We start from the raw sequence: 84,239 nt of genomic DNA on the forward strand, positions 1-84,239 counted from the left end.
GACTTTGGTATTCATTTAGCGTCTTGCGACGTTTAGAATCCATGTCACTTTGAGTGCCCACACAGATTGTCTGATAAATTGTTAAAGAGCAGTGCCGCTTCGTTTTTCTCAACGGCGCGGGGTGTGCATATTACGCTTTCCCGCTTCAGAGTCAAGCTTTATTTTCGCTTATCTCTGTTGGTGTTCATCTCTGAACCCCGCTAACCCGGCGGCGTGTATGCCGTTGTTCCGTGTCAGTGGAGGCGCATTATAGGGAGTTATTCTGGGGTGACAAGCATAAAATCGAAAAAAGTTATCGTTCGCTTATTTTTCAAACTCACCGTCGATTAAACCCGCGAATCGACCGTTAATTGTGCGATTTCCCGCGCAAAACTGGCCACCTGCGGCCAGTCCGTATAAACCACTTCTTTACGGGTATCCGTCTCCCCCCCGGTCATCTTCATAATGAGGCGGATCATAAAGCGGTCATACCAGCTATAGCGTGGATAACGCAGTGCGCCCGCAAACACAGCACAGCGTTCTGGCTGCCACGGCGAGTTCAATAAGAACTTACGCGTATAGCTGTTGGTCTGCGGCGTGCGTTTCTCCGCTTTACGTGCAACCAGGTTCACCGAATAGAACGCACCGGGCAGGCTGTTTAGTGTCGCCAGATGTTTTTTCACAAAGCGATCCAGCGCAGGATGGAAATGGCCATAACGAATAGAAGCGCCAATCACCACGCGATCGTAATCCTGCCAGTGAATATCTTCCGTCCGATTGAGATTCACCACATCAGCGTAAACGCCCTGCTCTTTCAATTCAGACGCCAGATAAAAGGCGATCTCACGCGTCTGACCATCACGTGTCGAAAATAAAATAAGTGTCTTCACCAGCTAGATCCTTACTCGCGCCAGAATGTTGGGGTGAACAGCACCAGCAATGTGAATACTTCAAGACGCCCGAACAGCATATTGGCAATCAGGATCCACTTCGCTACCGGATTCATGCTGGCAAAGTTATCCGCCACCACGCCAAGCCCCGGCCCAAGGTTATTGAGCGTTGCTACTACGGAAGCAAACGCCGAGAAATCATCAACGCCGGTGGCGATAATCGCCAGCATGCTGACGATAAAGACCAGCGCGTAGGCAGAAAAGAAGCCCCACACCGCTTCAAGAATACGTTCCGGCAGCGCGCGGTTGCCAAGCTTAATGCTATAAACCGCATTCGGGTGTACCAGACGTTTCAGTTCACGGTTACCCTGCTTGAACAGCAGCAGAATACGGATGACCTTAAGGCCCCCGCCCGTGGACCCCGCACAGCCGCCGATAAAAGCAGAGCACAGAAGTAGTACCGGCAGGAACAGCGGCCAGCGGGCAATGCTGTCCGTGGTAAAGCCCGCCGTCGTAGCCATCGACACCACCTGGAAGAAAGCCTGGTTAAGGGTCATCACGGCCGAGCTGTAAACATCGTGGAACCACAGCACCAGCGTACAAATGATAACCAGCGTCAGTTGCACGCCGATAAACATCCTGAACTCAGGATCGCGCCAGTACACCCTCAGGCTACGCCCACTCAATAAAGAGAAGTGCAGGCCGTAGTTACAGCCGGAGATCAGCAGGAAGATAGCAATAATAGTGTTGATAGTCGGGCTATCGAAATAGCCCACGCTGGCGTCGTGAGTCGAAAACCCGCCAATCGCAATCGTGGAGAAACTGTGGCCAATCGCATCGAAGGCAGGCATCCCGGCAAACCACAGGGCCAGCGCACACGCGACGGTCAGTAGCACGTAGATGAACCAGAGCGTTTTTGCCGTCTCGGCAATACGCGGACGCATCTTATTATCTTTCAGGGGGCCTGGCATTTCAGCACGATAGAGCTGCATCCCACCGACGCCCAGTATCGGGAGAATCGCCACGGCGAGGACGATGATCCCCATACCGCCAAACCATTGCAGCATCTGGCGATAAAAGAGAATGGCATGCGGTAGCGAGTCCAGCCCCACCAGCGTGGTCGCCCCCGTGGTCGTTAACCCGGAAAAGGATTCAAAAAACGCGTCGGTCACGGTTAGATTCGGCTGTTCCGCGAAGATAAACGGCAGCGCACCCACGCTCCCCAGCACGGTCCAGAACAGCACCACAATCAGAAAGCCCTCGCGGGACTTCAGCTCGCCCTTCTCGCGACGGTTAGGCCACCAGAGGATAGAGCCAATCACCAGCGCGGCGAAAAAGGTCTGCGTGAACGCACGCCCCGCGCCGTCCCGATAGATAAGCGCTACCAGCCCTGGGAGGATCATCGTCCCGGAAAAGAGTATGACCAGCAGTCCAACAATTCGGGTTATGGCACGAAAATGCATCTCTGCCGTTCCTTTGGTATTCAAAAAGTAAGGTGGGGATTATTCTTCAATCGGCAGTAATTGCAACGCACCACGACTAAAATCAGCCAGTTTTGCTGAAAAAGCCGCCAGTTCCGCCTGAGGAAGCGCCACGCGTAATTGTACCGTCGCCTGGTAATCACTCTGCACAATCACGCCGTTAACGTTTTTAAGCAGCGTTTCGATGCCAGATAACTGAGCGTAATCACACAACAAAGTATATTCGGTAAGTGGCGTTTTGCGGACCGTCTGCAGCAGATTAATCGCCTGCTGCACTCCTCCGCCGTAGGCTTTTACCAGCCCACCGGTTCCTAACAGGATGCCGCCGTAGTAGCGAACCACCACGGCGGTGATCTCCCCGACGCCGCTTCCCATCAACTGAGAGAGCATCGGTTTACCCGCTGTTCCTGCGGGCTCACCATCATCAGAAAAGCCAAGCTGTTGCGAATCATTGGGCGGACCGGCGACCCACGCCACGCAGTGGTGGCGGGCATCGGGATGGTCTGCGCGAACAGATTCAACAAAGGCTTTCGCCGCCTCCACGCCGTCCGTATGGGCCAGCAGCGTGATAAAGCGGCTCTTTTTGATCTCTTCGACGAAGGTGACCGGCTCAGCCGGTATCAGCCAGCTGTCCATCACGCCAGTTTCTGATCTCGCGTCATGTTCTCGATGCTGTTTTCGTGAATCACCACGTTATCTTCGATACGAATGCCACCGAACGGCTTCAGCGCCTCAATTTTCTGCCAGTTGAAGTGTTTGCTGAACGGGCCTTCACGCCACGGCTGCAGCAGAGAGTCGATGAAGTAAATGCCTGGCTCAATGGTCAGAACCATGCGCGGTTGCAGCACACGGGTGCAGCGCAGGTATGGATACTTCGACGGCGCAGCCAGATGGGTGCCGGTATCATCCTGCATAAAGCCAGCCACATCATGAACCTGCAGGCCCAGCGGATGACCAATCCCGTGCGGCATGAACGGCCCAGTGAGATCGTTTTCCACCATCGCCTCTTCGCTCATATCCGTCAGAATCTGATGTTTACGCAGCAGTTTGGCGATGCGCTGATGGAATTGAACGTGGTAATCGACGTAGCTGGTACCCGCTTTGAGGGTGCTGATAAGCGCCAGCTGTTCGTCATTGACATCTTTGATCAGCTGCGCGAAATCCGTATCGGCGTTCGCCGCCCAGGTACGGGTCAGATCGGCTGCATAACCGTTGTATTCAGCGCCCGCATCCAGCAGGAAACTGCGCATCTCGGCCGGCGCGCGGTGATCCAGTTTTGTATAGTGCAGCACGGAAGCATGCTCATTCAGCGCCACGATGTTGCTGTAAGGCACGTCCGTATCGCGATGGCCGGTCGCCGTCAGGTACGCCTGATTAATGTCGAACTCGCTCATCCCGGAAAGGAAGGCTTCCTGGGCCGCCTGATGACCGTTCACCGCCGTTTTCTGCGCTTCGCGCATGCAGGAGAGTTCATAGTCGGTCTTATACGAACGGTAATAGTGCAGATAATCAATCACGCCTTTCGGGTTGATGTTATCCGCAGAAATATCCAGACCCCGAGCACGTTCTGGCACCGGACCAATATACCCGATGTTGCCACGCGCAGCAGGCAGCTGACTGCCGATACCGTCGGCTTTTGGCAGGGCAATCACATCCACTTCTTCGGTCCAGAAGCTGGTCGGCAGCGGCTCCACGTTGTGCCAGTAATCGACCGGCAGATAGAACCACAGTTTCGGCTTGTTCACGCCATCCACCAACAGCCAGCAGTTGGGAACCTGCGTCACCGGTACCCAGGCTTTAAACTGCGGATTTACCTTGAAGGGATACGGATGGTCATCCAGGAAGACGTTGACCAGCTCACCAGAGTGAATAAGCAGCGCATCGAGCTTAAAGCGGGCCAGTACATCGCGGGTACGTTCCTGTAACGTAACAATATGATTTTTATAAAGTGAGGCCAGTGAGTCCATCATTCTTCCTTTCTTTATTGAGCTCAAGTCTTCGCATCTTAGCACACCTCGCTTTTACTGCGTGATTTCCACCGAGCGTGATCAATGCAGCATTTATTTAATGAGTGATTTGCATTTTATTAACATAAATTCCACACTCGACTTCATCTGGTATGACCAGATCCAATTGCTGGATTCAGGAGACTGACATGCTCTACAAAGGCGACACCCTGTACGTAGACTGGCTGGAAGATGGCATCGCCGAACTGGTGTTCGATGCCCCCGGCTCAGTCAACAAACTCGACACCGCGACGGTGGCCAGCCTCGGCCACGCGCTGGATGTCCTCGAAAAACAATCTGATTTGAAAGGGCTGCTGCTGCGTTCTGAGAAAGCCGCCTTTATTGTCGGTGCCGACATCACCGAGTTCCTCTCCCTGTTCCAGGTGCCGGAAGAACAGCTCAGCCAGTGGCTGCATTTTGCCAACAGCGTCTTTAACCGCCTGGAAGATCTTCCTGTTCCCACGATCTCTGCCGTCAACGGCTACGCGCTGGGCGGCGGCTGCGAATGCGTGCTGGCAACAGACTATCGTCTCGCCACGCCGGATCTGCGCATCGGCCTGCCGGAAACCAAGCTGGGCATCATGCCGGGCTTTGGCGGTTCCGTACGTATGCCACGTATGTTGGGCGCCGACAGCGCGCTGGAAATTATTGCTGCAGGTAAAGACGTAGGCGCAGATCAGGCGCTTAAAATTGGCCTGATTGACGGCATCGTGAAGCCGGAAAAACTGCGCGACGGTGCGATCAGCATTCTGCGTCAGGCGATCAATGGCGATCTCGACTGGAAAGCCAAACGCCAGCCGAAGCTTGAGCCGCTGAAACTCAGCAAAATTGAAGCCACCATGAGCTTTACCATTGCCAAAGGCATGGTGATGCAGACCGCCGGAAAACACTATCCGGCACCGATCACCGCCGTTAAAACCATTGAAGCCGCCGCACGCTTTGGCCGCGAAGACGCGCTTAAATTAGAAAACCAAAGCTTCGTGCCGCTGGCGCACACCAGCGAAGCACGCGCGCTGGTCGGCATTTTCCTCAACGATCAGTACGTGAAAGGGAAAGCCAAACAACTCACCAAAAACGTTGAAACGCCAAAACACGCGGCGGTACTCGGCGCAGGGATTATGGGCGGTGGGATTGCCTACCAGTCGGCCTGGAAAGGCGTGCCGGTAGTGATGAAAGATATCAACGAGAAATCCCTGACGCTGGGCATGAACGAAGCGGCCAAGCTGCTCAACAAACAGCTTGAGCGCGGCAAAATTGACGGTCTGAAGTTGTCGGGTGTGATCTCAACCATTCAGCCAACGCTGGAGTACACCGGTTTTGACCGCGTGGACATCGTCGTTGAAGCGGTCGTCGAAAACCCGAAAGTGAAAAAAGCGGTACTTGCAGAAACGGAAGAGAAAGTGCGCCCGGATACGGTTCTGGCGTCCAACACCTCGACCATTCCGATTGGCGAACTGGCGAGCGTCTTGAAGCGCCCGGAAAACTTCTGCGGCATGCACTTCTTTAACCCGGTCCATCGTATGCCACTGGTCGAAGTGATTCGCGGGGAAAAAACCTCCGACGAAACCATCGCCAAAGTGGTGGCGTGGGCCAGCAAAATGGGCAAAACCCCAATTGTGGTAAACGACTGCCCAGGCTTCTTCGTCAACCGCGTGCTCTTCCCGTACTTTGCCGGATTCAGCCAGCTGCTGCGCGACGGCGCGGATTTCCGCAAAGTCGACAAAGTGATGGAAAAAGTATTCGGCTGGCCAATGGGCCCGGCGTATCTGCTTGACGTGGTCGGCATTGATACGGCGCACCATGCGCAGGCTGTGATGGCCGCGGGTTTCCCACAGCGGATGCAGAAAGATTATCGCGACGCCATCGATGCGCTGTTCGACGCCAGTCGCTTTGGGCAGAAAAACGGTCTGGGTTTCTGGCGTTATAAAGAAGATAGCAAAGGCAAGCCGAAGAAAGAGGACGATGCTGCCGTTGAAGATCTGCTGGCTGGCGTCAGCCAGGCAAAACGTGATTTCAGCGACGAAGAGATTATCGCCCGCATGATGATCCCGATGGTCAACGAAGTGGTGCGTTGCCTGGAAGAAGGCATTATCGCAAGCCCGGCAGAAGCAGATATGGCGCTGGTCTACGGCCTCGGCTTCCCTCCGTTCCACGGCGGTGCGTTCCGCTGGCTGGATACGCTCGGCAGCGCGAAGTATCTCGACATGGCGCAGCACTATCAGCATCTCGGGGCGTTGTATGACGTGCCGGAAGGCCTGCGTAATAAAGCGCGTCATAACGAACCGTACTATCCCCCAGTTGCGCCTGCCCGTCCGGTTGGCGAGCTGAAAACGGCTTAAGGAGTCACAATGGAACAGGTTGTCATTGTCGATGCAATTCGCACCCCGATGGGCCGTTCGAAGGGCGGCGCATTCCGCAACGTGCGTGCGGAAGATCTCTCCGCGCACCTGATGCGTAGTCTGCTGGCGCGTAATCCTGCGCTGGAAGCGGCTGCGCTGGATGATATTTACTGGGGCTGCGTACAACAAACACTTGAGCAGGGTTTTAACATCGCCCGTAACGCTTCCCTGCTGGCCGAAATCCCGCATTCGGTTCCGGCGGTCACCGTCAACCGTCTGTGCGGTTCGTCAATGCAGGCGCTGCACGATGCGGCTCGCATGATCATGACCGGCGATGCGCAGGTCTGTATGGTCGGTGGCGTCGAGCACATGGGCCACGTGCCGATGAGCCACGGCGTCGATTTCCACCCAGGCATGAGCCGTAACGTGGCGAAAGCCGCAGGCATGATGGGGCTGACCGCCGAAATGCTCTCCCGCATGCACGGCATCAGCCGCGAAATGCAGGACGCCTTTGCTGCGCGCTCTCATGCCCGCGCCTGGGCCGCCACGCAGTCCGGCGCCTTTAAAAATGAGATCCTCCCGACCGGCGGCCACGACGCTGACGGTGTACTGAAACAGTTTTACTTCGACGAAGTGATCCGCCCGGAAACCACCGTCGAAGCGCTTTCCACGCTGCGTCCGGCGTTTGACCCGGTGACCGGCACGGTGACGGCAGGCTCATCCTCTGCCCTTTCCGACGGTGCAGCGGCGATGCTGGTGATGAGCGAAAGCCGCGCTCGCGAGTTAGGCCTGAAGCCGCGCGCTCGCGTCCGTTCCATGGCCGTAGTGGGCTGCGATCCCTCGATTATGGGTTACGGCCCGGTTCCGGCGTCAAAACTGGCGCTGAAAAAAGCCGGGCTGACGGCCAGCGATATCGACATGTTTGAGATGAATGAGGCGTTCGCCGCGCAGATCCTGCCGTGCATTAAAGATCTGGGGCTGATGGAGCAGATCGACGAGAAGATCAACCTCAACGGCGGCGCGATCGCGCTGGGTCATCCGCTGGGTTGTTCGGGCGCGCGTATCAGCACCACCCTTATCAACCTGATGGAACGCAAAGACGCTCAGTTTGGTCTGGCGACGATGTGTATCGGGTTGGGTCAGGGGATCGCGACGGTGTTTGAGCGGGTGTAATGAGAAGGCCGGGGGCGTTACGCTCCCCGGCCTGTAACAGAATAAATGATTTAGTTGCCGTTTTTCCCGCCTGTCAGGGGCGGGTTTTTTATTTAGATAAACGCAAACGCATCGCCGAACAGGCGATCTTCCCGCGCATCACGCTCATGGCAGAACAGGTCGCGAGCAATCTTCGCCATCTCAAAACGCCCGGCAATATAGATATCGTGTCCGGCCAGCGTCCCGTGATCCTGCAACACCGCTGTCAGCACCGTACCTGAGCGCCCGCGCCAGCCCTCTTCCGGCTGCTCAACTACAGGCTCAACGCGCAGATTCGGGTGCGTTACGCTCAGTGCTTCCAGCTCGGAAAGATCGTAGAGATGTTTCTCTTCGCGACCGCCCCAGTAAATGGTGATGTCGCGGTCCGGGTTTTGCGCCAGCGCAGTCAGCAGAATCGAACGCACATAGGAGAAGCCCGTTCCCCCGGCAATCAGAATCAGCGGACGATCTTCGTCTTCACGCAGCCAGGCTTCGCCGTGCGGGATATCGACATTGATTTCACGCTCTTTCAGAATACGGTCCATCACCGCCATGGCATACAAATTAAGCTCTGACGCACCAATATGCAGCTCAATAAATTCCTGCTCCGCTGGCGTAGACGCCATAGAGAAAGGGCGCTTATCACGTTCATCCATCACCACCATCAAATATTGGCCAGCGCGGAAAGAGAACGCCGCCTCCGGAACCAAACGGACGCGATATACGGTGTCGGTGATAGCATCTACCGAGGTCACTTTACAGCTTAAGGTTGTCATTCGCTCTCTCTGTCGGGAAGTCTATAGGGCTTAACGGTCAGACTCGGGCTTACCGTCATTCAATATGGCCAACTCGTCCCAAATCGCGTCAATTCGCGCGGTCACTTCAGGATCTTTTTTAATCGGGCGACCCCATTCACGCTCAGTTTCGCCGGGCCATTTATCGGTGGCATCCAGTCCCATTTTTGAACCAAGCCCAGAAACCGGCGAGGCAAAATCCAGATAATCAATCGGTGTATTTTCCACTAACACCGTGTCGCGCGCCGGGTCCATACGCGTGGTGATGGCCCAGATAACGTCATTCCAGTCGCGGGCATTGACGTCGTCATCACAGACAATAACAAATTTGGTATACATAAACTGGCGCAGGAATGACCACACGCCCATCATCACGCGCTTGGCGTGACCTGCGTACTGTTTCTTCATCGTCACCACAGCCAGGCGATAGGAACACCCTTCTGGCGGCAGATAGAAATCGACAATTTCCGGGAACTGCTTTTGCAGAATCGGTACGAACACTTCATTCAGTGCGACGCCTAATACAGCAGGCTCATCCGGCGGACGGCCGGTATAGGTCGAGTGATAAATCGCATCTTCACGCTGCGTAATATGCGTAACGGTAAACACCGGGAAGCTATCCACTTCATTGTAGTATCCCGTATGGTCACCATAAGGCCCTTCCGGTGCCAGCTCGCCCTGTTCGATATAGCCTTCAAGCACGATTTCCGCGCTGGCAGGCACTTCCAGGTCGTTAGAAATACACTTCACCACTTCGGTTTTGGTGCCACGCAGCAGGCCTGCGAAAGCGTATTCCGACAATGTATCAGGCACCGGCGTCACGGCGCCGAGAATGGTCGCCGGATCGGCACCGAGCGCCACTGAAACCGGGAAACGCTCGCCCGGATGTGCCGCACACCACTCCTGGAAATCAAGCGCACCGCCGCGATGCGACAGCCAGCGCATAATCAGTTTGTTTTTGCCAATCAGCTGCTGGCGATAAATACCGAGATTCTGACGCTCTTTATGCGGGCCACGGGTAACCGTCAAACCCCAGGTGATCAGCGGCGCGGCATCTTCAGGCCAGCACTGCATGATAGGGATTTTGGTCAGATCGACGGCATCGCCTTCGAGGATTTTCTGCTGGCACGGCGCACCGCGCAGGCGTTTGGTTGGCATATTCAACACCTGCTTAAACTGCGGCAGTTTGTCGAACAGATCGCGGAAGCCTTTCGGCGGCTCTGGCTCTTTCAGGAATGCCAGCAGTTTACCGACTTCACGCAGCGCACTGACATCTTCCTGGCCCATCCCCATCGCCACACGCTTAGGCGTGCCGAAGAGGTTGCAGAGCACCGGCATGGAATAACCTTTCGGATTTTCAAACAGCAACGCGGGGCCACCGGCACGCAGGGTGCGGTCAGCGATTTCTGTCATTTCCAGATAAGGATCAACAGGGAGCGTAATGCGTTTGAGTTCGCCCTGCTTTTCCAGCAGCGCCAGGAAGTCGCGTAGATCGTGGTATTTCATGCAGTTAGTCATGGCCTCTCTGTAAGCGCTTCATTATACGGCGTTCGTCATCATGACGCTGTAATTTTGTTAAATAAGCGTGAAGTTCTGCCTCAACTTCCGCTTTCGGCCATTATAATCACCTTAGCGATCCCTTCGGGGTTTTGATATGCTTGCGCCGCGAACAAAGGGAAAGAGTGATTATGCAAGCCTGGTATTTACTGTATTGCAAACGCGGGCAAATTCAGCGTGCGCAGGAACATCTTGAGCGTCAGGCAGTCAATTGTCTGATGCCTGTTATTACGCTCGAAAAAATGCTGCGCGGCAAGCGTACAACAGTCAGTGAGCCGCTGTTCCCTAACTACCTTTTCGTCGAATTCGACCCGGAAGTGATCCACACTACCACCATCAATGCCACGCGGGGTGTCAGCCACTTCGTGCGATTTGGCGCGCATCCGGCCACCGTGCCGTCGACGGTGATCCACCAGCTTTCGGTCTACAAACAGCCGGAAGATATTACCGACCCTGAAACGCCGTTCCCCGGCGATAGCGTTGTTATCACCGAAGGGGCATTCGAAGGGTTTGAGGCAATATTTGCCGAGCCAGACGGCGAAGCGCGCTCCATGCTGCTGCTGAACTTCCTTAATAAACAGGTACGTCAGAGCGTCAAGAATACCGAATTCCGCAAGGTTTAAAACGTCACGCCGAACAGGCGACGGACGTTTTCATCCGTCTGTGCGTCCAGCCACTGCAATTCTTCGCCCCGCCAGTGCGCGATCCGCTCAACGATATGGCCAAGATAAGCCGGTTCGTTGCGTCGTGATGCAGGTTTGGGCCGCATATCACGCGGCAGAAGGTACGGTGCATCCGTTTCGACTAACAGCCGATCGGCAGGAATAACCGGCAGCAGCTCGCGCAGCTCCAGTCCACGTCGTTCATCGCACACCCAGCCGGTAATGCCCAGGTACAGCCCGCGATCCAGACACTCGATAGCCTCCTGGCGGGAGCCGGTAAAACAGTGCAGCACCGCGCCAGGCAGCTTATCCAGCCAGGGTTCCAGCAGCGTCAGAAAACGTTCGTGGGCGTCGCGGCAATGCATAAACACCGGCATCCCGAGTTCTGCCGCCAGCGCCAGCTGCACAGTAAACGCCTTCTCCTGCTCGGCAGGGGTAGAAAAGTTGCGGTTAAAATCGAGACCACATTCACCAATCGCCACCACCTCTGCTGTTTTCGCCAGCGCATACAGCGTTCCGGCGCTTTCATTATTCCAGTGGCTACTGTCGTGAGGATGCACGCCTGCGGTTGACCAGCAGTGCTCAAAGCCTTGCGCCAGCTGCTGCGCATGTTCGCTTTCCTGAAGGTTGGTGCCCGTCAGCAACAGCCCGTTGACGCCCGCGGCAAAGGCACGCGCCACCACCTCATCACGATCTTTAGCAAACTGCGAACTGGTCAGATTTAAACCGATATCAAACATGCTCTCTCCCATATGACAACCGCCCTGTCGGGCGGCTGGTTTTACTCTTCTGTCGGATTCTCTGGCTCATCTTCTTCGTCATCCCGTGAGCGACGTTTGCCCACATAGAAGCGCGAGAAGAACACGCCAACCTCAAACAGGCAGTACATCGGTATCGCCAGCAGGGTTTGCGAGAAGACATCCGGCGGCGTCAGCAACATTCCGACCACGAACGCGCCCACCAGCATATACGGGCGTTTCTTACGCAGATCTTCCGGCGTGGTGACGCCCATCCAGCAGAGCAGGACGATCGCGACCGGCACCTCGAAGGCCACGCCGAACGCCATAAACAGCGCCATCACAAAGCTTAGGTAGCTGGCGATGTCCGTCGAGACCTGCACCCCTTCCGGCGCGGTGTGCGTCAGGAAGCCGAAGGCCAGCGGGAAGACGACGAAGTAGGCAAAGGCCATGCCGATATAAAACAGCAGCGAGCTGGAGACCAGAAGTGGGATCACCAGCTTACGTTCATGTTTGTAGAGCGCTGGCGCCACAAACGCCCACACCTGGTACAGAATCACCGGCGCAGACGCAATCAGCGAGACCCAGAAGGTCAGCTTGATTGGCGTGAAGAACGGCGACGCCACATCGGTGGCAATCATCGTTGCACCCAGCGGCATCTGCTTAATCAACGGCGCGGAGACAACCTGATAGATATCGTTAGCGAAATAGACCAGGCACAAGAAAATCAGGAAAACGGCAATAATGCAGTTTAACAGACGCTTACGCAGCTCAATGAGGTGCGTAATAAGTGGTTGAGTATCATCTACTGCCATGTTTACGCTTTATCACTCGACGAGGGGGCGGATTCGGAAACGGGCGCGGCGGCTTTTGCTTCTGCGGCTTTCGGTTTTACCTCAGGCTCTTGTGCAGGGACGGGCTCTTGCAGATCAGGGGCTTGCGATGGCGCACTGGCCTGATGCTCCGCTTCGGCAGGCGTAACGCCTTCGCGCTGAGCGTCGCTATCTTTTACCAGCGGATTACGAATAGTGTTCGCTTCATCGCTCGCTTTTTCAGGATCGTTGACGCTGTAAGAACGCTTCATGGACTCCGCAGCTTCACGCAATTCATCCATCGAGGCTTTCAGCTCAGGCGACAGATTATCCATGCTCGCCTTTTCAACCTTTTTCAGGCTGTCCTGAAACTCCTGGAGCTTGAGTTCCTGCGCCAGTTCATTTTGCACCGTCGTGGCCAGCGAGCGCAGCGCGCGTACCCAGCCTGCGACAGTTTTTACTGCCACCGGCAGACGTTGCGGGCCTAATACAATCAGGCCAATCACGAATACCAGCAGCAGTTCACCAAAACCAATATCGAACACGACTTACACCTGCTCTTTATCGTGGCGTTTAGCGTCTTCCTTTTTGGCTTCGTCCTGTTTGTCTGCGATGGTTTTAGCCGTGAAATCCGCGTCCTGGCTGGATTTTTCTTGCTTGTCTTCATCATCGCTGATGGCTTTCTTGAAGCCTTTGATGGACGCGCCAAGGTCGGAACCGATAGAACCGAGCTTTTTGGTGCCGAACAGCAGCACGACGATGACGGCAATGATTAACAATTGCCAGATACTGATACCACCCATACTACATCCTCGATAGATGATTAATTAATCAGGTTGCATTATACGTATGCAACCTGGCGATAGCGACGCAAATTCAGCGCGTTTTTCTCCAGCCGATCAGCCAGACCACAAGGCCTCCGGCCATCACCCAGGCGGGCATCATCTCCCAGTCCGGGCGGTTGATCAGCAACAGCGTGCCGCTGAGCAACAAGGTAGCGCCAATGCCAAAGAGGTAGCGAGACTGCCCCTGACGCACGCGATTGGACTGAAGCTCGCTGGCGATTTTATCCATGCTGTGCTGAAGGTTCTTGCTCTGACGCAAAGTGTCGTAAACCAGTTCAGGGATCTCTGGCATTTTTTCGATCCAGAACGGCGCTTTGTCTTTAAACGCACGCACCAGCGAAGGAAGGCCCACCTGATCCTTAATCCACGACTCAAGGAAAGGTTTCGCTGTTTTCCATAAGTCTAACTGAGGATAGAGCTGGCGGCCTACGCCCTCAACGTAAAGTAGTGTTTTCTGAAGTAAAACTAACTGCGGTTGCACTTCCATATTGAAGCGTCGCGCGGTGTTAAAGAGATTCAGCAGAACGTGGCCAAATGAGATTTCTGACAGCGGCTTCTCAAAAATCGGCTCGCAGACGGTGCGGATCGCAAACTCGAACTCTTCGACGTTGGTATCCGGCGGAACCCACCCCGAATCCACGTGCAGCTCGGCCACCTTACGGTAATCGCGATTAAAGAAGGCGATAAAGTTCTCTGCCAGATAGCGTTTATCTTCTTTGTTCAGCGAGCCGACAATACCGCAGTCGATGCCGATGTATTTCGGATCTTCCGGATGTTCGTAGCTGACAAAAATATTACCTGGGTGCATGTCGGCGTGGAAAAAGCTGTCGCGGAATACCTGAGTGAAGAAGACCTGCACGCCGCGCTCGGCCAGCAGTTTCATGTTGGTGCCCTGATTTTCCAGCGCCACCACATCCGAGACGGGAATGCCGTAGATGCGCTCCATCACCATCATGTTCTGACTGCAATAGTCCGAATAGACCTCAGGCACATACAGCATCGGGCTGTTTTCAAAGTTACGGCGCAGCTGAATGGCGTTGGCCGCTTCGCGCAGTAAATTCAGTTCATCGATCAGCGTTTTTTCGTACTCACGTACCACTTCGACTGGGCGCAGACGACGACCATCCGGCAACAGGCGCGGGACCCAGCGAGCCAGACGATAAATCAGCTTCATGTCTGCTTTAATGATTGGCAGGATATCCGGGCGAATCACCTTAATGACGATCTCTTTGCCGTTCTCTTTCAGGCGCGCAGTATGCACCTGCGCAATGGAGGCAGAGGCCAGCGGGGTGATCTCAAAATCATCGAACCAGGTTTCAACAGGAATGCCGCCCATCGCCTCTTCAATCTGCTGCTTGGCACGTGCACCGTCGAAGGGTGCAACGCGGTCCTGAAGCAACGCCAGCTGATCGGCAATTTGCGGTGGGAAGAGATCGCGGCGAGTAGAGAGCATCTGCCCAAATTTAATCCAAACCGGGCCGAGCTCCTGCAACGCCAGTCGCAACCGCTCGCCGAGCGGCTGATCTTTATGACGGTTTGGCATCCAGAACAACATGCGCCGCCCGAATCGCAGCGGCAGCGTAATACGCATTTTGGGGATAAGCTCGTCGAGCCCGTAACTCAAAAAGGTGCGGACGATAAAGTAGAGGCGCCGAATTTCACCAGGCGTCATTTGCCCTCCAGTTTTTCCAGCCGTTGGGTTAGCGCGTCAACCGCGCGTTCGACAGCGGCGGTTTCTTCTGCAAACCACGCCATCTCAAGCGGACCGGACGCCATTTGCCACTCTTCGGTCAGCACTTCAGCCACGTAGCGTTGCTGGCGCTGCGCTCCTTTACGTAAAAAGGACGACCCGCCGCGCAGAAACTTGCCGATGCCTTCAGCCACGATGTCACCGGTATAAGGTGCCAGCAGCTCCGCCGGGTCAAACTCAGCCAGATCGGCCAGTGCGACGAAGTTTTGCACCACCTGAATATCGCCTTCGACTTCCAGCTCACCGCTGCGGATTAGCGCCGTGAGTTGCTGACGGTCACGCAGTTTTGGCAGCACGCTCATGTGCGTAATGACAGAGCAATCGGCGTCGCCTTCCCACTCGCCCACGACATCCAGCTGACGTTCGCTGAACACCAGCACCAGCGGCGTCGAGAACTCTTTTAGCACCACGCGAAGTACCTTGCCGTTTAGCCGCTGGCGCGCCGTTTTCAACGCAGGCGAGCGATACAAAAAGGTATTCAGGACATTCTCGATGCCTGCGGTGACTAACGGTTTAAAAGGCATACGTTGCCTCCAGTCAGAACTTGTAGCCGCGATGCAGCGCAACAACACCCGCCGTCAGGTTGAAGTACTCAACGTTTTCAAACTCGGCATCCTGCATCATGGCTTTCAGGGTGTCCTGATCCGGGTGCATACGGATAGACTCCGCCAGATAGCGATAGCTTTCTGCGTCTTTTGCCACTAATTCGCCAATACGCGGCAAAATGTGGAACGAGTAGGCGTCGTACGCTTTGCTCAACGGCTCAATAATTGGTTTGGAGAACTCCAGCACCAGCAGACGTCCACCCGGCTTCAGCACGCGATACATGGAACGCAGCGCTTTTTCTTTTTCGGTAACGTTACGCAGACCGAAAGAGATGGTGATGCAGTCGAACGTATTATCGGGGAACGGCAGGGCTTCGGCGTTAGCCTGTACATATTCAACGTTACCGACCACGCCGATGTTGCGCAGTTTTTCGCGCCCCATTTTCAGCATGGAATCGTTGATATCAGCCAGTACAACGCGGCCCGTTTCACCGACCATGCGGGAGAATTTTGCGGTCAAATCACCGGTACCGCCGGCTAAATCCAGAACGGTTTGACCACGGCGAACACCGCTACAGTCGATAGTGAAACGCTTCCACAAGCGATGAATGCCGAATGACATCAGGTCATTCATGACATCGTACTTTGCCGCCACGGAATGGAATACGTGGGCCACCATGTCTGCTTTCTGCTCTTTGGCGACAGTCTGAAAGCCAAAGTGCGTTGTTTCTTGTGAATCTTCAACCATCTCAGTGCCTGCTAATCAGTCAAATGTGCATGAAGTGTAACAGATTGGGCGCGTTTGCCCTACGATTCAACCACCCTGAAAGAATCGTTCTGACTGCGTTTCAGGGGTGGTTTGTGCCGCTAACTCACTGTCATCACTGCTCATATTTCGTTCATTCACGCCTTCGCGCAGACGATACTCTTCATCCTGGGCCGTGGCCTGCTCCGCCAGTTCCGGATTAATCTCGCGCTTAACCTCTACGCCCAACGTGCGAAACGCTTCGGCTTGTGCCAGCAAGTTACCCCGCCCGGAGGAGAGTTTTTTCATCGCCTGTCGATAGTTATCCTGCGCGCGATCCAGGCTTTGCCCCACGGAGGACATATCGTCGACAAACAGGCGCATTTTGTCATACAGCTTGCTGGCGCGATCGGCAATCTGCTGCGCGTTACGGCTTTGATGTTCGTAGCGCCACAGGTTAGCAATGGTGCGCAGCGCTACCAGTAGCGTGGTCGGGCTGACCAGCATAATGTTGTTTTTCAGCGCTTCGGTGATCAGCTCCGGCTGTCTGTCGAGCGCCAGCAGAAACGCCGGTTCGACCGGGATAAACATCAGCACATAGTCCAGCGACCGCAGGCCAGGCAACTGCTGATAATCCTTACGGCCCAGCAGACGAATGTGATTGCGCACGGAGGCGATGTGTTCCTGCAGCGCGGATTCGCGGGTGAAATCGTCTTCCGCATTGAAGTAGCGCTCGTAGGCCACCAGCGTCATTTTGGCGTCAATCACCACGTCTTTTCCCTGCGGCAGACGCACGATCACATCAGGCTGCATCCGCGAGCGGGAATCGGTCTCAATACTGACCTGCGTTTCATATTCGTAGCCTTCGCGCAGCCCGGAGGCCTCCAGCACGCGGGTTAGCACCACTTCTCCCCAGTTGCCCTGGGTTTTGTTATCGCCTTTCAGGGCGCGCGTCAGGTTGACCGCCTCTTGCGCCATTTGCGCATTTAACTGCTGAAGATTACGGATCTCGTGCGCCAGCGTATGACGTTCACGGGCTTCCTGACCAAAGCTGTCCTGCACCTGGCGACGAAAACCGTCGAGCTGTTCGCGCAGCGGCGTCAGCAATCCATTCAGGCTCTGGCGGTTTTGTTCATCGACGCGGCGATTGCTCTGTTCAAAAATACGGTTGGCGAGGTTTTCAAACTGCTCGCTGAGGCGCTGTTCGCTGTTGATCATCTGGCGGATTTTATCTTCCGCATGCAGCTGGGTGGATTCGAGACGGGTGGTGACTTCGCGGAGATCCGCTTCCAGGGAGGTATTAATATCGCGCAGATTGCGCAGTTCGTTGTTGAGCAACTCGCACTCATCGCGCCAGTGGCTGCTCTGGGCCAGCTGCTGTCTGGCAGCGCTCAACTCAGCGACGATCTCTTCACGATCGAGCAGTTGTTCCGCTTTCTGCTGGGCATGTTGATAGCTCGAGATCAGCCAGCCAATGACCAGCCCCGCCAGCGCTATCGCCGCATAAACGATGATTGAGATATCCACAACGCCTCCTGCATCAAACCATTACCGCACAAAATAGAATTGTGCTGTATAAACGTCCAGTTTGAAAGGAATTTCCTGCGAGGCGTTACGCAAAAAAGAAAAGGCCGAACGCGTCGGCCTTGAACAGAATGTTGTGCGATTAGATCAGGCGGCGAGCCGCTTCGACCACAATTTTCACCGCGTGGCTTTCGGTTTGCTTCATGGTTTCTGCGTTCGGGATCTCTTGCTGAGTACGGTTAACGATTACGCCCGCCACCATACCCGCACGCAGACCCTGGCTTGCGCACATGGTCAGAAGCGTTGCCGATTCCATTTCGTAGTTCATGACGCCCATCGACTGCCACTCTTCCATAGAACCTTTAAAGCGGCTCACCACGCGACCGGAGAAGGTGTCGTAGCGCTCCTGGCCTGGGTAGAAGGTGTCAGAAGAAGCGGTCACGCCAATGTGCGTGGTTGCGCCGATAGATTTTGCCGCTTCAACCAGCGCTGTTGTGCATTCGAAGTCCGCGACAGCCGGGAATTCCATTGGTGCGAAGTGCAGACTTGCACCGTCCAGACGCACAGACGCGGTCGTCACCAGAACGTCACCGACGCTGATGTGCGGCTGAATCGCACCCGTGGTGCCGATACGCAGGAAGGTACGAATGCCCAGTTGCGCCAGCTCTTCCACAGCAATAGAGGTAGACGGGCCGCCGATACCGGTCGAGCACACAATCACCGCTTTGCCATCCAGCTCAGCACGCCAGGTGGTGAATTCACGATGCGCTGCCAGCTTAACCGGCTTATCCATCAGCGCGGCGATCTTTTCCACACGCTCAGGATCGCCAGGGACGATAGCCAGCGTAGCCCCTTGTAAATCGTTTTTAGTGAGGCCGAGATGAAAAACATCAGACTTAGACATAGGTGACTCCTCTGTGGGTCGGTGTGTCAGAAGAAGTAAAACGGTACTTTACAGAAGCACCAGGCTTAATTTCGTGACACACCTCACCATGAATGAAAATGGTTGCAGTTAATTTCCACAAAATAGTGATTTACATCACATTAACAAGTTATATCGTTCAGGGCTGCACAAAAGATAGCCCGTTTCGGGCACTGTGAGTTGTTAACTTGAGGTCTATATTTACTTTTGCGCTTACAGGTACGGAGAATACCATGACACAAAAGACCCATTTTGCACCTGCTGCTGCCCCTCTCGCCGCGACCATCGTCTCCACGTCAGAAGAAGCCATTACCGCAGGCGAAACCTCGATCCCCTCGCAGGGTGAAAACATGCCCGCTTATCACGCGCGCCCGAAAGAGGCCGACGGTCCGTTGCCGATCGTCATTGTGATACAGGAGATTTTTGGCGTTCACGAACATATTCGCGATATCTGCCGCCGTCTGGCGCTGGAAGGCTATCTGGCCGTTGCGCCGGAGCTTTATTTCCGCCAGGGCGATCCGAATGATTACAGCGATATCCCGACGCTTTTCAGCAATCTGGTCAGCAAAGTGCCGGATGCGCAGGTGCTTGCCGATCTGGACCACGTCGCCAGCTGGGCCGCGCGCAACGGCGGTGATCCGCACCGTCTGCTGGTCACCGGTTTTTGCTGGGGTGGGCGCATCAGCTGGCTGTATGCTGCGCACAATCCGCAGCTGAAAGCCGCCGTGGCGTGGTATGGCAAACTGGTCGGTGAGAAAACGCTGAATTCACCGAAACATCCGGTGGATATCGCGACCGATCTTAACGCGCCGGTTTTAGGGCTGTACGGCGGACAAGACACCGGGATTTCGCTTGAGAGTGTGGACACCATGCGTCAGGCGCTGCGTGCCGCCAATGCCAAAGCCGATATCGTGGTCTATCCCGACGCGGGACATGCCTTTAACGCCGACTATCGCCCGAGCTATCACGAAGAATCCGCCAAAGATGGCTGGCAACGTATGCTGGCCTGGTTCAGGCAGTATGGGGCGAAAAAGGGTTAAGTTGCTCACACATTGACGCAACAACCGCAGCCGTTGTTTGACTTTTAAACAGAATTTCGACGATATAAAAAGCACAGGCGTGTAACTACGATCCGTAGGCAAGACCTGAAGCCCATCTCTCTCTTTCGGGGGGAAATGGGCTTCAGGTCTTTTTTTTTGCTCTGGAGACAGGGGCCAGACATGAATCACTTGCAGACAGCACTGGATATCATCGCCCAGGTGGGCGGCGCTGAAAACATCGAACATCTCGAGCACTGCTCCACCCGCTTACGGCTGAGCCTTTACGATAACGGGAAAGTGAACGAGGGCGAACTGGCGAAAATTGATGGCGTGCTCGGCGTGCGCGTCAATGTGCAGTGCCAGGTCATTATCGGTCATGAGGTGGTGCAGGTTTACGAAGCGGCTCGCTCCCTCATCGGCACACCCCACGCAAATGCGTCAGCTCAGACGGTCAAACCGCATCGTGGCGCGCAAATCGTCGACTTTGTGATAAGCGTCTTTCAGCCGCTGGTCCCGGCCATTGCGGGCGGCGGCGTACTGAAATCGCTGCTGCTGTTGCTGGATGTACTTGGCTGGCTCAGCCGCGACAGTTCCACTTACAAAGTGCTGGATAACATCGGCTCGGCCCCGCTCTATTTCCTGCCGATACTGGTGGCGATAACCACTGCGACAAAGCTCAAAGTGAACGTGCTGGTTGCCGTCTCTGCCGTGGCGGTAATGGTGTTACCGGCAATGACGAAGCAACTGGCTGATGGCGCAGAGTTTATGTCGTTTGATCTGCGCAATGTCGCCTATGCCTCGCAGGTCTTCCCGGCCATCCTGTGCGTGCTGTTTTACGCTCAGACCGAGAAGCTGTTCAACCGTTACTCTCCCGGCGCACTGCGCATTTTTCTCTCGCCGATGCTCTCTCTGCTGGTCACGGTGCCAGTGACATTGCTGATCCTGGGACCATTGGGCTATGAGCTTGGCGCGGGCCTGGCCACGGTGATCTTATGGCTTTATGGCAAGCTGGGATTTGTGGCGACCGGGTTACTCGCGGCAGCCCTGCCGTTTATGGTCGCAGCCGGCATGCATAAGCCGATGCTGCCTTATGCCGTCGCCTCGATGAGCCAGTTCGGGCGCGAAATGCTCTATCTGCCTGCGTCGCTGGCACACAACATCGCTGAATCTGGCGCCTGTCTGGCCATTGCACTTCGGAGCAAAGATAAGGTACTGAAATCCACCGCCTTCTCGGCGGGAATTTCCGCACTGTTTGGTATTACCGAACCCGCTCTGTATGGCGTCACGCTTCTCAATAAAAAAGCACTGTATAGCGTGCTTGCGGGTAGCCTGGTTGGCGGCGCATTTATTGGCTGGATGGCCATCGAAGCCTTTGCGCTGGTAGGGCCAGGCCTTGCCAGCATCTCCATGTTCGTCTCACCCGATAACCCAATGAACATCGTCTGGGCCTTTGCGGGTGCCGGTTTATCTTTTGTCATCGCCTTTCTGAGTGCTCTACTGTTATGGCGCGATAAAGCCCCGGAACAGGCCGATGAACTGCATTTTATCCGTCCCGTAGAGGGGCAAATCATCCCTCTGGAAAAGGTTAACGACGACGTTTTTTCACGCAAAATTATGGGCGATGGCGTAGCCATTGTCCCTTCGCAGGGCGTCCTGCGTGCTCCCGCCGACGGCACGGTCGTTAATGTCTTTGAAAGCGGTCATGCCCTAAGCCTCTTAACGGATGCAGGGGTTGAGCTGATTTTCCATATCGGCATCGACACCATCAGGCTGCAGGGCGACGGATTCCTCCCGCTGGTGAAAGAAGGCCAGCATGTGAAAAGCGGCGACACACTGATTGAGTTTTCTCTCGACGCCATCACCGCCGCCGGGCTGGATCCGGTTGTGGTCATGATCGTCACGAATGGCGAACGATTCTCGCTGACACCAGGCAGTAACCACGACAAAGACACTCATCCTAATATCATCATGACGCTAAAGGAGTCCGTGTAATGGATAAATCCCTCCCGTTTCCGCAAGGTTTTTTATGGGGCGGCGCGATTGCCGCTAATCAGGCCGAAGGAGCATGGAACGTTGATGGCAAAGGGCCGTCCGTCGCTGACGCCATCACCTGGAAGCCAAACCTGTCGCTGAAGGATTATGACGGTCATATGGCGCTGACGGATGAAAATATCCGCGATGCGTTTGAAGGGCGCAACGACGCGCTTTATCCCAAGCGTCGCGGCATTGATTTTTATCACCGCTATAAAGACGATATCGCCCTGTTTGCCGAGATGGGCTTTAAGGTTCTGCGCGTGTCCATTGCCTGGTCGCGTATCTTCCCGACAGGCGAGGACGAATCCCCTAATGAAGCGGGCCTGCAGTTTTACGAGGAGATGTTCCGCGAGCTGCGCCGCCATAATATTGAACCGCTCGTCACGCTCTCACATTATGAAATGCCGCTGGCCCTGAGCGAGAAATACAACGGCTGGGTACATCGTAACGTGGTGGATGCTTTCGTGCGGTTCAGCAATGTCTGCTTTGATCGCTACAAAGATCTGGTGCGCTACTGGCTCACCTTTAACGAAATCGACAGCATTCATCGCCATCCGTTTACCACCGCCGGGATTCGCGAAGAGAAAAGCGCGCCAGGAAAAGCGCAGCAGGACATTTACCAGGGGCTGCACCACCAGTTTGTGGCCTCTGCGCTGGTGACCCGCGACTGCCACGCTAAAATTCCCGGCAGCCAGGTCGGGTGCATGCTGACGAAGCTCACCACCTATCCTCACAGCTGTCGCCCGCAGGACGTAGAGGCCACGCTGAAAAAAAATCTCGAAAACTACTTTTACGCCGATGTGCAGGTCTTTGGTGAATATCCGCCGCTGATCCTGCGCGATCTCGCCAGCCGTGATATTCAGATTGAGATGCAGGCAGACGATCATCGTATTTTGAAAGATCACACCGTCGATTTTGTCTCCTTCAGCTATTACATGTCCCTCACCGAATCGACGCAGGCTGATGTCGAGCGCACCGCGGGTAACACGATTCTGGGGGTAAAAAACCCGTACTTGCCTGCATCCGAGTGGGGCTGGCAGATTGATCCCGTCGGGTTGAAAATCTCCCTGCTCGAATTGTATGACCGTTACCAAAAGCCGCTGTTTATTGTCGAAAATGGCCTAGGGGCAAAAGATACCGTCGAGGAAGGGAAAATCCACGACAGCTATCGTATCGACTATTTTCGCGCCCACTTCGAACAAACATTGGCAGCTATCAACGAAGGGGTAGATGTGATGGGATTCACCACCTGGGGTTGTATCGACATTATCAGCGCGGGCACATCGCAGATGTCCAAACGCTACGGCTTTATTTATGTCGACCAGGATGACGAAGGTAACGGCACGCTGGAACGCCTGAAAAAAGAGTCGTTCTGGTGGTACCAGAGAGTGATTGCCAGCAATGGCGCTGACATGAGCTAAACGGCCAGGCCGCAGGAATAACCGTGATAACGATAAAAAAATCGCTCAATAACAGTATGCTGCTGGTCGATCACGACCAGCGGGAGATGATCCTGTTTGGTAAAGGGATTGGTTTCGGAGCCAAACCCGGTTCGCATATCGACCTGGCGCAGGTGGAGAAAGTCTTTCTGCCGCTTAGCGATCTGAAATCCCGCCATTTTTTATCCCTGACGGATACCATTCCTGCGGCGTACTTTGACGTCAGCCATGAGATTCTCACGCTCGCCCGCAGCCTGTGCGGCGAAAAGCTGAACTCCGTGCTGCTGTTTACGCTCGCCGAACATTTGCATTTTGCGGTGGAGCGTAGCCGTAACGGGCAGCTGATCCTGAATAAGCTGAGCTGGGAAGTGAAGCGCTATTACCCTCAAGAATACCGCGTCGGGATGCAGGCGCGTGACAACGTGAATGAACGCTTTGACGTAGAGCTACCGGAAGAAGAAGCGGTCAATATTGCGTTCCATCTGATTAACGCCAGCAGCCAGGATGACAACAGCTCCGCCCATCAGCAGGTCGAACTGGTGAATCGCATCGCCGAGATCGTGCGCTACAAGCTGAGCAAAGCGATCGATACGGAGTCGGTGAATTACCGGCGATTTATCACCCATCTGCGCTATTTCGCGGAACGCGTGTTAAGTGGAAGCGTGGTGGTCAGTGAGACCGAGGATTTTTATCAGGAGCTGATGCGCCATCGCCCGGACGCAATGACCGTCGCGTGGGTGATTCGCGATTACGTGCAGGAGAAGTATCAGCTAACGCTGCCGAAAGATGAGCTGACGTGGCTGAGCATTCACATCAGCCGGTTAATGGACGGTCATGCCTAGGCCGGGCAATCGCCCGGCCATATCGCATTACGCCTGACGCAGGTTCTGCGCGGCTTTCACCATGTTCGCCAGTGCCGCACGGGTTTCTGGCCAGCCGCGGGTTTTCAGGCCGCAGTCCGGGTTGACCCACAGGCGCTCAGCCGGAATACGCTGGGCGGCTTTCTGCAGCAGGGCTTCAATCCACTCCACGCTGGGTACGTTCGGGGAGTGAATGTCATACACGCCCGGTCCGATTTCGTTTGGGTAGTCGAACTCTTCGAATGACTCCAGCAACTCCATATCGGAACGCGACGTTTCGATGGTGATCACATCCGCATCCAGCGCGGCGATCGAGTCCATGATGTCGTTAAATTCGCAGTAACACATATGGGTGTGGATCTGCGTGTCGTCCTTTGCTACGGCGGCGTTGATGCGGAACGCTTCCACGCCCCACTCCAGATACGCCGCCCAGTCGCTGCGACGCAGCGGCAGACCTTCGCGCAGTGCCGGTTCGTCAATCTGGATGATGCCAATGCCTGCCGCTTCCAGATCCGCCACTTCATCACGCAACGCCAGCGCAATCTGTTTGGCGATGGTTTCGCGGGTCACGTCTTCGCGCGGGAAGGACCAGCACAGAATAGTCACCGGACCGGTCAGCATGCCTTTGACCGGTTTGTCGGTCAGAGACTGGGCGTACTTCGCCCATTCGACGGTAATCGCTTCCGGGCGGCTCACGTCGCCAATCACCACCGGGGGTTTTACGCAGCGTGAGCCGTAGCTCTGCACCCAGCCGTTCTGGGTAAAGACGAAACCGTCCAGATGCTCACCGAAATATTCCACCATGTCGTTACGCTCGGCTTCGCCGTGAACCAGCACGTCCAGACCCAGGCGTTCCTGCTCAATAATCGCCTGTTTGATGTGTTCGGCGATGCCTGTGCGGTAGTTGTTGGCGTCGAGATTGCCTTTTTTGAAGTCCAGACGTAGGCCGCGAATTTCAGTGGTCTGCGGGAATGAGCCAATAGTGGTGGTTGGCCAGGCCGGCAGATTAAAGCGCGCGCGCTGGGCTTCAGCACGAACTTCATAGGCATTTTCACGCTGGCTGTCTTTTGCGGTGATCGCCGCCAGACGTTTTTCCACCGCCGCATTGTGAACACGAGTCGAGTGGCGGCGCGCCTGAATCGGTGCGCTCCATTCGGTAATCGCAGCCGTGTCGCCGCTGTTCAGCGCATCGCGCAGCAGGGCCAGCTCTTCACATTTTTGCAGGGCGAAGGCAAACCAGCTTTTCACTTCCGCGTCCAGACGCGTTTCCACGCTCAAGTCGATCGGGCTGTGCAGCAGGGAGCAAGACGAAGCTACCCACAGATCACGTTGGCCGACAATGTCTTTGATCTGCGCGTATTTCTCGGTCAAATCGGCGCGCCAGACGTTACGTCCGTTGACCAGACCGGCAGAGAGCAGCCAGTCAGACGGCAGGCGTTTGTGCAGCTCAGCTACGTCATCGTTGCCGTGAACCAGGTCAACGTGCAGGCCCTGCACCGGCAGCGCGGTGATGGTGTCGAGGTTCGGCGTGACGCCTTCGAAATAGGTGGTCAGCAGCAGTTTAACCTGCCCGGTGAGGGCGTCGTAAGCCGGTTTGTACGCATCCAGCCATGCCTGCGGCAGCTCCAGCACCAGCGCCGGTTCGTCGATTTGTACCCACTCGATGCCGCGTTTTGCCAGCTCAGCCAGCACCTGCTGGTACACCGGCAGGATGTCTTTCAGTAAGCTCAGGCGGTCAAACTGCTCGCCTTTCACTTTGCCCAGCCACAGGTAGGTTACCGGGCCGAGCAGTACAGGTTTGATTTTGTGGCCCAGCGCCATCGCTTCGTCCACTTCATCCAGGATTTGCCTCCAGGTCAGTTTGAACTGCTGGCCTTTCACAAACTCCGGCACCATGTAGTGATAGTTGGTGTTAAACCATTTGGTCATTTCTGCGGCTGCCGCTGGCTCACCGGTCGGTGCGCGCCCACGACCCAGGCGGAACAGGGTGTCGATATCTACCGATCCATCGTTGTTCTGATGACGAGCCGGCACATTGCCGAGCAGCAGGCTGGTGGTCAGAACATGGTCGTACCAGGCAAAATCGCCCACCGGCAGCAGATCCACGCCTGCCTGTTTTTGCTGATCCCAGTGACGCGCACGCAGCTCGCGTCCAACCGCCAGCAGCTCTTCACGGGTGGCGTTGCCCGCCCAGTAACTCTCTTGTGCTTTTTTCAGCTCGCGGCGAAGGCCAACGCGAGGAAAACCGAGGGTGTGGTTAATAATTGTCATGTCGCTGCCTCTTATGAATTCGTTATTTAGCCATCCAGATGTTTACACATCCATAATGTGAATGTACTGTATGATCCACAAGCGCAAATTGTTCATGGCGAAGTGAAGGACTTTCATGATCGAGATAAAACACCTGAAAACGCTACAAGCGTTGCGGAACTGCGGTTCGCTCGCAGCGGCTGCGGCCACGCTGCATCAAACACAATCCGCCCTGTCCCACCAGTTCAGCGATCTGGAACAACGTCTTGGCTTTCGTCTGTTCGTGCGTAAGAGCCAGCCGCTGCGCTTTACGCCGCAGGGTGAGATTTTGCTGCAGCTGGCGAATCAGGTGCTGCCGCAAATCGCCAGCGCCCTGCAATCCTGCAATGAGCCGCAGCAGACACGGCTGCGCATCGCAATTGAATGTCATAGCTGTATTCAGTGGCTGACGCCCGCGCTTGAGAATTTCCGTCAGAACTGGCCGCAGGTAGAGATGGACTTTAAATCGGGCGTGACCTTTGACCCGCAGCCGTCTCTCCAGCAGGGCGAGCTGGATCTGGTGCTGACTTCCGATATTCTGCCGCGCAGCGGTCTGCACTATTCGCCGATGTTTGATTATGAAGTGCGCCTGGTGCTGGCACCTGACCATCCGCTGGCGGTGAAAACGCGCGTCACGCCGGAAGATCTGGCGACCGAAACGTTGATGATCTATCCGGTGCAGCGCAGTCGTCTGGATATCTGGCGCCATTTCCTGCAACCGGCAGGCATCAGCCCAAACCTGAAAAGTGTCGATAACACCCTGCTGCTGATTCAGATGGTGGCGGCTAAAATGGGGATCGCGGCGCTGCCGCACTGGGTGGTGGAGAGCTTTGAACGTCAGGGTCTGGTAGTAACCAAAACCCTGGGCGAGGGATTGTGGAGCCGACTGTACGCTGCCGTCCGCGATGGCGAGCAGCGTCAGCCGGTCACGGAGGCGTTTATTCGCTCAGCGCGGAATCACGCTTGCGACCATCTGCCGTTTGTTCGGAGCGCTGAGCGACCCAATGGCGATGTACCCACAGGGAAGCCAGAATCACCGTTCCCCCAATAATAAAGCTCGGCCAGTGGGGTTGTTCCTGCCAGATTGCCAGGTTCACCAGCAGCCCCGCAGGCACGTGAACGTTGTTCATGATGCCCAGCGTCCCGGCATCCACCTGCGTGGCTCCGTAGTTCCACATAAAGTACCCCAGCCCTGAAGCGACCACCCCAAGCCAGATCAGCACGCTCCATTGCAGTGTGGTGGTCGGCAATTTTTGCGGATTGCCCAGCATAAACCACGCCACCACCGCCACGATGAACGCCCCCATATAAAACCAGGCGAACGCGTTGTGCTGCGGCATCGGGTGGATCTCCATCAGGCGTTTGTAACCCACCATGCCGATCGCAAAGCTGATGTTCGCGAGCTGGACAAACATCAGCCCGGTCCAGAAGTGATCGCTCACTTTGTCGTAGCGAATAATCGCCGCACCGGCCACCGCCAGCAGCGCGCTCAGGACATAGCCCCAGCGCAGACGGCGTTTGCTCAGCAGGTCATAAATCAGCGTGATGTAGAGCGGCGTCAGCACCGTGAACAGCAGGAATTCCGATACCGACAGATAGACATAGGCGCGGAAACTGAACAGATACATGATGCCGAGCTGCATTGCGCCCACCAGCATGTACAGCAAAATGGTTTTGATCGTCTGTCCGCGCAGGCGCAGGAACGGCAGAAACACCAGCGCAGCCAGCCCAACGCGCATCAGCACAGAGAAGTAGCTGTCGACGTGTCCGGCAAGATATTCACCGATCAGGCTGAACGAGAAGGCCCACAGGATAGTGGTGATAATGAGTAGCGCCACAATGCATGTCTCTCAGAAAGAAGGACGAGCATTGTAGCGAACTCTTCAGTTGACAACTGAGCAATAAACAATCAAATGAAGATTATTCAAGGAACAGTTTGCGCAGGTAGTTCGGCACGGCGTTATCGGTGTTGGTGCCAATCACCTCCAGCTCCGGGTGCAGATCTTTCAGACGCTGGTGCGCGTTTTCCATAATGCAGCCTTTCCCGGCCATCGACAGCATTTCAGCGTCGTTCATGCCATCGCCAAAGGCGATGCAATCTTTCAGCTCGTAGCCCATGCGTTTTGCCACCGCTTCCAGCGCGTGACCTTTCGATACGCCGCCCGCCATCACTTCCAGACAGGTCAACGTTGAGAAGCTGACGTTCACCCGGTCGCCCCAGCGCGCGTTAATGGCCTGCTCCAGCGGCAGCAGCTCTTCGTGGCTTTCGCAGGTGAAGAACACTTTGCTGATCCCTTCTGGCTCCAGCAGACCCGGCTCGTACAGGGTGTAGTTAAAAACCGCTTCCTTGAAGAAACGCATTTCATCCGGACGATGACGGTTCATAAACCAGTCGTCGTTGCGGTAAACGTTGGTGACGATTGACGGGTTGCTATGCACCACGCCAAACAGGTCGGCGGCGATATCGCGATCGAGGTTATGGGTGAAGATCAGATTGCCGTCGGTGTCGTGTACGCGCGCACCGTTGGAGGTGATCATGTACGCTTTGATGTCCAGATTATCGCGGATCTGCCCCACGTCCACGTGGTGGCGGCCTGTTGCGAAGACGAAGTTCACGCCACGGGCTGTCAGGAGTTTTAAGGTTTCTTTCGCGTAAGGCGACAGGGTGTGGTCGGGAGAAAGCAGCGTGCCATCTAAATCAGATGCGACAACCTGGTACATAGGAAAATTTAACCTCAATAGGAAATCAGTTATGCCTGTCGAAAAACTCGACGATAGCGTTGAGCGCGACTGAGCGCATGGTGTCCTTTTCAAAAAGGATCTCATGGTACGCGCCCTTTATGACCAAGGGTTTCTCCCCTTCACAGGGGTGCCCGGCGGCGGCGCGCAATTCGCAAAAACGGTCGTGCATGCGGTTATCCACCACACGCTCTTCTTCCGCCTGAATCAGTAACGTTGGCGTGGCATCTTTACCCGCACCGGCCAGCGCAGACTCCCCCGCGCGGATACCTTCACGCACCCAGTGGTACGTTGGCCCACCGACGCGCAGGCGCGGCTCATCGGCGTAGAAACGCAGGTTACGCCGATACCGCTGGCGGCTATGCGTTAGCACGTTCACGGCAAAGGGCAGGGCGCGCCAGCGACCGGTGCCGATCGCGTAGCCTTCACGAATGCGCTGATGGCCCTCAGCCCAGTCGAGAATATGGCGCACCATCCAGTCCGGAAAGCGCATCACGATGCCAAACATCGGTGCAGTGAGCGCGATGGCATCGCACTGATGCGGATGACGTTGTAAAAACAGCGTCGCAATCGCCCCGCCCATGGAGTGTGCCAGGATATAGCGCTTGCGCCACGGCCCAGGCTGCACTTCCTGCTCCCAGAACGCGGCGAGATCGTCGACATAATCGCTGAAATTCACCACATGCCCGCGATGCGAGTCGGATAACAACCGACCGGAGCGCCCTTGCCCACGATGGTCGATAATCAGTACATCAAACCCAAGATGGAAAAGGTCGTAGGCCAGTTCAGCGTATTTAACGTAACTTTCGATACGACCGGGGCAAACCACGATCACGCGGTCGTTTTTGACATTCCGAAAACGAACAAAGCGCACCGGAACATTGTCCACGCCTGTGATTTCGGCTTCTTCGCGCTGACGCCAGAAATCGGTCAGCGGCCCCATGGAGAAAGCAGCAAATGCGTTCTCGCGTGTTTCCCAGTCCTTTTTCTGCTGAAACATCGGGTTTCCACCCCTGTAAGCCAAGGAATATCGTTTTTTCTGGTTGCGTCACACAATGACGCGACAATAGCGTATTGTGGCATAAAAATAGACGATTCGGGAGTTTCAAATGACCTTCGAGTGGTGGTTCGCTTACCTGCTGACATCCATCATCCTGAGCCTTTCCCCTGGCTCTGGCGCGATCAATACCATGACCACGTCCATTAACCACGGCTATCGCGGCGCGGTCGCGTCCATTGCCGGCCTGCAGACCGGGCTGGGTATTCATATCGTGCTGGTGGGGATTGGTCTTGGGACACTGTTCTCGCGTTCAGTGCTGGCGTTTGAAGTGCTCAAATGGGCGGGCGCGGCCTATCTGATCTGGCTGGGCATCCAACAATGGCGCGCAGCAGGCTCGATTGACCTGAATACCCTCGCCCATACCCAGACGCGCGGTCGCCTGTTTAAACGCGCGGTATTTGTGAACCTGACCAACCCGAAAAGCATCGTCTTTCTCGCCGCCCTTTTTCCGCAGTTTATCGTCCCGCATCAGCCACAGGTGATGCAGTACGTGGTGCTCGGCGCCACCACCATTATCGTCGATATCATTGTGATGATTGGTTACGCGACCCTGGCGCAACGAATTGCCGCGTGGATCAAAGGGCCGAAACAGATGAAGGCGCTGAACAAAGTGTTCGGGTCGTTGTTTATGTTGGTGGGTGCGTTGCTGGCGTCGGCGAGGCATGCGTAGCCGAGAAAAGCCGGATGGCGCTGCAAGCACCGCATCCGGCATTCAGGATATTAGCGGGAGATAATCAGGTGAATCCCAAACCCTGCGAAAAGCGCACCCGCAAAGCCGTCGATCCACTTCGCCAGGCGCTGATAGCCACGGCGCATGGACGGTAAAGCGAACAGGCTCGCTACCACGGTAAACCAGGCGAAGGTTTCGACGACGATCAGCAGGAAAATGCCCCAGCGCGCGCCCGCGCCGACGTCGTCACCGACGAACAGGGAAAACACCGAACCGAAGTAAATAATCGCTTTTGGGTTTGCAAGGTTGGTCAGTAAGCCGCGTACGAAACTGCGTCCACCGGTCGCCAGCTCAACGTTAGGTTCAGCGGCTACGCTCTCTTCTTTCTTCAGCGCACCGCGCAGCATCTGGTAGCCCATCCAGCACAGATACAAGCCACCGCCGACCATAATGATATTATGCAGCCAGGCCATTTTCGCGAGGATAAGGTTCAGGCCAAGCAGCGCAACGGCAGCCCAGACCATGACACCCATGGTAATACCGAGCACGCCCATCATCGCCTCTTTGCGGGAGCGGCTGACGGCAGTCTGCGAAACGAAGAAAAAGTCAGGGCCAGGGCTCATCAACGCAACGATGTGCACCAACGCCACAGTGAGGAATAGCATTAACATAATTAACTCGCGGGAAAATAATTCAGTGAGTCACCATCCTGGCACTTTTTAGCCGGACTGACTACTCCTCATCGTCACCATCAGCATGGGAACGAATGAGCGCCATAAATTCTTTGCCAAAGCGCTCGAGTTTGCGCGTACCAACGCCGTTGACGCTCAGCATTTCACCGGCGCTGAGCGGCATCTGCTCGGCCATTTCGATCAGCGTCGCATCGTTGAACACCACATACGGCGGGATGTTCTCTTCGTCGGCAATCGCTTTACGCAGCTTGCGCAGTTTGGCAAACAGCTTGCGGTCGTAGTTGCCGCCGTAGGATTTCTGCATCACGCGCGGTTTCAGGGCGACGACGCGTGGAACCGCAAGCTGCAGCGCTAACTCACCGCGCAGCACCGGACGCGCCGCTTCCGTGAGCTGAAGCGCGGAGTGCTGGGCGATATTTTGCGTGGCGAAACCGAGGTGAATCAGTTGGCGGATAATACTCACCCAGTGTTCGTGGCTCTGTTCGCGGCCAATGCCATAAACCGGCAGCTTATCGTGGCCCATCTCGCGGATACGCTGATTATTTGCACCGCGCAGCACTTCCACCACGTAACCCATACCAAAGCGCTGATTCACGCGGTAAATGGTTGAGAGCGCCTTACGCGCGTCCATCAGCCCATCGTACTGTTTTGGCGGGTCGAGACAGATATCGCAGTTACCGCACGGCTCCTGGCGCCCCTCACCAAAGTAGTTAAGCAGCACCAGACGACGGCAGGTTTGTGCTTCGGCAAACGCGCCCATCGCGTTGAGCTTATGACGCTCGATATCCAGCAGCTGCCCCTGCGGTTTTTCTTCCAGGCAGCGGCGCAGCCACGCCATATCCGCCGGATCGTAAAACAGCATCGCTTCGGCAGGCAGACCATCACGCCCGGCGCGGCCCGTCTCCTGATAGTAGGATTCGATATTGCGCGGGATGTCGAAATGCACCACAAAGCGCACGTTCGGTTTGTTGATCCCCATCCCGAAAGCCACGGTCGCGACCACGATTTGCAGGTCATCACGCTGGAACTTTTCCTGCACGTCGGCGCGGATGTGATTTTCTAAACCGGCGTGATAGGCCGCAGCGCTAAAGCCACGGTTTTGCAGACGCGCGGCAGTGTCTTCCACTTTCGCACGGCTGTTGCAGTAAATAATGCCGGATTTGCCGCGCTGCTCCTGCACGTAGCGCAGAAGCTGGTCCGTCGGCTTGAATTTTTCCATCAGCATGTAGCGGATGTTGGGGCGGTCGAAGCTGCTGACCTGAATAAAGGGATCGTTAAGCCCGAGCAGGCGCACGATGTCCAGACGCGTGGTGTCATCCGCCGTGGCGGTGAGCGCCATAAACGGCAGCGCCGGGAAACGCTGGCGGAGCTGGCCGAGCGCGGCGTATTCCGGGCGGAAATCGTGACCCCACTGGGAGATACAGTGCGCTTCGTCGACCGCCAGCAGCACCGGGTTCCAGTGCGCCAAATGTTCGAGGAAGTTGTCCAGCATCAGACGTTCCGGGGCGATGTACAGCAGGCGAATCTGCCCGGTACGGCATCCGGCCATCACTTCCTGCTGCTGTTCACGAGTCTGAGTGGAGTTGATACAGGCAGCGGCGACGCCGTTCGCCAGCAGCTGATCCACCTGGTCTTTCATCAGGGAAATGAGCGGTGAAACCACCACCGTAAGACCATCCAGCACCAGCGCGGGAACCTGATAGCACAGGGATTTGCCGCCGCCTGTCGGCATCACTACCAGACAGTCGCGGCCTTCCAGCACGGTTTCAATGATGGTTTCCTGGCCAGGGCGGAATTGCTGGTAGCCAAAGGTTTCATGCAAAACCTGTTTAGCCAGCGATTCCTGATTCATTACTTCCGCCTGCGCCACGTTAACCCCATTTGCCAGATACAAAACAGGCGCTATTTTCAGCGCCTGAGAGAGAAACTTCAACGTTTAACGCAAAAACATTCTAGCAGGCTAGAAAAGATCGTTAAGCATCACGCCCACGCCGACGCGGGTCTGATTGAAGTTGTAGTCGATCAGCGACTCGCCGTAACCGCTGTACACCTGAGTATAGATGCGTACATGTTTGGTCATCGGATAGCTCAGGCCCAGCTCTGCGCCGCCGTAGCCGGTGTTCCAGTTATACTGACCTTTGGCGCTCAGCACCGCGTCGCCCAGCTGATAGCCAATCTTCAGCTGATAGTAGCCCATGTATTTGGTGATATCCGGGTTGTCGTCCGTATCGCCAATCACATACCACGGCTTCACTTCTACCATCCAGTTGCCGTTTTCCGCCATCAGACGCGTATAGAGGCGGTTCCAGCTACGCGAGGTCGGATCGGATCGGCCGTTGGAGTCGTGGTTATAGCCAAACTCCACATCGCGCAGCGTCCAGCCGGCAAATTCGTCGTCGGTCGCAAAACCGAGGAACAGCTGCGGCTCATAGTTGGTTTCGCGGAACGGAGAAGATTCGCCGCTATTGGAGAGCTGCCACCAGGATTTCTGGGTATACGAGCCGCCCAGAACCGAGTTCGGCCCCAGAATGCCGCGCCAGAACGGGAAGGCCAGGCTGAGCTGGAACTTCACTTCGTCTTTACGCGCATTATCGGACCAGTTATAGGAGCTGATCGCTTCTCTGTTGAGATCGCTCGTCTGGGTGTAGATCACATAGTTTGTGTCGTACGGGTAGAGCGTGAACGGGTTATCGTGCTCCTGAAGCATGTTAGCAATAATGCTGCCGCGAACGGCGGGCTTATCGTGCACTTCCTTGAGCGTCGCTTCCTGCGCAAATGCTGTGAGCGGCAGCGTAACCGCCGCCAGTAACCAACCCAGATACGTCCGCATCGGTGGGGTTCTCCTGCAATATGAAATTATGTGAATAGTTATGTGGGCCACATTCTACCTATTTCTCAATTAACTTCCCCTCTTCGTTTCTGAAAGTGGAATTCCTTATCTCTGAAGCATAAAATCAACATTTTGTTAACAACGAAGGATGCGACTTTTCATGTCAGCCACGCTTACCGCTGAAGAAGCTCTGAAACTGGTGGGAGAGATTTTTGTCTATCACATGCCCTTTAACCGCGCGCTGGGGCTGGAACTGGAACGCTACGAGAAGGGATTCGCTCAGCTCAGCTTTAACAATCAGCCGATGATGGTGGGAAACTGGGCGCAAAGCATTTTGCACGGCGGAGTGATCGCTTCTGCGCTGGATGTTGCCGCCGGGCTGGTCTGCGTGGGCAGCACGCTGGCGCGCCATGACACCATCAACGAAGATGAACTGCGTCAGCGCTTATCCAGGATGGGCACCATTGATTTACGCGTGGATTATTTACGGCCAGGCCGCGGGAACCGTTTTACCGCCACCAGCAGTCTGCTGCGCGCAGGCAATAAGGTCGCCGTCGCTCGCGTCGAATTGCATAACGAAGAGCAGGTTTACATCGCCAGCGCAACCGCCACTTATATGGTGGGTTGAGAAGGTGTAATCGGGTAAAATGAATTTACTTTTTTGTAACGGATTATCCCGATGGATGCTAAACAGACGCGGCAGGGCGTTTTACTCGCTCTGGCCGCTTATTTTATATGGGGTATCGCGCCTGCGTACTTCAAGCTGATCTACTTTGTCCCGGCCGACGAAATCCTCACCCACCGTGTGATCTGGTCCTTTTTCTTTATGGTGGCGCTGATGAGCGTGAGCCGCCAGTGGTCGGGCGTGAAAACGCTGATGCAAACTCCGAAGAAGATTTTCCTGCTGGCGCTGTCTGCGGTGCTGATCGGCGGCAACTGGCTGCTGTTCATCTGGGCGGTGAACAACCACCATATGCTGGAAGCGAGCCTCGGCTATTTTATTAACCCGCTGGTGAATATCGTGCTGGGGATGCTGTTCCTCGGCGAGCGTTTCCGCCGAATGCAGTGGGTGGCGGTGCTCCTGGCGCTCTGCGGCGTACTGGTACAGCTGTGGACCTTCGGCTCGCTGCCGATCATCGCTCTGGGGCTGGCGTTTAGCTTTGCGTTTTACGGCCTGGTGCGTAAGAAAATCGCCGTGGAAGCGCAAACCGGGATGCTGTTTGAAACCCTGTGGCTGCTGCCGCTGGCCGCGATTTATCTGTTCGGCATCGCCGACAGCAGCACCAGCCATATGGCGAATAATCCGTGGTCGCTGAATCTGATGCTGATTGCCGCCGGTGTTGTCACCACCATCCCGCTGCTGTGCTTCACCGGTGCCGCCACACGATTACGCCTCTCCACGCTTGGCTTCTTCCAGTATATCGGCCCGACGCTGATGTTCCTGCTGGCGGTGGTGTTCTACGGCGAAGTACCGGGTGCGGATAAGATGGTGACGTTCGCGTTCATCTGGGTGGCGCTGGCGGTATTCGTCGCCGATGCGATTTATACCCAGCGTAGAGTGCGAAAAGGGGTGTGATTTTTTGCCGGTGGGCGCTTTGCCACTCTGGCCTACAGGTTACGTAGGCCGGAGAAAGCGCAGCTGCCGCCCGGCATCACGCTCAAAGCCAGTTACGACGTTTGAAATAGAGATACGGTGCCAGCCCGGCAAGGATCATAAAGATAATCGCGCCCGGGTAGCCGAAGCTCCAGCGCAGTTCCGGCATAAACTCAAAGTTCATCCCGTAGCTCGACGCCACCAGCGTTGGCGGCAGGAACACCACCGACACCACCGAGAAGATCTTGATGATGCGGTTCTGCTCGATATTGATAAAGCCCATCGCCGCCTGCATCAGGAAGTTAACTTTCTGGAACAGGGATTCGTTGTGCGGCAACAGGGATTCGATATCGCGCAGGATCTCACGCGCCTGCTCCAGCTGACCGCCCGGTAAACGCGCTTTGCGCACCAGGAAGTTCAGGGCGCGCTGGGTATCCATCAGACACAAACGCACTTTCCAGCCGATATCTTCCTGCTCCGCCAGCGTCGACAGTGCCTCATCATATTCATCGCCCTGATGGCCTTCCATGATCACGCGGCTCAGCTTTTCCAGATCGCTGTAGATGTTTTCGATTTCGTCCGCCAGCTGCTCGATTTTGGTTTCGAACAGGTCGAGCAGCAGCTCATAGGCATTGCCATCCACCATCGCCTGGCTGCGGGCGCGCATGCGGTAGAGACGAAACGCAGGCAGCTCGCGTTCGCGCAGGGTAAACAGGCGGCCATCACGAATGGTAAATGCGACGGTGGAGTTACCGGCGTGATCTTCCGCATCTTCATAGAAGAAGAAGGAGTGAATATGCAGGCCGTCTTCGTCTTCAAAGAAACGCGCGGAGGCCTCGATGTCTTCCAGTTCCGGGCGGGTCGCCAGGCTTTGTCCGAGCTCTGATTGTACGCGAAGGCGTTCATCGTCGTCCGGCTCGACCAGATCCACCCATACGGCATCAATGAGGGGCTGTGACTCTTCAGCTTCAAGCCGAATCAGTCGGTTTTTTTCCAGTTGAAATGCGCTCAACATGACCGGGACTCCCAATGCAAAAAATATCGGACAGTTCGGTGGGCACACAGAAACAATATGGGTTTCAGACCATTAAAAGCCTGACTCAGCGCGACGGGAATTAAGCAGGTCGCTGACAACCACTAAGGCCATCAGCAAGAGGAGATAGCCTTAGGAGTTGTTCCTGGATGACAGGGAATTGAGCCAGTATCTACTGGGTGTGTCCAAGGCGAATGTCCTCTTAGCGTAATCGTGCGCGCATGTTACGCCAGCAATAACTGTGGCGTCAACACGCAACGGAACGCTGAAGAGCAATAAATAGCCTTCAGCTTATAAGGCTAGCAGATTATTACAAAATAATGATATTTTTCTGAATGTTACACTGTTTCCAGCTTGGCGTAAGCCGCGACCAGCCATTTGATCCCCTGCCCCTGGAACGCCACCTGCAGGCGGCTGTGCTCGCCGCTGCCTTCCAGATTCACGATAGTGCCTTCGCCAAATTTGGAATGACGAACGCGCTGGCCCAGCTTGTAGCCCGTATCGTTTTCCGAAATCGGCGTGCCCATTCGCTGATGGTTGACCGGACGGCTGATACTGGCGCGCAAACGCACCTCTTCGACGCACTCTTCCGGCAGCTCGCCGATGAAGCGCGACGGGCGATGGTAGACCTCTTTGCCGTACAGACGGCGCGTTTCCGCATAGGTCAGGGTCAGCTTTTGCATCGCCCGGGTGACGCCCACATAGGCCAGCCGACGCTCCTCTTCCAGACGCCCGCCTTCATCGAGCGACATCTGGCTTGGGAACATCCCCTCTTCCATCCCGACGATAAACACCTGCGGGAACTCCAGCCCTTTCGCCGAGTGCAGCGTCATCAGTTGAACCGCATCCTGCCAGGTATCCGCCTGTCCTTCGCCCGCTTCCAGCGCCGCGTGGGAGAGGAATGCCTGCAGCGGCATCAGATCTTCGTCTTCTTCGTTGTAGCTGAACTGGCGCGTTGCCGTCACCAGTTCCTCTAAGTTCTCAATACGCGTCTGGCCTTTCTCGCCTTTTTCCTGCTCGTACATCGTGCGCAGACCGGAATCTTTCACCACCCGGTCCGTCTGCACGTGCAGCGGCATGTCGGCCGTTTCCTGTGCCAGGGCATCGATCAGTTCGATAAAGCGCTGAAGGGCGCTCGCGGCGCGTCCTGCCAGCGCTTTTTCCTGCAACAGCTCACGGCACGCCTGCCACAGGGTGAGCTGGCGGTCACGGGAGGCCTGGCGCACCACGTCGAGGGTGCGATCGCCGATGCCGCGCGTGGGTGTGTTCACCACGCGCTCAAAGGCCGCGTCGTCGTTGCGGTTGGCAATCAGGCGCAGATAGGAGAGCGCATCTTTGATTTCCTGACGTTCGAAGAAACGCATGCCGCCGTAAATGCGATACGGCATGCTGACCTGTAACAGCGCCTCTTCCAGCACGCGCGACTGGGCGTTGCTGCGATAGAGAATGGCGCACTGCTCAAGCGCTCCGCCGTTTTCCTGCCAGGTTTTAATGCGATTGACCACAAAGCGGGCTTCATCCAACTCGTTGAACGCGCAGTAAATTGAAATCGGCTCACCGTCGACGCCGTCGGTCCACAGCTTTTTGCCCAGACGCCCGTTGTTATTTTCAATCAGGGCGTTTGCGGCGCTCAGAATATTGCTGGTTGAACGGTAGTTCTGCTCCAGACGAATGGTTTCGGCGCCCGGGAAGTCGTTCAGGAAGCGCTGGATGTTTTCCACCTGCGCGCCGCGCCAGCCGTAAATCGACTGGTCATCATCGCCGACGATCATCACTTTGCCGGTGTCGCCCGCCAGCAGGCGGATCCACGCATATTGAATGTTGTTGGTATCCTGGAATTCGTCCACCAGGATGTTGGTGAAGCGCTCGCGGTAATGCTGAAGAATATGCGGTTTGTTGAGCCACAGCTCATGGGCGCGCAGCAGCAGCTCGGCGAAATCCACCAGCCCCGCGCGGTCGCAAGCTTCCTGATAGGCCTGATAGACCTTCTGCCAGGTTTGCTCCACCGGATTACCGAAGCTCTGGATATGGTGCGGGCGTAGCCCTTCGTCTTTCTGGCTGTTGATGTACCACATCGCCTGACGCGGCGGCCACTGCTTCTCGTCAAGATTCATCGCCTTAATCAGGCGTTTAAGCAGGCGCAGCTGGTCTTCACTGTCGAGGATCTGAAAATCCTGCGGCAGATTGGCATCCATATGGTGCGCGCGCAGCAGACGGTGCGCCAGCCCGTGGAACGTGCCTACCCACATGCCGCCCTGGCTGGTGCCCATCAGCTGTGCGATACGGTGGCGCATCTCTGCCGCCGCTTTGTTGGTAAAGGTCACCGCCATGATGGAGTACGGCGAGCAGTTCTCTACGCTCTGCAGCCATGCGATGCGATGCACCAGAACACGCGTCTTACCACTGCCCGCCCCTGCCAGCACCAGCATATTGGTCCGCGTCGCGGCAACCGCGTCGCGCTGTTTGTCATTAAGGCTGTCGAGAAGGTAAGAAACGTCCATTGGCACCGCCAGAAGTCATCTGCCCGACAGCGTTTTTTCTGCCGGGCATACTGTTGATTTATACAATACTGCTGGTGATTATATCAGCGTGGTGAGGGATGCCAACCGCGAAATTTCGATGTGTGGCAACAGGCGGCTGTCGGCGGTCTGCATCAGGTCGGCCCTTTCCGGTTTGATCCAGCAGGCTTGCATTCCGCAGCGGATCGCGCCCGCCACGTCGGTGGTCAGGTCATCGCCGACGTGCAGGATCTCGCCCAGCGGCAAATCAAGTTTTTCGGCAGCCAGATGATACATGTCGTTAAAAGGCTTCGAGCGCCCGTGCGGACCCGCGCGCAGGACGAACTGGAAATAATCGCCCAGGCCAAACAGTTCCGGCTGCGCGTTGCCGTTGGTGATCGCCACCAGCGGCCATTTTTTGCCGAGTGCCGTCAGGGTGTCGTGCGTTTCCTGCGGCACATCGATCCGGCTGCGCCATTTGGCAAAGTTTGCCATTGAGGCTTCTGCGCCCAGCGCCGCCTCTTGTGCGTTCAGCCCGGCATTCAGCATCGCCTGCTCTACCGCACGACGACGCCATTCGGTTACGTCGTGGTAAATGTCCGGTTCGGTTTCGCGCAACGCCTGGCGCAGGCGCTGAAAATCTTTGTTTTGCAGCGTTTTTAAAGCGGGATGGTAGTTTTGCACAAACGCCAGCGACTCCTGCTCGGTGCGCAGAATCACTTCGCGGTTATCGTAAAGGGTGTCATCAAGGTCAAACGTCAGGGCAGAGATCTGACCCAGTGGGCGGTAAAAACGCATTATTTCCCCCGTTTTGCGCGTGGATGCGCCGAGTCATACACCGAAGCAAGGTGTTGAAAATCAAGATGGGTATAGATTTGAGTGGTCGATAAATTGGCGTGACCTAACAGCTCCTGCACGCCGCGCAGGTCGCCGCTGGATTCCAGCATGTGGGTGGCAAAAGAGTGGCGCAGTTTGTGCGGGTGAACGTGGCTGTTCAGCCCCTGCTTAATGCCCCATTCAGCAAAACGCTTCTGCACATTACGCGCGGAGATCCGCTTGCCAAGCTTCGAGAGAAACAGCGCGTTCTCTTCGGCGCCAAACAGCCCGCGCAGATCGAGCCAGTGCTCAATCCATACCACTGCATTGCGGCCAATCGGTAAACGGCGCTCTTTGCTGCCTTTCCCCATCACCCACACTTCGCCGGTATCCAGATCGAGATGTTTAAGATCTAACCCGACCAGTTCCGAAAGACGTAAGCCCGCACCGTACATCACTTCCAGCATGGCGCGATCGCGTACCGCCAGCGGATCGTTAAGATCGATATCCAGCAGCCGATTCACGTCATCAACGTCGATATTTTTCGGCAGATGGCGCGGCGCTTTCGGGGTAGCGATGCCTTTCGCCGGATTGGCTTTTAGCTCGCTCTGGCTCACCAGCCAGTCGAAGAAACTGCGCAGGGCAGAGAGACGTAACGCGAGACTCGCGGGGCCTAAACCTTTGCGGCGACTGCGCACCACAAACCCGCGCACGGTCGCAGCGTCACATTGTTGCCAGCTTTTCAGGCCGGTTTCATCGGCGATCTGCATGATGGCATCAAGCTGACGCTGGTAGTTCAGCAGCGTGATCGGGCTAAGCTGACGTTCAACGCCCAGATAGCGCAGGAAACGCACCACCAGAGGCGCAAGCAGGGAATCCGTCATACGCGCTCAATCCAGCGCTCCAGCAGCTCAGGGAGCATCAGGGCGATTTCCTGCAGCAAATGCGTGGCTTGTCCCTGCTCATAATGATGCGCGTCGCGGCTGGTGAATAACATCACGCCCAAATCGCCTTCGCGCCCCATCAGGGACATGGCAACCGAGCCGATAGCCTTGGCTTCAGGAAGCACCACCAGCAGCTCAGGGCCGTTCAACGGGCCGAGATAGTGATGCTCATGACCAAGACGCTGAATGCGCAGCGGCTCAAACGCCTGACGGCTTAGCGCCAGATGCGTGAAACCGGAGGGTGCACCGATGCGCCAGCGGTCGGGAAACAGGCGAATAGTGGCGCCTGCCAGCCCAAGCTCACGCGCCCAGCGATGAAAGCGGCTGAGAAACTCGTCAAGGCTGTGCGCCGACGCGAGCCGCGCCTGCAAATGCAGCAGACGATAAAACAGGCTTTCGTTATTGCTGGCCTGTTCCATCAGCAGAGTCATGTTCTCTTCCAGCTGATCGATGTGCTTGCGCGAGCGCGCCATATGCCATTCGACCAGCGAGACGGTGTCGCGCACCGGATGTGGCACGCGCATCTGTTCGACCACGCGTGCATTGCGGATAAAAAACTCAGGATTGCGCAGCAGATAATCAACAACAGTCCGGTCGTCCAGCTCCGTTATTGCTTCCTGCAGTTCTTCCCCTGGTTGTTTCATAAATGGATAAACCCGTCGTATACATGTGCCGCCGGGCCAGTCATATACAGTGGATGACCCGGACCTTTCCAGGCGATATCAAGACGACCGCCCGGCAATTCCACGCGAACCTCTTCTGCCAGTAACCCTTGTGAGATACCCACAGCCACAGCCGCGCACGCGCCGCTGCCACAGGCCCGCGTTTCGCCCGCGCCGCGCTCATACACGCGCAGGCGGATATGTTCACGTTTCACCACCTGCATGAAACCGATATTGGCGCGCTCAGGGAAGCGCTCATGGCTTTCCATAATCGGGCCTAAGGTTTCAACGGCAGCGACATCAACATCATCAACCTGAATCACGCAATGGGGATTGCCCATCGAGACGACGCCGCACAATACTGTCTGCTCGGCCGCCCGCATAATATAGGTCTTTTCCGCTTTGATTGCCCGAAACGGGACCGCAGACGGCTCGAAGTTGGGCTCGCCCATGTTCACGCGCACCAGCTCGTCGTCGGTGACGCTGAGCACCATGCGGCCATTGGCCGTACTGACGCGGATATCGCGCTTGTTGGTCAGCCCTTTCAGACGCACAAAGCGCGCAAAGCAGCGCGCGCCGTTGCCGCATTGGGAAACTTCACTACCGTCAGCATTAAAGATTCGGTAGTGAAAATCGAGATCCGGATCGTAGGGTGGCTCAACGACCAGCAGCTGATCAAACCCCACGCCCAGATGCCTGTCCGCCAGGCGACGAATCAGCTCAGGGGAAAAAAAGACATTCTGCGTTACCGCGTCGACGACCATAAAATCGTTGCCAAGGCCATGCATTTTAGAGAACTGCATCATTTACTCCATTGCGCGGTTGAACAACTGATTGTCAGTAGTTGACCTGGCTTGGGCCACCGTTATCGCCGCGATCGTTGCTCACTGGCGTCGATGATTCAATCTGGGTTTGAACGGGTTTGGTTGGCGGCGGCGCTGTTTTATCGGCTGGCGGGAAGTAAAGCGGCCCTTTCAGACCACAGCCAGTCAGACTAAACAGTGTGATGAGAACGGCAAGCGTTCGAAAAACGTTTTTCATTATGGGTTGCCCGTAAGTTCATGCTTTCTGTTTCTATCATCGCAGGAGAAGACACAAAAGCAAGAGTTAGCCGCTTTCCTGCAACGGGAATTATTTAGCGTTATACTGCCGCCATCACGAAAAACAGGAACAAAACCATGAATGACAGTGAATTCCATCGCCTGGCCGATACCCTGTGGCAGACCATTGAAGAGCGCCTGGACGACTGGGATGGCGACAGCGATATCGATTGTGAAATCAACGGCGGCGTGCTGACGCTCAGCTTCGAAAACGGCAGTAAGATTATTATCAACCGCCAGGAGCCGCTGCACCAGGTGTGGCTGGCAACAAAACAGGGCGGCTACCATTTCGATCTGAAAGACGACCAGTGGGTGTGTGACCGTAGCGGCGAAACGTTCTGGGATCTGCTTGAGCAGGCTGCGACGCAGCAGGCGGGCGAGGACGTCAGCTTCCGTTAAGTTTGAAGCCCGGTAGCGCTACGCTTATCGGGCTTACAACGACTGAACCTTAGGCCGGATAAGCGAAGTGCATCCGGCATGGTGGCTCAGGAAAAATACTGCTGCAACAGGGGCTGATTCGCGTCCTGGTTGGCCGGCGGAGCGGGGATAACCTGGGTGCGGAACGGAATCACCTGCGCGCGGCCATCGACTTTCACAATCTGATAGAACTGCGGCAAGTTGAAGTTGATAAAGCTTGAGCCATAGGTGAAGCGGTCGTGTGAGGACGAATAGAAGCGGCTCACGTCGCGCACCAGCTCTTCTTTACTGCCCTCGCAGTGGTGATACACCTCGGCGCGGTTGGTCTCATCCAGAATATAAATGGTAAACCCGGACTCATCGGCCGCTTCTTCGAAGAAGAACTGGATAATCCCTTCGCTGGCAAACCCATCCACCACCTGCGGCAGTTTGACGTGGTTCGTTTCCACCTGCACAGAGAGGCCGTGCAGCTTGTTATGGGAAATCGCGCCGTAGAACTCAATCGCGTTTTCCAGCTTCTGCACAGAGACGTTGAGGCGTTCAAAGAACAGGCCCCAGGTCTGACCGGAAACACGCAGCGCTTTGAAGCGCCCGGTTTCCTGACGCGTACTGGACAGGCGCAGTTCGATACACTCTGACACCAGCTGCTGCACGCGGGTACGAATCAGGCCACGGAGATGCTGGCTGTAGCAGAACACTTCCACGCTATCAGGCGGCGCGGCGTCCTGGTGCATTTTGCCGAGAATGGTTTTCAGCGCTTCGATCATCGCCTGCTCGCCGTTGAAATGCAGGGTACGCACTTCGTTCCACGAGTTGCGATACAGCAGATCCACGCTGCCGACCAGGCAGTTTTGCTGCTCGCCAAAGCTAAAGACATCCAGCTTGCGGAAATCAAAATGGACCACCTGATTGCGGAAGGCCGCCGTCGGGTCGTATTCCAGGTTGACGATAATCGCCAGATGGCGAATCTCACACGGGCTGTAGAGCGCTTTTGGCGTCGGCGCAGGCAGACGCAGCGGGAAGTGGTGCGACACATCGGCAACCATTTCCTGCAATTTGGCGAGATCAACGACCTCATTGCCTTTAATAAACAGGCGCGTCCGCGATGTCAGCAGGCCGTTAAACCAGGCCCAGGCCACCAGCTTATTAAGATAGCGGTTATATTCCAGCGGCTGATGGCTGATGATCGAATCCATGCTTGGCGCACGGTTGTACAGATACCAGCCCGTGCGGTTGGCGCGGCCTGGCGGAACATAGATAAAGGTCAGATTAGGTTCTGACAGGTCCGGCGAAATCTGCGGGTTAACCAGCGTGACTTTCCCCGGCAGCGCTTCGAACGCAGCGTACAGTTTACGGGTTAAAACACCGATATCCTGCGGGCTGGCGGAAACGCTGAGGTTGTTACGGCGGGCGAAGCGAATCAGATTGCGGTAGCTCTGCATCATCGCATCGAGCAGTTCGTTGTGCGCTTCACGCACCTGATCGATTTTCCAGTTGGCGCGGTTATCGAGCATAGACAAACGTTCTTCGTCCCAGCCCCACTCTTTGACTAACTGACTGACCACTTCACGACGCCAGCCAACGCATGCGCGTTCGCGGCTGAGTTTTTCACAGACTTTGAGATAGAAACATCGACGCACCAGGTCGAGACGTGTGGTGTCATCAATGGCTTTCAGGTATTCGGTCACGCGTTCAAGCATCATGCAGTAGGCATCGAGGCCAAAGGAGACGATCTCTCCATCATGCAGACGTTGTTTGATATCTTTCGCCAGCAGTCGCGGCGTAGGGTATTCCCAGGAGTAGGCTTCCAGCAGCAGGGTTTTCAGCACCGCTTTATACGGGGAATCAATACTCTTATAGAGCTGCCACAGACTCGCGCCAAAATACTCTTCGGCGGACAGGGAGCTTAAACCGCCCAGATCCAGCCATTCGTTTGGCGTCAGGACACCCTGCGAGTAGAGCGACATGACGTAATCGTCGTAATGCTCTTCTTCTTCGCACGGCACCATATTCCACAGAATACGCTTCCCGGCGAGGCGCACGGCGCTACGGTAAAATTCGTCGAGCAGCAAAATATGCTGCGTGGAGCCACAGTCTTCACCACCGAGACTGCCACTTTCGTTATGGCGGAAACGGTTTTCATCAATCAGGAAGAAGCTCACTTCCACGCCGAGCGACGCCGCCCAGCTCTCCAGCAGGCTGCATTTACGCTGCAGCAACTGGCGCTCGTCATTATCGAGCCAGGACTGATGGCAGACCCAGATATCGAGGTCAGAAGAACAGCTTTGCCCTACGGATGAGGTACTCCCCATGGTGTAGACGCCGGTTATAGGCAGCTCACCTTTTGGAGACACCTGCGGCGGCATGCCACGGTAGAGTTCCAGCTCGGTCAGATAGTGCTGTTGAGTTTCATCAGGCGTGAAAAGGCAAATGCCCTGGGGAACGTTACCATCGAGGTAACCTGGCATCAGCGGGTGGTGATAGTGCAGTAATGTTGGCAGCAGACTGTAAACCTGTTGGAAAGCAGGTCCCATGGCAGCAAGCGCACGATCCACGCGCAATTGATTTATGGCATCCAGTCTCTGTTTCAGAGTCTCAATATAGAGGTACAAGACATATCGCCTGATGTTGCCGGACGTAGCAATCGTTCAAAAGAGCAATGATTACGAGCCCGCAGTATTTCAAAAAAGAACCGTTACCCTTTTTCGTCCTCACTCAATGGTGGTAGCGACGAAAAAATGGTCTAAAACGTGATCAATTTAACACCTTGCCGATTGACCGTAAAGAAAGATGCGCTACATACAAGTGTAGCACCGTTCTGTACGTGTAAATTCCTTAATACGGCAGCGGGTGTCCTGCGCACCGCCTTGTCCCTCACCCCTTCATCGACCGTAAAACTGACATCCCAGAGTCAACAATGTTAGGATGGTCTGTGGACGATAATGACGGTAACAAGCATGTTAGACAATGTTTTGAGAATTGCCACACGCCAAAGCCCCCTTGCGCTATGGCAGGCACAATATGTTAAGCAGCGCCTCGAAGCCTGCCATTCCGGGTTGCGTGTCGAACTGGTTCCTATGGTGACGCGCGGCGATGTGATCCTTGATACGCCGCTGGCGAAAGTGGGCGGAAAAGGCCTGTTCGTCAAAGAGCTGGAAGTTGCACTGCTTGAGAACCGCGCCGATATCGCCGTCCACTCCATGAAAGATGTCCCGGTCGAATTCCCCGAGGGATTGGGCCTGGTGACGATTTGCGAGCGCGAAGATCCGCGCGATGCGTTCGTCTCAAACCACTACGCTTCTCTGGACGATTTACCCGTCGGGAGCGTGGTTGGCACGTCAAGTCTACGCCGTCAGTGTCAGCTGGCTGAGCGCCGCCCGGACCTGGTGATTCGCTCCCTGCGCGGCAATGTCGGTACGCGTCTCGGCAAACTGGATAACGGCGATTACGATGCCATTATTCTGGCGGTTGCGGGCCTGAAACGTCTGGGGCTGGAGTCTCGCGTGCGCGTTGCCCTTGCGCCAGAGCTTTCACTTCCGGCCGTTGGCCAGGGCGCGGTGGGGATTGAGTGTCGTCTTGACGACGACCGCACCCGCGCCCTGCTGGCACCGCTGAATCACGACGAAACCGAGATTCGCGTCAAAGCCGAGCGCGCCATGAACACCCGCCTTGAAGGCGGCTGTCAGGTGCCGATTGGCAGCTATGCTGAATTCATTGACGGTGAACTGTGGCTGCGTGCGCTGGTTGGCGCACCGGACGGTTCACAGATGGTGCGTGGTGAACGCCGCGGACGGGCGCAAGACGCCGAAGCGCTCGGCATCTCGCTTGCCGAAGAATTGCTGAATAACGGCGCCCGCGAAATTCTGGCAGACGTCTACAACGGAGAGCCACCAGCATGAATATTCTCGTCACCCGCCCTTCTCCCGCAGGAGAGCAGTTAGTGAGCCGTCTGCGCGCACTGGGGCAGGTGGCATGGAGTTTTCCGCTGATTGAATTCTCTCCTGGCCGGCAGCTCTCTGCGCTCGCCGACCATCTGCACGCATTGAATGAAGGCGATTTGGTTTTCGCCTTATCACAACATGCCGTGGAATTTGCACACGCCCAACTGCAGCAAGAGAAACAGCACTGGCCGACTGCGCCGCGCTATTTCGCCATTGGACGCACCACCGCCCTGGCCCTGCATGCGGTCAGCGGAATTAACGTCCAATACCCGTTAGATCGGGAAATCAGCGAAATCTTGCTACAATTACCTGAATTACAAACTGTTGCGGGAAAGCGTGCGCTGATTTTGCGCGGAAACGGTGGCCGAGAACTGCTAGGCGAAACCTTAAGCGCCCGTGGAGCTGACGTCACGTTCTGCGAATGTTACCAGCGCTGTGCAAAATATTATGACGGCGCGCAGGAAGCGATGCGCTGGCACACGCGCGGCGTGGATACCATCGTCATCACCAGCGGCGAAATGCTACAGCAGCTCTGGTCGCTCATTCCGCAATGGTATCGTGAAAACTGGTTACTCCGCTGTCGGCTTCTGGTCGTCAGTGAGCGTCTGGCGAACCTCGCCCGGGAACTGGGCTGGCAAGATATTCGGATCGCTGATAACGCCGACAACGATGCGCTGCTGCGCGCATTACAATAACTCTCATAATGGGAAGCCATAATGACGGAACAAGAAAAATCCTCCGCCGTGGTTGAAGAGACCAGGGAGACTGTGGCCACCCCGCCGCAGCCAGAAAAGATTGAACACACTGTTGAGAAAAAAAACAGCAGCAATAAAACCAGCCTGGCGCTGAGCGCGATAGCTATCGCCATTGCCCTGGCGGCCGGTGTCGGTTTATACGGTCTGGTAAAAAAACAGGCCACTAACCAGACGGTCACCAGCGATGCGCTGGTGAACCAAATCACCGCCCTGCAAAAAGCGCAGGAGACACAGAAATCGGAGCTGGAAGGCGTCATTAAGCAGCAGTCTACGCAGCTTGCCGAAGCCAACTCTCGCCAGGAAGAGCTGACGAAACAGCTCGGCGAAGTGCAGCAAAAAGTGGCGACCATCTCCGGCACCGATGCCAAAACCTGGCTGCTCTCTCAGGCCGATTTCCTGGTCAAACTGGCCGGACGTAAGCTGTGGAGCGATCAGGATGTCACCACCGCCGCCGCGCTGCTGAAAAGCGCCGACGCCAGCCTGGCCGACATGAACGACCCGAGCCTGATCGCCGCGCGCCGCGCTATTACCGAAGATATCGCCAGCCTGGGTGCCGTTTCGCAGGTCGATTACGACGGCATCATTCTGAAGGTCAATCAGCTATCGAATTCGATTGATAACCTGCGTCTCGCGGATAACAACGACGACGACTCCCCGATGGATTCCGACGGCACGGAGCTGTCCAGCTCCCTGAGCGAGTGGCGTATCAATCTGCAAAAAAGCTGGCAGAACTTTATGGACAGTTTTATCACCGTCCGCCGCCGCGACGAAACCGCCGTTCCGCTGTTAGCGCCAAATCAGGACGTCTATCTGCGCGAGAACATCCGCTCCCGACTGCTGGTTGCGGCGCAGGCCGTCCCGCGTCATCAGGAAGAGACCTACAAGCAGGCGCTGGATAATGTTTCAACGTGGGTACGTGCTTACTACGATACCAGCGATGCCACGACGACCGCGTTCCTGGACGACGTTGATAAGCTCAGCCAGCAAAATATCACCATGAATGTCCCGGACAAACTGGAAAGCCAACCGATTCTGGAAAAACTGATGCAAACCCGCGTGCGCAACCTGCTGGCCCAGCCTGGCGTTGCAGCGCAGCCGGATGCAGCAGCCCCTGCGCCAGCCCCTGAAAGCGCACCTCAAGGAGAGTGATCATGTTAAAAGTCTTATTACTCTTCTTATTGTTGATCGCCGGGATCGTCCTCGGGCCGCTGATTGCTGGCCATCAGGGCTATGTGCTGATCCAGACCGATAACTACAACATTGAAACCAGCGTGACGGGTCTGGTGATCATCGCGATCCTCACCATGGTGGTGTTGTTTGCGATCGAATGGATCCTGCGCCGCATCTTCCGTACCGGTGCGCACACCCGTGGCTGGTTCGTTGGCCGCAAACGCCGCCGCGCGCGCAAACAGACTGAACAGGCTTTGCTTAAACTGGCCGAAGGCGATTATCAGCAGGTTGAAAAGCTGATGTCGAAAAACGCCGACCATGCCGAGCAGCCGGTGGTGAACTATCTGTTAGCCGCCGAAGCGGCTCAGCAGCGTGGGGATGAAGCGCGTGCGAATCAGCATCTGGAGCGCGCGTCGGAGCTGGCATCGAATGATCAGATCCCGGTAGAAATCACCCGCGTGCGCATCCAGCTGGCGCGCAATGAGAATCACGCCGCGCGTCATGGCGTTGACCGTCTGCTGGAGATCACCCCGCGCCATCCGGAAGTGCTGCGTCTTGCCGAGCAGGCTTATATCCGCACCGGCGCCTGGGGTTCACTGCTGGATATTATCCCGTCGATGGCGAAAGCTAACGTGGGCGATGATGAGCATCGTGATGAGCTGCAGCGCCAAGCGTGGATTGGTCTGATGGATCAGGCGCGAGCCGATCTGGGTAGCGATGGGCTGAAAACCTGGTGGAAAAATCAGAGCCGCAAAACGCGCCAGCAGGTTCCGCTGCAGGTGGCGATGGCCGAACATCTCATCGAATGTGACGATCATGACACAGCGCAGGAGATCATCCTTGATGGCCTGAAACGCCAGTATGATGACCGTCTGGTGATGGTGATCCCACGTCTTAAAACCAACAATCCTGAGCAGATGGAAAAGATGCTGCGCCAGCAGATCAAAACCGTGGGTGACCGCCCGCTGCTGTGGAGTACGCTGGGCCAGTCGCTGATGAAACACGGCGAATGGCAGGAGGCAAGTCTCGCTTTCCGCGCAGCGCTGAAACAGCGCCCGGATGCGTTTGACTACGCCTGGCTGGCCGATACGCTGGACAAACAGCACAAGCCGGAAGAAGCCGCTGCCATGCGTCGCGATGGCCTGCTGTTAACGTTGCAGAACAACGGTCAGTAAGCTTAAGCACTGCGAATCAGGAGGCCCATGGGCCTCCTTTTTTATTGCCGCAATCCTGAGGATCGCCCATAAAAAAACGCCTGCTATAAAAGCAGGCGTTAAACAGGTCTGTTTGACAACATATTTGGTGCTTCACTCAACGTTGTGTCCATGGTGTTTGATGAGGCCGAAGCGACATCTGTCTGTGGACGATAAGCACCTTAAATGGCTCTGCGTCATTCCTGAGTTTATGAGGCACTAAGGCGAACATAAGAGATGGAATGAGCATCTACGCGTATATTATTGCACGTTACGTGCCAGGGTTACAAAAAGAAGTTTTACATTTCGCAACATGATAAGAAGAAAGGAATTTTTATTTTGATGGGGTATTCAGAACAGCTGAAAAGGACCTAAATTTGACGCAAGTGTCTCCTGAGAACGACACAATTATCGCTAAAGAAGAATAGTCATATAAAACAGTTGATTAGCTGTCTCTGAATCGCGACAAATAGAATTAACGTTGTCGGGAAATGACAACAGAGGAATAAACGACAGAAAACAAAAAACCCCGCCGAAGCGGGGTTCAAAATTGGTCGGCGAGAGAGGATTCGAACCTCCGACCCACTGGTCCCAAACCAGTTGCGCTACCAAGCTGCGCTACTCGCCGATGTACTGCTTTTTTGAATTTTTAGTTCAATTCGTTAAGTCGTGGTGCGAGGGGGGGGACTTGAACCCCCACGTCCGTTAAGACACTAACACCTGAAGCTAGCGCGTCTACCAATTCCGCCACCGTCGCAATGTCACAACTTATCAAATAATGGGGTGGCTAATGGGATTCGAACCCACGACAACTGGAATCACAATCCAGGGCTCTACCAACTGAGCTATAGCCACCACTACTTATTCTTTCACGCGGTATGTACTACTACCACCGCAGCTCGAACGCCACACTACTTTATTGGCGCGCCCGACAGGATTCGAACCTGAGACCTCTGCCTCCGGAGGGCAGCGCTCTATCCAGCTGAGCTACGGGCGCTTAGCGCCGTTGCGGGGCTGGATATTACGGAGGTCTCGGTCTGCTGTCTAGTGCTTTTTTGAAAATAATGCGCGTTTGGTTACGCTTTGTGCATTTTGTCGCTTATTACTCCACTTTCTGGATTTCAGCGTGGCGGCTAAGACCAAAAAGCTTATAGCCAATCGACACGGCGGCCATAAAGATAATCCCGACAAACAGCGACATGCGGGTATCTTCATTAAAGTACATGCCGATTAAGACGCAAATCAGGAACGCCATCGTTAAATAGTTCGCCCACGGGAACATAATGGAGCGGAACGGGTGACTGGCGATCGCCTGCTTGTGCGCCTGACGGAAACGCAGCTGGCTAATCAGAATCACAAACCACGGCACCATGCCCGGCAGCACGCTGGCACTGTAGACATAGACGAACACGCGCTGCGGATTGGGGATGATGTAGTTCAGGCACGATCCAATCAGCAGAATGGCAATAGAGACCGTTACGCCCGCTACCGGCACGCCAGCGCGGGAGACTTTACCCATCGCCGCCGGAAGCTGACGGTTTTTCGCCAGTGCATAGAGCATACGTCCACAGCTGTACATGCCGCTGTTACAGCCTGAGAGCGCTGCCGTCAGCACCACGAAGTTGATAATACCTGCCGCCGCCGTGATACCAATTTTCGCGAAGGTCAGCACGAAGGGGCTGCCGGTGGTGCCAATCTGGTTCCAGGGGAAGATGGTGACGATAACGAAAATCGCGCCCACGTAGAAAATCAGGATACGCCAGAGCACTTTGCCGACCGCGCTACGCAGCGTGACCTGCGGGTTTTTCGCTTCCCCGGCGGTGATACCGATAAGCTCCACCCCCTGATAGGACGCAACCACGATACAGAGCGCCGTCAGGAAGCCCTTCCAGCCGCCCGCAAAGAAGCCGCCATGCTCGGTCAGATTGCCAAAGCCAATCGCCTGACCGCCGTTGCCGAAGCCAAAGAAGATCACGCCCAGCCCCACCACAATCATCACGATAATGGTGGTGACTTTAATCATCGCAAACCAGAATTCGATTTCGCCGTACAGACGCACAGCCGCAAGGTTCGCAAGCGCTACCAGCCCTACGGCGATCAGCGCGGGTATCCACTGTGCCATTTCCGGGAACCAGAACTGGACGTAGACACCTATCGCTGTGATCTCCGATATCCCCACCGCCATCCACATAAACCAGTAAGACCAGGCCGTGAGATAGCCGAAGAAGGGGCTCATGTACTTGTGCGCATAAACGGCGAATGAACCGGCAACCGGCTCAAGGAACAGCATTTCGCCCATCGAACGCATGATGAAGAAGACGAACAGTCCAGCGACGATATACGCCAGTAAGACCGACGGGCCTGCCCATTTAAGCGTGCTTGCGGAGCCCATAAACAGGCCGACACCGATAGTGCCGCCTAGCGCTATCAATTCAATGTGACGAGCTTCCAGCCCACGCTGAAGCTCAGGTTTTTTCTCTGCCATAAATCCTCGGTTGTGTTTGCTGTTGCCCGGCTTTTGCCGGTTATTATTTTTGGGTACTGAAATACGGGGAGGAATGGTTTCTTAAATCCTGCTAAATGGCAAACGATGCATTAAAAAAATGAACGTATTGCACAGAAACGCAGCAGTTTTGCAGGCGGGTTGCAGCGCGAATAGCACATCGCGCTACATTTTGATTACATTTTGCCGGTGTAATGCCAGGCCAGATAGCGAAGGAGTTTAATCTGTCGTTTGATCCGGCTCGGCTGGGACAAGAGGCGATATAACCACTCCAGTCCTAAGTTTTGCCACACTTTTGGCGCACGCTTCACATGGCCGGTAAAGACGTCGTAGGTGCCGCCAACGCCCATATACAGGGCATTCGGGTAAACCAGACGGCAGTCGCGCATCAGGATTTCCTGGCGCGGGGAGCCCATCGCCACGGTCACGATTTTCGCGCCGCTGTCGCGAATGCGTTCAAACAGCGCCTGACGATCCTCGGGTTTGAAGTAGCCATCCTGGCTGCCCACGATATTAACATTCCACTGCGCGCGGAGTTTCTGCTCCGTCTGCGCCAGCACATCGGGTTTACCGCCAATCAGGAATACTGGCGTTCCGTCCTGCCCTGCCCGCGCCATTAGCGCTTCCCAGAGATCGGCTCCGGCAACGCGAGAGACCTGCGCCTGCGGAAACTTTTTGCGAATCGAACGGACCACGCTGATGCCGTCGGCATATTTAAACTCGGCGGCTTCAATCAGGCTTTTCACTTCCGCTTTGTCTTCAATCGCCAGCATTTTTTCGGCATTGATGGCCACCAGGGTGCCAGATTTGATCTGCCCATCAGCGCAGAGATAATCCAGCGCATGCTGCATATCACGCCAGCCGATGAGCTGCAGGCCGCGCAGCGCATAGACCGGCGCAGAGGTATTGTCAGTCATTATTATCCTTACTCAGACTTGGGAAAGCGTGCTGGTTGCCCGCGTCAGTCGTCGGTGAATCAGGCCCGCGCTATCAAACAGCCAGTACAACAGTTTCGCCAGCAGCAGACAGAGACCGAAGACCACCATGAAAAACACCACGCGCGACACAAACGAATCCAGCCCTTCACGCGCCAGCACGATCATATTGAAAATGGCACCAAAACAGAAACTGTGCAAAATCGCCGCTTTATAACGGTTGGTCTCTTCGTTCCCGCGCATATAAAGCCAGTCGAACCATTTGATGATAAGCCCAACGGCCACGGCGCCCGGCAGGATAAACCACACACCGCCCATCACCACCAGCGAGCCAATCAGCGTCGGGGAGATCGCCAGGCCAGAGTGGTTGTTGAGCACTTCCCAGGTAAAGTAGTTCGCCGTATTCAGCACCACGCCAGGCCGGTCGGGCCACAGCCAGGTCGGGATAAAGACGTAGAAATCACGCGCGATGGGGGCCAGCCCCTGGAAGTCGATTTTGTCGTAGTTTTGCAGCAGTAGCGCCAGGTTTTCCCACGGCGAGAAGGTGTCTCGGGTAAGGTACAGGAAAGTGTAAAACGCTTCGTCACCACTTACGTCCATGCCGTAACGCTTGAGCGCCAGCCAGAACATGCCGACAATCCCAAACACCCCTGCCGCAACCAGCATCCAGAGCGAGATCCAGCCGCGAATGATGCCGATAAACAGGAAGATCGCGAAGGCAATGATGATATTCGCGCGCGTCCCGCCGACGATCATATAGGTCAGCAGACCGAAGGCCACCGTACTCACCAGGAAAAACAGCCAGGCTTTGCTGTCCTGACGCAGGAAGTAGATCACCAGCATCGCGGGGATGAAGAAATAGAAGAAACGCTTAAGTGCCACGCCGGACACTTCGGCGGAAAAAATCTGGCTGTAAGAGTGCAGTTTGAACAGCAAAAAGCCGTTATGCATGAAGAAAATACCGACACTCACCAGCGCGATAATCATCAGCATCACCCAGGTCAGGTGCGTTTCCACCCGATTCATGGTGAACAGTGGACGGCGCGGCGCGTGGTTCACCGGACGTAAACGGGTCTTATAGGTGACGTAGTACACCGCGTAAAAACAGGTGGCAGACAACAGGGCCTGCATCAGGATCTCTGGCGGGGCGACGGCCACGTCAAAGCGGAAGACCAGAATGCTGGTCAGCGGGAAGCCGAAGAAGAAGGTCAGCAAGAACAGCAGCGAGAAGAAGACGTTGAAGTTAAAGCGCACGCGGCGGAACTCAAACCAGGTGAGCGTGCCGATAAACAGCGAGGCCAGAAGCCAAATCACCAGTAAGCCGCTAAATTCCAACTGGCTCATGCTTTGTCTCCTGCAGCTATCCGCAGCGCCTGATGCCAGGGCGTGAGAAAATTCGGGCTGAAAAAGTCGATGGTATTTTTATCCACCAACGCCAGCTGACGCTGTGCTTCGCGCACCACGTCCTCATTCAGATCGTCCGTGGTAAACAGCACCGGAATGTGCTGCTCCGCCATATCCTGCCAGAAAGGATTTTCACGGTTAAGCACGCACGGAACGCCGGCCTGAATCAGGAGGCACAGCGTGCCAATCCCCTGCTGGCGCGCAAAGATGAAGTAGCCGAGATCGCATTTTCTGAGCAGGGCCAGGTAGTCGTCAAACTCGAGCTTTTCGCTGAGGATTTGCAGATTATCCGGGCTGAACAGCGCCAACCCGCTCTGACGGACCTCCGCAATATATGCGTCGTTATGAGCAGGATAGCCCATCGGCACAATCACGTTCACCGTGTCGCCAAACTGCTTATGCACGGCTTTCAGCGCTGCGATGTGTTCGTTACTGCGATCGCCCGAATTGCCCACCAGTATGGTCAGCTTGCCTTCGCGCTGCGTATCGTTCGCCATCGTGTTCAGCGCAGGGTCCATACGCGTGGGGAAATAGAGCAGTTCGCCGCGCACGCTTGGGTGCTGCTGCGCGAAATAGTTCAGGTCGCCGCGCGTCGCAAACACGCAGCCAACGCGCCCCTGAGCCATACGGCGCAGGGGATAGAACAGGCGGAATTTCCAGCCACGCGACACTTCATACAGATCCGCGCCCCAGATATGCCAGTTAAACTGCGCAGGCTTGATGCCGCCACTCAGCAACGCCAGCCACAGGCCGGTATTAAACTGACCGTGAAAGAAGAAACGCTGCTCGCGGTTGGCTTTGGCTTTAGCGATCACCGCGTTTGCCAGCGCGGATTTATCCGGCCAGAAGCTTAACGACAGCGCAGGAAAGGCGACGCTTAGCCCCTTATCCTGGCCCGCGACCATAAACTCGCGTGCGTCGGCGCTGCCGGCCGCCAGCGAGTCATTAAAAAACTGTAATACTGTGCGGTTGTGATGCGGGATATCCGAACCCAACACGTGAATCAGTGCAGTCATGCGCGTCTACGCCAAAGTAAAAATACGCCGCAACAGGCAGCAAAATAGACAATGTAAGTGGCCATATAGGCCTGAGCCGCCCCCAGCGCGCCATGCGTTGGGATCAGCCAGTGCGAGAAACCGGTCAGCAGCGTGAACTGGCTAATCTCTGCCAGGATATACAGCCGCAGAGAGGCTTTGGCAATCACCAGATAGCCGAAAACGTAAGCACCCACTTTCAGCACATCGCCCACCAGCTGCCAGGCGAACAGGTCGCGCATCGCGGTAAATTTCGCAGAGAACAGCAGCCAGATGGCGACGTCGCGCAGCAGCCAGACGGTTAAACTCGCGGCAGCCACCGCAGGAAGCACAAAACGCAGTGAGCGGCCAATTTCGCGGGTGATGTCTTGTCGGGAGGTCAACCGCGACAGAGTCGGCAGCAAATAGACACTGAACGAAGCGGTAATAAACTGGAGATAGGCGTCAGAAATACTGCTGACACCCTGCCAAATCCCGACCTCATCCCAGCTATAGTGCGCTGCCAGCAGGTTTCGCATCATCACATACGCCACGGGGAGCGTGACGGAAGTGATGAGCGCCATCAGGGTAAATTTCCCTAACTGCCCCGCCAGAATTTTGTCCCACTGCGGCTTGAGATAGCTCAGGGGAATAGTGCGCCTGCGCATCAGCATAAACGCGGCGGGAATGACCACCAGTGCCGGAACCAGCGCCAGGCCAAGCAGCGCGCCTTCATAGCCGCCAAGACGATAGCAGACGTAATAGGCAATGACGCCGATAAGACTACCCAGAATCAGCGCCAGCGCATTTCCGGCGGCGTCGCGGAAACCTTTCATTAAGGCTAACAGCAGGTTAGCCCAGGCGATCCCCATCTGCACCAGCGCTACCAGACGTACCAGCCCCTGGTAATGGGTATTGCCGAAGAGTGCCTGACTGACAGGCGCGGCCGCCAGTAAAAAGCCGATGGCCAGCAGCGTGGAGAACCCGAGCACCATCGCCGAGGACGTGCCGACCACCCGACGCAGCGCGGCCGCATCGTCTTGATGCTGCGCTACGTATTTGGTGACACCGTTGAAAATACCGGCCCCGGCAAGCACGCCGAGTACGGTGACGAGCTGACGGAAGTTACCGGCCTGCCCGACACCAGAAGGGCCAAACGACACCGCCAGCATTTTTACAACCAGCAGCCCTGCGCCAATCTTGACGAGTGTGGACGCGGCGGTCCACACCGATGCTTTCGCCAGTGACATATCAGCGGAAGTAGCTCAGAAGGGTATTAACCACCGTGCGCTGATTCACCGGCGCGAGGTTGTAGAACAGTGGCAGACGAAGCAAACGCTCACTTTCTTTCGTGGTGTAGCGATCGTCACCGACAAACTGGCCGAACGCTTCACCCGCCGGGCTGGAGTGCAGCGGAATATAATGGAACACCGCCATAATCTCAGCTTCTTTCAGGTAAGCGATCAGACTGCTGCGATCGTCGTTGTCGCGCAGTTTGATGTAAAACATATGTGCGTTGTGAACGCAGTCTGCGGGGATCGTCGGCAGCTCAATACGCCCTTTTTGCGCCAGCGGTGTGAGCGCATCGTAATAGGTCTGCCACAGGGTCAAACGCTGCTGGTTGATGCGCTCAGCCGCTTCAAGCTGCGCCCAGAGATAGGCGGCCTGCAGATCGGCCATCAGATAGCTGGAGCCGATATCGCGCCAGGTGTATTTGTCGACCTGTCCACGGAAGAACTGGCTGCGGTTGGTCCCTTTTTCGCGGATCACTTCTGCCCGCTCCACCAGCGCGCGATCGTTAATCAGCGTTGCGCCACCTTCACCGCCCGCCGTGTAGTTTTTGGTTTCATGGAAGCTAAAGCAGCCGATATGGCCAATAGTACCCAGCGCACGGCCCTTGTAGGTGGACATCACGCCTTGCGCGGCGTCTTCCACCACGAACAGGTTGTGTTTTTTGGCGATAGCCATGATGGTGTCCATCTCACAGGCCACACCCGCATAGTGTACCGGCACAATCGCCCGCGTTTTATCGGTGATCGCCGCTTCAATCAGGGTTTCATCGATGTTCATCGTATCCGGACGGACATCCACAAAGATAATTTTGGCACCACGCAGGACAAACGCATTCGCCGTCGAGACGAAGGTGTAGCTCGGCATGATGACTTCGTCGCCCGGCTTGATGTCCAGCAGCAGAGCAGCCATCTCCAGCGACGCCGTACAGGATGGCGTCAGCAGCACTTTCGCACTGTGAAAACGCTGCTCCATCCACTGCTGGCAGCGACGGGTGAAACCACCGTCTCCGCAAAGTTTGCCGCTGCCCATGGCAGACTGCATGTAATCAAGTTCGGTGCCCACAACGGGAGGCGCGTTAAATGGAATCATCTTGTCACCTGTATAACCAGTAAGCGGTCGCATCAATGTTGCCACCGCTGGCAATGTAACGTTTAAGCGCGGCGGTGTTGCCCAGTTGGGTCGCCACCCGCAAAGTTGATAACTGACGCTCCGCGGCCCAACTCAGGGCGGCCTGCATAAGTTTGTCGCCCATTCCGCGACCAGCGAGCAGGCCAATACGCGCTTCGCTATCGCTCAATTGGCGCAGCGAGACAAACGCCTGGATATCACCGTTGTTTTCGCGGAAAACCAGACATTCATGGTCAAACGTGCCTTTGACGGCGTTTTCAATCCACTGGGCGTAAAAACGACCGCTGGCGTCAGGCGCATACCACGGCGCGCGAAAACGGCTTTGCGCAAAAGCCTGCGCGGCCATCTGGCGCAGCGCGGGGATATCCTGTTCGGACGCCACTTCAGCGGCAGCCAGGCTGTGCTGGGTGACGGCAAGACTCAGATCGACTTCGCCTTCCACCAGTTGAAAACCCAGCGTTTGCAGAGCATCCAGCCAGTCGGCACGCCCCGCCGGAATTTTTGCCTGTACCCGCTCCCACGGCGAAAAATCTGCCGCCGTGAGTGCCGGAGCATCGTCGCGAAAGCGCACTACCGCAGAGGAGAGACCAAAAAATTCACTCTCCCAGGTTAGCGGTTCAAGTACGCCGGGCAACTCACTCAACGCCACACCCCTTTCGTATCAACAATATACTTCTGCTGCACCGCATCGCTGCTGATGGCTTTGAACTGTCTATGGTCCACCAGCAGAACCAGCACGTCTGCAGCGTTCAGTGCGTTTTCCAGCGTCGCGAGCTGGCAGTGCCCGGCCAGTTTCTTCGGCAGGGTATGAATATTTGGCTCCACAACCAGCGTTTCACCGGTGTGCCAGTTGGCAATCATCTCGGCGATGCCCATCGCCGGGCTTTCGCGCAGGTCGTCGATGTTTGGCTTAAACGCCAGGCCAAAGCAGGCGATTTTTATCTCGCTGGCGCGTTTGCCGCTTTCGGCCAGGCAATCCGCTACCGTGGCTTTCACCTGGTTCATTACCCAGTGCGGTTTACCGTCGTTCACTTCGCGGGCCGTGCGGATGAGACGAGCCTGCTCCGGGTTTTGTGCCACGATAAACCACGGGTCCACGGCGATACAGTGACCGCCCACGCCAGGTCCTGGCTGGAGAATATTGACGCGCGGATGGCGGTTCGCCAGGCGAATCAGTTCCCAGACGTTAATTCCCTGGTCGGCACAAATGAGCGACAGTTCGTTAGCAAAGGCGATGTTGACGTCGCGGAAGCTGTTTTCGGTGAGCTTGCACATCTCTGCCGTGCGGGAGTTAGTGACCACACACTCCCCTTCGAGGAAGATGTTGTAGAGTTCACTGGCACGCGCAGAGCAGACGGGCGTCATCCCGCCAATTACGCGGTCGTTTTTGATCAGCTCAACCATTACCTGGCCGGGCAGAACGCGCTCCGGGCAGTAGGCGATATTGATATCCGCCTGTTCGCCTGCCTGCTGCGGGAAGCTCAAATCAGGGCGAGCTTCGGCCAGCCATTGGGCCATTTGCTCCGTCGCGCCGACGGGAGAAGTGGACTCCAGAATCACCAGCGCGCCTTTCTTCAGCACTGGAGCAAGGGATTTTGCCGCCGCTTCGACATACACCATATCCGGCTCATGCTCGCCTTTAAACGGCGTCGGCACCGCGATCAGATACGCATCGGCTTCCACCGGCGTTGTGCTGGCTTTGAGAAAACCGCCTTCAACTGCGGTTTTGACCACTTTGTCGAGATCCGGCTCCACGATATGAATTTCACCACGGTTAATGGTATCCACCGCATGCTGGTTGATATCCACCCCGATAACCTGTTTTTGACGCGATGCAAAAGCGGCCGCAGTCGGCAGTCCAATGTAACCAAGACCAATGACAGAGATGGTAGAAAAACTCATAGCGTTACCCGATTATGTTTAAGTGCATGCAAAATACGACTGCAGGCCTGCCCGTCACCATAAGGATTATGGGCGTGGCTCATCGCCTGGTACTCTTTTTCATCGTGCAGCAGGCGTGTCACCTCTGCCACGAGATGTTTAGTGTCGGTCCCGACCAGGCGTACCGTTCCGGCTTTGATAGCCTCCGGTCGCTCGGTCGTTTCACGCATCACCAGCACCGGTTTACCCAGCGACGGTGCCTCTTCCTGAATGCCGCCGGAGTCGGTCAAAATCAGCCACGCGTGGTTCATCAGCCAGACGAACGGCAGATAATCCTGCGGCTCAATGAGGATCACGTTTTCGATATGGCCGAGGATGCGGTTAACCGGCTCGCTGACGTTCGGGTTGAGGTGGACCGGATAGACGATCTGGACGTCAGGGTTTTGCGCGGCGATCTCCGCCAGCGCATGGCAGATTTGCTCGAACCCACGGCCAAAGCTCTCGCGGCGATGGCCCGTCACCAGGATCATCTTTTTGCCAGCGGTGAGGAACGGATAGCGCACCGCCAGCTCTTCGCGCAGAGCGTCGCTTGCCATCACGCGATCGCGAACCCAAATCAGGGCGTCAATCACCGTATTGCCGGTAACGAAAATTTTGTCATCACGGATGTTTTCGCGCAGCAGGTTCTGCCGGGAATTTTCGGTTGGCGCAAAGTGATACATTGCCAGATGACCGGTGAGCGTACGGTTGGCCTCTTCAGGCCACGGAGAATAAAGGTCGCCGGTGCGCAAACCGGCTTCAACGTGCCCGACCGGGATGCGTTGATAGAATGCCGCCAGGCTGGTTGCAATGGTGGTAGTGGTATCGCCGTGCACCAGAACCACGTCTGGTTTAAACGATTCCAGAATAGGCTTTAGCCCTTCCAGAATGCGGCAGGTAATTTCGGTCAATCCCTGCCCCGGTTTCATAATATTGAGATCGTAATCCGGGACAATAGAAAAGAGATTTAAAACCTGATCAAGCATCTCCCGATGCTGCGCGGTAACGCAAACTTTCGCCTCAAACCAGGGATCATTTGCCAGCGCATGGACCAGCGGCGCCATCTTGATGGCTTCCGGCCTTGTGCCAAATACGGTAAGTACTTTCACATCGATTCTCTTCGATTAGGTGATGAAGGCCGAAGCCTTCATCGTAGACGGCGTTCTTAATTTGTGCGACGACGTGTTAACGCCACGCCTGCGCCCGTCAATGCGCCCACAATCCCCCACATGATCATCAGGAATGCGCGACGCGGACTATCGCGTTTTACAGGTTCTTCAGGCGTTCGCAAATAACGATAGGTCTGAAAACGCGGGTCCAGTGTGGGACCGACATTCAGGGTATTGAGCATCGCGCGGTTCTGGTCGTAGTCGAGATCAAAATCTGGCCCAACGGCCTGCAGATTTTCCAGGCGTGCCTGCAGCATCGGGCGGCCCAGCAGGAACATTTCTGAATCCGGCAGTTCATCAGCCGGAACGTCCGTTTCACTACGGGAGATATTGCGCTGCTCGGCAATTTTCAGTGCCTGTTCAATGTTATGGACGCGGCGGGAGAAAATGGCTTTGGCCACCTCTTCCTGGCGTTTGACCTGCGCCTTCATTTGGATAGTACGCGCGGCCCAAGCCCCTTTCAGCTCATCATTCAGATGGCTCGCGGCGCGCTGGCTGGCAAATGCCACGTACTGACGCAGCAGATTATTGGCATCCGGCGCGGTTTCGGCAATCAGCTTAACGTTATCGTTAATATTGCGCAGGATGTCGCCTGGCGTGAACTGGATGTTGTTGATCAGATCGTCGAGCAGTGCGGCGTCGGCTTTACTGTTGCCGACCATACGCTGCTTGTAATAATCGGTCTGGGACCAGAAATCACGACGCGTATCCCAGGAAGCCAGCTGCATGATGAACTCTTTGTAAGATTCATCCATCACCGAGGGCTGATCCGAAGAGGCGAGATTGGCTTTAATGTCGAGATTACGCAGGAACTGCTGCTGCGAATAGAATCCGCCCAGCATATTCACCGTTGGTCGATCGGTAATCGCTGTCGCGCTCCACTCTTGTTTCGCAAAAAAGGTATACGCCAGCGCTAACAGCGCGAACCCCAGCGCGATCCCAGCAATCCACAGTTTGCCCGCCCATAAAACACGAAACAAACCACGAACATCCAGCTCATTCTCAGTTACCACTGATTTCGCTCCCGCCAACGGTTGAGTCATCACAATCCCGTTTTTACTTAGTTAATGTTGGATTTTTACCACTGTTTCTACGCATCCGGCGTTTTACACGTTTAATGAAGCGCGCGACTTTCCATGCGCGTTTAATGCAATAGCCGTACATGAAGAATGCTAGCAAGAATAATACCAACATTACCCATTCAGGAATAAAGTGCGCATATTCTGCTGCCACACCGATACCTGCCAACAGCGCGGCGGCGAGGGTAATCAGCACAAATGCCTGACGTGAAGTAAAACCTGCACGCATGATCAGATGATGAATATGCTGGCGGTCCGGCGAGAAAGGACTCATACCTTTACGCAGACGACGGTACATGATTGCCACCATGTCCATCAGCGGAATAGCAATAATCCACAGCGCCGTTACCGGGCTAATCGGATGGGTTTTACCCTGAGTGGTTTCCAGCAAAATCCAGATAACGGTGAAACCAATCAGCGTACTGCCCGCATCACCCATGAAGACTTTATAGCGACGGCCCAGCACACCGAGGTTAAGCAGGATATAAGGCAGGATGGCCGCAATCATGGCGAAACACCACATTGACAGACTGTACTGACCATCAAACCATAGAATGATGCCGATTGCGGCAAAGGATACGGACGAGAGACCGCCCAACAGGCCATCAATCCCATCCACCATGTTAAAGGCATTGATAGCAGCCCACACGGCGAAGAGCGTGAGGAAGAAGCCGAATGGACCGAGCACCATCTCCCAGGTACCGAAGATGTAGCCGAGACTGCTCAGATAGAGCTTGCCGACCACCATCATAATGATGCCGATTGCAGCCTGCACCGAAGCGCGGAATTTTACGCTGATATCGAAACGATCATCGAGCGCGCCCACCAGCACCAGTACCCCTGCACAGGCCAGATAGAGTGCCGCATGGGGGATATAATAATCTGCGATTCCAAAGGTGAAGCAAATACCCGCGTAAACGGAGATCCCCCCGACCAATGGGATCAAGCCCTGATGGCGTTTACGATAATTGGGTTTATCCACTAACCCGATTCTTTTTGCCACCTTGCGCGCAATGAACAAAAAACAGGTTGTGAATAAAAATATACTGATTAGCTCAGTAACCGCAGTGAGTAGATTCACAATGCATGCTCTCAACAAAAGTTAGTCCTGGAAGTATAACTACGAAGCCATAGCTCCCGAAGGATTAAAGCCAGCCTCTTACAACTCCCTTTGTATGTTTTTCAATCAATTACTTTTTGACGCAACAAACATTCTAATTGTCGCACTGGTTAGTCAAAAATGGGAGTCTGCGGTTATAGCGTATAGTCCAAAAAAAGAAAACGCCACGTAAAAACGTGGCGTTGGCTGGGTTTATTTGTATTACGAGCGTTTCATCATGTCGAAGAATTCGTCGTTTGTCTTAGTCATTGCCAGCTTATTGATGAGGAATTCCATTGCATCGATTTCGCCCATTGGGTGAATGATCTTACGCAGAATCCACATTTTCTGCAGCTCTTCCTGGGTGGTGAGCAACTCTTCTTTACGGGTACCGGAACGGTTGTAGTCGATTGCCGGGAAGACGCGCTTCTCTGCAATTTTACGAGAGAGGTGCAGTTCCATGTTACCTGTACCTTTAAATTCTTCGTAAATAACTTCATCCATTTTGGAGCCGGTATCAATCAGCGCGGTCGCGATGATGGTCAGGCTTCCGCCCTCTTCCACGTTACGCGCAGCACCGAAGAAGCGTTTTGGACGGTGCAGGGCGTTCGCATCCACACCACCGGTCAATACTTTGCCGGAAGCTGGAACCACGGTGTTATACGCACGCGCCAGACGAGTGATGGAGTCGAGCAGAATGATAACGTCTTTTTTATGTTCAACCAGACGCTTCGCTTTCTCGATAACCATTTCAGCAACCTGAACGTGGCGAGACGCTGGCTCATCAAAGGTAGAAGCAACCACTTCACCTTTGACCAGACGCTGCATCTCGGTCACTTCTTCTGGACGCTCATCGATCAGCAGAACCATCAGCACGCAATCAGGGTGGTTGTAAGCAATGCTCTGTGCGATGTTCTGCAGCAGCATTGTTTTACCCGCTTTCGGCGGTGCCACAATCAGACCACGCTGACCACGACCAATCGGAGAAGCCAGATCCAGAACGCGAGCCGTCAGGTCTTCGGTAGAACCGTTACCACGCTCCATGCGCAGACGCGAGTTAGCGTGCAGCGGCGTTAAGTTCTCGAACAGGATCTTGTTGCGCGAGTTTTCAGGTTTATCGTAGTTAACTTCGTTAACTTTCAACAGCGCAAAGTAGCGTTCACCCTCTTTTGGAGGACGAATCTTACCTGAAATGGTGTCACCTGTGCGGAGGTTGAAACGGCGGATTTGGCTAGGGGATACGTAGATGTCATCAGGACCGGCGAGGTAGGAGCTGTCTGCAGAACGGAGGAAACCAAATCCGTCTTGCAATATCTCCAGGACACCGTCGCCAAAGATATCTTCGCCACTCTTTGCGTGCTGCTTCAGGATGGCAAAAATAATGTCCTGCTTGCGCATACGAGCCTGGTTTTCCAGCCCCATATTTTCGCCGAGAGTGATCAGCTCAGAAACCGGCGTATTCTTTAATTCGGTAAGATTCATAATGGTGTGGGTTCTTAAACTCGGGGTGAAACTCGAACTTAATGTTGTGAATGGTATGGCAGGGTCATCCATGCCTGTTAGCGGCCATCAACTCATGTCTGTTCGCTGTCTGGTCAAAGGGAAAGCACAGAACTGAAACGACAAGACGGATTGAGTGACAAGCCCGGAATCTATCTGCCTCTCGCATCGTTCATTTAACAATGGGAAGCATCGGGTAAAACCAGAACGACAAGGTATGTTTAAATCGAAGTCATAGGTAACTTAGCACGACTAAAGCCGGGCGTCCAGAGATCCACAGAATTTCGGAATCCAGACCCCGGCCGAGAAACCTTACGCCAGATTAGCGTCCAGGAACTCTTTCAGCTGACCTTTGGACAGTGCGCCCACTTTGGTTGCAGCCACTTCGCCGTTTTTGAACAGCAGCAGGGTTGGGATACCACGGATGCCGTACTTCGGCGCGGTGCCCGGGTTCTGGTCGATGTTCAGCTTGGCAATCGTCAGTTTGCCCTGATATTCGTCAGCGATTTCATCCAGAATCGGAGCGATCATTTTGCAAGGACCACACCATTCAGCCCAGAAATCGACGAGGATCAGCCCGTCAGCTTTAAGTACGTCCGTGTCAAAACTGTCGTCAGTCAGGTGAATAATTTTATCGCTCATATATAACTCCACAGGAATAAGCCTGGCGTGTTGGTGTAGGATTAATCAACGACGTGTTGATGTAGCATTAACCAACTAAAGGTTGACTTTATTTCACCGGATACGCTTTCGTAAAGCAATAGTAAGCTGATATTCTACCACACTATGAGCAAAACACATTTAACAGAACAGAAGTTTTCCGACTTCGCCCTGCACGCAAAAGTTATCGAAGCCCTTGAAAATAAAGGCTTTCATAACTGCACGCCCATTCAAGCCCTCGCTCTGCCGCTCACGCTGGCAGGTCGCGATGTTGCAGGGCAGGCGCAAACCGGTACTGGCAAAACGATGGCGTTTTTGACGTCAACGTTTCATTATTTACTTTCTCATCCAGCAATTGCTGACCGAAAAGTTAACCAACCGCGTGCGCTGATCATGGCTCCAACGCGAGAACTTGCGGTGCAGATCCATGCCGACGCTGAACCTCTGGCACAGACCACTGGCCTGAAATTAGGGCTGGCTTATGGCGGCGATGGCTACGATAAACAGCTTAAAGTGCTGGAAAGCGGCGTTGATATTCTGATCGGTACGACCGGTCGTCTGATCGACTACGCGAAGCAAAATCACATCAACCTCGGTGCCATCCAGGTTGTGGTCCTCGATGAAGCCGATCGCATGTACGATTTGGGCTTTATTAAAGACATCCGCTGGCTGTTCCGTCGTATGCCACCTACCACGCAGCGTCTGAACATGCTGTTCTCTGCGACTCTCTCTTACCGCGTCCGTGAACTGGCGTTCGAACAGATGAATAACGCCGAATACGTGGAAGTCGAGCCAGAACAGAAAACGGGTCACCGTATTAAAGAGGAGCTCTTCTATCCGTCTAACGAAGAGAAGATGCGTCTGCTGCAAACGCTGATCGAAGAAGAGTGGCCAGATCGCGCCATTATCTTTGCCAACACTAAGCATCGCTGCGAAGACATCTGGGGCCACCTTGCCGCAGACGGACATCGCGTTGGCCTGCTGACGGGTGACGTTGCACAGAAAAAACGTCTGCGCATCCTTGAAGAATTTACCCGTGGCGACCTGGATATTCTGGTAGCAACCGACGTTGCTGCACGTGGCCTGCACATCCCTGCTGTCACACACGTCTTTAACTACGATCTCCCTGACGATTGCGAAGACTACGTTCACCGCATTGGCCGTACCGGTCGTGCTGGCGCAAGCGGCCACTCCATCAGCCTCGCCTGTGAAGAGTACGCCCTGAACCTTCCTGCCATCGAGACGTACATCGGCCACTCCATTCCGCAGAGCAAATACAATCCGGAAGCCCTGTTGAGTGAACTGCCTCCGGCGAAGCGCCTCACGCGCGCCCGCTCCGGCAATGGCCCACGCCGCACCGGCGGAGCACCACGTAACCGTCGTCGTTCAGGTTAAATATTATGCTCAGTTCCACCTCGCTCTATGCAGCTATTGATTTAGGTTCAAATAGTTTTCATATGCTGGTTGTACGCGAGGTGGCGGGGAGCATACAGACCCTGACGCGCATTAAGCGCAAGGTCCGCCTCGCGGCGGGCCTGAGCAGCGATAATTACCTCTCCCCTGAAGCGATGGAACGCGGCTGGCAATGTCTGCGCCTCTTCGCTGAACGTCTGCAAGATATTCCGCACAATCAAATTCGCGTTGTGGCGACCGCCACGTTGCGATTGGCTGTGAACTCCGTCGATTTTATTGCTAAAGCGCAGGAAATTCTCGGCTGTCCGGTGCAGGTCATCAGCGGTGAAGAAGAAGCGCGCCTGATTTATCAGGGTGTCGCCCACACTACCGGGGGTGACGATCGCCGTCTGGTGGTGGATATCGGTGGTGCCAGTACGGAACTGGTCACAGGCACCGGATCGCAGGCGACGTCGTTGTTTAGCCTGTCGATGGGCTGCGTCACCTGGCTGGAGCGCTATTTTACCGATCGTAATCTCGCACAAGAGAACTTCGACGAGGCCGAAAAAGCCGCGCGCGAAGTGCTGCATCCGGTGATGGATGAGCTGCGATATCACGGCTGGAAAGTGTGTGTCGGCGCGTCGGGCACCGTTCAGGCTCTGCAAGAGATCATGATGGCGCAGGGCATGGACGAGCGGATTACGCTGGCGAAACTTCAGCAGCTTAAACAGCGCGCTATTCAGTGTGGACGTCTGGAAGAGCTGGAAATTGAAGGGCTCACGCTGGAGCGCGCGCTGGTGTTCCCGAGCGGTCTGGCGATCCTGATCGCCATTTTCACCGAATTAGAAATCCACTGCATGACGCTGGCTGGCGGCGCGCTGCGCGAAGGGCTGGTTTACGGCATGCTTCATCTGGCTGTAGAACAAGACATTCGCAGCCGGACGCTGCGTAACGTTCAGCGTCGTTTTATCGTTGATACGGAACAGGCACAGCGCGTGGCCCAGCTGGCCTCAAGCTTTGCCGATCAGGTGGCGACCACCTGGGCGCTCGAACCCTTGAGCCGCGATTTACTCCTGAGCGCCTGTGCGCTGCATGAGATTGGCCTGAGTATCGATTTCAAACAGGCGCCGGTTCATGCCGCGTACCTGGTACGTCATCTGGATCTGCCTGGTTTTACTCCGGCACAGAAAAAGCTGCTGGCGACATTGCTGCTTAACCAGACCAACACCGTCGATCTCTCTTCTTTGCATCAGCAAAATGCCGTTCCGCCGCGCGTGGCCGAGCATCTCTGCCGACTGCTGCGCTTGGCGATTTTGTTTGCCAGCCGTCGTCGCGCGGATCTGCTGCCCGCCATTACTCTTTCTGCGGAAGGCGAAAACCTGACGCTAACGCTACCGGATAACTGGCTGGATAATCATCCGCTGGGCGCGGAGATGATCGAACAGGAATGCCAGTGGCAGAGTTACGTCCACTGGGCTCTTGAAATTAAATAGCGCCGCTATTTTTCTTTGGCTTTCGCCAGCATGGCGCGAATGTTCGCGACGTTCGCCTGGCCCTTGTGCATCCTCTCTTCCGCCGTAATCACTTTTCGTTCCTGTTCCCAGATCAGATCGTCCTGCGGCAGTTCCAGCAGGAAGCGGCTCGGCTCCGGGCGCACCAGTTCACCATACTGACGCCGCTCTTTGCACAGGGTAAAAATCAGCTCTTTTTGCGCACGCGTGATACCCACGTAGGCCAGACGTCGCTCTTCATCGACGTTGTCCTCATCAATGCTGCTCTGATGCGGCAGTAACCCTTCTTCCATTCCCACCAGATAGACATACGGGAACTCCAGGCCTTTGGACGCGTGCAGCGTCATCAGCTGAACCTGATCCGCCTCTTCTTCGCTCTCGCCGCGCTCCATCATATCGCGCAGGGTAAACCGCGTGACCACCTGCGTCAGCGTCATCGGCTCGTCGATCTCAGAGCCTTCCAGCATCTCGGTCATCCAGGTGAAGAGCTGGTTGACGTTTTTCATGCGCATTTCTGCCGCTTTCGGGCTGGCGGAGGTTTCATACAGCCAGGACTCATAATCCACGCCGTGGATCAGATCGCGCACGGCGGCGATCGGCTCGCGCTCGGCAAGACGCTGGATTTCCGCCAGCCACTGAGTAAAGCGCGTGAGCGACTCGTAACCGCGCCCGGTCAGCGTCTGGCTCAGGCCCATATCGAAGCTGGCGGTGAACATGCTTTTGTTGCGGGTCATCGCCCACTCGCCCAGCTTTTGCAGCGTCGCCGGTCCGATTTCACGCTTCGGTGTATTCACGATGCGTAAAAATGCGCTGTCATCGTCCGGGTTAGTCAGCACGCGCAAATAGGCAAGCAAGTCTTTGATTTCAGGGCGGGAGAAGAACGATGTCCCGCCGGAAATTTTGTACGGAATGCGGTTTTGCATCAGCATTTTTTCAAAGACGCGCGACTGATGGTTCCCGCGATACAGGATGGCGTAGTCTTTGTACGCCGTTTTGTTGACGAAGTGATGGGCGATCAGCTCGCCGGCCACGCGCTCGGCCTCGTGCTCTTCATTGTTGGCGCTTAAGACTTTCAGTTCAGTGCCGTATCCCAGCTCAGAGAAGAGGCGCTTTTCGAACACGTGTGGGTTATTGGCGATCAATATATTAGCCGCTTTCAGGATGCGTCCTGACGAACGGTAGTTCTGCTCCAGCTTAATCACCTGCAACCCCGGAAAATCTTTGCTCAGCAACACCAGGTTTTGTGGTCGTGCCCCACGCCAGGAGTAGATCGACTGGTCATCGTCGCCCACCACCGTAAAGCGCGCGCGCTGCCCCACCAGCAGTTTTACCAGCTCGTACTGGCTGGTGTTGGTGTCCTGGTATTCATCTACCAGCAGATAGCGGATTTTGTTTTGCCAGCGCTCGCGCACCTCTTCATTACGCTGAAGCAGCAGCGTTGGCAGCAGGATAAGATCGTCAAAATCGAGAACATTACAGGCCTTGAGATGGTCATCATACAGGCTGTAACAATGCGCAAAGATCCGATCCCGCTCGCCTTTGGCGCTCGCCGCCGCTTGCGCGGGAGTCATCAGATCGTTTTTCCAATTTGAGATCGTGGAGATCAACTGCTGGAGAATCGTCTTGTCCTCTTCGAGCCGCCCTTCGGTCAACTCTTTCATTAGCGCCATCTGATCCGTATCGTCGAACAGGGAGAAATTCGATTTCATTCCCAGCGCGGCGTATTCGCGCTTAATAATATCCAGGCCCAGCGTGTGGAATGTGGAGATCATCAGACCGCGCGCCTCTTTGCGCCCTAGCGTCTGCCCGACACGCTCCTTCATCTCACGCGCCGCTTTATTGGTGAAGGTAACCGCCGCAATGTGACGCGCCTGATAGCCGCAGCCGCGAATCAGATGGGCGATTTTATTGGTGATTACACGCGTCTTTCCGGAACCCGCACCCGCCAGCACCAGGCAAGGTCCGGTGACGAATTCGACGGCTTGTTGTTGTCCGGGGTTTAAACGCATAAGAAGTTCACTCAATGAAGGTCGGGAGGAGAAGAAAAAGGAAAATCGCGTGTGGTAGTATAGCGAGCCTAATCCATACCACTCAAGGCACGATCATGGCAAAAACAGCAGCAGCACTGCATATTCTTGTTAAAGAAGAGAAACTGGCACTGGATCTTCTGGAGCAGATCAAAAACGGCGCGGACTTCGAGAAACTGGCGAAGAAACACTCTACCTGCCCGTCAGGCAAAAAAGGCGGCCACTTAGGTGAATTCCGTCAGGGCCAGATGGTTCCTGCGTTTGATAAAGTGGTGTTCTCCTGCCCGGTGCTGGAGCCAACCGGCCCACTGCACACCCAGTTCGGTTACCACATCATTAAAGTGCTGTACCGCAACTAAGCAGCAAAAAGCCCGGTGGCGGCTACGCCTTACCGGGCTTACTGAGTGTCATTTCGATTTGCAAAAAGGCGCTTAATGCGCACAACCCTACTCAGTGACCGGGCTGTGCGAATGCTGCCAACGCATCTGCAACTCGAAAGGTGATGAGGTATCAGCCAGCGACAGCGATACGCTTCATATCTTTCATATAACCGCGCAGCGTATGACCCACGCTCTCAATTGCATGGCTACGAATCGCTTCGTTCACGTCACGCAGCTGAGCGTTATCCACCGTGCCTTCTGCAATCGCTTTGCCCAGATCGCCTGGCTGCAGAGTCGTCATGAACTCTTTCAGCAGCGGTACGCAAGCGTAAGAGAACAGGTAGTTACCGTACTCAGCGGTATCAGAGATAACCACGTTCATCTCATACAGACGCTTACGGGCGATAGTGTTGGCAATCAGCGGCAGCTCGTGCAGTGATTCATAGTACGCAGACTCTTCGATGATGCCGGAATCCACCATGGTTTCGAACGCCAGTTCAACGCCCGCTTTCACCATCGCGATCATCAGAACGCCTTTGTCGAAGTACTCTTGCTCGCTGATTTTACCGTCAAACTGCGCAGCGGTTTCGAACGCGGTTTTACCGGTCTCTTCACGCCAGGTCAGCAGTTTTTTATCGTCGTTGGCCCAGTCAGCCATCATGCCGGAGGAGAATTCGCCGGAGATGATGTCATCCATATGTTTCTGGAACAGCGGCGCCATGATCTCTTTCAGCTGCTCAGAGAGCGCATAAGCACGCAGTTTTGCCGGGTTGGACAGACGGTCCATCATCAGCGTGATACCGCCCTGCTTCAGCGCTTCGGTGATGGTTTCCCAGCCGAATTGAATCAGTTTTTCTGCGTAAGACGGGTCGGTACCCTCTTCCACCAGCTTGTCGAAGCACAGCAGAGAACCGGCCTGCAGCATACCGCACAGGATAGTCTGCTCGCCCATCAGGTCAGATTTCACTTCTGCCACGAAGGAAGATTCCAGGACACCTGCGCGGTGACCGCCGGTAGCCGCAGCCCAGGCTTTGGCAATCGCCATGCCTTCGCCCTTCGGATCGTTTTCCGGATGAACCGCAATCAGGGTTGGCACACCGAAACCACGTTTGTACTCTTCACGCACTTCGGTACCTGGGCACTTCGGCGCAACCATCACCACGGTGATGTCTTTACGGATCTGCTCGCCCACTTCAACGATGTTGAACCCGTGAGAATAACCCAGCGCCGCGCCGTCTTTCATCAGCGGCTGAACAGAGCGCACAACGTCGGAGTGCTGTTTGTCCGGCGTCAGGTTAACCACCAGATCGGCCTGCGGGATCAGCTCTTCGTAGGTACCCACCTTGAAGCCGTTTTCGGTCGCTTTACGCCATGAAGCACGTTTCTCGGCGATCGCTTCTTTACGCAGGGCGTAAGCGATGTCCAGACCGGAGTCACGCATGTTCAGGCCCTGGTTCAGACCCTGTGCGCCACAGCCGACGATGACCACTTTTTTACCCTGAAGGTAGCTCGCGCCATCGGCGAATTCATCGCGCGCCATAAAGCGGCATTTGCCCAACTGTGCCAGCTGCTGACGCAGATTCAGTGTATTGAAGTAGTTAGCCATGGTGAACTCCGTGATGTTGTGTTGCTTATTGTTCGGGTCGCTTATGCGAGAATGAACTTACTATATGACAGGAAATTTATTGCGGAAATTGATATATTCACAACATCACGTTGCAATTTCTGCAATGTAAAACCGTGGGGAGCAATCTGTGGATTTACGCGATCTCAAAACCTTTCTGCATCTGGCAGAAAGCCGTCATTTTGGCCGCAGCGCCCGGGCCATGCACGTCAGTCCCTCCACGCTCTCCCGGCAAATTCAGCGCCTGGAAGAGGATCTCGGTCAGGCGCTATTTGTGCGCGACAACCGCACCGTGACGCTCACGGAAGCGGGCGAAGAGCTGCGAACGTTCGCCCAACAGACCTTACTTCAGTACCAGCAGTTGCGGCACACCATCGATCAGCAGGGGCCGTCCCTCTCTGGCGAACTGCATATCTTCTGTTCCGTGACGGCGGCCTATAGCCACCTGCCGCCGATTCTCGATCGTTTTCGTGCTGAACATCCATCGGTAGAAATCAAGCTCACCACGGGCGATGCCGCAGATGCGATGGAGAAAGTGGTGACGGGTGAAGCGGATCTGGCGATTGCGGGTAAACCCGAAACGCTGCCCGGCGCGGTCGCGTTTTCGATGCTGGAGAATCTGGCCGTGGTGTTAATCGCTCCGGCTCTACCGTGCCCGGTGCGCAATCAGATATCCGTCGATAATCCTGACTGGGCAACGGTGCCGTTCATCATGGCCGACCAGGGACCCGTCCGCCGCCGCATCGAACTGTGGTTCCGGCGCCAAAAAATCAGCAACCCGTCGATTTATGCGACAGTGGGCGGGCACGAAGCGATGGTGTCGATGGTGGCGCTCGGCTGTGGCGTGGCGTTGCTGCCGGAGGTGGTGCTGGAAAACAGCCCGGAGCCGGTGCGCAATCGCGTGATGATTTTAGAGCGGAGCGATGAGAAAACACCGTTTGAGCTTGGCGTATGCGCACAAAAAAAGCGGCTGCATGAGCCGCTTATTGACGCGTTTTGGCAGATATTGCCGAACCACTAGCCCGCCAGGAAGAACCTGAACGCCGGGTTATGGGTCTCGTCGTGACAATCGTAACCCAGCTCGTTCAGCCGCGTTTCGAAATCCGGCTCGTGCTCGCCCAGTTCGAATGCCGCTAACACACGCCCGTAGTCAGTACCATGGCTACGGTAGTGGAACAGAGAGATGTTCCAGTGCGTGCCGAGGGTGTGCAGGAACTTCAGCAACGCGCCCGGTGATTCCGGGAACTCAAAGCTGAACAGACGTTCCTGTAACGGCTTCGATGGACGCCCGCCGACCATATAGCGCACATGCAGCTTCGCCATTTCGTCATCAGAGAGATCCACCACGCTGTAGCCGCCTTCATTCAGCAGGTGGAGGATCTCTTTGCGCTCCTCCAGCCCACGGCTCAGACGCACACCGACAAAAATGCAGGCATCTTTCGCATCGGCAAAGCGATAGTTAAACTCTGTGACGGAACGCCCACCGAGCAGCTGGCAGAATTTAAGGAAACTGCCCTTCTCTTCCGGGATCGTCACCGCCAGCAGCGCCTCGCGTTGCTCACCCAGCTCGCAGCGTTCGGACACGTAGCGCAGGCCGTGGAAGTTGACGTTCGCGCCGGACAGCACATGCGCCAGGCGTTCCCCGCGAATGTTGTGCTGAGCGATGTATTTTTTCATTCCCGCCAGCGCCAGAGCACCCGACGGCTCCGCGACCGCACGGACATCCTCGAACAGATCTTTCATAGCCGCGCAGATCGCATCGCTGTCGACGGTGATGATGTCGTCGAGATACTCCTGGCAAACGCGGAAGGTCTCATCGCCAATGCGCTTGACCGCAACGCCCTCAGCAAACAGCCCGACACGCGGGAGATCGACCGGATGACCGGCATCCAGCGCCGCTTTCAGGCAGGCGGAATCTTCCGCTTCCACCGCAATCACTTTGATCTGTGGCATCAGCTGTTTGATAAGCACTGCAACACCCGCTGCCAGACCACCGCCGCCCACCGGGACAAACACCCGATCGAGATGCGCATCCTGCTGCAACAGCTCCAGCGCCAGCGTGCCCTGCCCTGCAATCACCATCGGGTGATCGAACGGTGGCACCCAGGTAAAGCCCTGCTGCTGCGCCAGTTCGATGGCGCGCGCCTTCGCTTCGTCAAAATTGGCACCGTGCAGGAGCACTTCGCCACCGAAACCGCGAACTGCATCCACTTTGATATCCGCCGTGGCCACCGGCATCACGATCAGCGCTTTCAGCCCTAAACGCGCGGCGGAAAACGCCACGCCCTGGGCGTGATTTCCCGCTGAGGCGGTGATGACGCCGCGTGCTTTTTGCTCTTCGGTTAGCCCGGCCATCATCGCGTAAGCACCGCGCAGCTTAAAGCTGTGTACCGGCTGGCGGTCTTCGCGTTTCACCAGGATCACGTTATCGAGACGGGACGACAGCTTGTCCATTTTCTGCAGCGGCGTGACCTGCACAGCCTCGTAGACCGGTGCGCGAAGCACCGCTCTGAGATATTCCGCCCCCTCAGGGGCGGCGGATAAGGGTTGTGATTCGGCCATCATTAGCCCCCAAGCTTGGATTTATCGCGCACCGCGCCTTTGTCCGCACTGGTGGCAAGGGTGGCATAAGCGCGCAGGGCGAAGGAGACTTCACGCTGGCGATCTTTTGGCGTCCAGGCTTTATCACCACGGGCTTCCTGTGCTTCACGACGCGCGGCAATTTCCTGCTCGCTCAGCTGCAGCTGAATGCCGCGATTCGGAATGTCGATCGCAATCATGTCGCCGTCTTCAATGATGGCGATGTTGCCGCCGCTCGCGGCTTCCGGAGAAACGTGGCCGATAGAGAGACCGGATGTGCCGCCGGAGAAACGACCATCGGTGATCAGTGCGCAGGCTTTACCGAGACCCATGGATTTCAGGAAGGTGGTCGGATAGAGCATCTCTTGCATGCCCGGCCCGCCTTTTGGCCCTTCGTAGCGGATAACAACCACATCGCCCGCCACCACTTTACCGCCCAGAATCGCTTCTACCGCAGCGTCCTGGCTTTCGTACACTTTCGCCGGACCGGTGAATTTCAGAATGCTGTCGTCCACGCCCGCTGTTTTTACGATGCAGCCGTTTTCAGCAAAGTTGCCGTACAGCACGGCCAGACCGCCGTCCTTGCTGTAGGCATTCTCCAGAGAACGGATGCAACCTTCAGCGCGATCGTCATCCAGGGTGTCCCAGCGGCAATCCTGCGAGAAGGCTTGCGTGGTGCGAATACCTGCCGGACCGGCGCGGAACATCTTTTTCACCGCGTCGTCTTTGGTCAGCATCACGTCGTACTGCTCCAGCGTTTGCGGCAGCGTCAGGCCGAGAATGTTTTTCACTTCACGGTTCAGCAGACCGGCACGTTCCAGCTCGCCGAGAATACCCAGCACGCCACCGGCACGGTGTACGTCTTCCATGTGGTATTTCTGCGTACTTGGCGCGACCTTACACAGCTGCGGCACTTTGCGGGAAAGCTTGTCGATGTCACTCATGGTGAAATCAATTTCAGCTTCCTGCGCCGCAGCCAGCAGGTGCAGAACGGTATTGGTGGAACCGCCCATGGCGATATCCAGCGTCATGGCATTTTCGAACGCCGCTTTGTTGGCGATGTTGCGCGGCAGCGCGCTGACGTCGTCTTGCTCGTAATAACGTTTGGTCAGTTCCACGATGCGAGTGCCCGCATTCAGGAACAGCTGTTTGCGGTCCGCGTGCGTTGCCAGCAGGGAGCCGTTACCTGGCTGGGAAAGGCCGAGGGCTTCGGTCAGGCAGTTCATGGAGTTGGCGGTGAACATTCCGGAACAGGAACCGCAGGTCGGGCACGCTGAGCGCTCAACCTGATCGCTCTGCTCGTCGGAGACTTTCGGGTCCGCGCCCTGAATCATCGCGTCGACCAGGTCGAGCTTGATGATTTTGTCTGAAAGCTTGGTTTTACCGGCTTCCATCGGGCCGCCAGAGACGAAGATCACCGGAATGTTCAGGCGCAGGGACGCCATCAGCATCCCTGGGGTGATTTTGTCGCAGTTGGAGATACACACCATCGCATCGGCGCAGTGGGCGTTAACCATGTACTCGACCGAATCGGCGATCAGCTCGCGCGACGGCAGTGAATAGAGCATACCCCCGTGGCCCATCGCGATACCATCATCGACAGCGATGGTATTGAACTCTTTCGCCACGCCGCCTGCGGCTTCAATTTGCTCAGCAACCAGTTTACCCAGATCGCGCAGGTGGACGTGCCCCGGCACAAACTGGGTAAAGGAGTTAACCACAGCGATAATCGGCTTACCGAAGTCAGCGTCGGTCATCCCGGTAGCGCGCCACAGCGCGCGGGCACCGGCCATATTACGGCCATGGGTGGTGGTGGCGGAACGATACTTAGGCATGCTCTTTTACTCCCGTCTGAATATTCACTGGGACGGTGCGTGCCGTCCCAAAATTATGCTTATGAATTAACTTGATCCAACCAGCCCCATTTATCTTCCGTTTCACCGGTGAAGAGGCCAAAGAATGCATCCTGAATACGTTTGGTGACCGGACCACGGCGGCCTTCGCCGACCTGAATACCGTCCACGCTGCGAACCGGGGTGATTTCAGCCGCGGTACCGGACATAAACACTTCATCTGCCAGGTACAGGGATTCGCGGGACAGAACCTGTTCACGGACTTCGATACCCAGATCTTTCGCCAGCTTGATGATCGCATCACGGGTGATGCCCGGCAGTGCAGAAGAGGTGAGTGGCGGGGTGAACAGAATGCCGTCTTTCACTTCAAACAGGTTTTCACCGGCGCCTTCTGAGATGTAGCCGTTCACGTCCAGAGCGATACCTTCCTGATAACCGTGGCGGCGCGCTTCGCTACCGACCAGCAGGGAAGAGAGGTAGTTACCGCCCGCTTTCGCGGCCGTTGGGATGGTGTTTGGTGCGACGCGATTCCAGGATGAAACCATTGCGTCGATCCCCTGCTCCAGAGCTTCTGCACCCAGATAAGCTCCCCACGGGAACGCGGCAATAATGACGTCAGTGGAGTAACCGGCTGGCGGGTTAACGCCCATGCCCACATCACCCACGAACACCAGCGGGCGAATATAGGCGCTGGTCAAATTGTTTTTGCGAAGCACTTCGCGGCACGCTTCCATCAGCTCATCAACGCTCTGAGAGACCGGGAAACGATAAATTTTGGCTGAGTCATGCAGACGCTGCATGTGTTCGCGATGGCGGAACACCACTGGTCCTTTGTGAGAGTCGTAGCAACGGACACCTTCAAACACAGAGGTACCGTAATGCAGGGCGTGAGACATCACGTGTACCGTGGCATCTTCCCAACGAACCATCTCACCGTTGAACCAAATGTAATCAGCTTTCTTCGTCGTCATGTTTTCTTCCTGTCACGCTTAAGCGCGGATTTGTTGTGATGTGGTTGTGCTCTGGCAGATGGCTACATGGGCAACATCTACCAGTTTACTTAACTGGCTAAACAGTAAGTCGACCGACCGTGGACTGGCAACGGTCAATTCGATATTTATGTTCTGGGCATCGGTAGCGGTTTCCATATTCATGGCGCAGATCTGAAAACCACGGTGGCGAACGACGCGCAATACGCGCTCTAATGTTTCTGGATTGAAGCGGGCCTGAACGGCGACCTGATGTTGCATCATGATAATTTCTCCATCATTTGTGCGTTACTGGCGCCAGGTGGCACCAACGGCCAGACATTCTCAAGTTCGTCGATTGAGACATGAAGCAGGTATGGCCCTTCGCTGGACAGCATGGTGTCGAGTGCCGCTTCAACCTGGTCTTTACGGGTGATGTGTTGGCCAGGGATGCCGAAGGCGCTGGCCAGCACGAGGAAATCAGGATTATCAGTGAGGGTAGTTTCGCTGTAGCGCTCCTGGAAAAAGAGCTGCTGCCACTGGCGAACCATGCCTAAACGCTGGTTATCCAGTAACAGGATTTTCAGCGGCAGCTGTTTGCGTTTGACCGTGCCCAGCTCCTGCACGTTCATCATGAACGATCCATCCCCTGAAACGCAGATGACCGTGTCATTCGGGCGCGCAACCTGAGCGCCGACGGCTGCTGGCAGGCCGAAGCCCATGGTGCCTAATCCGCTGGAGGTGATGAAATTTTCCGGTCGGGTGTAGGTCATATGCTGGGCAGACCACATCTGGTGCTGGCCGACATCGGTGGTAACGACGCAGTCAGCTGGTTTGCGATCCGACAGCTGTTTTAACAGCAGTGGAGCGTAAATTGCCTCACCAGGATGATCGTATCGCCAGCTATTTTCCACGCGCATCTGCGCCGTGTGCTGACGCCATTCATTGATGGACAACGGCTGCTGCAACGCCGGTAAGAGCGCGTTCAGATCTCCCTGCAACGCCACGTGCGCCTGGCGCAGTTTACTCATTTCGGCCGGATCGATATCCATATGGATCACTTTGGCATTCGGGGCGAAAGTGTTCAGCTTACCGGTCACACGGTCGTCGAAACGCGCGCCAACGGCGATCAGCAGGTCGCACTCTTGCACCGCCAGATTTGCGGCCCGGGTGCCATGCATCCCCAGCATGCCGAGGTAATACGGGTAATCCGCATCAACAGCACCCAGCCCTTTCAGGGTGCAGGTCGCAGGAATTTGCGTTGCAGCGATAAACTCGCGCAGCGCGGGAACCGCTTGTGCCATCCCCACTCCGCCCCCGACATACAGCATCGGCTGCTGCGCCTGGGCCAGCATCTGGCGAGCCAGTTCAACTTCCACCTGCGGGAAAAAGTCATCATTTTCGACGGTGGAGAAGTGCGGTTCTAAATCGCCGACTGCCACCTGAATATCTTTAGGAATATCAATCAGAACGGGGCCAGGACGGCCTGAGTTTGCCACCTGGAAGGCCTCTGCCATGACGCGCGGCAGCTCTTCCAGCGACTGCACCAGGAAGCTGTGCTTGGTGCAGGCCAGGGACAAACCGAGAACGTCCACTTCCTGAAACGCATCGGTACCGATAAACGGTGAGGCAACCTGCCCGGTAATGGCGACGACGGGAACGGAATCCAGCAGCGCATCGGCAAGGCCAGTGATCAGGTTGGTCGCACCCGGGCCTGAAGTGGCCATGCAAACGCCCGTTTTACCGGTCGCGCGGGCGAAACCAATCGCCGCCATCGCCGCGCCCTGCTCGTGTCGGCACAACAGGTGCTCCACGCCGCCGTCATACAGTGCATCGTAAATCGGCATAATTGCGCCACCCGGATAACCGAAGACCGTCTCGACTCCTTGCGCTCGCAACGCATGTACTACCCATTGTGCCCCGTTCATAGTGAGTTCCCCGTCATAAATCTGGAGAAACAGAATTTTGTGCTAGTTGTCATTATCTGCTCCTCATTTAAGTTTTTAGGTCATAAAAAAACCCCCGGACCTTTCGGTGCGGGGGTCTTAGTTCGTTAAGGCTTGATTTTTAAGCCTTTCCTCGTCCAAGTGCAGCCCCGCACGGTGGGATAATAATCACCACCACGCTAATCACGACCAGGCTAATCACTAGTAGAAGGGCTGTCATTTTGAGTTCTTTTGGCATCTTGTTCGAAGGAATACCTAAAGAGGTATCACAGACATTGAATTAAACACAAGAAATATTTATGACGCGATTGCTTAGCCAACGAATACTTTCGCAAAAAATGTTTGTTTTATATAAGGAAAATAGAAAATGAATATTTTTCATTTTTTAATAGTGTCTCCAACAGAGAAAACGTCGATTTTTGCGCATTTGCGATCGCTCTTCCGTCATAAAGCAAGTGTGACTTTGTTTCATTAAAAAGCATGAACACGCCTCGTAATGTCTGCAATTGACGCTAAAAAACCACAAAAAACACTGGCATAGTGACTGGCAAAGGAGACACCTATGTCACTGTCAGTCGTTTATACTCGCGCAGCGTTAGGCGTACAGGCGCCGCTTATTTCTGTGGAAGTTCATCTGAGCAATGGACTGCCCGGCTTAACCCTCGTCGGACTCCCGGAAACCACTGTGAAAGAGGCCCGGGATCGCGTGCGCAGCGCTATCATCAATAGCGGTTATACCTTTCCGGCCAAGAAGATAACCATCAACCTGGCCCCTGCCGACCTCCCAAAAGAAGGCGGGCGATATGATTTACCTATCGCCATAGCGCTCCTCTCCGCCTCTGAGCAGCTTAACGCTCCCCATTTGAATCGGTATGAGTTTGTGGGCGAACTGGCGCTTACAGGCGCGTTAAGAGGCGTTCCAGGCGCAATCTCGGGAGCGTTAGCCGCGTTAAAGGCCGGTAGACATATCATCGTGGCTACTGAGAACTCATCAGAAGTCAGCCTCATTGAGGAAAAGGGGTGCCTGATTGCCGGACATTTACAGGAGGTGTGTGCGTTTCTGGAGGGGCGTCATGGGTTGGCCGAACCTGAAGAGAGTCGTATCGGTGTGCCGGAACATGTGGAGGATCTTAGCGACATCATCGGTCAGGAGCAGGGCAAGCGCGCGCTGGAAATCACTGCGGCAGGCGGCCACAACCTACTGCTGATTGGGCCGCCAGGCACAGGGAAAACTATGCTTGCCAGTAGGCTTAACGGTTTGTTGCCCCCGCTGAGCAACCATGAGGCTCTGGAGAGCGCAGCAATCATTAGTCTGACGAATGCCACATCCCTACAGAAGCACTGGCGCAGAAGGCCGTTTCGCTCCCCACATCACAGCGCCTCACTCACGGCGATGGTTGGCGGCGGTTCGATCCCAATACCCGGTGAAATTTCCCTCGCGCACCACGGTATTCTGTTTCTGGATGAATTACCTGAATTCGAAAGACGTGTTCTGGATGCCCTGCGCGAACCGATCGAGTCCGGGCAGATTCATATCTCCCGTACCCGAGCCAAGATCAGCTATCCGGCGCAGTTCCAACTCATTGCTGCCATGAATCCCAGCCCATCAGGCCATTACCAGGGCAACCACAACCGGAGTACACCTGAGCAGACACTTCGCTATCTGGGACGACTGTCAGGCCCGTTCCTCGACCGCTTCGATCTCTCGCTCGAAATCCCACTGCCGCCACCGGGAGTGCTTAGCCAGATGAATAACACAGGGGAGAATAGCAGCACCGTACGGGAACGCGTGATTCGAGCCCAGGAACGGCAGTATTTACGTCAGAGCAAGCTCAATGCGCGACTCGATAACGCAGAGATCCGTCAGTTTTGTTGTCTGTCAGAAATTGATTCATGCTGGCTGGAAGAGACGCTGACGCGATTTGGCCTCTCAGTACGAGCATGGCAACGCCTGTTGAAGGTGGCGCGTACTATCGCTGATTTGGAGGGGAGTGGTGATATCGCGCGGCAACATCTGCAGGAAGCGCTAAGTTATCGCGCAATAGACCGTTTGCTGCTGCACCTGCAAAAGATGCTGGCGTAAAAAAGGGGCCGCAGCCCCTTTTCACATCATATCAATCGTCAGATTCGGTGTAGTCTTCTGCACCTTCCATCTGCGGCTTACCGCCGGAGAGAGTATGGAAACGCTTTGGTCGCTTAATGCGAGCCATGTATTTGATCCATACACGTTCTGCTTCAGATTCTGGCTCACGCTCACCACGGCAAACGGCAACAAACAGTTTTTCGTCTTCAGTTGCAGGCTCACGTTTCCCCAGATCCAGCTCGTTAAAGGCATAACCATGGCGCTCAAGCAGTTGCGCCTCTTTGATGGTGAAATCGCCATGACGAGAGAACCCGCGCGGATAATTTTTATTGTCGAAAAAACGATTAGTTGTCGTAAAGCTTTCCGCCATCCTACACGCTCCTAATTCTTTGGCCGAGCTATTTATGGCGCGGAGTATTAGTTACGCTTGACAGAGCGTCAAACAAAACATTTAAATCATCACGACAAATAATTTTGCGGAGAAAGATGTGGATACGGAATTGCTAAAAACTTTCCTCGAAGTGAGCAGAACGCGTCACTTTGGGCGAGCGGCGGAAGCACTCTACCTGACACAGTCAGCGGTGAGTTTTCGTATTCGTCAGCTGGAAAATCAACTCGGTGTGAATCTTTTTACTCGCCATCGCAACAATATTCGCTTAACGGCGGCTGGTGAGAAGCTCTTGCCCTACGCTGAAACACTGATGAATACCTGGCAGGCAGCGCGAAAAGAGGTGGCACATACTTCCAGATACAACGAGTTTTCTATCGGGGCGAGTGCATCCCTTTGGGAATGCATGCTGAGTCAGTGGCTTACACGATTGTATAAGTCGCACAACAACCTGCAATTTGAAGCCCGAATTGCACAGCGGCAGTCGCTGGTGAAGCAGTTACATGAGCGGCAGTTAGATCTGCTGATCACGACTGAAGCCCCCAAAATGGATGAATTTAGCAGCCAGATCCTGGGACAATTTAACCTGGCACTCTATGCTTCTCAGCCTTCGATGATGAAAGCGGATCTCAGCTATTTACGACTGGAATGGGGTCCCGATTTCCAGCAGCATGAAGTGGGTTTGATCGCTGCGGATGATGTCCCTTCACTGACGACCAGCTCCGCAGAGATCGCCTGTCAGCAATTAGCCCTTCTCAATGGTTGCACCTGGTTACCCACTCGTTGGGCGGATGACAAACCCGGACTGCATACTGTTTCTGATTCTACAACGCTTGTCCGGCCACTCTATGCGATCTGGCTTCAGAACAGCGACAAGCATGCCCAAATTAAAGATCTATTGAAAATCAATGTGATGGATTAGTTTTGAGAGTCTTGCAGGGACGCAAGAAAGACAGGGTTTTTTGAGGTATTCAAAGCAAAAAAAATCCTTTGCCGAAGCAAAGGATTATATATGGCAGGGGCGGAGAGACTCGAACTCGCGACACCCGGTTTTGGAGACCGGTGCTCTACCAACTGAGCTACGCCCCTAAATCTTCTTGCTATTAAGCCTGCTACGTAAGCAGGCTTAATATCTTAATAAGTGGCGGAACGGACGGGACTCGAACCCGCGACCCCCTGCGTGACAGGCAGGTATTCTAACCGACTGAACTACCGCTCCACCGAAGACT

The 84,239-nt window shown here is 55.4% G+C and carries 76 protein-coding genes and 6 tRNA genes; 22 read left to right on the forward strand and 60 right to left on the reverse strand.

Annotated elements, in window-relative coordinates; translation table 11 throughout:
- Window positions 1-326: 326 nt before the first annotated feature.
- The 4 genes from hemG to pepQ are packed head-to-tail and all read right to left on the reverse strand — an operon-like array spanning window position 327 to window position 4,317.
- Window positions 327-869 carry a menaquinone-dependent protoporphyrinogen IX dehydrogenase gene (gene hemG, locus ABIE11_RS20980; RefSeq protein WP_429185333.1) on the reverse strand — a complete coding sequence of 181 codons (543 nt, stop codon included), beginning with the start codon at window positions 867-869 and terminating at the stop codon, window positions 327-329.
- An 11-nt stretch (window positions 870-880) separates the two neighbouring features.
- Window positions 881-2,332 (reverse strand): Trk system potassium transporter TrkH, encoded by a 1,452-nt coding sequence (gene trkH, locus ABIE11_RS20985; protein ID WP_100778474.1) that lies wholly within the window; start codon window positions 2,330-2,332, stop codon window positions 881-883.
- A 39-nt stretch (window positions 2,333-2,371) separates the two neighbouring features.
- Window positions 2,372-2,986, reverse strand: coding sequence for an IMPACT family protein (locus ABIE11_RS20990; RefSeq protein WP_429185374.1), 615 nt, complete (start codon window positions 2,984-2,986; stop codon window positions 2,372-2,374).
- A complete protein-coding gene (gene pepQ, locus ABIE11_RS20995) occupies window positions 2,986-4,317 on the reverse strand; it encodes a Xaa-Pro dipeptidase (protein WP_107702654.1) in 1,332 nt (443 codons plus the stop codon). Before pepQ ends, ABIE11_RS20990 begins: the two co-directional genes overlap by 1 nt.
- Window positions 4,318-4,505: 188 nt before the next feature.
- Between pepQ and fadB the strand changes: the two genes are divergently transcribed.
- Complete coding sequence (gene fadB, locus ABIE11_RS21000) at window positions 4,506-6,695, forward strand: fatty acid oxidation complex subunit alpha FadB (RefSeq protein ID WP_107702653.1); 2,190 nt, start codon at window positions 4,506-4,508, stop codon at window positions 6,693-6,695.
- A 9-nt stretch (window positions 6,696-6,704) separates the two neighbouring features.
- Window positions 6,705-7,868: an acetyl-CoA C-acyltransferase FadA gene (gene fadA / locus ABIE11_RS21005; RefSeq protein WP_429185334.1), complete on the forward strand. Its 1,164-nt coding sequence runs from the start codon at window positions 6,705-6,707 to the stop codon at window positions 7,866-7,868.
- Window positions 7,869-7,960: 92 nt separating this feature from the next.
- On the opposite strand, the gene fre is transcribed toward fadA, so the two are convergent.
- Window positions 7,961-8,662 (reverse strand): NAD(P)H-flavin reductase, encoded by a 702-nt coding sequence (gene fre / locus ABIE11_RS21010; RefSeq protein ID WP_100778469.1) that lies wholly within the window; start codon window positions 8,660-8,662, stop codon window positions 7,961-7,963.
- 30 nt (window positions 8,663-8,692) lie between these two features.
- Window positions 8,693-10,198: a 4-hydroxy-3-polyprenylbenzoate decarboxylase gene (ubiD, locus tag ABIE11_RS21015; protein WP_429185335.1), complete on the reverse strand. Its 1,506-nt coding sequence runs from the start codon at window positions 10,196-10,198 to the stop codon at window positions 8,693-8,695.
- Window positions 10,199-10,368: 170 nt separating this feature from the next.
- Here ubiD and rfaH point away from each other — a divergent pair, with 170 nt between their 5' ends.
- Window positions 10,369-10,860, forward strand: coding sequence for a transcription/translation regulatory transformer protein RfaH (gene rfaH / locus ABIE11_RS21020; protein WP_102105636.1), 492 nt, complete (start codon window positions 10,369-10,371; stop codon window positions 10,858-10,860).
- On the opposite strand, the gene tatD is transcribed toward rfaH, so the two are convergent.
- The 9 genes from tatD to udp all read right to left on the reverse strand — a co-directional run bounded on the left by tatD (window position 10,857) and on the right by udp (window position 18,761).
- Window positions 10,857-11,639: a 3'-5' ssDNA/RNA exonuclease TatD gene (gene tatD / locus ABIE11_RS21025; RefSeq protein WP_429185336.1), complete on the reverse strand. Its 783-nt coding sequence runs from the start codon at window positions 11,637-11,639 to the stop codon at window positions 10,857-10,859. The two genes, rfaH and tatD, sit on opposite strands and share 4 nt — an antisense overlap.
- Window positions 11,640-11,680: 41 nt before the next feature.
- Window positions 11,681-12,451: a Sec-independent protein translocase subunit TatC gene (gene tatC, locus ABIE11_RS21030; RefSeq protein ID WP_100778465.1), complete on the reverse strand. Its 771-nt coding sequence runs from the start codon at window positions 12,449-12,451 to the stop codon at window positions 11,681-11,683.
- 2 nt (window positions 12,452-12,453) lie between these two features.
- Window positions 12,454-12,993, reverse strand: a complete 540-nt coding sequence (gene tatB / locus ABIE11_RS21035; protein WP_102105638.1) for a Sec-independent protein translocase protein TatB — start codon at window positions 12,991-12,993, stop codon at window positions 12,454-12,456.
- A gap of 3 nt (window positions 12,994-12,996) precedes the next feature.
- Window positions 12,997-13,251 (reverse strand): Sec-independent protein translocase subunit TatA, encoded by a 255-nt coding sequence (gene tatA / locus ABIE11_RS21040; protein ID WP_100778463.1) that lies wholly within the window; start codon window positions 13,249-13,251, stop codon window positions 12,997-12,999.
- Window positions 13,252-13,324: 73 nt separating this feature from the next.
- The gene (gene ubiB, locus ABIE11_RS21045; RefSeq protein WP_100778462.1) at window positions 13,325-14,965 is read right to left on the reverse strand and encodes a ubiquinone biosynthesis regulatory protein kinase UbiB; all 1,641 of its coding nucleotides are present in this window, start codon (window positions 14,963-14,965) and stop codon (window positions 13,325-13,327) included.
- Window positions 14,962-15,567, reverse strand: coding sequence for a ubiquinone biosynthesis protein UbiJ (gene ubiJ / locus ABIE11_RS21050; protein WP_429185337.1), 606 nt, complete (start codon window positions 15,565-15,567; stop codon window positions 14,962-14,964). The genes ubiB and ubiJ overlap by 4 nt, the downstream gene beginning before the upstream one ends.
- Window positions 15,568-15,580: 13 nt before the next feature.
- On the reverse strand, window positions 15,581-16,336 hold the full coding sequence (ubiE, locus tag ABIE11_RS21055) for a bifunctional demethylmenaquinone methyltransferase/2-methoxy-6-polyprenyl-1,4-benzoquinol methylase UbiE (RefSeq protein WP_100778460.1): 756 nt from the start codon (window positions 16,334-16,336) through the stop codon (window positions 15,581-15,583).
- A gap of 66 nt (window positions 16,337-16,402) precedes the next feature.
- Entirely contained in the window at window positions 16,403-17,860 is a 1,458-nt protein-coding gene (rmuC, locus tag ABIE11_RS21060; protein WP_429185338.1) for a DNA recombination protein RmuC, read from the reverse strand.
- Between the two features lie 139 nt (window positions 17,861-17,999).
- A complete protein-coding gene (gene udp, locus ABIE11_RS21065) occupies window positions 18,000-18,761 on the reverse strand; it encodes a uridine phosphorylase (RefSeq protein WP_095283865.1) in 762 nt (253 codons plus the stop codon).
- A 251-nt stretch (window positions 18,762-19,012) separates the two neighbouring features.
- Here udp and ABIE11_RS21070 point away from each other — a divergent pair, with 251 nt between their 5' ends.
- From ABIE11_RS21070 to ABIE11_RS21085, 4 genes are all read left to right on the forward strand, one after another.
- Window positions 19,013-19,819 carry a dienelactone hydrolase family protein gene (locus ABIE11_RS21070; RefSeq protein WP_100778458.1) on the forward strand — a complete coding sequence of 269 codons (807 nt, stop codon included), beginning with the start codon at window positions 19,013-19,015 and terminating at the stop codon, window positions 19,817-19,819.
- A 180-nt stretch (window positions 19,820-19,999) separates the two neighbouring features.
- Window positions 20,000-21,811, forward strand: coding sequence for a beta-glucoside-specific PTS transporter subunit IIABC (locus ABIE11_RS21075; protein WP_429185339.1), 1,812 nt, complete (start codon window positions 20,000-20,002; stop codon window positions 21,809-21,811).
- The gene (locus tag ABIE11_RS21080) at window positions 21,811-23,274 is read left to right on the forward strand and encodes a glycoside hydrolase family 1 protein (RefSeq protein WP_429185340.1); all 1,464 of its coding nucleotides are present in this window, start codon (window positions 21,811-21,813) and stop codon (window positions 23,272-23,274) included. The genes ABIE11_RS21075 and ABIE11_RS21080 overlap by 1 nt, the downstream gene beginning before the upstream one ends.
- Before the next feature lie 23 nt (window positions 23,275-23,297).
- Window positions 23,298-24,134 (forward strand): PRD domain-containing protein, encoded by an 837-nt coding sequence (locus ABIE11_RS21085; RefSeq protein ID WP_429185341.1) that lies wholly within the window; start codon window positions 23,298-23,300, stop codon window positions 24,132-24,134.
- A gap of 27 nt (window positions 24,135-24,161) precedes the next feature.
- Here ABIE11_RS21085 and metE read toward each other — a convergent pair whose 3' ends face one another.
- Window positions 24,162-26,423, reverse strand: coding sequence for a 5-methyltetrahydropteroyltriglutamate--homocysteine S-methyltransferase (gene metE, locus ABIE11_RS21090; RefSeq protein ID WP_429185343.1), 2,262 nt, complete (start codon window positions 26,421-26,423; stop codon window positions 24,162-24,164).
- Between the two features lie 115 nt (window positions 26,424-26,538).
- Here metE and metR point away from each other — a divergent pair, with 115 nt between their 5' ends.
- On the forward strand, window positions 26,539-27,492 hold the full coding sequence (gene metR / locus ABIE11_RS21095; RefSeq protein ID WP_107702644.1) for an HTH-type transcriptional regulator MetR: 954 nt from the start codon (window positions 26,539-26,541) through the stop codon (window positions 27,490-27,492).
- On the opposite strand, the gene ABIE11_RS21100 is transcribed toward metR, so the two are convergent.
- From ABIE11_RS21100 to pldB, 3 genes are all read right to left on the reverse strand, one after another.
- Window positions 27,380-28,279, reverse strand: a complete 900-nt coding sequence (locus ABIE11_RS21100; RefSeq protein ID WP_429185345.1) for a carboxylate/amino acid/amine transporter — start codon at window positions 28,277-28,279, stop codon at window positions 27,380-27,382. The genes metR and ABIE11_RS21100 overlap by 113 nt on opposite strands.
- Window positions 28,280-28,361: 82 nt before the next feature.
- On the reverse strand, window positions 28,362-29,162 hold the full coding sequence (yigL, locus tag ABIE11_RS21105; protein WP_100778451.1) for a sugar/pyridoxal phosphate phosphatase YigL: 801 nt from the start codon (window positions 29,160-29,162) through the stop codon (window positions 28,362-28,364).
- 25 nt (window positions 29,163-29,187) lie between these two features.
- On the reverse strand, window positions 29,188-30,180 hold the full coding sequence (pldB, locus tag ABIE11_RS21110) for a lysophospholipase L2 (protein ID WP_102105646.1): 993 nt from the start codon (window positions 30,178-30,180) through the stop codon (window positions 29,188-29,190).
- A gap of 109 nt (window positions 30,181-30,289) precedes the next feature.
- On the opposite strand from pldB, the gene rhtB reads away from it, so the two are divergent.
- Window positions 30,290-30,910, forward strand: coding sequence for a homoserine/homoserine lactone efflux protein (rhtB, locus tag ABIE11_RS21115; protein ID WP_100778449.1), 621 nt, complete (start codon window positions 30,290-30,292; stop codon window positions 30,908-30,910).
- Window positions 30,911-30,960: 50 nt separating this feature from the next.
- On the opposite strand, the gene rhtC is transcribed toward rhtB, so the two are convergent.
- The 3 genes from rhtC to pldA form a co-directional block, all read right to left on the reverse strand.
- The gene (gene rhtC, locus ABIE11_RS21120) at window positions 30,961-31,581 is read right to left on the reverse strand and encodes a threonine export protein RhtC (protein WP_100778448.1); all 621 of its coding nucleotides are present in this window, start codon (window positions 31,579-31,581) and stop codon (window positions 30,961-30,963) included.
- Window positions 31,582-31,642: 61 nt separating this feature from the next.
- Window positions 31,643-33,472, reverse strand: a complete 1,830-nt coding sequence (recQ, locus tag ABIE11_RS21125) for an ATP-dependent DNA helicase RecQ (protein ID WP_100780793.1) — start codon at window positions 33,470-33,472, stop codon at window positions 31,643-31,645.
- A gap of 90 nt (window positions 33,473-33,562) precedes the next feature.
- Window positions 33,563-34,432 carry a phospholipase A gene (gene pldA, locus ABIE11_RS21130; RefSeq protein ID WP_429185348.1) on the reverse strand — a complete coding sequence of 290 codons (870 nt, stop codon included), beginning with the start codon at window positions 34,430-34,432 and terminating at the stop codon, window positions 33,563-33,565.
- 160 nt (window positions 34,433-34,592) lie between these two features.
- Between pldA and yigI the strand changes: the two genes are divergently transcribed.
- Window positions 34,593-35,060, forward strand: a complete 468-nt coding sequence (yigI, locus tag ABIE11_RS21135) for an acyl-CoA thioesterase YigI (protein ID WP_095283881.1) — start codon at window positions 34,593-34,595, stop codon at window positions 35,058-35,060.
- A 51-nt stretch (window positions 35,061-35,111) separates the two neighbouring features.
- Window positions 35,112-36,008, forward strand: coding sequence for an EamA family transporter RarD (rarD, locus tag ABIE11_RS21140; protein WP_100778446.1), 897 nt, complete (start codon window positions 35,112-35,114; stop codon window positions 36,006-36,008).
- Window positions 36,009-36,090: 82 nt separating this feature from the next.
- Here rarD and corA read toward each other — a convergent pair whose 3' ends face one another.
- The 8 genes from corA to lptM form a co-directional block, all read right to left on the reverse strand.
- Window positions 36,091-37,041, reverse strand: a complete 951-nt coding sequence (corA, locus tag ABIE11_RS21145) for a magnesium/cobalt transporter CorA (RefSeq protein ID WP_095283883.1) — start codon at window positions 37,039-37,041, stop codon at window positions 36,091-36,093.
- Between the two features lie 150 nt (window positions 37,042-37,191).
- A complete protein-coding gene (gene ysgD / locus ABIE11_RS21150; RefSeq protein WP_212743980.1) occupies window positions 37,192-37,248 on the reverse strand; it encodes a YsgD/CorL family protein in 57 nt (18 codons plus the stop codon).
- Between the two features lie 149 nt (window positions 37,249-37,397).
- Window positions 37,398-39,560, reverse strand: a complete 2,163-nt coding sequence (uvrD, locus tag ABIE11_RS21155; RefSeq protein WP_107702642.1) for a DNA helicase II — start codon at window positions 39,558-39,560, stop codon at window positions 37,398-37,400.
- A 78-nt stretch (window positions 39,561-39,638) separates the two neighbouring features.
- Window positions 39,639-40,355, reverse strand: coding sequence for a 5-amino-6-(5-phospho-D-ribitylamino)uracil phosphatase YigB (gene yigB, locus ABIE11_RS21160; RefSeq protein ID WP_100778444.1), 717 nt, complete (start codon window positions 40,353-40,355; stop codon window positions 39,639-39,641).
- A complete protein-coding gene (gene xerC / locus ABIE11_RS21165) occupies window positions 40,355-41,257 on the reverse strand; it encodes a tyrosine recombinase XerC (protein WP_429185352.1) in 903 nt (300 codons plus the stop codon). The genes yigB and xerC overlap by 1 nt, the downstream gene beginning before the upstream one ends.
- On the reverse strand, window positions 41,254-41,961 hold the full coding sequence (locus ABIE11_RS21170) for a DUF484 domain-containing protein (RefSeq protein ID WP_100778442.1): 708 nt from the start codon (window positions 41,959-41,961) through the stop codon (window positions 41,254-41,256). Before ABIE11_RS21170 ends, xerC begins: the two co-directional genes overlap by 4 nt.
- Window positions 41,958-42,782, reverse strand: a complete 825-nt coding sequence (gene dapF / locus ABIE11_RS21175; protein ID WP_102105652.1) for a diaminopimelate epimerase — start codon at window positions 42,780-42,782, stop codon at window positions 41,958-41,960. The genes ABIE11_RS21170 and dapF overlap by 4 nt, the downstream gene beginning before the upstream one ends.
- A 34-nt stretch (window positions 42,783-42,816) precedes the next feature.
- Window positions 42,817-43,020, reverse strand: a complete 204-nt coding sequence (lptM, locus tag ABIE11_RS21180) for an LPS translocon maturation chaperone LptM (RefSeq protein ID WP_102105653.1) — start codon at window positions 43,018-43,020, stop codon at window positions 42,817-42,819.
- Between the two features lie 137 nt (window positions 43,021-43,157).
- Between lptM and cyaY the strand changes: the two genes are divergently transcribed.
- Window positions 43,158-43,478, forward strand: a complete 321-nt coding sequence (gene cyaY, locus ABIE11_RS21185) for an iron donor protein CyaY (protein WP_100778439.1) — start codon at window positions 43,158-43,160, stop codon at window positions 43,476-43,478.
- A gap of 86 nt (window positions 43,479-43,564) precedes the next feature.
- On the opposite strand, the gene cyaA is transcribed toward cyaY, so the two are convergent.
- Complete coding sequence (gene cyaA, locus ABIE11_RS21190; RefSeq protein ID WP_102105657.1) at window positions 43,565-46,108, reverse strand: class I adenylate cyclase; 2,544 nt, start codon at window positions 46,106-46,108, stop codon at window positions 43,565-43,567.
- Window positions 46,109-46,453: 345 nt separating this feature from the next.
- Here cyaA and hemC point away from each other — a divergent pair, with 345 nt between their 5' ends.
- The 4 genes from hemC to hemY are packed head-to-tail and all read left to right on the forward strand — an operon-like array spanning window position 46,454 to window position 50,537.
- Window positions 46,454-47,395: a hydroxymethylbilane synthase gene (gene hemC, locus ABIE11_RS21195; RefSeq protein ID WP_146003479.1), complete on the forward strand. Its 942-nt coding sequence runs from the start codon at window positions 46,454-46,456 to the stop codon at window positions 47,393-47,395.
- Window positions 47,392-48,132, forward strand: a complete 741-nt coding sequence (gene hemD / locus ABIE11_RS21200; protein WP_429185355.1) for a uroporphyrinogen-III synthase — start codon at window positions 47,392-47,394, stop codon at window positions 48,130-48,132. The genes hemC and hemD overlap by 4 nt, the downstream gene beginning before the upstream one ends.
- Window positions 48,133-48,153: 21 nt before the next feature.
- Window positions 48,154-49,341 (forward strand): uroporphyrinogen-III C-methyltransferase, encoded by a 1,188-nt coding sequence (gene hemX / locus ABIE11_RS21205; RefSeq protein ID WP_429185357.1) that lies wholly within the window; start codon window positions 48,154-48,156, stop codon window positions 49,339-49,341.
- A 2-nt stretch (window positions 49,342-49,343) separates the two neighbouring features.
- The gene (gene hemY, locus ABIE11_RS21210; RefSeq protein WP_102105659.1) at window positions 49,344-50,537 is read left to right on the forward strand and encodes a protoheme IX biogenesis protein HemY; all 1,194 of its coding nucleotides are present in this window, start codon (window positions 49,344-49,346) and stop codon (window positions 50,535-50,537) included.
- A gap of 569 nt (window positions 50,538-51,106) precedes the next feature.
- Here hemY and ABIE11_RS21215 read toward each other — a convergent pair.
- From ABIE11_RS21215 to trxA, 17 genes are all read right to left on the reverse strand, one after another.
- Window positions 51,107-51,183, reverse strand: a tRNA-Pro gene (locus ABIE11_RS21215).
- A 42-nt stretch (window positions 51,184-51,225) separates the two neighbouring features.
- Window positions 51,226-51,312: transfer RNA gene (locus ABIE11_RS21220), tRNA-Leu, on the reverse strand.
- A 22-nt stretch (window positions 51,313-51,334) separates the two neighbouring features.
- A tRNA-His gene (locus tag ABIE11_RS21225) sits at window positions 51,335-51,410 on the reverse strand.
- 65 nt (window positions 51,411-51,475) lie between these two features.
- Window positions 51,476-51,552: transfer RNA gene (locus ABIE11_RS21230), tRNA-Arg, on the reverse strand.
- Window positions 51,553-51,657: 105 nt separating this feature from the next.
- Window positions 51,658-53,040, reverse strand: coding sequence for a bifunctional threonine/serine APC transporter ThrP (gene thrP / locus ABIE11_RS21235; protein ID WP_100778430.1), 1,383 nt, complete (start codon window positions 53,038-53,040; stop codon window positions 51,658-51,660).
- Between the two features lie 194 nt (window positions 53,041-53,234).
- On the reverse strand, window positions 53,235-53,975 hold the full coding sequence (gene wecG, locus ABIE11_RS21240) for a lipopolysaccharide N-acetylmannosaminouronosyltransferase (protein WP_429185358.1): 741 nt from the start codon (window positions 53,973-53,975) through the stop codon (window positions 53,235-53,237).
- 12 nt (window positions 53,976-53,987) lie between these two features.
- A complete protein-coding gene (gene wzyE / locus ABIE11_RS21245; protein WP_409256619.1) occupies window positions 53,988-55,337 on the reverse strand; it encodes an ECA oligosaccharide polymerase in 1,350 nt (449 codons plus the stop codon).
- Window positions 55,334-56,413: a TDP-N-acetylfucosamine:lipid II N-acetylfucosaminyltransferase gene (locus ABIE11_RS21250; RefSeq protein WP_429185360.1), complete on the reverse strand. Its 1,080-nt coding sequence runs from the start codon at window positions 56,411-56,413 to the stop codon at window positions 55,334-55,336. Before ABIE11_RS21250 ends, wzyE begins: the two co-directional genes overlap by 4 nt.
- Entirely contained in the window at window positions 56,410-57,660 is a 1,251-nt protein-coding gene (wzxE, locus tag ABIE11_RS21255; protein ID WP_429185361.1) for a lipid III flippase WzxE, read from the reverse strand. The genes ABIE11_RS21250 and wzxE overlap by 4 nt, the downstream gene beginning before the upstream one ends.
- A gap of 1 nt (window position 57,661) precedes the next feature.
- Window positions 57,662-58,792: a dTDP-4-amino-4,6-dideoxygalactose transaminase gene (rffA, locus tag ABIE11_RS21260; protein WP_429185362.1), complete on the reverse strand. Its 1,131-nt coding sequence runs from the start codon at window positions 58,790-58,792 to the stop codon at window positions 57,662-57,664.
- Window positions 58,793-58,796: 4 nt separating this feature from the next.
- Complete coding sequence (rffC, locus tag ABIE11_RS21265) at window positions 58,797-59,474, reverse strand: dTDP-4-amino-4,6-dideoxy-D-galactose acyltransferase (RefSeq protein ID WP_429185364.1); 678 nt, start codon at window positions 59,472-59,474, stop codon at window positions 58,797-58,799.
- On the reverse strand, window positions 59,471-60,733 hold the full coding sequence (gene wecC / locus ABIE11_RS21270; RefSeq protein WP_429185366.1) for a UDP-N-acetyl-D-mannosamine dehydrogenase: 1,263 nt from the start codon (window positions 60,731-60,733) through the stop codon (window positions 59,471-59,473). The genes rffC and wecC overlap by 4 nt, the downstream gene beginning before the upstream one ends.
- The gene (gene wecB / locus ABIE11_RS21275; protein ID WP_102105666.1) at window positions 60,730-61,860 is read right to left on the reverse strand and encodes a non-hydrolyzing UDP-N-acetylglucosamine 2-epimerase; all 1,131 of its coding nucleotides are present in this window, start codon (window positions 61,858-61,860) and stop codon (window positions 60,730-60,732) included. The genes wecC and wecB overlap by 4 nt, the downstream gene beginning before the upstream one ends.
- A gap of 56 nt (window positions 61,861-61,916) precedes the next feature.
- Window positions 61,917-62,963, reverse strand: coding sequence for an ECA polysaccharide chain length modulation protein (gene wzzE, locus ABIE11_RS21280; RefSeq protein ID WP_100778419.1), 1,047 nt, complete (start codon window positions 62,961-62,963; stop codon window positions 61,917-61,919).
- Between the two features lie 13 nt (window positions 62,964-62,976).
- Window positions 62,977-64,080, reverse strand: coding sequence for a UDP-N-acetylglucosamine--undecaprenyl-phosphate N-acetylglucosaminephosphotransferase (wecA, locus tag ABIE11_RS21285; RefSeq protein ID WP_100778418.1), 1,104 nt, complete (start codon window positions 64,078-64,080; stop codon window positions 62,977-62,979).
- Window positions 64,081-64,320: 240 nt separating this feature from the next.
- The gene (gene rho / locus ABIE11_RS21290; protein WP_061706582.1) at window positions 64,321-65,580 is read right to left on the reverse strand and encodes a transcription termination factor Rho; all 1,260 of its coding nucleotides are present in this window, start codon (window positions 65,578-65,580) and stop codon (window positions 64,321-64,323) included.
- 330 nt (window positions 65,581-65,910) lie between these two features.
- Complete coding sequence (trxA, locus tag ABIE11_RS21295) at window positions 65,911-66,240, reverse strand: thioredoxin TrxA (protein WP_002437994.1); 330 nt, start codon at window positions 66,238-66,240, stop codon at window positions 65,911-65,913.
- 144 nt (window positions 66,241-66,384) lie between these two features.
- On the opposite strand from trxA, the gene rhlB reads away from it, so the two are divergent.
- A complete protein-coding gene (gene rhlB, locus ABIE11_RS21300) occupies window positions 66,385-67,653 on the forward strand; it encodes an ATP-dependent RNA helicase RhlB (protein WP_100778417.1) in 1,269 nt (422 codons plus the stop codon).
- A 5-nt stretch (window positions 67,654-67,658) separates the two neighbouring features.
- Window positions 67,659-69,143, forward strand: a complete 1,485-nt coding sequence (gene gppA / locus ABIE11_RS21305) for a guanosine-5'-triphosphate,3'-diphosphate diphosphatase (RefSeq protein WP_100778416.1) — start codon at window positions 67,659-67,661, stop codon at window positions 69,141-69,143.
- Window positions 69,144-69,148: 5 nt separating this feature from the next.
- Here the strand turns inward: gppA and rep are convergent, their stop codons facing one another.
- Complete coding sequence (rep, locus tag ABIE11_RS21310) at window positions 69,149-71,170, reverse strand: DNA helicase Rep (protein ID WP_429185369.1); 2,022 nt, start codon at window positions 71,168-71,170, stop codon at window positions 69,149-69,151.
- A 95-nt stretch (window positions 71,171-71,265) separates the two neighbouring features.
- Between rep and ppiC the strand changes: the two genes are divergently transcribed.
- Complete coding sequence (ppiC, locus tag ABIE11_RS21315; protein ID WP_015960967.1) at window positions 71,266-71,547, forward strand: peptidylprolyl isomerase PpiC; 282 nt, start codon at window positions 71,266-71,268, stop codon at window positions 71,545-71,547.
- A 151-nt stretch (window positions 71,548-71,698) separates the two neighbouring features.
- Here the strand turns inward: ppiC and ilvC are convergent, their stop codons facing one another.
- Window positions 71,699-73,174, reverse strand: a complete 1,476-nt coding sequence (ilvC, locus tag ABIE11_RS21320) for a ketol-acid reductoisomerase (RefSeq protein ID WP_100778414.1) — start codon at window positions 73,172-73,174, stop codon at window positions 71,699-71,701.
- A 148-nt stretch (window positions 73,175-73,322) separates the two neighbouring features.
- Between ilvC and ilvY the strand changes: the two genes are divergently transcribed.
- On the forward strand, window positions 73,323-74,213 hold the full coding sequence (gene ilvY, locus ABIE11_RS21325) for an HTH-type transcriptional activator IlvY (protein ID WP_100778413.1): 891 nt from the start codon (window positions 73,323-73,325) through the stop codon (window positions 74,211-74,213).
- On the opposite strand, the gene ilvA is transcribed toward ilvY, so the two are convergent.
- The 7 genes from ilvA to ilvL all read right to left on the reverse strand — a co-directional run bounded on the left by ilvA (window position 74,210) and on the right by ilvL (window position 80,759).
- Complete coding sequence (ilvA, locus tag ABIE11_RS21330) at window positions 74,210-75,754, reverse strand: threonine ammonia-lyase, biosynthetic (RefSeq protein ID WP_102105673.1); 1,545 nt, start codon at window positions 75,752-75,754, stop codon at window positions 74,210-74,212. The genes ilvY and ilvA overlap by 4 nt on opposite strands.
- Before the next feature lie 2 nt (window positions 75,755-75,756).
- Window positions 75,757-77,607 carry a dihydroxy-acid dehydratase gene (gene ilvD, locus ABIE11_RS21335; RefSeq protein WP_102105669.1) on the reverse strand — a complete coding sequence of 617 codons (1,851 nt, stop codon included), beginning with the start codon at window positions 77,605-77,607 and terminating at the stop codon, window positions 75,757-75,759.
- A gap of 59 nt (window positions 77,608-77,666) precedes the next feature.
- Window positions 77,667-78,596: a branched-chain-amino-acid transaminase gene (gene ilvE, locus ABIE11_RS21340; protein WP_429185370.1), complete on the reverse strand. Its 930-nt coding sequence runs from the start codon at window positions 78,594-78,596 to the stop codon at window positions 77,667-77,669.
- A gap of 18 nt (window positions 78,597-78,614) precedes the next feature.
- Entirely contained in the window at window positions 78,615-78,878 is a 264-nt protein-coding gene (gene ilvM / locus ABIE11_RS21345; protein WP_095283916.1) for an acetolactate synthase 2 small subunit, read from the reverse strand.
- Complete coding sequence (ilvG, locus tag ABIE11_RS21350) at window positions 78,875-80,521, reverse strand: acetolactate synthase 2 catalytic subunit (protein WP_429185371.1); 1,647 nt, start codon at window positions 80,519-80,521, stop codon at window positions 78,875-78,877. The genes ilvM and ilvG overlap by 4 nt, the downstream gene beginning before the upstream one ends.
- Window positions 80,518-80,574, reverse strand: coding sequence for a peptide IlvX (ilvX, locus tag ABIE11_RS21355; RefSeq protein WP_194514210.1), 57 nt, complete (start codon window positions 80,572-80,574; stop codon window positions 80,518-80,520). The genes ilvG and ilvX overlap by 4 nt, the downstream gene beginning before the upstream one ends.
- An 86-nt stretch (window positions 80,575-80,660) precedes the next feature.
- Window positions 80,661-80,759: an ilv operon leader peptide gene (gene ilvL / locus ABIE11_RS21360; RefSeq protein WP_023620831.1), complete on the reverse strand. Its 99-nt coding sequence runs from the start codon at window positions 80,757-80,759 to the stop codon at window positions 80,661-80,663.
- Window positions 80,760-81,101: 342 nt separating this feature from the next.
- Here ilvL and ABIE11_RS21365 point away from each other — a divergent pair, with 342 nt between their 5' ends.
- Window positions 81,102-82,622 (forward strand): YifB family Mg chelatase-like AAA ATPase, encoded by a 1,521-nt coding sequence (locus tag ABIE11_RS21365; RefSeq protein ID WP_429185372.1) that lies wholly within the window; start codon window positions 81,102-81,104, stop codon window positions 82,620-82,622.
- A gap of 31 nt (window positions 82,623-82,653) precedes the next feature.
- Here ABIE11_RS21365 and ABIE11_RS21370 read toward each other — a convergent pair whose 3' ends face one another.
- Window positions 82,654-82,992 (reverse strand): DUF413 domain-containing protein, encoded by a 339-nt coding sequence (locus ABIE11_RS21370; protein ID WP_100778408.1) that lies wholly within the window; start codon window positions 82,990-82,992, stop codon window positions 82,654-82,656.
- Window positions 82,993-83,110: 118 nt separating this feature from the next.
- Here ABIE11_RS21370 and hdfR point away from each other — a divergent pair, with 118 nt between their 5' ends.
- Entirely contained in the window at window positions 83,111-83,932 is an 822-nt protein-coding gene (gene hdfR, locus ABIE11_RS21375; RefSeq protein ID WP_409256612.1) for an HTH-type transcriptional regulator HdfR, read from the forward strand.
- A 91-nt stretch (window positions 83,933-84,023) separates the two neighbouring features.
- On the opposite strand, the gene ABIE11_RS21380 is transcribed toward hdfR, so the two are convergent.
- A tRNA-Trp gene (locus ABIE11_RS21380) sits at window positions 84,024-84,099 on the reverse strand.
- Between the two features lie 53 nt (window positions 84,100-84,152).
- Window positions 84,153-84,229 (reverse strand) — tRNA-Asp (locus tag ABIE11_RS21385).
- Between the last annotated feature and the right edge of the window lie 10 nt (window positions 84,230-84,239).

Source organism: Lelliottia sp. 489 (assembly GCF_050435885.1).
GTDB lineage: Bacteria > Pseudomonadota > Gammaproteobacteria > Enterobacterales > Enterobacteriaceae > Enterobacter > Enterobacter nimipressuralis.

What these genes read in the sequence shown, in the direction of transcription:
- ABIE11_RS21365 (WP_429185372.1), top strand. Translation starts at nt 81,102, where the DNA reads ATGTCACTGTCAGTCGTTTATACTCGCGCAGCGTTAGGCGTACAGGCG.
- rep (WP_429185369.1), bottom strand. Translation starts at nt 71,170, where the DNA reads ATGCGTTTAAACCCCGGACAACAACAAGCCGTCGAATTCGTCACCGGA.
- uvrD (WP_107702642.1), bottom strand. Translation starts at nt 39,560, where the DNA reads ATGGACGTTTCTTACCTTCTCGACAGCCTTAATGACAAACAGCGCGAC.
- trxA (WP_002437994.1), bottom strand. Translation starts at nt 66,240, where the DNA reads ATGAGCGATAAAATTATTCACCTGACTGACGACAGTTTTGACACGGAC.
- ilvL (WP_023620831.1), bottom strand. Translation starts at nt 80,759, where the DNA reads ATGACAGCCCTTCTACTAGTGATTAGCCTGGTCGTGATTAGCGTGGTG.
- wzyE (WP_409256619.1), bottom strand. Translation starts at nt 55,337, where the DNA reads ATGAGCCAGTTGGAATTTAGCGGCTTACTGGTGATTTGGCTTCTGGCC.
- tatC (WP_100778465.1), bottom strand. Translation starts at nt 12,451, where the DNA reads ATGGCAGTAGATGATACTCAACCACTTATTACGCACCTCATTGAGCTG.
- ubiB (WP_100778462.1), bottom strand. Translation starts at nt 14,965, where the DNA reads ATGACGCCTGGTGAAATTCGGCGCCTCTACTTTATCGTCCGCACCTTT.
- yigB (WP_100778444.1), bottom strand. Translation starts at nt 40,355, where the DNA reads ATGCGTTTTTACCGCCCACTGGGTCAGATCTCTGCCCTGACGTTTGAC.
- corA (WP_095283883.1), bottom strand. Translation starts at nt 37,041, where the DNA reads ATGTTGAGCGCATTTCAACTGGAAAAAAACCGACTGATTCGGCTTGAA.
- wzxE (WP_429185361.1), bottom strand. Translation starts at nt 57,660, where the DNA reads ATGTCACTGGCGAAAGCATCGGTGTGGACCGCCGCGTCCACACTCGTC.
- rhtC (WP_100778448.1), bottom strand. Translation starts at nt 31,581, where the DNA reads ATGTTAATGCTATTCCTCACTGTGGCGTTGGTGCACATCGTTGCGTTG.
- hemY (WP_102105659.1), top strand. Translation starts at nt 49,344, where the DNA reads ATGTTAAAAGTCTTATTACTCTTCTTATTGTTGATCGCCGGGATCGTC.
- ilvM (WP_095283916.1), bottom strand. Translation starts at nt 78,878, where the DNA reads ATGATGCAACATCAGGTCGCCGTTCAGGCCCGCTTCAATCCAGAAACA.
- xerC (WP_429185352.1), bottom strand. Translation starts at nt 41,257, where the DNA reads ATGACGGATTCCCTGCTTGCGCCTCTGGTGGTGCGTTTCCTGCGCTAT.
- hemC (WP_146003479.1), top strand. Translation starts at nt 46,454, where the DNA reads ATGTTAGACAATGTTTTGAGAATTGCCACACGCCAAAGCCCCCTTGCG.
- yigL (WP_100778451.1), bottom strand. Translation starts at nt 29,162, where the DNA reads ATGTACCAGGTTGTCGCATCTGATTTAGATGGCACGCTGCTTTCTCCC.
- ilvD (WP_102105669.1), bottom strand. Translation starts at nt 77,607, where the DNA reads ATGCCTAAGTATCGTTCCGCCACCACCACCCATGGCCGTAATATGGCC.
- ilvG (WP_429185371.1), bottom strand. Translation starts at nt 80,521, where the DNA reads ATGAACGGGGCACAATGGGTAGTACATGCGTTGCGAGCGCAAGGAGTC.
- ilvA (WP_102105673.1), bottom strand. Translation starts at nt 75,754, where the DNA reads ATGGCCGAATCACAACCCTTATCCGCCGCCCCTGAGGGGGCGGAATAT.
- fadB (WP_107702653.1), top strand. Translation starts at nt 4,506, where the DNA reads ATGCTCTACAAAGGCGACACCCTGTACGTAGACTGGCTGGAAGATGGC.
- yigI (WP_095283881.1), top strand. Translation starts at nt 34,593, where the DNA reads ATGTCAGCCACGCTTACCGCTGAAGAAGCTCTGAAACTGGTGGGAGAG.
- ppiC (WP_015960967.1), top strand. Translation starts at nt 71,266, where the DNA reads ATGGCAAAAACAGCAGCAGCACTGCATATTCTTGTTAAAGAAGAGAAA.
- metR (WP_107702644.1), top strand. Translation starts at nt 26,539, where the DNA reads ATGATCGAGATAAAACACCTGAAAACGCTACAAGCGTTGCGGAACTGC.
- lptM (WP_102105653.1), bottom strand. Translation starts at nt 43,020, where the DNA reads ATGAAAAACGTTTTTCGAACGCTTGCCGTTCTCATCACACTGTTTAGT.
- rarD (WP_100778446.1), top strand. Translation starts at nt 35,112, where the DNA reads ATGGATGCTAAACAGACGCGGCAGGGCGTTTTACTCGCTCTGGCCGCT.
- pepQ (WP_107702654.1), bottom strand. Translation starts at nt 4,317, where the DNA reads ATGGACTCACTGGCCTCACTTTATAAAAATCATATTGTTACGTTACAG.
- gppA (WP_100778416.1), top strand. Translation starts at nt 67,659, where the DNA reads ATGCTCAGTTCCACCTCGCTCTATGCAGCTATTGATTTAGGTTCAAAT.
- rhtB (WP_100778449.1), top strand. Translation starts at nt 30,290, where the DNA reads ATGACCTTCGAGTGGTGGTTCGCTTACCTGCTGACATCCATCATCCTG.
- trkH (WP_100778474.1), bottom strand. Translation starts at nt 2,332, where the DNA reads ATGCATTTTCGTGCCATAACCCGAATTGTTGGACTGCTGGTCATACTC.
- ABIE11_RS21170 (WP_100778442.1), bottom strand. Translation starts at nt 41,961, where the DNA reads ATGAAACAACCAGGGGAAGAACTGCAGGAAGCAATAACGGAGCTGGAC.
- fre (WP_100778469.1), bottom strand. Translation starts at nt 8,662, where the DNA reads ATGACAACCTTAAGCTGTAAAGTGACCTCGGTAGATGCTATCACCGAC.
- cyaY (WP_100778439.1), top strand. Translation starts at nt 43,158, where the DNA reads ATGAATGACAGTGAATTCCATCGCCTGGCCGATACCCTGTGGCAGACC.
- rfaH (WP_102105636.1), top strand. Translation starts at nt 10,369, where the DNA reads ATGCAAGCCTGGTATTTACTGTATTGCAAACGCGGGCAAATTCAGCGT.
- rhlB (WP_100778417.1), top strand. Translation starts at nt 66,385, where the DNA reads ATGAGCAAAACACATTTAACAGAACAGAAGTTTTCCGACTTCGCCCTG.
- ilvC (WP_100778414.1), bottom strand. Translation starts at nt 73,174, where the DNA reads ATGGCTAACTACTTCAATACACTGAATCTGCGTCAGCAGCTGGCACAG.
- ABIE11_RS21370 (WP_100778408.1), bottom strand. Translation starts at nt 82,992, where the DNA reads ATGGCGGAAAGCTTTACGACAACTAATCGTTTTTTCGACAATAAAAAT.
- udp (WP_095283865.1), bottom strand. Translation starts at nt 18,761, where the DNA reads ATGTCTAAGTCTGATGTTTTTCATCTCGGCCTCACTAAAAACGATTTA.
- ABIE11_RS21250 (WP_429185360.1), bottom strand. Translation starts at nt 56,413, where the DNA reads ATGACTGCACTGATTCACGTGTTGGGTTCGGATATCCCGCATCACAAC.
- tatD (WP_429185336.1), bottom strand. Translation starts at nt 11,639, where the DNA reads ATGTTTGATATCGGTTTAAATCTGACCAGTTCGCAGTTTGCTAAAGAT.
- metE (WP_429185343.1), bottom strand. Translation starts at nt 26,423, where the DNA reads ATGACAATTATTAACCACACCCTCGGTTTTCCTCGCGTTGGCCTTCGC.
- rho (WP_061706582.1), bottom strand. Translation starts at nt 65,580, where the DNA reads ATGAATCTTACCGAATTAAAGAATACGCCGGTTTCTGAGCTGATCACT.
- pldB (WP_102105646.1), bottom strand. Translation starts at nt 30,180, where the DNA reads ATGTTTCAGCAGAAAAAGGACTGGGAAACACGCGAGAACGCATTTGCT.
- wecC (WP_429185366.1), bottom strand. Translation starts at nt 60,733, where the DNA reads ATGAGTTTTTCTACCATCTCTGTCATTGGTCTTGGTTACATTGGACTG.
- ubiJ (WP_429185337.1), bottom strand. Translation starts at nt 15,567, where the DNA reads ATGCCTTTTAAACCGTTAGTCACCGCAGGCATCGAGAATGTCCTGAAT.
- fadA (WP_429185334.1), top strand. Translation starts at nt 6,705, where the DNA reads ATGGAACAGGTTGTCATTGTCGATGCAATTCGCACCCCGATGGGCCGT.
- hemX (WP_429185357.1), top strand. Translation starts at nt 48,154, where the DNA reads ATGACGGAACAAGAAAAATCCTCCGCCGTGGTTGAAGAGACCAGGGAG.
- ubiD (WP_429185335.1), bottom strand. Translation starts at nt 10,198, where the DNA reads ATGACTAACTGCATGAAATACCACGATCTACGCGACTTCCTGGCGCTG.
- ubiE (WP_100778460.1), bottom strand. Translation starts at nt 16,336, where the DNA reads ATGGTTGAAGATTCACAAGAAACAACGCACTTTGGCTTTCAGACTGTC.
- thrP (WP_100778430.1), bottom strand. Translation starts at nt 53,040, where the DNA reads ATGGCAGAGAAAAAACCTGAGCTTCAGCGTGGGCTGGAAGCTCGTCAC.
- dapF (WP_102105652.1), bottom strand. Translation starts at nt 42,782, where the DNA reads ATGCAGTTCTCTAAAATGCATGGCCTTGGCAACGATTTTATGGTCGTC.
- wzzE (WP_100778419.1), bottom strand. Translation starts at nt 62,963, where the DNA reads ATGACTCAACCGTTGGCGGGAGCGAAATCAGTGGTAACTGAGAATGAG.
- wecG (WP_429185358.1), bottom strand. Translation starts at nt 53,975, where the DNA reads ATGACTGACAATACCTCTGCGCCGGTCTATGCGCTGCGCGGCCTGCAG.
- tatA (WP_100778463.1), bottom strand. Translation starts at nt 13,251, where the DNA reads ATGGGTGGTATCAGTATCTGGCAATTGTTAATCATTGCCGTCATCGTC.
- hemD (WP_429185355.1), top strand. Translation starts at nt 47,392, where the DNA reads ATGAATATTCTCGTCACCCGCCCTTCTCCCGCAGGAGAGCAGTTAGTG.
- ABIE11_RS21080 (WP_429185340.1), top strand. Translation starts at nt 21,811, where the DNA reads ATGGATAAATCCCTCCCGTTTCCGCAAGGTTTTTTATGGGGCGGCGCG.
- ilvE (WP_429185370.1), bottom strand. Translation starts at nt 78,596, where the DNA reads ATGACGACGAAGAAAGCTGATTACATTTGGTTCAACGGTGAGATGGTT.
- ABIE11_RS20990 (WP_429185374.1), bottom strand. Translation starts at nt 2,986, where the DNA reads ATGGACAGCTGGCTGATACCGGCTGAGCCGGTCACCTTCGTCGAAGAG.
- ABIE11_RS21070 (WP_100778458.1), top strand. Translation starts at nt 19,013, where the DNA reads ATGACACAAAAGACCCATTTTGCACCTGCTGCTGCCCCTCTCGCCGCG.
- rffA (WP_429185362.1), bottom strand. Translation starts at nt 58,792, where the DNA reads ATGATTCCATTTAACGCGCCTCCCGTTGTGGGCACCGAACTTGATTAC.
- ABIE11_RS21075 (WP_429185339.1), top strand. Translation starts at nt 20,000, where the DNA reads ATGAATCACTTGCAGACAGCACTGGATATCATCGCCCAGGTGGGCGGC.
- pldA (WP_429185348.1), bottom strand. Translation starts at nt 34,432, where the DNA reads ATGCGGACGTATCTGGGTTGGTTACTGGCGGCGGTTACGCTGCCGCTC.